The 113,392-nt window shown below is 71.1% G+C and carries 101 protein-coding genes, 2 tRNA genes and 1 pseudogene (2 of these 104 only partly in view); 55 read left to right on the top strand and 49 right to left on the bottom strand.

Annotation, left to right across the window (positions count from 1 at the left end):
• A protein-coding gene (locus tag ACF07B_RS15455) for a helix-turn-helix transcriptional regulator (protein ID WP_392179321.1) crosses the window boundary here: on the bottom strand, positions 1–749 show its 5' portion. 469 nt of this gene lie to the left of the window's left edge; only the first 749 of its 1,218 coding nucleotides appear in the window; it begins with the start codon at positions 747–749; its stop codon lies beyond the left edge, outside the window.
• 295 nt (positions 750–1,044) lie between these two features.
• Between ACF07B_RS15455 and ACF07B_RS15450 the strand changes: the two genes are divergently transcribed.
• Positions 1,045–1,275, top strand: coding sequence for a hypothetical protein (locus tag ACF07B_RS15450; RefSeq protein ID WP_392179320.1), 231 nt, complete (start codon positions 1,045–1,047; stop codon positions 1,273–1,275).
• 96 nt (positions 1,276–1,371) lie between these two features.
• Here ACF07B_RS15450 and ACF07B_RS15445 read toward each other — a convergent pair.
• A pseudogene (locus ACF07B_RS15445) lies at positions 1,372–1,638 on the bottom strand (low temperature requirement protein A); the annotation flags it as partial.
• A gap of 106 nt (positions 1,639–1,744) precedes the next feature.
• Between ACF07B_RS15445 and ACF07B_RS15440 the strand changes: the two are divergent.
• Positions 1,745–1,927 carry a hypothetical protein gene (locus ACF07B_RS15440; RefSeq protein ID WP_328451487.1) on the top strand — a complete coding sequence of 61 codons (183 nt, stop codon included), beginning with the start codon at positions 1,745–1,747 and terminating at the stop codon, positions 1,925–1,927.
• Positions 1,928–2,024: 97 nt separating this feature from the next.
• On the opposite strand, the gene mscL is transcribed toward ACF07B_RS15440, so the two are convergent.
• From mscL to ACF07B_RS15410, 6 genes are all read right to left on the bottom strand, one after another.
• On the bottom strand, positions 2,025–2,495 hold the full coding sequence (gene mscL, locus ACF07B_RS15435; RefSeq protein ID WP_392179319.1) for a large conductance mechanosensitive channel protein MscL: 471 nt from the start codon (positions 2,493–2,495) through the stop codon (positions 2,025–2,027).
• 114 nt (positions 2,496–2,609) lie between these two features.
• On the bottom strand, positions 2,610–3,152 hold the full coding sequence (locus ACF07B_RS15430) for a hypothetical protein (protein ID WP_392179318.1): 543 nt from the start codon (positions 3,150–3,152) through the stop codon (positions 2,610–2,612).
• Between the two features lie 144 nt (positions 3,153–3,296).
• Positions 3,297–4,175: an S-methyl-5'-thioadenosine phosphorylase gene (locus ACF07B_RS15425; protein ID WP_369486417.1), complete on the bottom strand. Its 879-nt coding sequence runs from the start codon at positions 4,173–4,175 to the stop codon at positions 3,297–3,299.
• A 154-nt stretch (positions 4,176–4,329) separates the two neighbouring features.
• On the bottom strand, positions 4,330–4,647 hold the full coding sequence (locus ACF07B_RS15420) for an FmdB family zinc ribbon protein (protein ID WP_326787224.1): 318 nt from the start codon (positions 4,645–4,647) through the stop codon (positions 4,330–4,332).
• A 68-nt stretch (positions 4,648–4,715) separates the two neighbouring features.
• Entirely contained in the window at positions 4,716–5,978 is a 1,263-nt protein-coding gene (locus ACF07B_RS15415) for an MFS transporter (protein ID WP_392179317.1), read from the bottom strand.
• A gap of 503 nt (positions 5,979–6,481) precedes the next feature.
• On the bottom strand, positions 6,482–8,083 hold the full coding sequence (locus ACF07B_RS15410; RefSeq protein ID WP_392179316.1) for a potassium/proton antiporter: 1,602 nt from the start codon (positions 8,081–8,083) through the stop codon (positions 6,482–6,484).
• 186 nt (positions 8,084–8,269) lie between these two features.
• Here ACF07B_RS15410 and ACF07B_RS15405 point away from each other — a divergent pair, with 186 nt between their 5' ends.
• Entirely contained in the window at positions 8,270–11,029 is a 2,760-nt protein-coding gene (locus ACF07B_RS15405; RefSeq protein ID WP_392179315.1) for a penicillin acylase family protein, read from the top strand.
• Positions 11,030–11,140: 111 nt separating this feature from the next.
• On the opposite strand, the gene ACF07B_RS15400 is transcribed toward ACF07B_RS15405, so the two are convergent.
• Complete coding sequence (locus ACF07B_RS15400) at positions 11,141–11,716, bottom strand: 5-formyltetrahydrofolate cyclo-ligase (protein ID WP_392179314.1); 576 nt, start codon at positions 11,714–11,716, stop codon at positions 11,141–11,143.
• Positions 11,717–11,849: 133 nt separating this feature from the next.
• On the opposite strand from ACF07B_RS15400, the gene galU reads away from it, so the two are divergent.
• The 7 genes from galU to ACF07B_RS15365 all read left to right on the top strand — a co-directional run bounded on the left by galU (position 11,850) and on the right by ACF07B_RS15365 (position 17,605).
• Entirely contained in the window at positions 11,850–12,752 is a 903-nt protein-coding gene (gene galU / locus ACF07B_RS15395) for a UTP--glucose-1-phosphate uridylyltransferase GalU (RefSeq protein ID WP_369486412.1), read from the top strand.
• A gap of 5 nt (positions 12,753–12,757) precedes the next feature.
• Complete coding sequence (gene glp, locus ACF07B_RS15390) at positions 12,758–14,080, top strand: gephyrin-like molybdotransferase Glp (RefSeq protein WP_392179313.1); 1,323 nt, start codon at positions 12,758–12,760, stop codon at positions 14,078–14,080.
• A gap of 174 nt (positions 14,081–14,254) precedes the next feature.
• The gene (gene moaC / locus ACF07B_RS15385; protein ID WP_392179312.1) at positions 14,255–14,767 is read left to right on the top strand and encodes a cyclic pyranopterin monophosphate synthase MoaC; all 513 of its coding nucleotides are present in this window, start codon (positions 14,255–14,257) and stop codon (positions 14,765–14,767) included.
• The gene (locus ACF07B_RS15380; protein ID WP_392179311.1) at positions 14,764–15,303 is read left to right on the top strand and encodes a molybdenum cofactor biosynthesis protein B; all 540 of its coding nucleotides are present in this window, start codon (positions 14,764–14,766) and stop codon (positions 15,301–15,303) included. Before moaC ends, ACF07B_RS15380 begins: the two co-directional genes overlap by 4 nt.
• A 26-nt stretch (positions 15,304–15,329) precedes the next feature.
• On the top strand, positions 15,330–15,989 hold the full coding sequence (locus tag ACF07B_RS15375; RefSeq protein WP_362404930.1) for a GNAT family protein: 660 nt from the start codon (positions 15,330–15,332) through the stop codon (positions 15,987–15,989).
• A gap of 173 nt (positions 15,990–16,162) precedes the next feature.
• Positions 16,163–17,434: a gephyrin-like molybdotransferase receptor GlpR gene (gene glpR, locus ACF07B_RS15370; protein WP_392179310.1), complete on the top strand. Its 1,272-nt coding sequence runs from the start codon at positions 16,163–16,165 to the stop codon at positions 17,432–17,434.
• 97 nt (positions 17,435–17,531) lie between these two features.
• Positions 17,532–17,605: transfer RNA gene (locus tag ACF07B_RS15365), tRNA-Ala, on the top strand.
• 261 nt (positions 17,606–17,866) lie between these two features.
• On the opposite strand, the gene ACF07B_RS15360 is transcribed toward ACF07B_RS15365, so the two are convergent.
• Positions 17,867–18,343: a GNAT family N-acetyltransferase gene (locus ACF07B_RS15360; protein ID WP_392179309.1), complete on the bottom strand. Its 477-nt coding sequence runs from the start codon at positions 18,341–18,343 to the stop codon at positions 17,867–17,869.
• 146 nt (positions 18,344–18,489) lie between these two features.
• Between ACF07B_RS15360 and ACF07B_RS15355 the strand changes: the two genes are divergently transcribed.
• Positions 18,490–19,293: an exodeoxyribonuclease III gene (locus ACF07B_RS15355; protein ID WP_392179308.1), complete on the top strand. Its 804-nt coding sequence runs from the start codon at positions 18,490–18,492 to the stop codon at positions 19,291–19,293.
• 9 nt (positions 19,294–19,302) lie between these two features.
• Here ACF07B_RS15355 and ACF07B_RS15350 read toward each other — a convergent pair whose 3' ends face one another.
• The gene (locus ACF07B_RS15350; RefSeq protein ID WP_392179533.1) at positions 19,303–19,965 is read right to left on the bottom strand and encodes a MerR family transcriptional regulator; all 663 of its coding nucleotides are present in this window, start codon (positions 19,963–19,965) and stop codon (positions 19,303–19,305) included.
• Between the two features lie 305 nt (positions 19,966–20,270).
• Here ACF07B_RS15350 and ACF07B_RS15345 point away from each other — a divergent pair, with 305 nt between their 5' ends.
• From ACF07B_RS15345 to ACF07B_RS15330, 4 genes are all read left to right on the top strand, one after another.
• Entirely contained in the window at positions 20,271–21,827 is a 1,557-nt protein-coding gene (locus ACF07B_RS15345) for a flavin-containing monooxygenase (RefSeq protein ID WP_392179307.1), read from the top strand.
• Positions 21,824–22,798 carry an alpha/beta fold hydrolase gene (locus ACF07B_RS15340; RefSeq protein ID WP_392179306.1) on the top strand — a complete coding sequence of 325 codons (975 nt, stop codon included), beginning with the start codon at positions 21,824–21,826 and terminating at the stop codon, positions 22,796–22,798. Before ACF07B_RS15345 ends, ACF07B_RS15340 begins: the two co-directional genes overlap by 4 nt.
• Positions 22,795–23,679: an SDR family oxidoreductase gene (locus ACF07B_RS15335; protein WP_392179305.1), complete on the top strand. Its 885-nt coding sequence runs from the start codon at positions 22,795–22,797 to the stop codon at positions 23,677–23,679. The genes ACF07B_RS15340 and ACF07B_RS15335 overlap by 4 nt, the downstream gene beginning before the upstream one ends.
• Positions 23,680–23,866: 187 nt before the next feature.
• Entirely contained in the window at positions 23,867–24,076 is a 210-nt protein-coding gene (locus ACF07B_RS15330; protein WP_362404911.1) for a hypothetical protein, read from the top strand.
• Positions 24,077–24,249: 173 nt separating this feature from the next.
• On the opposite strand, the gene ACF07B_RS15325 is transcribed toward ACF07B_RS15330, so the two are convergent.
• Complete coding sequence (locus ACF07B_RS15325; protein WP_392179304.1) at positions 24,250–27,783, bottom strand: S41 family peptidase; 3,534 nt, start codon at positions 27,781–27,783, stop codon at positions 24,250–24,252.
• A 339-nt stretch (positions 27,784–28,122) separates the two neighbouring features.
• On the opposite strand from ACF07B_RS15325, the gene ACF07B_RS15320 reads away from it, so the two are divergent.
• On the top strand, positions 28,123–28,713 hold the full coding sequence (locus ACF07B_RS15320) for a TetR/AcrR family transcriptional regulator (RefSeq protein ID WP_369484602.1): 591 nt from the start codon (positions 28,123–28,125) through the stop codon (positions 28,711–28,713).
• A 184-nt stretch (positions 28,714–28,897) separates the two neighbouring features.
• Positions 28,898–31,114 (top strand): MMPL family transporter, encoded by a 2,217-nt coding sequence (locus tag ACF07B_RS15315; RefSeq protein ID WP_384232791.1) that lies wholly within the window; start codon positions 28,898–28,900, stop codon positions 31,112–31,114.
• Positions 31,115–31,240: 126 nt separating this feature from the next.
• Here ACF07B_RS15315 and ACF07B_RS15310 read toward each other — a convergent pair whose 3' ends face one another.
• Positions 31,241–31,597, bottom strand: a complete 357-nt coding sequence (locus ACF07B_RS15310) for an SsgA family sporulation/cell division regulator (protein ID WP_369483583.1) — start codon at positions 31,595–31,597, stop codon at positions 31,241–31,243.
• 299 nt (positions 31,598–31,896) lie between these two features.
• On the opposite strand from ACF07B_RS15310, the gene ACF07B_RS15305 reads away from it, so the two are divergent.
• The 6 genes from ACF07B_RS15305 (at position 31,897) to ACF07B_RS15280 (ending at position 36,779) form a co-directional block, all read left to right on the top strand.
• On the top strand, positions 31,897–32,949 hold the full coding sequence (locus tag ACF07B_RS15305) for an energy-coupling factor ABC transporter permease (protein ID WP_392179303.1): 1,053 nt from the start codon (positions 31,897–31,899) through the stop codon (positions 32,947–32,949).
• A 1-nt stretch (position 32,950) separates the two neighbouring features.
• Complete coding sequence (gene cbiQ, locus ACF07B_RS15300; RefSeq protein WP_392179302.1) at positions 32,951–33,712, top strand: cobalt ECF transporter T component CbiQ; 762 nt, start codon at positions 32,951–32,953, stop codon at positions 33,710–33,712.
• Positions 33,712–34,467 carry an energy-coupling factor ABC transporter ATP-binding protein gene (locus ACF07B_RS15295; RefSeq protein ID WP_369483586.1) on the top strand — a complete coding sequence of 252 codons (756 nt, stop codon included), beginning with the start codon at positions 33,712–33,714 and terminating at the stop codon, positions 34,465–34,467. Before cbiQ ends, ACF07B_RS15295 begins: the two co-directional genes overlap by 1 nt.
• Positions 34,464–34,937, top strand: coding sequence for a MarR family winged helix-turn-helix transcriptional regulator (locus ACF07B_RS15290; RefSeq protein ID WP_392179301.1), 474 nt, complete (start codon positions 34,464–34,466; stop codon positions 34,935–34,937). Before ACF07B_RS15295 ends, ACF07B_RS15290 begins: the two co-directional genes overlap by 4 nt.
• Before the next feature lie 209 nt (positions 34,938–35,146).
• Entirely contained in the window at positions 35,147–35,551 is a 405-nt protein-coding gene (locus ACF07B_RS15285) for an organic hydroperoxide resistance protein (protein ID WP_392179532.1), read from the top strand.
• Positions 35,552–35,618: 67 nt separating this feature from the next.
• Positions 35,619–36,779 carry a serine hydrolase domain-containing protein gene (locus ACF07B_RS15280; protein ID WP_392179300.1) on the top strand — a complete coding sequence of 387 codons (1,161 nt, stop codon included), beginning with the start codon at positions 35,619–35,621 and terminating at the stop codon, positions 36,777–36,779.
• Here ACF07B_RS15280 and ACF07B_RS15275 read toward each other — a convergent pair.
• The gene (locus ACF07B_RS15275; protein ID WP_392179299.1) at positions 36,769–38,145 is read right to left on the bottom strand and encodes a condensation domain-containing protein; all 1,377 of its coding nucleotides are present in this window, start codon (positions 38,143–38,145) and stop codon (positions 36,769–36,771) included. The two genes, ACF07B_RS15280 and ACF07B_RS15275, sit on opposite strands and share 11 nt — an antisense overlap.
• A gap of 326 nt (positions 38,146–38,471) precedes the next feature.
• On the opposite strand from ACF07B_RS15275, the gene ACF07B_RS15270 reads away from it, so the two are divergent.
• Positions 38,472–39,170 (top strand): chaplin, encoded by a 699-nt coding sequence (locus ACF07B_RS15270; RefSeq protein ID WP_392179298.1) that lies wholly within the window; start codon positions 38,472–38,474, stop codon positions 39,168–39,170.
• Between the two features lie 237 nt (positions 39,171–39,407).
• Here ACF07B_RS15270 and ACF07B_RS15265 read toward each other — a convergent pair whose 3' ends face one another.
• Together ACF07B_RS15265 and ACF07B_RS15260 are read right to left on the bottom strand one after the other, a co-directional pair.
• On the bottom strand, positions 39,408–39,692 hold the full coding sequence (locus ACF07B_RS15265) for a hypothetical protein (protein ID WP_369483591.1): 285 nt from the start codon (positions 39,690–39,692) through the stop codon (positions 39,408–39,410).
• A gap of 48 nt (positions 39,693–39,740) precedes the next feature.
• Positions 39,741–40,343 carry a hypothetical protein gene (locus ACF07B_RS15260; protein ID WP_392179297.1) on the bottom strand — a complete coding sequence of 201 codons (603 nt, stop codon included), beginning with the start codon at positions 40,341–40,343 and terminating at the stop codon, positions 39,741–39,743.
• A gap of 456 nt (positions 40,344–40,799) precedes the next feature.
• Here ACF07B_RS15260 and ACF07B_RS15255 point away from each other — a divergent pair, with 456 nt between their 5' ends.
• From ACF07B_RS15255 to ACF07B_RS15245, 3 genes are all read left to right on the top strand, one after another.
• Entirely contained in the window at positions 40,800–41,279 is a 480-nt protein-coding gene (locus ACF07B_RS15255; RefSeq protein WP_369483593.1) for a hypothetical protein, read from the top strand.
• Positions 41,280–41,449: 170 nt separating this feature from the next.
• On the top strand, positions 41,450–41,728 hold the full coding sequence (locus ACF07B_RS15250; protein WP_369483594.1) for a hypothetical protein: 279 nt from the start codon (positions 41,450–41,452) through the stop codon (positions 41,726–41,728).
• 220 nt (positions 41,729–41,948) lie between these two features.
• A complete protein-coding gene (locus ACF07B_RS15245; protein ID WP_392179296.1) occupies positions 41,949–42,236 on the top strand; it encodes a hypothetical protein in 288 nt (95 codons plus the stop codon).
• Between the two features lie 128 nt (positions 42,237–42,364).
• Here the strand turns inward: ACF07B_RS15245 and ACF07B_RS15240 are convergent, their stop codons facing one another.
• Complete coding sequence (locus ACF07B_RS15240) at positions 42,365–42,706, bottom strand: hypothetical protein (RefSeq protein WP_392179295.1); 342 nt, start codon at positions 42,704–42,706, stop codon at positions 42,365–42,367.
• Positions 42,707–42,926: 220 nt separating this feature from the next.
• On the opposite strand from ACF07B_RS15240, the gene ACF07B_RS15235 reads away from it, so the two are divergent.
• A complete protein-coding gene (locus tag ACF07B_RS15235; protein ID WP_392179294.1) occupies positions 42,927–43,445 on the top strand; it encodes a hypothetical protein in 519 nt (172 codons plus the stop codon).
• Between the two features lie 160 nt (positions 43,446–43,605).
• Here ACF07B_RS15235 and ACF07B_RS15230 read toward each other — a convergent pair whose 3' ends face one another.
• From ACF07B_RS15230 to ACF07B_RS15200, 7 genes are all read right to left on the bottom strand, one after another.
• Positions 43,606–43,947 carry a hypothetical protein gene (locus tag ACF07B_RS15230; RefSeq protein ID WP_369483598.1) on the bottom strand — a complete coding sequence of 114 codons (342 nt, stop codon included), beginning with the start codon at positions 43,945–43,947 and terminating at the stop codon, positions 43,606–43,608.
• Between the two features lie 336 nt (positions 43,948–44,283).
• A complete protein-coding gene (locus tag ACF07B_RS15225; RefSeq protein ID WP_369483599.1) occupies positions 44,284–44,529 on the bottom strand; it encodes a hypothetical protein in 246 nt (81 codons plus the stop codon).
• A gap of 362 nt (positions 44,530–44,891) precedes the next feature.
• Entirely contained in the window at positions 44,892–45,422 is a 531-nt protein-coding gene (locus ACF07B_RS15220; RefSeq protein ID WP_392179293.1) for a YbaK/EbsC family protein, read from the bottom strand.
• 126 nt (positions 45,423–45,548) lie between these two features.
• Positions 45,549–47,222, bottom strand: a complete 1,674-nt coding sequence (locus ACF07B_RS15215; RefSeq protein ID WP_392179292.1) for a penicillin-binding transpeptidase domain-containing protein — start codon at positions 47,220–47,222, stop codon at positions 45,549–45,551.
• Positions 47,223–47,336: 114 nt separating this feature from the next.
• Positions 47,337–48,965, bottom strand: a complete 1,629-nt coding sequence (locus tag ACF07B_RS15210; RefSeq protein ID WP_392179291.1) for a penicillin-binding transpeptidase domain-containing protein — start codon at positions 48,963–48,965, stop codon at positions 47,337–47,339.
• 217 nt (positions 48,966–49,182) lie between these two features.
• A complete protein-coding gene (locus tag ACF07B_RS15205; RefSeq protein WP_392179290.1) occupies positions 49,183–49,395 on the bottom strand; it encodes a DUF6243 family protein in 213 nt (70 codons plus the stop codon).
• A 59-nt stretch (positions 49,396–49,454) separates the two neighbouring features.
• Positions 49,455–51,194, bottom strand: coding sequence for a dolichyl-phosphate-mannose--protein mannosyltransferase (locus ACF07B_RS15200; RefSeq protein WP_392179289.1), 1,740 nt, complete (start codon positions 51,192–51,194; stop codon positions 49,455–49,457).
• A 95-nt stretch (positions 51,195–51,289) separates the two neighbouring features.
• Here ACF07B_RS15200 and rsmI point away from each other — a divergent pair, with 95 nt between their 5' ends.
• The 10 genes from rsmI (at position 51,290) to ACF07B_RS15150 (ending at position 65,503) form a co-directional block, all read left to right on the top strand.
• Complete coding sequence (gene rsmI, locus ACF07B_RS15195) at positions 51,290–52,147, top strand: 16S rRNA (cytidine(1402)-2'-O)-methyltransferase (RefSeq protein ID WP_392179288.1); 858 nt, start codon at positions 51,290–51,292, stop codon at positions 52,145–52,147.
• A gap of 228 nt (positions 52,148–52,375) precedes the next feature.
• The gene (locus ACF07B_RS15190) at positions 52,376–52,846 is read left to right on the top strand and encodes a hypothetical protein (protein ID WP_392179287.1); all 471 of its coding nucleotides are present in this window, start codon (positions 52,376–52,378) and stop codon (positions 52,844–52,846) included.
• A gap of 84 nt (positions 52,847–52,930) precedes the next feature.
• Positions 52,931–53,818 carry a TatD family hydrolase gene (locus ACF07B_RS15185; RefSeq protein ID WP_362404840.1) on the top strand — a complete coding sequence of 296 codons (888 nt, stop codon included), beginning with the start codon at positions 52,931–52,933 and terminating at the stop codon, positions 53,816–53,818.
• Positions 53,819–54,562: 744 nt separating this feature from the next.
• The gene (locus tag ACF07B_RS15180; protein ID WP_392179531.1) at positions 54,563–56,191 is read left to right on the top strand and encodes a ubiquitin-like domain-containing protein; all 1,629 of its coding nucleotides are present in this window, start codon (positions 54,563–54,565) and stop codon (positions 56,189–56,191) included.
• 129 nt (positions 56,192–56,320) lie between these two features.
• Entirely contained in the window at positions 56,321–57,259 is a 939-nt protein-coding gene (rsmA, locus tag ACF07B_RS15175; RefSeq protein ID WP_392179286.1) for a 16S rRNA (adenine(1518)-N(6)/adenine(1519)-N(6))-dimethyltransferase RsmA, read from the top strand.
• On the top strand, positions 57,256–58,158 hold the full coding sequence (locus tag ACF07B_RS15170) for a 4-(cytidine 5'-diphospho)-2-C-methyl-D-erythritol kinase (RefSeq protein WP_392179285.1): 903 nt from the start codon (positions 57,256–57,258) through the stop codon (positions 58,156–58,158). Before rsmA ends, ACF07B_RS15170 begins: the two co-directional genes overlap by 4 nt.
• Positions 58,159–58,240: 82 nt before the next feature.
• The gene (locus tag ACF07B_RS15165; RefSeq protein ID WP_392179284.1) at positions 58,241–60,046 is read left to right on the top strand and encodes an ABC-F family ATP-binding cassette domain-containing protein; all 1,806 of its coding nucleotides are present in this window, start codon (positions 58,241–58,243) and stop codon (positions 60,044–60,046) included.
• Positions 60,047–60,585: 539 nt separating this feature from the next.
• Positions 60,586–62,460, top strand: a complete 1,875-nt coding sequence (locus ACF07B_RS15160; RefSeq protein ID WP_392179283.1) for a PQQ-binding-like beta-propeller repeat protein — start codon at positions 60,586–60,588, stop codon at positions 62,458–62,460.
• Positions 62,461–62,539: 79 nt separating this feature from the next.
• Positions 62,540–64,495 carry a PQQ-binding-like beta-propeller repeat protein gene (locus ACF07B_RS15155; RefSeq protein ID WP_392179282.1) on the top strand — a complete coding sequence of 652 codons (1,956 nt, stop codon included), beginning with the start codon at positions 62,540–62,542 and terminating at the stop codon, positions 64,493–64,495.
• A gap of 300 nt (positions 64,496–64,795) precedes the next feature.
• Complete coding sequence (locus ACF07B_RS15150; RefSeq protein ID WP_369483612.1) at positions 64,796–65,503, top strand: LuxR C-terminal-related transcriptional regulator; 708 nt, start codon at positions 64,796–64,798, stop codon at positions 65,501–65,503.
• Positions 65,504–65,531: 28 nt separating this feature from the next.
• Here the strand turns inward: ACF07B_RS15150 and ACF07B_RS15145 are convergent, their stop codons facing one another.
• The 4 genes from ACF07B_RS15145 to ACF07B_RS15130 all read right to left on the bottom strand — a co-directional run bounded on the left by ACF07B_RS15145 (position 65,532) and on the right by ACF07B_RS15130 (position 68,910).
• Positions 65,532–66,428 carry an NAD(P)-dependent oxidoreductase gene (locus ACF07B_RS15145; RefSeq protein ID WP_392179281.1) on the bottom strand — a complete coding sequence of 299 codons (897 nt, stop codon included), beginning with the start codon at positions 66,426–66,428 and terminating at the stop codon, positions 65,532–65,534.
• A gap of 38 nt (positions 66,429–66,466) precedes the next feature.
• Positions 66,467–67,744 (bottom strand): ATP-binding protein, encoded by a 1,278-nt coding sequence (locus tag ACF07B_RS15140; protein ID WP_392179280.1) that lies wholly within the window; start codon positions 67,742–67,744, stop codon positions 66,467–66,469.
• Positions 67,745–67,845: 101 nt separating this feature from the next.
• Positions 67,846–68,049: a DUF397 domain-containing protein gene (locus ACF07B_RS15135; RefSeq protein WP_392179279.1), complete on the bottom strand. Its 204-nt coding sequence runs from the start codon at positions 68,047–68,049 to the stop codon at positions 67,846–67,848.
• A 9-nt stretch (positions 68,050–68,058) separates the two neighbouring features.
• Positions 68,059–68,910 (bottom strand): helix-turn-helix domain-containing protein, encoded by an 852-nt coding sequence (locus tag ACF07B_RS15130; RefSeq protein ID WP_392179278.1) that lies wholly within the window; start codon positions 68,908–68,910, stop codon positions 68,059–68,061.
• A gap of 246 nt (positions 68,911–69,156) precedes the next feature.
• Between ACF07B_RS15130 and ACF07B_RS15125 the strand changes: the two genes are divergently transcribed.
• Entirely contained in the window at positions 69,157–69,561 is a 405-nt protein-coding gene (locus ACF07B_RS15125; protein ID WP_392179277.1) for an ATP-binding protein, read from the top strand.
• A gap of 79 nt (positions 69,562–69,640) precedes the next feature.
• Here ACF07B_RS15125 and ACF07B_RS15120 read toward each other — a convergent pair whose 3' ends face one another.
• Positions 69,641–69,952: a hypothetical protein gene (locus ACF07B_RS15120; RefSeq protein ID WP_369483618.1), complete on the bottom strand. Its 312-nt coding sequence runs from the start codon at positions 69,950–69,952 to the stop codon at positions 69,641–69,643.
• Between the two features lie 40 nt (positions 69,953–69,992).
• Positions 69,993–71,693 carry a sodium:solute symporter family protein gene (locus ACF07B_RS15115; protein ID WP_392179276.1) on the bottom strand — a complete coding sequence of 567 codons (1,701 nt, stop codon included), beginning with the start codon at positions 71,691–71,693 and terminating at the stop codon, positions 69,993–69,995.
• Positions 71,694–71,872: 179 nt separating this feature from the next.
• Here ACF07B_RS15115 and galT point away from each other — a divergent pair, with 179 nt between their 5' ends.
• The 3 genes from galT to galK are packed head-to-tail and all read left to right on the top strand — an operon-like array spanning position 71,873 to position 75,078.
• Positions 71,873–72,961, top strand: coding sequence for a galactose-1-phosphate uridylyltransferase (gene galT, locus ACF07B_RS15110; RefSeq protein ID WP_369483620.1), 1,089 nt, complete (start codon positions 71,873–71,875; stop codon positions 72,959–72,961).
• Positions 72,958–73,923 (top strand): UDP-glucose 4-epimerase GalE, encoded by a 966-nt coding sequence (gene galE, locus ACF07B_RS15105; protein WP_392179275.1) that lies wholly within the window; start codon positions 72,958–72,960, stop codon positions 73,921–73,923. The genes galT and galE overlap by 4 nt, the downstream gene beginning before the upstream one ends.
• 12 nt (positions 73,924–73,935) lie before the next feature.
• A complete protein-coding gene (galK, locus tag ACF07B_RS15100; protein WP_392179530.1) occupies positions 73,936–75,078 on the top strand; it encodes a galactokinase in 1,143 nt (380 codons plus the stop codon).
• Between the two features lie 144 nt (positions 75,079–75,222).
• Here galK and ACF07B_RS15095 read toward each other — a convergent pair whose 3' ends face one another.
• On the bottom strand, positions 75,223–75,687 hold the full coding sequence (locus ACF07B_RS15095; RefSeq protein WP_392179529.1) for a GNAT family N-acetyltransferase: 465 nt from the start codon (positions 75,685–75,687) through the stop codon (positions 75,223–75,225).
• 256 nt (positions 75,688–75,943) lie between these two features.
• Between ACF07B_RS15095 and ACF07B_RS15090 the strand changes: the two genes are divergently transcribed.
• The gene (locus ACF07B_RS15090) at positions 75,944–76,711 is read left to right on the top strand and encodes a response regulator transcription factor (RefSeq protein WP_362974012.1); all 768 of its coding nucleotides are present in this window, start codon (positions 75,944–75,946) and stop codon (positions 76,709–76,711) included.
• On the opposite strand, the gene ACF07B_RS15085 is transcribed toward ACF07B_RS15090, so the two are convergent.
• A complete protein-coding gene (locus ACF07B_RS15085) occupies positions 76,670–77,167 on the bottom strand; it encodes a MarR family winged helix-turn-helix transcriptional regulator (RefSeq protein WP_261703948.1) in 498 nt (165 codons plus the stop codon). The genes ACF07B_RS15090 and ACF07B_RS15085 overlap by 42 nt on opposite strands.
• A gap of 173 nt (positions 77,168–77,340) precedes the next feature.
• Between ACF07B_RS15085 and ACF07B_RS15080 the strand changes: the two genes are divergently transcribed.
• Both ACF07B_RS15080 and ACF07B_RS15075 read left to right on the top strand, forming a co-directional pair.
• Positions 77,341–78,153, top strand: coding sequence for a trans-aconitate 2-methyltransferase (locus tag ACF07B_RS15080; protein WP_392179274.1), 813 nt, complete (start codon positions 77,341–77,343; stop codon positions 78,151–78,153).
• Positions 78,153–78,524 carry a VOC family protein gene (locus ACF07B_RS15075; protein WP_384232809.1) on the top strand — a complete coding sequence of 124 codons (372 nt, stop codon included), beginning with the start codon at positions 78,153–78,155 and terminating at the stop codon, positions 78,522–78,524. The genes ACF07B_RS15080 and ACF07B_RS15075 overlap by 1 nt, the downstream gene beginning before the upstream one ends.
• Positions 78,525–78,556: 32 nt before the next feature.
• On the opposite strand, the gene ACF07B_RS15070 is transcribed toward ACF07B_RS15075, so the two are convergent.
• Both ACF07B_RS15070 and ACF07B_RS15065 read right to left on the bottom strand, forming a co-directional pair.
• On the bottom strand, positions 78,557–79,237 hold the full coding sequence (locus ACF07B_RS15070; RefSeq protein WP_328451609.1) for a TetR/AcrR family transcriptional regulator: 681 nt from the start codon (positions 79,235–79,237) through the stop codon (positions 78,557–78,559).
• Positions 79,234–80,247 (bottom strand): acyl-CoA desaturase, encoded by a 1,014-nt coding sequence (locus ACF07B_RS15065; protein WP_392179273.1) that lies wholly within the window; start codon positions 80,245–80,247, stop codon positions 79,234–79,236. The genes ACF07B_RS15070 and ACF07B_RS15065 overlap by 4 nt, the downstream gene beginning before the upstream one ends.
• 350 nt (positions 80,248–80,597) lie before the next feature.
• On the opposite strand from ACF07B_RS15065, the gene ppc reads away from it, so the two are divergent.
• Positions 80,598–83,330 (top strand): phosphoenolpyruvate carboxylase, encoded by a 2,733-nt coding sequence (gene ppc / locus ACF07B_RS15060; RefSeq protein ID WP_369483625.1) that lies wholly within the window; start codon positions 80,598–80,600, stop codon positions 83,328–83,330.
• Positions 83,331–83,482: 152 nt separating this feature from the next.
• Here ppc and ACF07B_RS15055 read toward each other — a convergent pair whose 3' ends face one another.
• The 6 genes from ACF07B_RS15055 to ACF07B_RS15030 all read right to left on the bottom strand — a co-directional run bounded on the left by ACF07B_RS15055 (position 83,483) and on the right by ACF07B_RS15030 (position 88,352).
• Entirely contained in the window at positions 83,483–83,980 is a 498-nt protein-coding gene (locus ACF07B_RS15055; RefSeq protein ID WP_369486465.1) for a hypothetical protein, read from the bottom strand.
• Positions 83,981–84,149: 169 nt separating this feature from the next.
• Positions 84,150–84,761, bottom strand: a complete 612-nt coding sequence (gene pth, locus ACF07B_RS15050) for an aminoacyl-tRNA hydrolase (RefSeq protein ID WP_392179272.1) — start codon at positions 84,759–84,761, stop codon at positions 84,150–84,152.
• 73 nt (positions 84,762–84,834) lie between these two features.
• Positions 84,835–85,419, bottom strand: coding sequence for a 50S ribosomal protein L25/general stress protein Ctc (locus tag ACF07B_RS15045; RefSeq protein ID WP_328555099.1), 585 nt, complete (start codon positions 85,417–85,419; stop codon positions 84,835–84,837).
• A 184-nt stretch (positions 85,420–85,603) separates the two neighbouring features.
• Positions 85,604–86,581 carry a ribose-phosphate diphosphokinase gene (locus ACF07B_RS15040; protein WP_326787297.1) on the bottom strand — a complete coding sequence of 326 codons (978 nt, stop codon included), beginning with the start codon at positions 86,579–86,581 and terminating at the stop codon, positions 85,604–85,606.
• 130 nt (positions 86,582–86,711) lie between these two features.
• A complete protein-coding gene (glmU, locus tag ACF07B_RS15035) occupies positions 86,712–88,160 on the bottom strand; it encodes a bifunctional UDP-N-acetylglucosamine diphosphorylase/glucosamine-1-phosphate N-acetyltransferase GlmU (RefSeq protein WP_369486462.1) in 1,449 nt (482 codons plus the stop codon).
• 120 nt (positions 88,161–88,280) lie between these two features.
• Positions 88,281–88,352, bottom strand: a tRNA-Gln gene (locus ACF07B_RS15030).
• 303 nt (positions 88,353–88,655) lie between these two features.
• Between ACF07B_RS15030 and ACF07B_RS15025 the strand changes: the two genes are divergently transcribed.
• Complete coding sequence (locus ACF07B_RS15025) at positions 88,656–89,966, top strand: sensor histidine kinase (RefSeq protein ID WP_392179271.1); 1,311 nt, start codon at positions 88,656–88,658, stop codon at positions 89,964–89,966.
• Between the two features lie 238 nt (positions 89,967–90,204).
• Here the strand turns inward: ACF07B_RS15025 and ACF07B_RS15020 are convergent, their stop codons facing one another.
• Together ACF07B_RS15020 and ACF07B_RS15015 are read right to left on the bottom strand one after the other, a co-directional pair.
• On the bottom strand, positions 90,205–90,735 hold the full coding sequence (locus ACF07B_RS15020; protein WP_392179270.1) for an SUKH-3 domain-containing protein: 531 nt from the start codon (positions 90,733–90,735) through the stop codon (positions 90,205–90,207).
• Between the two features lie 78 nt (positions 90,736–90,813).
• A complete protein-coding gene (locus ACF07B_RS15015) occupies positions 90,814–91,317 on the bottom strand; it encodes a YwqJ-related putative deaminase (protein WP_369486459.1) in 504 nt (167 codons plus the stop codon).
• 229 nt (positions 91,318–91,546) lie between these two features.
• Here ACF07B_RS15015 and ACF07B_RS15010 point away from each other — a divergent pair, with 229 nt between their 5' ends.
• The 3 genes from ACF07B_RS15010 to ACF07B_RS15000 all read left to right on the top strand — a co-directional run bounded on the left by ACF07B_RS15010 (position 91,547) and on the right by ACF07B_RS15000 (position 96,509).
• On the top strand, positions 91,547–92,530 hold the full coding sequence (locus tag ACF07B_RS15010; protein ID WP_369486458.1) for an SMI1/KNR4 family protein: 984 nt from the start codon (positions 91,547–91,549) through the stop codon (positions 92,528–92,530).
• A 7-nt stretch (positions 92,531–92,537) separates the two neighbouring features.
• Complete coding sequence (locus ACF07B_RS15005; RefSeq protein ID WP_392179269.1) at positions 92,538–95,351, top strand: SUKH-4 family immunity protein; 2,814 nt, start codon at positions 92,538–92,540, stop codon at positions 95,349–95,351.
• 270 nt (positions 95,352–95,621) lie between these two features.
• Complete coding sequence (locus ACF07B_RS15000; protein ID WP_392179268.1) at positions 95,622–96,509, top strand: cellulose-binding protein; 888 nt, start codon at positions 95,622–95,624, stop codon at positions 96,507–96,509.
• Positions 96,510–96,565: 56 nt separating this feature from the next.
• Here ACF07B_RS15000 and ACF07B_RS14995 read toward each other — a convergent pair whose 3' ends face one another.
• The 3 genes from ACF07B_RS14995 to ACF07B_RS14985 all read right to left on the bottom strand — a co-directional run bounded on the left by ACF07B_RS14995 (position 96,566) and on the right by ACF07B_RS14985 (position 100,730).
• The gene (locus ACF07B_RS14995; protein ID WP_362408848.1) at positions 96,566–98,200 is read right to left on the bottom strand and encodes a cation acetate symporter; all 1,635 of its coding nucleotides are present in this window, start codon (positions 98,198–98,200) and stop codon (positions 96,566–96,568) included.
• The gene (locus tag ACF07B_RS14990; protein WP_369484880.1) at positions 98,197–98,781 is read right to left on the bottom strand and encodes a DUF485 domain-containing protein; all 585 of its coding nucleotides are present in this window, start codon (positions 98,779–98,781) and stop codon (positions 98,197–98,199) included. The genes ACF07B_RS14995 and ACF07B_RS14990 overlap by 4 nt, the downstream gene beginning before the upstream one ends.
• A 401-nt stretch (positions 98,782–99,182) precedes the next feature.
• Entirely contained in the window at positions 99,183–100,730 is a 1,548-nt protein-coding gene (locus ACF07B_RS14985) for an MFS transporter (RefSeq protein WP_392179267.1), read from the bottom strand.
• 428 nt (positions 100,731–101,158) lie between these two features.
• On the opposite strand from ACF07B_RS14985, the gene ACF07B_RS14980 reads away from it, so the two are divergent.
• From ACF07B_RS14980 to mfd, 3 genes are all read left to right on the top strand, one after another.
• Positions 101,159–101,947 (top strand): ABC transporter ATP-binding protein, encoded by a 789-nt coding sequence (locus tag ACF07B_RS14980; RefSeq protein WP_369484878.1) that lies wholly within the window; start codon positions 101,159–101,161, stop codon positions 101,945–101,947.
• The gene (locus ACF07B_RS14975) at positions 101,944–104,523 is read left to right on the top strand and encodes an ABC transporter permease (protein WP_369484877.1); all 2,580 of its coding nucleotides are present in this window, start codon (positions 101,944–101,946) and stop codon (positions 104,521–104,523) included. Before ACF07B_RS14980 ends, ACF07B_RS14975 begins: the two co-directional genes overlap by 4 nt.
• A gap of 290 nt (positions 104,524–104,813) precedes the next feature.
• A complete protein-coding gene (gene mfd / locus ACF07B_RS14970; protein WP_392179266.1) occupies positions 104,814–108,365 on the top strand; it encodes a transcription-repair coupling factor in 3,552 nt (1,183 codons plus the stop codon).
• 146 nt (positions 108,366–108,511) lie between these two features.
• Here mfd and ACF07B_RS14965 read toward each other — a convergent pair whose 3' ends face one another.
• On the bottom strand, positions 108,512–109,102 hold the full coding sequence (locus ACF07B_RS14965; protein ID WP_384233284.1) for a TetR/AcrR family transcriptional regulator: 591 nt from the start codon (positions 109,100–109,102) through the stop codon (positions 108,512–108,514).
• Positions 109,103–109,208: 106 nt separating this feature from the next.
• On the opposite strand from ACF07B_RS14965, the gene ACF07B_RS14960 reads away from it, so the two are divergent.
• Positions 109,209–110,153 carry a hypothetical protein gene (locus ACF07B_RS14960; RefSeq protein WP_392179265.1) on the top strand — a complete coding sequence of 315 codons (945 nt, stop codon included), beginning with the start codon at positions 109,209–109,211 and terminating at the stop codon, positions 110,151–110,153.
• Positions 110,154–110,260: 107 nt separating this feature from the next.
• On the opposite strand, the gene ACF07B_RS14955 is transcribed toward ACF07B_RS14960, so the two are convergent.
• Positions 110,261–110,452, bottom strand: coding sequence for an Rv0909 family putative TA system antitoxin (locus tag ACF07B_RS14955; protein ID WP_326787312.1), 192 nt, complete (start codon positions 110,450–110,452; stop codon positions 110,261–110,263).
• Positions 110,453–110,612: 160 nt separating this feature from the next.
• Here ACF07B_RS14955 and ACF07B_RS14950 point away from each other — a divergent pair, with 160 nt between their 5' ends.
• A complete protein-coding gene (locus ACF07B_RS14950) occupies positions 110,613–111,344 on the top strand; it encodes an HNH endonuclease family protein (RefSeq protein WP_392179264.1) in 732 nt (243 codons plus the stop codon).
• Between the two features lie 100 nt (positions 111,345–111,444).
• Here the strand turns inward: ACF07B_RS14950 and ACF07B_RS14945 are convergent, their stop codons facing one another.
• Together ACF07B_RS14945 and ACF07B_RS14940 are read right to left on the bottom strand one after the other, a co-directional pair.
• Positions 111,445–112,785, bottom strand: a complete 1,341-nt coding sequence (locus ACF07B_RS14945) for a hypothetical protein (protein WP_392179263.1) — start codon at positions 112,783–112,785, stop codon at positions 111,445–111,447.
• A gap of 132 nt (positions 112,786–112,917) precedes the next feature.
• Positions 112,918–113,392, bottom strand: partial view of a hypothetical protein gene (locus ACF07B_RS14940; RefSeq protein WP_392179262.1) — the 3' portion only. Its footprint extends 62 nt past the window's final position; the window shows 475 of its 537 coding nt (coding positions 63–537); its start codon lies beyond the right edge, outside the window; the stop codon is at positions 112,918–112,920.

Genomic DNA, 113,392 nt, shown 5'->3' with positions numbered 1-113,392 from the left:
TCGAGATAGAGCGCGCGGGCCTTTGGCGGAGCGTCGTTGCCAGCGTCATTCAGCGCCGCTTGGGCGAGCGTCAGCCCTTCGGATTCCCGCCCGGTGTTCGAGAGTTGGTAGGCCAGCGATCCGGCCACGTTCCCGGCAAGGGTGTGGTCCTCGGCCTGCGTGGCTGCGCTGATCCCGAGCCGGTAAATGCGCTCGGCTTCCGCGTGCTGGCCAGCGTCTGAAGCGATCCATCCAGCGATCTGGGCCAACTCCCCAATCTGCCTGAGAAGTTGGCGGCCTACCTCGCCCGTGTGGCTGCCTTCCCGGTAGAGCTTCACGGCGGAGCGCAGTTCCCGAAGTGCCGGGCGGATGAGGTCACCCCCGGCTAGGACGTCATCGGCCAGCCGCAGGCCGTGCACCCGCTGTTGCAAGTCGTCCACCTGGACCATGCCGACACGGCGCCCTGTACGGCCATCTGCGGGGCTTAGCGGGTCACCTTCGGGCAGGAACTCGGCCAGGGTCGGCAAGGGAGGCTCAGCGGGCACCAGGGGCGCGCGGAGCACATCCACGGATACGCCGAGGGCGGCAGCGATAAAGGGCAGCCACTCGCGCGGAGTTCGTCGCCCGGTTTCCCAGCGGCTGACTTCCTGACGTCCGACCGGATCGCCGATCACCCCGGCTGCCTGGCAGACCTCATGGGCGAGGCGCGATTGACTCCACCCGCGCTGTTCGCGCAGGCGTTTGATGTGCGGCCCGACGCTGTTCCTCATGGCCCTAAGCATGGCCTACAGGGCGCGTTTTCTGGCCTACACAGAGGCAGACACCGGGCCGCTAGTCACTGATCATTTCCGGGCGGAGTCTGGACGGCATGACCGAGCCACAGCGATTCCAGACAGCGCCGTTCATGTTGCCGCTGATGTTGGTACCGGACCCGGAACCTTCGGCCGGTTGTGACGTCTGCCGGGCCCTGGGCTCGCAGCGCACGGAAGCCCGAACACGCGGCGATCTTTCCCGAGTGAGTGACATCAACATTGAGATCCGGCGGCATGCCCACGGGGAGGGTTCATGAGCCGCGCGATTCTGCGCTACGTCAGGCACTCAATCCGGCACGTACCTGAGGGTGGCTGGGTATTCGAAGCGGCCTGCGTTGCGTCGAACTGCGCCGAGGATTCCGGCCCGCAGGACACGCAGGAGGCTGCGCAGGATTGGTGCCTGCGGCATACCGGCCGGAATCCCACGCATGATCTGTTCCGCCGTGTCGTGACGGACCATGCACGGGTCACCCGCGCCGAGTAGGTGGTCAGACTGGCCCCTGGCGTGCGCTGGCCGATGGTGCACGGCAGAGGCTTTCGGCGTTCATCCCCGCTGGTCAGGCGGTTCGAGATAACCTGATGTTCCGTTGGTCCACGCCCACCAGACGGCGAAGAAGATCATCGCGTAGTCGAGGATGCCCTGTCCCGCGTGCCCCTCCGCCACGGCGTGCACCAGTTCGGCGCCCGCCTGGGCGATGGCCACCACGAAACACAGGTCGAACAGGAGCTCCAGCGGCGACGCGACCCGGTGTACCTCGTCGCGGCCCCGGGCGGTCATTCTGCGCAGTGGCCGGTGGTTCGCGGGCCGTGGTGCCGAGGCGGATTCCGGAGCGGAACGGGAGGTCATAGGGCCAAGCACAGCAGAAAAGCGCCGGAAATTCTTGTGAAAGCCTTCACAAGCGCCCCTGGGTCGGCCGGGCCGGCCCCGCGCCCCCGCGGCGTAGGCTTGGGGCATGAGTCCCGCCCCCGCCCCCGAACCGCGCGATCCGAAGCCGGCACTGGTCTTCGACGATCCGTTGAACCAGCAGTCCTCGGACGATACGGACCGCGGGTGGGGCGAGCGGGCCGACAGCACCGGTGACAGTGCCGCCGACCTGAAGCGCTTCCTCGACGAGAAGCCGCCCCACCACCTCTGAGCCCTGCCCCGGGTGTCCTCGCCCCGGGATGCGCCGCCCCCGGGCTCCCGGCGCCGGCGCCCGACGGGTTTCCGGGCGCGTGCCCCCGGCCTCGCCGTCAGTAGTCGCGGCGTCCCTGACCGCGCTGGGCGACCAGCTCGTCGCGGATCTGCTTCAGCACCTCCAGCTCGGACACCTCCATGACCTCCTTCGCGCCTTCCTTCGCCTTCTGGCGGGCCGCCTGCCGGGCCAGGAACTTGGCCATCGGCAGCACCATCAGGAAGTAGACGACGCTGGCGGTGATCACGAAGCTGAGCGTGGCGCCCAGCACCGAGCCCCACATGATCTGGATGCCCTTGGCGTTCGCTCCGGTGCCCGTGCAGCGGCCCTCCAGACAGGAGCTGTAACTGTCGAGGTTCTTCGTACCGACAGCGCCGACCAGCGGGTTGATGATGCCCTTCACCACGGCGTTGACGATGTTGGTGAAGGCCGCGCCGATGACCACGGCGACGGCCAGGTCGATGACGTTGCCGCGCATCAGGAAGGCCTTGAAGCCCTCCCAGACGCCGGGCTGCTTGTTGTCGCTCACTAGGAGGCCCCTCCGCACACGTTGTGGAACAAACAGCTCCGCAACCTACGGCAGGGCATGTCGGGCCTGTCCAACTGGGTAGCGCGAAGGAGAGACTTGACACGGTTTCGCCGCTCATCGCAGGGTCACCGCCAGCCGTGACGTGGTGCCGGCGCCGACCAGCCGCAGGGCCGTCGCACGCGGAACGGACAGGACGAGCAGTCTTCCGGTGTCGGTGGTGCCGACGTCGGGAACCCCGGTGACCCGCGCCCCGGCCGCGACCACCCGGACCTCGCCTCCGCCGCCCGCCGCGACCACGTCGACCCGGTCGCCGGGACGCACCAGGTCCACCGTGGCGCCGTCGGCGATCCGGACCGGCGCCCTCACGCTCTCGGTCACGCCCGCCCCGCGCGGAGATGCGGACGCCGTGGTGGAGGCGGACGCGGAGGGCATGGGCGCCGGATGTCCGCGCGCCCCCTCGCCATCGCCGGGGCCGGCCGCCACGAGCGCGGCCGCCGTCATGGCCAGGCCCGCCGCGGCCGCCCGCCTCCTGTGCCGTGCCAGGAGCCGCAGCCGTCCGTGCCCGCCGCGCACACGGACGGGCGCGAACTGCGGCACCTCGCACGTCGGAGGCGTGTCCGCGCCCGGCGGGCGGATGTGTTGAGAGAGCTGTGCCATGGTGACCACCACCTGCGACGAGGGACCGGCTTGCGATCCCACGATGAGGTCTCGCGGCGAAGCCCGCAGACGTCCGTGGACGAACCGGGGGTTGTGGACAACTCCCTCACCCGAACCGGAGATTCCGCCCCCGTTCGGTCCGGGTCACGGCAGCTCGAAGCCGGGATCCATCCCGCCCAGCGCGCTCGTGCACAGGCAGTCCCGCGATCCGTTCGCCGGCAGCCCCGCGACCGCGTCGAAGAGCACGCCCCGCAGCCGGTCCACGTTCGCCGCGAACACCTTCAGCACCTCGTCGTGCGAGACGCCCTCACCGGTCTCGGCGCCCGCGTCGAGGTCGGTGACCAGCGTCAACGACGTGTAGCAGAGCTCCAGTTCGCGGGCCAGCGCGGCCTCGGGGTGCCCGGTCATGCCGACCACCGACCAGCCCTGCGCCTGGTGCCAGAGCGATTCGGCCCGGGTGGAGAACCGCGGACCCTCTATGACCACGAGCGTGCCGCCGTCCACCGGTTCCCAGTCCCGTCCGCGGGCCGCTCGCAGGGCGGCCTCACGTCCGACGGGGCAGTACGGGTCGGCCAGCGACACGTGCACGACGTTCGGCACCGTGCCGTCGGGCAGCGGCAGCCCGTCGAAGTAGGACTGCGACCGTGATTTCGTACGGTCCACGAACTGGTCGGGAACGAGCAGGGTTCCGGGTCCGTACTCGGAACGCAGTCCGCCCACGGCACAGGGGCCGAGGATCTGGCGGGCGCCGACGGAGCGCAGCGCCCACAGGTTGGCCCGGTAGTTGATGCGGTGCGGCGGCAGATGGTGGCCGCGGCCGTGGCGGGGCAGGAAGGCCACCCGCCGGCCGGCGATCTCGCCGAGGAACAGGGAGTCGCTGGGCGGCCCGTAGGGGGTGTCCACCCGCAGCTCGGTCACGTCGTCGAGGAAGGAGTAGAAGCCCGAGCCGCCGATGACGCCGATCTCGGCAGAGGCCGTCGACCGCTCCCCGGCAGGGGTCTGTGGATTCTCCGTGTTCGCCATGAACGGCACCCTAAGGGCTGTCCCGGACCGAGGAACGCCGAGGACCCCGTCGTCGTAGGACGACGGGGTCCCGTGGAAAGCCTTGGACGGCCGTGTGGGCCCCGGGGCGACGGCCGGGCCGGGGCGCGGAGCCCCGGCGCGGACCGAGGAGTCCCTAAGCGGCGGAGCTGCCGGCCGAGCCGGTGCTCGACGACTTCGTGTCCGAGGACGACGACGTGGACGCCGACGACGAGGACTTCGCGTCCGAGGTCGAGGACGTGGACGGCTTCGACGCCGGCGAGCTGCTCGACGACGAGCCGCGGCTGTCGTTGCGGTAGAAGCCGGAGCCCTTGAAGACAATGCCGACGGCCGAGAACACCTTCTTCAGGCGGCCGTTGCATTCGGGGCATTCGGTCAGGGCGTCATCGGTGAACTTCTGCACCGCCTCGAGGCCCTCGCCGCACTCGGTGCACTGGTACTGGTAGGTCGGCACTTGTCTTCCTCCTGGCACTCTCACTCAGTGAGTGCTAACGACGGTCCATACTGACGTATTCCGCGAGATCAGTCCACTGTCACCGGCACGCGGTGACCGACGCCACGCGCGACGGCGCGGCTCGGGGCCCGTGAGGCGAGGCGTGAACGCAGGGCCACCAGGGTCGCCAGAGCCAGTGCCGTACCGGCCATCGGCACCAGGAACCCCGCGCCGTCCCAGAGCCTGTCCTCCAGCTGTCCGGCGACCGTGACGGCCGCCGCCTGGCCGAGCGCGACGGCACCGGTGAGCCAGGTGAAGGCCTCGGTGCGGGCGCCCTGCGGAACGAGGCTCTCGACCAAGGTGTAACCGGTGATCAGGCTCGGAGCGATGCACATGCCGACCACGAGGCCGAGGCCGGCGAGCACGATCACCGAGTTCGCGGCCCACAGCCCGGAGGCGGCCACCGCGAGGGCGGCGTACCCGAAGACGAGCCGTCGCTGCGGGGCCACCTTCCAGGCGATCGCGCCGCAGACGATGCCCGAGAGCATGTTGCCCGCCGCGAAGACGCCGTACAGGACACCGTTCAGGCCGGGCTCGCCGACCGACTCGCTGTACGCGGCCAGCGAGACCTGCATCCCGCCGAAGACGGAGCCGATGCCCAGGAACGTCATGATCAGAACGCGCACTCCGGGGATCCGCAGAGCGGAACCGTGCTCCACGCGCGCGTGCCCGGCGGCGGAGACCGCGGGCTGCGTGTTCTTCTGCGCGGCGAACAGCAGACCGCCGACCAGGGTCAGTGACGCCTCGGTCAGCAGGCCCGCGGCGGGCGTGACGGCCGTGCACAGCGCGGTGGCGAGCAGCGGGCCGAAGACGAAGGTCAGCTCGTCCGTGACGGACTCGAAGGCGGCCGCGGTCGACATCAGGGGCGAGCCCTGGAGCTTCACGCCCCATCGGGCCCGCACCATGGGGCCGACCTGCGGCACCGAGGCGCCGGTCGGCACGGCGGCGACGAAGAGGACCCACAAGGGGGCGTCCGCCAGTGCGAGCGCGGTCAGGGAGAAGCCGGCCACGGCGTGCACGAGGACACCGGGCAGCAGGACGGCCCGCTGCCCGTACCGGTCGGCCAGACGTCCGGTGAGGGGCGCGAAGAGCGCCATGGAGACACCGGTGGCGGCCGCGACCGCGCCGGCCGCCCCGTACGAGCCGGTGGTGTGCTGCACGAGCAGCACGATGGAGATCGTCAGCATGGCGAACGGCTGCCGGGCGGCGAAGCCGGGGAGCAGGAACGTCCAGGCGCCGCGGGTACGCAGCAGCTGCCCGTATCCAGGACGGGAGGTGACCGTGGATGCCACGGCCCGTGCCTTTCTGCCGCCTGGTAGCGCGCCCGTGCGGGGGGCGCCGAGAGCTGTCCTCTTGCGCGGATCTGCGGTAGATACCGGCATCCCCTGCGGGGACGTCTCGGCCGCCATACGGTCGCGCCAGCTCTGCGTCAGGCAGAGTTGGTTCGATCAAGGTGTGCGTTTCATCGTACAGGGGGTGGCCGTCGCGCCGGGCCTGTGAAAAGGAGCACTCCACCGCCGCGAGCCTGTGAATGCCCATCTTTTTCGCCATCGCGTTCGATGTCTCGCGAGGGACGGTCCGGTGTCCCGCAAGGGCCGACGGCGGCTCTCGACGCCGGCGACAGCCCCTGAAACCCGCAGCAGCCCCTGAAACCCGCCACAGCCCGTAGGGCCGGCCACAGCCTGCAAGGTCCGCGACGGCCCGCAGGACCAGTGACGGCCCACCGGGCCCGCGCCGGCTCGTAAGAAGTGCGTCCCGCACTCGGCAGGAGCCGGCCGGAGGCCCGGCGGTCGCGTCACAGGCCGGTTCGGTGCTGCGTCCGGTGCTCCGTTCCGCCGTCGCCGATGCCCAGCCAGTCGGCGAGCTTGCCGCCCTGGCCCACCGCGCGGAGGCGTCTTTCGGTCGCGTCCCGGACCGGGTCGGTCGCCACGACCAGCAGCTCGTCGCCGAGCCGCAGCACCGTCGTGGGCATGGGCACGAAGGACTCCGCCTCGCGGACGACGAGCGTGACGGCCGCGCCCGGGGGCAGCCGCAGCTCACCCACCTCGACACCGTGCATCCGCGACCCCTCGGGGATCGCCACGGACAGCAGATGGCCGCGCAGCCGCTCCAGGGGGGCCGACTCGATACCCAGGTCGGCGGCCCCGGCGGACTCCCCGAGACGGAGCTTGCGGGCCAGCCAGGGCAGGGTCGGACCCTGGACGAGGGTGTAGACGACGACCAGGACGAAGACGATGTTGAAGATCCGCTTGCTCTCCGCGATGCCGCTCACCATCGGGATCGTCGCCAGGATGATGGGCACGGCGCCGCGCAGCCCGGCCCAGGACAGCAGCACCTGCTCCTGCCACGGGATGCGGAACGGCAGCAGACCCACGACCACGCTCAGCGGCCGCGCCACCATCGTCAGCACCAGGCCGATGAGGAGGGCCGGGACGATGTCGTCGCCCATCTCGTGCGGGGTGACCAGCAGACCGAGCAGTACGAACATGCCGATCTGGGCGATCCAGCCGAGCCCCTCGGCGAAGCCGCGCGTGGCGGGCCAGTGCGGCAGCTTCGCGTTTCCGAGCACCATGGAGGCGAGGTAGACGGCGAGGAAGCCGCTTCCGTGGGCGAGCGCACCGGCGGCGTAGGCCGTGACGGCGATCGCCATCACGGCGATCGGGTACAGGCCGGAGGCGGGCAGCGCCACGTGCCGCAGCCCGTACGCGCCCAGCCAGCCGACCGCGATGCCGACGGCGGCGCCGATGGTCAGCTCCAGCGCGATCTCACCGAGGAGCGCGTACCAGTGCTCCACCGGGCCCACGGTGGAGAACGCGACGACCAGGATGACGACCGGGGCGTCGTTGAAGCCCGATTCGGCCTCCAGGATGCCCGTCACGCGCGCGGGGAGGGGGATCTTCCGCAGGACCGAGAAGACCGCCGCCGCGTCCGTCGAGGAGACGACCGCCCCGATGATGAACGCCTGGTGCCATTCGAGGCCGATCAGATAGTGCGCGGCCGCGGCCGTGACACCGACGCTCACCGCGACGCCCACCGTTGCCAGCGAGGAGGCCGCCGGCAGGGCCGGTCTGATCTCCTTCCACTTCGTGCCGAGTCCGCCCTCGGCCAGGATCACGACCAGGGCCGCGTACCCGATGACCTGGGTCAGTTCGGCATTGCTGAAATGAACGTCGCCGACTCCGTCCTGGCCGATCGCGACGCCGATCCCCAGGTACACGAGCAGCGTGGGAAGCCCGCTGCGTGAGGAGATCCGGACCGCCGCCACCGCGATGAGCAGGACGAGCGAGCACACGAGCAGGAGCTGGTTGAGGTGGTGGACAGTCAGGGGCTGTTCCTTTCTCGCCGATCCGGTCCCGCCGCGGGCGGCCTCCGGATCCGAGCACCGGAAGCCGGCCACTTCGATGCAAGTTACTTCGTTACCTTACCTAACTCTTGACGCTTTCTTGACGTTCCCGGAGGCAAGATCGAACAGCCGTGCTCCCCGGTTTCCTACTCCGCGTCAAGGCGCGGTAGGCCCTGCGCCTATGGTTGCCCCAGCACTCCAGGACCGCCTGCCGCTCGCGTTAGGACAGCAAGGACAGCGATGCCCCCCAACACCACCGCCTCTTCCGGCCAGCAGCCCGGCAAGTCCGGCAGGAAGAAGGGGCGCAAAGCCCGACTGTTCTTGATTGTCCTGGTTCTCGCCATCATCGGGGGCATCGCCTTCGGCGCGTACTGGAGCATCAGCACGGTGCGTGCCTCGTTCCCGCAGACCAAGGGATCCATTCGGATCGACGGGCTGTCAGGGCCTGTGACCGTGCAGCGCGACGGCAACGGGATCCCGCAGGTCTACGCCTCGTCCGACGCGGACCTGTTCATGGCCCAGGGCTTCGTCCAGGCGCAGGACCGGTTCTACGAGATGGACGTGCGCCGCCACATGACCTCGGGCCGGCTGTCCGAGATGTTCGGCGCGGGCCAGGTCAAGAACGACGAGTTCCTGCGCACGCTGGCCTGGGACCGGATCGCGAAGAAGGAGTACGACACCAAGCTGTCGGCCTCCACGAAGAAGTACCTCCAGGCGTACTCCCAGGGAGTCAACGCCTACCTGGCGGGCAGGAGCGCCAAGGAGATCTCCCTGGAGTACGCCGCCCTGGGCTTCACCAACGACTACACGCCGACCCGGTGGACCCCGGTCGACTCGGTGGCCTGGCTCAAGGCGATGGCCTGGGACCTGCGCGGCAACATGCAGGAAGAGATCGACCGCTCCCTGATGACGAGCCGGCTCGGCCCGAAGCAGATCGCGGACCTGTACCCGGACTACCCCTACAGCCGGAACAAGACGATCGTCCGCGAGGGCGCGTACGACAGCGTCACCGGGACGTACAGCCCCTCGGGCGCCGCCTCGGCGTCCACGGCGGGCACGGGGCTCACGGGCGGCACCGCGGCGCCCTCCGGCTTCCAGAGCCAGCTCTCGGGGCTCTACAAGGTCCTCGACGACCTGCCCACCGCCGTCGGCGTGAACGGCAACGGCATCGGCTCCAACTCCTGGGTCGTCGCCGGCAGCCACACGATCACCGGCAAGCCGCTGCTGGCCAACGACCCGCACCTGTCGGCGTCGCTGCCCTCGGTCTGGTACCAGATGGGCCTGCACTGCACCGTCGTCTCCGCCAAGTGCCAGTACGACGTCTCCGGTTACACCTTCGCGGGCATGCCCGGCGTGGTCATCGGCCACAACGCGGACATGGCCTGGGGCATGACGAACTCCGGGGTCGACGTCACCGACCTCTACCTGGAGAAGATCACCGGCCAGGGCTACGAGTACGACGGCAAGGTGCTGCCCTTCACGACCCGCAAGGAGACGATCAAGGTCGCGGGCGGTGCCGCCCGGACGATCGTCGTCCGGCAGACCCAGGACGGGATGCCGCTGCTCTCCGACCGCGACGACGAACTGGTCCAGGTCGGCAAGAAGGCCACGGTCGACGCCGAGGCGCCCGACCGCGGCGACGGCTACGCGATAGCACTGCGCTGGACCGCGCTGGACCCGGGCAGGACCATGGACGCCGTCTTCGCGATGGACAAGGCGTCGGACTGGAGCGAGTTCCGCAAGGCGGCCGCGTCCTTCGAGGTGCCTTCCCAGAACCTGGTCTACGCCGACGGCGCCGGCGCGAGCGGCAACATCGGCTACCAGCTGCCCGGCAAGATCCCCACGCGCGCCAAGGGCGACGACGGCTCGCTGCCCTCGCCCGGCTGGGACTCGAAGTACCGCTGGACCGGCTACATCAAGCAGTCCGCCCTGCCCTACGAGTACAACCCCAAGCGCGGCTACATCGTCACCGCCAACCAGGCGGTCGTCGACCCGGACAAGTACCCGTACACGCTCACCACGGACTGGGGCTACGGCACCCGCAGCCAGCGGATCACCGACCTGATCGAGTCGAAGACCAGGGGCGGCGCCAAGATCTCGACCGATGACATGCGCCAGATGCAGCTCGACAACAGCAGCGAGATCGCCAAGCTGATCGTGCCCAAGCTGCTCAAGATCGACGTGCCCGACAAGGACGTCCGCGACGCGCAGAAGCTCCTGGAGGGCTGGGACTACACCCAGGACGCCGACTCCGCGGCCGCCGCCTACTTCAACGCCACCTGGCGCAACATCCTCAAGCTCGCCTTCGGCAACAAGCTGCCCAAGGAGCTGCGGGTCAAGGGCCAGTGCCTGTGGGTCGAGCGGGCCGACACCACCGGTCCCGCGGACGAGGACCAGACGGTGCGCGAGTGCGGCGAGCGTGAGCCGGACCAGGCGCAGCCGGACGGCGGCGACCGCTGGTTCGAGGTGATCCGCAAGATCATCGACGACGAGCACGACGACTGGTGGAAGCTGCCCAGGACGCGCACCGAGGACGCGACCGCGACCCGGGACGACCTGTTCCGCCGGGCCCTGACGGACGCCCGCTGGGAGCTGACCGCCAAGCTCGGCAAGGACATCGACACCTGGAGCTGGGGCCGGCTGCACCGCCTGTTCCTGAAGAACCAGACCCTCGGTACCGAAGGCCCCGGTTTCCTTCAGTACATGCTCAACCGCGGCCCCTGGAACCTCAGCGGCGGCGAGGCGACGGTCAACGCGACCGGCTGGAACGCGGCCGGTGGCTACGGGGTGGTCTGGGTGCCCTCGATGCGGATGGTCGTCAACCTCGGGGACCTCGACAAGTCCAAGTGGATCAACCTCTCGGGTGCCTCGGGGCACGCCTACAGCGCGCACTACACCGACCAGACGGAGAAGTGGGCCAAGGGCGAACTCCTGCCGTGGGCCTTCACCAAGCAGGCCGTCGACAAGGCGACGAGCGACACCCTGGTCCTGAAGCCCTGAAGCCCTGAAGCCCTGAAGCCCTGAAGCTTCGACGAAAGTGGCCCTCCACGCGTGCGTGGAGGGCCACTTCGCGTCCGCCGTCCGCCGCTCCTGTCCCGCGTCCGCGGCCCGTCAGCGGAAGCGGCGGACTCCAGAGGGGGTCACCACGGCGTGGACGGGCCGGTCGTGCGCCTCCTCCGGGACCCGGTCGACCACCTCGGTGTCGTACAGGAGCACCACCAGGGCCGGGTCGGCGCCCGAACGCTCCAGACGGGCCAGCACGCGGTCGTACGAGCCTCCGCCGCGCCCCAGCCGCATCCCGCGGGTGTCGACGGCGAGTCCGGGCAGCAGAACGGCGTCGGCGTCCTGGACGGCCGCCGGTCCCAGCCGCTGGCCCGCGGGCTCCAGGAGGGCCATTTTCCCGCCGTGCCGGACCTCCGTGAGGGAGTCCGTCCCGGTGTACGCGCCCCAGTCCAGGTCGTTGTCCGGCAACAGGACCGGCAGGATGACCCGCACCCCGCGCGCGTGAAGCGCGTCCAGGAGAGCGAGGGTGCCCGGTTCGCTTCCCACGGACACGTAGGCGGCTACCGTGCCGGCCCGCGCCAGTTCGGGAAGTTCCAGGGCGCGGGCGGCGAGGGCGGCGGCGGTCTCCCGCACGTCATCGGCCGTCAACCCATTCCTCACCGACAGGAGTCCTCGCCGCAACATTCGTTTGTCAGGCTCTGGTTCGCGTCCGACGTGTCTCAAAGGTGACTCCTGTAGTTCTCTTAATCCGTTCATATGATCGTGAATTAACCGGAGCCACAGATTCTGCACATAGCCACCGGTTATGGTTGCGGACATGACTGAGTCACACCCCAGGATCACCAAGGCTGTCATTCCCGCGGCAGGCCTCGGCACCCGGTTCCTGCCGGCCACCAAGGCCACTCCCAAGGAGATGCTGCCGGTCGTCGACAAGCCGGCGATCCAGTACGTGGTCGAAGAGGCCGTGTCGGCGGGTCTTGACGACGTTCTGATGATCACAGGCCGCAACAAGCGCCCGCTCGAAGACCACTTCGACCGCAACTACGAGCTGGAGTCGGCCCTTCAGAAGAAGGGCGACGCGAGCCGGCTCGCCAAGGTCCAGGCGTCGAGCGACCTCGCGACCATGCACTACGTGCGCCAGGGTGATCCCAGGGGCCTCGGTCACGCCGTCCTGTGCGCGGCCCCGCACGTGGGCCGCGAGCCCTTCGCCGTACTCCTCGGCGACGACCTGATCGACCCCCGTGATCCCCTGCTGGCCCGCATGGTCGAGGTCCAGGAACGGCATGGCGGCAGCGTGATCGCGCTCATGGAGGTCGCGCCCGAGCAGATCCACCTCTACGGATGCGCCGCCGTCGAGGCCACCGACGAGGGCGACCTGGTCAAGGTGACCGGTCTGGTCGAGAAGCCGGACGCCGTGGACGCGCCCAGCGCCTACGCCGTCATCGGACGCTACGTCCTCGACCCGCACATCTTCGACATACTGCGCAAGACCGAGCCGGGCCGCGGCGGCGAGATCCAGCTCACCGACGCCCTCCAGCAGCTCGCCGCGGACGAGAAGGTCGGCGGCCCCGTGCACGGCGTCGTCTTCAAGGGCCGCCGTTATGACACCGGGGACCGCGGCGACTACCTGCGTGCCATTGTCAGACTCGCATGCGAACGTGAGGACCTGGGCCCGGACTTCCGGACCTGGCTTCGCCGTTACGTAGCCGAGGAGATGTAGGGATTTTGAGCAACGCCGCGACCCGCACCACCGGCCAGGAACGCCTCTGGTCGGTGGACGACCACCTGGAGGACATCCTCACGACCGTCCGCCCCCTCGAACCCATCGAGCTGCAACTCCTCGACGCCCAGGGCTGCGTCCTGCTCGAGGACGTCACGGTGCCGGTCTCCCTGCCGCCGTTCGACAACAGCTCGATGGACGGGTACGCGGTCCGGGTCGCGGATGTGGCGGGCGCGAGCGAGGAGTTCCCGGCGGTCCTGACGGTCGTCGGCGATGTCGCGGCCGGCCAGGCCGACCAGCCCTACGTGGGCCCCGGCCAGGCGGCCCGCATCATGACCGGCGCCCCGCTTCCGCCCGGCGCCGAAGCCGTCGTCCCCGTCGAGTGGACGGACGGAGGCCTCGGCGAGGGGCCGGTCTCCCGGATGCGCGCGCACAGCACGTCCCCCGAGGGTTCCTCCGGACAGGTCCACGTCCACCGCCCGGCCGAGGCCCGCGCGCACGTCCGCGCGAAGGGCAGTGACGTGAAGGCGGGCGACCGCGCCCTCGAAGCCGGCACCGTCCTCGGTCCGCCGCAGATCGGCCTGCTCGCCGCGATCGGCCGCGGCACCGTGCGGGTGCGCCCCCGCCCCCGCGTGGTCGTCCTGTCCACCGGCAGCGAACTCGTCCAGCCCGACGAGGAGTTGGGCACCGGTCAGATCTACGACTCGAACAGCTTCGCCCTGTGCGCGGCCGCCCGCGACGCGGGAGCCATCGCCTACCGCGTCGGCGCCGTCGCCGACGACGCCGAGACCCTGCGCTCGACCGTCGAGGACCAACTCGTCCGCGCGGACCTGCTGGTCACGACCGGCGGGGTGAGCGTCGGCGCCTACGACGTCGTCAAGGAAGCGCTGTCCTCGGTCGGCGACGAGGACGAGGAGGGCGGCGGCATCGACTTCCGCACCCTCGCCATGCAGCCCGGCAAGCCCCAGGGCTTCGGATCCATCGGCCCCGAGCACACCCCGCTGCTCGCGCTCCCCGGCAACCCCGTCTCGTCCTACGTCTCCTTCGAGCTCTTCGTGCGCCCCGCGATCCGGGCCCTGATGGGGCTGCCGGACGTCCACCGGCCCACGATCAGGGCGAAGCTCTCCGCGGACAAGGCGCTGACCTCGCCGAAGGGCCGTCGTCAGTTCCTGAGGGGTACGTACGCGAACGGCACGGTCACGCCCGTCGGCGGCGCCGGATCCCACCTGGTCGCCGCCCTCGCGCACGCCGACGCGTTGATCGTCGTCCCCGAACAGGACACCTCGGTCGAGCCCGGCACCGAGGTCGAGGTCGTCGTCCTCGGCTGAGCGGCCGGTCCGGGCGGACGCCCGCCCGGACCCCGCCGGGGGCGCCCGGCTCGCGCCGGGGCACACAGCCCCTGACGGGCGGCGTGGCGGCGTACGGAACGGGCGGTAACCTGTCGCGCACACCAGGCCCACGCTCCGCACCGCGACGGGCCCCGACCGGGAGCGCCCACGCACATGACTGTTCCGTCCCGGGGAGAGACCTCCGGACCCCCTGTGCAGAACCGACTGACGCACATCGACGAGGCCGGCGCCGCCCGTATGGTCGACGTGTCCGGCAAGGACGTGACCGCCCGCACCGCGCGCGCCAGCGGACGGGTCCTGGTCTCGCCGCGGGTCGTGGAACTGCTCCGCGGCGAGGGGGTCCCCAAGGGCGACGCCCTCGCCACCGCCCGCATCGCCGGGATCATGGGAGCCAAGCGCACACCGGATCTGATCCCGCTGTGCCACCCGTTGTCGGTGTCCGGTGTCAAAATTGATCTGTCGGTCGCGGACGACGCCGTCGAGATCCTCGCCACCGTGAAGACGACCGACCGCACGGGCGTCGAGATGGAAGCCCTCACCGCGGTCAGTGTGGCGGCCCTCACCGTGATCGACATGGTCAAGGCTGTCGACAAGGGGGCGGTCATCACGGACGTACGGGTGGAAGAGAAGACAGGCGGGAAATCGGGCGACTGGAGCCGGTCATGAGCGGCGAGAGCGTCATCGGCGGAGCCCTTCCGGCGGACTACAGCGCGCTGGTCGTCACGGCCTCCAACCGAGCCGCCGCCGGTGTCTACGAGGACAAGGGCGGCCCCCTGGTCGCCGGAGGCCTCGCGGGGTGCGGCTTCGCGGTCGACGGGCCGTGGGTCGTGCCCGACGGGGATTCCGTGGAGGAAGCGCTGCGCAGCGGAGTCGAGGCGGGCTACGACGTCATCGTCACCACCGGCGGCACGGGGATCTCGCCCACCGACCGCACCCCCGAGGCGACCCGGCGGGTGCTCGACCGCGAGATCCCGGGAATCGCCGAGGCCATCAGGGCGTTCGGCAGGGACAAGGTGCCCACGGCGGCACTCTCGCGGGGGCTCGCGGGAGTCGCCCGGGGGACGCTGATCGTCAACCTGCCGGGTTCCACCGGCGGGGTGAGGGACGGACTGGCCGTTCTGGAACCCCTCCTGATCCACGCCGTCGACCAGATCCGCGGCGGCGACCACAACAGACCGAGCGGCAGCGGGGGTGCGAGCTGAACAGCACATCCTGGCCGGTCGAGCTGGTGGACGGCGATGTCGTCCTCCGGCCGATAAGGCTGCGCGACCAGCGGGCCTGGCGCGAGGTGAACCGGCGCAACCGCGACTGGCTGCGCCCCTGGGAAGCGACGATCCCACCCCCCACGCCGAGGGGCCCGATCGCGCACCGGCCGACGTACCGGCAGATGGTCCGCCACCTGCGGGCCGAGGCCAACGCGGGCCGGATGCTGCCCTTCGTCATCGAGTACCAGGGGCGGCTGGTCGGCCAGCTCACCGTGGCCGGGATCACCTGGGGCTCCATGTGCTCCGGGCACATCGGCTACTGGGTGGACCAGTCGGTGGCGGGCCGCGGAGTGATGCCCACGGCCGTGGCTCTGGTCAGCGACCACTGCTTCCGCACCGTCGGACTGCACCGCATCGAGGTCTGTATTCGCCCCGAGAACGGGCCCAGCCGCAGGGTCGTGGAGAAACTCGGATTCCGCGAGGAAGGGCTGCGCCCGCGCTATCTCCACATCGACGGTGCCTGGCGCGACCATCTCGTCTTCGCCCTCACCGCGGAGGAAGTGCCCGAGGGGCTGCTCGCGCGCTGGCGGCGGACGCGTTCGGCCAGAAGCCGTTCGGAACAGGTGGGATCGGAGCAGGCCGGCTCGCAGAACCCGAGCAAGCCCGGCCACCCCGGAAAATGAAATAGGTGTTCGAAAATGATCGGCAGGCGATCGTGTCAGGGCATTAATTTCGCGCTCACGACGGCCTGCTGATCGCATCGGTCACAAAAAAAGCTCGAAATATCAGCCGGATCGTGCGACACACCGGCGCAATTGGCAGATGGCCTCATACAAACCCCTCTACCGTGTGAGGGGTGAGCAGCAGCGGCCTCATCTACGCAGTCATTGTCGGGGCCTGGGCCGCCTACTTGGTGCCGATGTGGCTCCGTAGGCAGGACGAGCTGAACGAAGCCCGTCCGACGGAACGCTTCAGCACCGCCATCCGGTTGCTGTCCGGACGAGCGGGCATGGAGCGTCGATACGCCAAGGACCTGCGCGCACGCTCCACCGAGGAGGAGGAGCCCAGCGCCGACCCGGACGGCGTCACCGATTCGGTGGACGTCCGGTCCTTCGCCGTATCCCCGACCCGGCCCCAGGCGACGGACCGGCACCGTCCGCACGTCCAGGAACGCGTGCAGGTGCCGGAGCCGGTCCAGGCGGAGCAGGAGCCGGGCGCACGCGCTCCCGGCAGGGAGAACGGCGCGTACGAGACCTCGGGCGCCGCCCGGTCCGTACCGCACCAGTCGGGTGGGCCGGCGCCGAGACCCCCGGCCAAGTCCGCGCCCCAGCAGGCCGCGTCGTCCGTGCCCGGCGCCCGTCGGCCGGTCTCGGCGGAGGCCGCGGCGCGGGCCCGGCGTACGAAGGTCCTCGCCCGCCGTCGGCGTACGACGGTCCTGCTGTTCCTCGCCTTCAGCCTCGGCGCGGTCGTCGCCGCCGTGGGCGGGCTCGCCTTCCTGTGGGCGCCCGGCGTGCCGGCCGTGATCCTCAGCTCGTACATCGTGCACCTGCGGGTCCAGGAGCGGCGGCGCTTCACCTACACCATGGACCGCCGCCGGGCCGAGGTCGCTGCGCAGCGGCTCAGGGAGCGGCAGCCGCGCCGGCGGACCTCCGTCGACCCGGTGGCGGACGAACCGGAGGAGGGCTCCGCCCCCGACACCGACCCCGGTCTGCTGGCGCTCGCCGCCGACCGCCGTGCCCTCGTCGAGCAGACCGACCACGCCGAGTGGGTCGACCAGCAGCGTGAACGGCAGTGCGGTCCCGCCCAGGGGGACAGCTGGGACCCGGTGCCGGTTCCCCTGCCGACCTATGTGACCGCGCCGGTCGCGCCCCGGGCGACGTCCAGCGTGGACCTGGGTGCGCCGGACGCGTGGAGTTCCGCGCGCTCCAGCGCGGTGGAGCCGAACGCGCCCGAGGCGGAGCCGGCCGACGAGGACCTCTCCGAGGACTCCGAGGATGCCGGGCCGGCGGACGGCAGCCGCAGCGACGCCCGGCGGGCGGCGTCCGCGCGGCGCGCCCGTGAACGCGGCCGGACTCCGCTGTTCGACCAGTACGAGGACGGCGAACGTCCGCGCGCGGCCAACGAGTGACGGGTGGGACGACGAGGGCGTGCGGGGGTCCGGCTGACCAGGCAGGAACGGATTACCGAGCACCTCGATCGGGATGCTAGAGTTTCACTCGTTGCAAGGGCCTGTGGCGCAGTCTGGTAGCGCACCTCGTTCGCATCGAGGGGGTCTGGGGTTCAAATCCCCACAGGTCCACCGCAGCTCAGAGCCCCAGCCGGAGAGATCCGGCTGGGGCTCTTTGGCGTTCTCTGACGGCGTGGCACGGCGCCCGCTGTCGGCCGTCACCTTTCGGGCCTTTCGGTCTTGGCCCTCCGGACCGATCGCCGTACGCGGCTGCCGGAACGGCCCGGCGACCGTGACGGACCCGCCCGGCGGGAGCGGGGCGGCGGTCGCTCCCGCCATCGCGGGTGAGGGCCGCCCCGACGGCTCCCGGTGGCCGGTGTCCCTGCCGGGGCGCTAGAGGGTCTTGGCGTAGCAGAGGCTCAGTTCGTGGAAGCGGTAGTAGCCGAACTTGGCGCACGGTTCGTAGCCGCTCGACGCGTAGAGGGCGACCGCCTCGGGCTGCTTGGAGCCGGTCTCCAGGACCATGCGGACGCGGCCGGCCGTGCGGGCGTCCTCCTCCAGGGCGGCCAGCATGCGCCGGGCGAGGCCGAGACCGCGGGCCTCGGGGACCACGTACATGCGCTTGAGCTCGGCGTCGCCGTCCGTGTAGCCCTCGTCGTTCTCGTCCTGGATGCGCCAGCCGCCCGTGGCCACCGGGCGGTCCCGCTCGTCGTAGGCGATCAGATAGAGGCCCAGGGGCGGGGAGAACATCCGCGCGTCCAGATGCGTGGCGTCGCCGCCGTCGCCGTAGCGCACGGCGTATTCGGCCTGAACCTGGTCGTTGAGCTTCACGGCGTCGGGGTGGTCGAAGGGGACCGGACGGAAATTCATGCGTAATACCGTACGTCTATGCGATAGCTGAATGGAGGGCGGTGCGGTTCCGGACGGTCGTGCCGTTCTCGGCGGTCGAGTTCCGGCCGGTCGCACGGATGTAGATCGAGTTCTGGTCGACCGTACCGATTAAGTATCGTGCCCTGGTGCTGACTGTGACCTCTGTGAATGTGAACGGGCTCCGGGCCGCCGCGAAGAAGGGTTTCGTGGAGTGGCTCGCGGCGACCTCCGCGGACGTGCTGTGCCTCCAGGAGGTACGGGCCGAGCCCGGGCAGCTTCCCGAGGAGGTGCGCGCGCCCGAGGGGTGGCACGTCGTGCACGCCCCCGCCGCCGCCAAGGGCCGCGCCGGTGTGTCCCTCTACACACGCCGTGAGCCCGACCGCGTCCGGATCGGCTTCGGGTCCGAGGAGTTCGATGCCACCGGGCGGTACGTCGAGGCCGACCTGCCCGGTGTCACCGTCGCGAGCCTCTACCTCCCCTCGGGCGAGGTCGGGACCGAACGGCAGGACGAGAAGGTCCGGTTCATGGGCGAGTTCCTCGCCCACCTGAAGGACCTCAGGGTGCGGGCCGCCGCCGACGGGCGGGAGGTCGTCGTCTGCGGCGACTGGAACATCGCCCACGAGGAGGCCGACCTCAAGAACTGGCGCGCCAACAAGAAGAACTCCGGCTTCCTGCCCGAGGAGCGGGAGTGGCTCGGCCGCGTCCTGGACCCGGAGGACGGCGGATACGTCGACGTCGTACGGGCCCTGCACCCGGACGCCGAGGGCCCGTACACCTGGTGGTCCTACCGGGGACGGGCCTTCGACAACGATTCAGGGTGGAGGATCGACCTCCAGACCGCCACGCCGGGGCTCGCGGGCAAGGCGGTCAAGGGGTTCGTGGAGCGCGCGGCGACGCACGGGGAACGCTGGTCCGACCACGCGCCGGTCACGGTGGTCTACGACCTCTGACCGGCCTCGTCACGCCCTCGGGGCCCCGGGGTCCCGGCGGTCGCGGGGGTTCCCGTGGGCCCGTAGCCGCCGGTCCATCGCCATCGACAGTTCCGCCTCCACCACGCTCTTCGCCAGGGGGCGCAGGCGCTGGAGGTCGTCGGGGGTGCGGTCCTCGGTGAGGACGAGCGTGGTGAAGAGTTCGGCCAGGGCCTCCGTATGCTCCCGTACGCGGCGGGCGGCGGTCAGGACGTCCGCGAGCGGTATCCCCTCGCGGACCAGGGCGGCCGAGACGTCGAGCAGACGACGGCTGATGTGCACGATCTCGCCGCCGTCCGTGCCGAGATAGCCGAGGTCGAGCGCCGCGGCGAGGTTCTCCCCGGTCGCCTGGCCCGCGAAGACGTCGGCCAGTTCCTCGGGGGAGAGGCGGACCGGGGTCTCCTCGGTGGGCTCGCCGAGGCCGAGCAGTTCGCCGACGTCACGGCCGTGGTCGAAGGCCTCGGCCAGTTCCGCGATGCCGTTCAGGGTGTGGCCGCGTTCCAGCAGCGCCGAGATGGTGCGCAGACGGGCCAGGTGGGTGTCGTCGTACCAGGCGATGCGACCCTCGCGCCGGGGCGGCGGTATGAGCTTGCGCTCCCGGTAGAAGCGCAGCGTGCGCACGGTGATGCCGGCCTCCTCGGCCAGTTCCTCCATGCGGTACTCGCGATGGCCGGGCTCCGGCGCGGAGCGGGCGGTGCCGGTGGGCGGCCCGGGGTCCGGGGCCGACGCTCCGCGCGTCGGCGCGTCCGTCCGGCGTCCGCCGGGCTTCCGCGTCGCCGTGCCCCCTGCCCGCGTCTCCGCGCCGCGCTTTCCTGATCCCTCGGCCACGTCCGCACCCTACGTCGTACCCCCGGTAACTTTCCCGCTCGCGACCCCTACCCATGAGTACGAAGCTGCTCTACTCTCCCGATTGTGCCAGTGTTCACTGGCAGGGTTGTGCGGGCTAGGGAGGCGTCGGGATGACCGAGCACGAGCATGTACGGGTGGCGGTGATCGGGTCCGGGTTCGGCGGGCTGGGCGCCGCCGTGCGGCTGCGACGCGAAGGGATCACCGACTTCGTGGTCCTGGAGCGGGCCGGCGGCGTGGGCGGCACCTGGCGCGACAACAGCTATCCCGGGTGCGCCTGCGACGTCCCCTCGCATCTGTACTCGTTCTCGTTCGCGCCCAACGCCGAATGGCCGCGCACCTTTTCCGGGCAGGAGCACATCCGCGCGTACCTGGAGCACGTGGCGGACGTCTTCGGGCTGCGCCCGCATCTGCGGTTCGACTCCGAGGTCACGAAGATGACCTGGGACGCGGAGGAACTGCGCTGGGAGATCGAGACGAGCGGCGGGTTCCTCACGGCGGACGTCGTGGTGTCCGCGACCGGCCCGCTCTCCGACCCCAAGATCCCCTCGATCCCGGGGATCGACACCTTCACCGGCAAGGTGTTCCACTCGGCCCGCTGGGACCACGACTACGACCTGCGCGGCAAGCGGGTGGCGATGATCGGCACCGGGGCCTCCGCCATCCAGATCGTGCCGGCGATCCAGCCGGACGTCGCGCGGCTGACCCTGTTCCAGCGCACCCCGCCGTGGGTGATGCCGCGGGTCGACCGGGCCATCAGCGGCGCCGAACGCTGGCTGCACCGGAAGCTGCCGTTCACGGCACAGGCCCGGCGCGGACTGCTCTGGGGCATCCGGGAACTCCAGGTGCAGGCGTTCACCAAACGGCCCGACGAACTCGGCATGGTCGAGCGGCTGGCCAAGCGGAACATCGCGCGCGCCGTGAAGGACCCGGACCTGCGCGAGAAGCTGACGCCCGACTACCGGATCGGCTGCAAGCGCATCCTGCTGTCGAACGCCTACTATCCGGCGCTCACCCGGCCGAACGTGGACGTCGTGGCCTCCGGGCTCGCCGAGATCGACGGCTCCACGCTGGTCGCCTCCGACGGCACCAGGACCGAGGCCGACGCGATCGTGTTCGGCACCGGCTTCCACGTCACCGACATGCCGATCGCCGAGCGGGTCGTCGGGGCGGACGGCAGGACGCTCGCCCAGGCGTGGGAGACCGGTATGAAGTCGCTGCGCGGCGCCACCGCGGCCGGCTTCCCCAACTGGATGACGATCATCGGACCGAACACCGGGCTCGGGAACTCCTCGATGATCCTGATGATCGAGTCCCAGCTCAACTACATGGCGGACTTCGTACGGCAACTGGACGTCCTCGGGGGACGCGTGGCGCTCGACGCCCGCCCCGCCGCCGTGGACGCCTGGAACCACAAGGTCCAGGAACGCATGAAGCGCACGGTGTGGAACACCGGCGGCTGCACCAGCTGGTACCTCGACGCCAACGGCGTCAACACGACCGTGTGGCCCGGCACGACGACCGAGTTCCGGAGCGCCACGCGCCGCGTCGACCTGGGGGAGTACGACGTGCTGCGCGCGGCGGAACCCGCACCGGGAGAGGCGCCGGAAGCCGCGCCCGAACCCCGCACGAAGAGCACCCGCAAGAAGAAGGTCGAGGCAGGAGCGTGAGCCGACTGACGAACGAGGCGCACGGGGCGTACGCGCCTCCGGTGCCGGCGCGGGAACTGATCGCGCACTCCGCGGACGGCGCGCGACTGCACGTCGAGGTGCACGGCCCCGAGGGCGCGCCCGCCGTCGTCCTCGCGCACGGATGGACCTGCTCGACCGCCTTCTGGGCGGCCCAGATCCGGGACCTCTCCGCCGACCACCGGGTCATCGCGTACGACCAGCGCGGGCACGGGCGCAGCCCCGCGAGTGACGCGTGCAGCACCGAGGCGCTCGCCGACGACCTGGAGGCGGTGCTCGCGGCCACCCTCGCGCCGGGCGAGAAGGCCGTGCTCGCGGGCCACTCCATGGGCGGGATGACGCTGATGGCGGCCTCGGCGCGGCCGCGGTTCCAGGAGCACGCGGCGGCGGCGCTGCTGTGCAGCACGGGGAGCACGCGACTGGTGGAGGAGGCGCGTGTGCTGCCGTGGCGCGCCGGACGGCTCCGGACGCGTCTCACCGGGGCCGTGCTCGGCTCGCGCGCGCCGCTCGGGCCCGTCACGCCGGTCGCCAGGCGGATCCTCAAGTACGCGACCATGGGCCCCGGTTCGTCTCCCGTCATGGTGGAGGCGTGCGCGCGGATCGTGCACGCCTGTCCGCGTGCGGTGCGCCACGCGTGGTCGGCCGTGCTCGCCACCCTCGATCTCGAAGCGGGGGTACGGGAGTTGAGGGTGCCGACGGCGGTGATCTCGGGCGGCGTGGACCGGCTGACACCGGTCGTGCACGCGCGCGCCCTCGTGGCCGCGCTGCCGAACTGTGTCGGCAGCACCGAGCTGCCGGGCCTCGGGCACATGACCCCGGTGGAGGCGCCGGAACTGGTGACGGCCCGGATCAGGGAACTCGTCGCCACGTACGCCACGTACACCGCGGAGATCACGTACACCGCGGAGATCACAGAGACCGCGGAGACCGCAGAGATCAAGGAGGGCGCATGAGCAGGGTGAGCCTGGAAGGGCAGGTCGCCGTCGTCACGGGGGCCGCACGCGGTGTCGGCGAACTCCTCGCCCGCAAGCTCTCCGCGCGCGGGGCGAAGGTCGCGCTGGTCGGGCTGGAGGCGGACGAGCTGAAGCGGGTCTCGGAGCGGCTGCGCGGCGAGAGCGACCACTGGTACGCCGACGTCACCGACCACGAGGCGATGGCGCGGGTGGCCCAGGCGGTCAAGCAGCGGTTCGGGAAGGTGGACATCGTCGTCGCGAACGCCGGTGTCGCGAGCGGCGGCCCCTTCGTGGACTCCGACCCCGTCGCCTGGCGGCGGGTGATCGAGGTGAACCTGATCGGATCGGCGGTCACCGCGCGGGCGTTCCTGCCGGCGCTGATGGAGAGCCGGGGCTATCTGCTCCAGATCGCGTCGCTGGCCGCGATGACTCCCGCCCCCATGATGTCGGCCTACTGCGCCTCCAAGTCCGGTGTGGAGGCGTACGCGCACAGCCTGCGCGCCGAGGTCGGCCACAAGGGCGTTCGCGTCGGGGTCGGGTACCTGTCCTGGACCGACACCGACATGGTGCGGGGCGCCGATCAGGACGAGGTGATGCGGGAGTTGCGGCAGCGGCTGCCGTGGCCGTCCAACAAGACCTATCCGCTGGGGCCGGCCGTCGAGCGGATCGTGGCCGGGATCGAGCGCCGCTCCAGCCATGTGTACGCGCAGCGGTGGCTGCGCGGGATGCAGGGGATCCGGGGGTATCTGCCCGGCGTCATCGGGTCGGTGGGGCAGCGCGAGATGCGGCGGTTCGAGCCGCGTCTCGGCGGTGTGCGGACCGGGCTGGTCGGTGCGGGCGGAGCGGCCGACGAAGAGGAGCGGAAGTCGACGGCTCCCTAGGCCGGCTGGAGGCGCTCCGGGGGATCCGGGGCGTCTCCGAGACGTGTCCCACCGGCGCGTCTCACGGTGAGTGACTGACCGAAATGCGTGCTCTGTCCCTGCGTGTCAGTCTGGTCGAGGCCCGGACCTCCCCGCTCACAAGGGGGGTCGAGGGCCGAATCCCTCACCCGCAACAGGAGTGAATCTCATGAGCATGCAGGACCAGTTCAAGGACAAGGCCGAGCGGATGAAGCAGCAGGGCAAGAAGAAGACGCGCCCTGAGGGCCGTCAGGACGAGGCGAGCCGCCGTGCCCCGGCCGGCCGTGACGCCGTCCCGGCCCGTGACGGTGCGACGCCGGACGCTGAGCGGACTCAGCGGGAGGCTCAGGACCGCTTCGACCAGGACTACGACGCCTGATCGAAAGGCCCGCTCGGCCTGAATGGGGCGCCCTCTTCCCGGGGGGCGCCCCTTTCGCGTGCTCGCTTTCGCGTGCTCGCCTTCTCGTGCTCGTTTCCGGTGAGTTCGGTCGACTCGGCCCGGTGCGTCGAATGCGTTCGGTGTGTTCGGCGCGTTCGGTGCGGCCGGTCGCGTCAGTCCGGTCGAGGGGGGAGCTTCGGCCTTCTTCGGTCGGGCACGTCCGAGTGGTCCGGCGGGGAGGCCGCGGGCTGGGTGCGCAACAGGTCGAGGGAGAGCTGGATGGCGTCGTCCAGCTGGGCGTGGCGGCCCTCCGCCCAGTCGAGCGGGGTGCGCAGGATCTCCAGGTCGGGTGCGACGCCATGGTTCTCGACGGACCAGCCGTACGCGTCGAACCAGGCGGCGTTCATCGGCACCGTGATGACCGTGCCGTCGCCGAGGCGATGGCGGCCGGTCATGCCGACGACTCCGCCCCAGGTGCGCTGGCCCACGACCGGGCCCAGCTTCAGCAGTTTGAAGGCGGCGGTGATCATGTCGCCGTCGGACGACGTCGCTTCGTCGGCCAGGGCGACCACCGGGCCGCGCGGGGCGTTGGAGGCGTACGACACCGGCTGCGCGTCACGGGTGAGGTCCCAGCCGAGGATCGTGCGGGTCAGCTTCTCGACGACCAGTTCGCTGATGTGGCCGCCCGCGTTGCCCCGTACATCGACGATGAGGGCCGGGCGCGAGACCTCCATCCGCAGGTCGCGGTTGAACTGGGCCCAGCCCGAGCCGCCCATGTCCGGGATGTGCAGATAGCCGCAGTGTCCGCCGCTCAACTCCCGCACCACCTGGCGGCGTTTGGCCACCCAGTCCTGGTAGCGCAGCGGGCGTTCGTCGATCAGCGGGACCACGGCCACCCGCCGCGGGCGGCCCTCGCCCTCCGCCGGGGTGAAGGTCAGCTCCACCGTCGTGCCGCCCGCGCCCGCGAGCAGCGGATACGGTCCGGTGACCGGGTCCACCGGACGCCCGTCGACGTGCGTGAGGACCGCGCCCTCGCGGATGCCGGTGCCGGCCAGCGGTGAACGCGCCTTGGAGTCGGACGAGTCGCCGGGCAGGATGCGCTTGAGCATCCAATGCTCGTCGCGGCAGACGAAGTTGGCGCCCAGCAGGCCCTGCCAGCGCTGGTAGTGGGGCGGGCCCTCGTTGCGGCGCGCGGGGGTCACGTACGCGTGCGAGGTGCCCAGTTCGCCGAGCACCTCGCGCAGCAGGTCCGCGAACTCGTCCGGGGACGAGACCCGTTCGACCAGGGGACGGTACTGCTCCAGGATCGCGTCCCAGTCGATGCCGCACATGTCCGGGTCCCAGTAGTAGGCGCGGATGATGCGGCCGGCCTCCGCGTACGCCTGGCGCCACTCGGCGCACGGGTCCACCTCGTGCAGGATGCGGCGCAGATCGATCCAGACGGTGGAGTCGCTGTCGCCGGACTCGGTGGCGGGGACGGCGCGCAGGTCGCCCTCGTCGACGACGACCAGCCGGGAACCGTCACCGCTCACGGCGAACCAGTCGAGGTGGTCGACGAGTTCGGACTTCTTCGCCTTGGTGATGTTGAAGAACTCCAGGGTCGGACGGCCGGTCGTGTCGTCCGGGTTGGCGAACGTCTCGCCCAGCGCGCCGGAGATCGGCCAGCGCAGCCAGACCAGGCCGCCGCCCGAGACCGGGCGCAGCGCCGAGTACTTGGAGGCGGTGACCGGGAAGGGGGTCACCCGGCTCTCCAGGCCTTCGAGTTCGACGATCGTCGCGGTGCCGTCGCCGGACCCGTCCTCGACCGGGTCGAGGCCTCCGGCGACCGGCCGCCCGTCCGGGTTCAGCGCGAACGGGGAAGGGGTGGCGGAGGACAGGGGGACGAGGTAGGGGCGGCAGCCGAGCGGGAAGGACAGGTCCCCGGTGTGCACGTCGTACACGGGGTCGAAGCCGCGCCAGGACAGGAAGGCGAGATAGCGGCCGTCGCGCGTGAACACCGGATTCTCGTCCTCGAAGCGGCCGTTGGTGACGTCGACGATCAGACGGTCCTTTATGCGCGCCATCTTGATCTGCCGCAGGGAGCGCCCGATCCCGGGGTGCGACCACGTCAGCCAGGCGCCGTCCGGCGAGAAGGCGAGGTCCGTCACCGGTCCGTTGATGGACCGGATGAGCTCGGTGACCTCGCCCGGTTCCGCCCGCGCGACGTCTCCGGATTCCGCCCCTGTGCCGTCCCCGCCGCCGTCTCCCTCCTCGTCCTCGTCCCCGTCCCCGGGCTCGGATTCGGACTTCGACCCGGCCCGCGAGGTACCACCGGACGCGTCGGACCGGTCGGGCTCACGGGACGGGTCGGGCTCACCGGTCTCGCCGGACGCACCGAGCTCACCGGACGTCCCGCTCTCGTCGGACTCGCTCGGCTCGTCGAGCCCGGTGAGTTCGAGCTCGGCCTCGCCTGGCTCCTCCGTGGCGTCGAGGAGGAGCAGTCGGCCGTCGTTGGAGGCGATGGCGAGACGTTCGCCCTGCGGGTCCGACACCAGCTCCTGGACGCGGCCCAGCCGGCCGGAGGCGAGGCGGCGCGGCTCGCGGGCGCCGGTCGCGCGCGGCAGGTAGGCGATCTCGACGGCGTCCTCGCCGTCCGCGTCGGTGACATAGGCGACCTGGCCGCCCGAGCCGAGCATCTCCGGAAGCCGGACCCGTACGCCCGGGGTGTCCGCGATGGTGCGCGCGGGGCCGTCGCGATGGGTGAGCCAGTACAGGCTGCCGCGGACGACCACGGCGGAGGCCCGGCCCGTCTCGTCCACGGAGATGCTGTCCACGTGCTGGGCGGCCGGCACCGGGTACGTACGCCGTCCGGCGCGCGGGCCGCCCAGCAGGACGTCGAGGCGGCGCGGAACCGACTCGGGGGACAGGTTGTCGACGATCCACAGATCGCCCGCGCACTGGTAGACGACCCGGGTGCCGTCCGAGGAGGCGTGCCGGGCGTAGAAGGCGTCGTGGTCGGTGTGCCGGCGCAGGTCGGAGCCGTCGTACGCGCACGAGTAGAGGTTCCCGATGCCCTCGTGGTCGGAGAGGAACGCGATCCGTCCGTCGACGAACATCGGGCAGGCGAGGTGGCCGCCCAGCTCGGCGACCAGTTGCCGGCCGTGCAGCCAGATGCGGCCCATGGCCCCGCCCCGGTAGCGCTTCCAGGCGGCCGGTTCGTGCGGTGGGGTGCCGGTGAGCAGCAGGGTCTTCCGCTCGCCGTCGATGTCGGCGACGCCGATGTCCGAGACCGGGCCCCAGGGCTGTTTGCGGCCGGGGTCGCCGTCGGTGGGGACGGAGTAGGCCCAGGTGAAGTAGGAGAAGGGCTGGCCGTGCGAGGCGACGGCGAGGATGTCGCCTTCTGGGGACCAGCCGCACACCTGGGTGTCGGCGCTGCCCCAGTAGGTGAGCCGGTGGCCCGGTCCGCCCTCCACCGGCGCCAGGTGGATCTCCGGGACGAGGCTCCGCCAGCTCGTGTACGCGATCCGCCGGCCGTCGGGGGAGAAGCGGGGGTGGCCGACCTTGGTGCGGTCGACGGTGAGCCGCCAGGCGCGCCCTCGCCCGTCGAGCGGGGCCAGCCACAGGTCGTCCTCGGTGACGAAGCACAGCCGGTCGCCGCTCACGTGCGGGAAACGCAGGTAGCCGGGGGAGTTCTCGTCCGTGGTCGCGTTCTCGTACTCGTGGCTCACCTCCCCATGCTTTTCCGCTGGAGTGGCCCCGGCAACTCGTGGCGCCGGGGGCGCGTTGTGGGACGAGGGCGCGGGAGGGATACGGAAGGTGCGCACGGGGCGCGTTACGAAACGCACGCGCCCCGCATCGGCGGGGTCCCGCACCGGCTCTTGGCTGCACCGTCCCCGGACGCGATCCGGCGCTCCGGCGCCCCCTTGCCCCGGCGCCCCCTTGCCCCGGCGCACCCAGCCCCCGGCGTGACCCAGCACACGTACGAAACCGTTTCGTTTCGCTGACGTCGAGGGGTATCTTCAAGGACATACGAATCCGTGTCGTTCGAAGCGGGAGAGGTGAGTGGGATGGCTGAAGCCGCAACGGTGCGTCGCAGCCGGATCACGCCCGAGCGCGAGGCCGAGCTGTACACGGCCGTGCTCGACCTGCTTCGTGAGGTCGGCTACGACGCCCTCACGATGGACGCCGTCGCGGCCCGTACCCGTTCCAGCAAGGCCACCCTCTACCGCCAGTGGGGCGGCAAGGCCGAGCTCGTCGTGAAAGCTCTGCGGCACCAGAAGCCGCTGAAGTCCTCCGACCTGGACACCGGGAGCCTGCGGGGCGACTTCCACGCACTGGCCCTCCGGCAGGACGACTGCCAGATGGAGCGGGACTCCGCGCTGATGCGGGGCCTGGCCATGGCGGCACACGGGAACCCGGATCTGCTGAAGGCGTTCCGGGAATGGCTGATCGAGCCGGAGATGGAAGAGCTGCGCCGGGTGGTCCGGCGTGGTGTCGACCGAGGTGAGATCCGTGCGGACAACCCAGCGACGGAGTACGTGATGCACATGCTCATCGGCGCCTTCGCGGCCCGCACCATGATCGACGAACTCCCGCCGACGCAGGCCTTCCTGCATTCGTATGTCGACGCCGTGGTCCTCCCCGCTCTCGGCGCCTGACGTCCCACTCCTGACCCTGTTCCCCTGTTCCATCCCCGTGGATCCCTGTTGGCGATCCACCTCTACAGAACCCTGTAGTCGCACCTGACGCGCCGCTCACGTCGTCGGGCTGATCCCCCCTGCCCCCACTCGGGTGATCACGCCAGCCCCTGCCCTTCCACGACCTGACCGGGAGTACGCCCTCGTGGCCACGTTCCTCTACAAACTCGGCCGACTCGCCTTCCGGCGACGGCACTTCGCCGCCCTGATATGGGTGGCCCTGCTGACGCTCGCGGGTGTCGGCGCCGCCTCCGCGCCCGTCGCGGGATCGTCCTCCTTCTCGATCCCCGGCACCGAGGCGCAGAAGGCCTTCGACCTGCTGGAGAGCCGCTTCCCCGGAATGAGCGCCGACGGAGCGACCGCACGGGTCGTCTTCAAGGCACCCGCCGGCGAGAAGATGGCGGACAAGGACAACAAGGCGACGGTCGAGCAGGCCGTCAAGGTGCTCGGCACCGGTTCCGAGGTCACCTCCGTCACCGACCCGTTCAAGGCCCACGCCGTGAGCAAGGACGGGACGGTCGCCTACGCCTCGGTGAAGTACGACGTCTCCGGCATGGAGCTGAAGGACGCCTCGAAGGACGCCCTGAAGGCGGCCGCGGCGGACGCGCGGCACTCCGGGCTGACCGTCGAGGTGGGCGGTGACGCGCTCCAGGCGACGCCCGAGACCGGGTCCAGCGAGATCATCGGCATCGCGATCGCCGCGGTCGTCCTCGTCATCACCTTCGGTTCGCTCATCGCGGCCGGACTGCCCCTGCTGACCGCGCTGGTCGGCGTCGGCATCGGCGTCTCGACGATCACCGCGCTCGCCAGCGTGCTCGACCTCGGCTCCACCACGTCCACCCTCGCGATGATGATCGGCCTGGCGGTCGGTATCGACTACGCGCTCTTCATCGTCTCCCGCTACCGGGCCGAGCTGGCCGAGGGACGAGAACGCGAGGAAGCGGCCGGACGGGCTGTCGGTACGGCGGGCTCGGCCGTGGTCTTCGCCGGGCTGACCGTCGTGATCGCGCTGGTCGGACTGTCGGTCGTCAACATCCCGATGCTCACGAAGATGGGTGTCGCCGCGGCGGGCACGGTCGCCATCGCCGTCCTCATCGCCCTGACGATGATCCCCGCGCTGCTCGGATACGCGGGCCGCAGGGTCCAGCCGGCCGGCCAGAAGAGCAGGCTTCTCGGTGGCGGACGCGCCGCGAAGAAGGCGGGCAAGCCCAACATGGGCACCCGCTGGGCGAGCTTCGTCGTCCGCCGCCCGCTCGCGGTGCTGCTGCTCGGCGTGGTCGGCCTCGGAGCCGCCGCGGTTCCTGCGGCCTCGCTCCAGCTCGGTCTGCCCGACGACGGTTCGCAGCCGACGTCCACGACCCAGCGCCGTGCCTACGACCTGCTCTCCGACGGCTTCGGTCCCGGTTTCAACGGCCCGCTGATGGTCGTCGTCGACGCCAAGGCGAGCGATCAACCCAAGACGGCGTTCAGCACGGTGCACGACGAGATCGAGGACCTCAAGGGTGTCGTGAGCGTCAGCCCGGCGGCCCCCAACAAGGCCGGGGACACCGCGATGATCACGGTGATCGCCGACTCGAAGCCGTCCTCCGTCACGACCGAGGACCTGGTCCACACGATCCGCGGCGCGGGCGCCGGCATCAAGGCCGAGACGGACGCCACGGTGCTGGTCACCGGCTCCACGGCCATGAACATCGACTTCTCGCAGAAGCTCAACGACGCGCTGATCCCGTATCTCGCGCTCGTGGTCGGCCTCGCCTTCCTGCTGCTGATCGTGGTGTTCCGCTCGATCCTCGTTCCGCTGAAGGCGGCGCTCGGCTTCCTGCTCAGCGTGATGGCGGCCCTCGGCGCGGTCGTCGCGGTGTTCCAGTGGGGCTGGCTGTCCGGCCTGATGGGCGTCGAGGAGACCGGCCCGATCATGTCGATGATGCCGATCTTCATGGTGGGTGTCGTCTTCGGTCTGGCCATGGACTACGAGGTGTTCCTCGTGACGCGGATGCGCGAGGCCTTCGTCCACGGCGAGAAGCCCGGCCAGGCGATCGTGACCGGGTTCAAGCACGGCGCACGGGTCGTCACGGCCGCCGCCGTCATCATGATCGCCGTCTTCTCCGGGTTCATCGGCTCCAGCGAGTCGATGATCAAGATGATCGGCTTCGGTCTGGCCATCGCCGTCTTCTTCGACGCGTTCGTCGTACGGATGGCACTCGTCCCGGCGGTGCTCGCGCTGCTCGGCAAGCGGGCCTGGTGGCTGCCGAAGTGGCTGGACCGCGTGCTGCCGAACGTCGACGTCGAGGGCGAGGGCCTGCGCGCGCTCGACGAGAAGGCGCGTGACGGCGACGACGACCGGAAGCTCGTCGGGGTCTGACTCCCGGGCCCCCGGGCCCTTCCCGGTCCGTCCGTTGCACGTGAGGGACCTCGCCGACTTCTCGGCGAGGTCCCTCACGTGCGTCGTTCAGTGGCGGTCTTCAGCGGTCTTCCTCAGTGGCGTTCTTCAGTGAGCCACCGGCGTGGCCGCCGTGTACGTCCGACGGAGGAAGCGCATGAGCGCCTTCGTGTCGAGCTGCACGACCGCCACTCCCTGCGCCGAGTGGAACTCCAGGACGGCCTGGACGCGGCCGCACGGCCAGATGCGGACATTGCCGTTGTTGACGGGGACCCGCAGACCCTGTTCCAGGAGTTCGCGGTCGAAGGTCCACTCGTGGGGACCGGGCAGCGTGATGCGCACCTGGCGGGGGTCGGCCTCCGGGTCGTACCGGAGCGCCACGGGGACGGCCCGGTGTTCGTCGTCGGCGGAGTCGGCGGTGTCGGTCACGATATGAGCGCGGGCGTACTGTTCGACGGCGTTCATGGACCGACTCCTTACACTGCGTCACCTATGCGGAAGATGTGAATTCCGTCACCATTCCAATGTCGCACATCTCGCGGAAACCGCTCTCCGGCTGTCCGTGACCCGCCCTCGGGGAACGCCTGCCCGGTCGCGGCGCGTCCATGTGCGCGGCGGTCACATCCGCCGTGCGGCGGTCCACGCCTCCCGCGCCCGTGAAGCCTCCCGCGCCCGCGAACTGCTCCCGTGCGCCTGCCTGTCGCCGACTGTTCGCACTTTCCCGCTCTTGCAAGTCATTCGCAACAAGGCATTATCATCGGACGGTGCATGTTCCTGACGGATTCATCAACGCCCCGGTCTCCGCGGTCACAGGTGTGGTCGCCGCAGGCGCCGTCGCCGTGAGCCTGCGAGGTGCCCGTCGTGAACTCGACGAACGCACCGCGCCGCTCGCCGGCCTCGTCGCCGCCTTCATCTTCGCCGTGCAGATGCTGAACTTCCCGGTCGCCGCGGGGACCAGCGGACATCTGCTCGGAGGCGCCCTCGCCGCGATCCTCGTCGGCCCCTTCACCGGTGTCCTCTGCGTCTCCGTCGTCCTGCTCATGCAGGGAATCCTCTTCGCGGACGGCGGCCTCACCGCGCTCGGCGTGAACATCACCGACATGGCGATCGTCACCACGGTCGTCTCGTACGCCGTCTTCCGCGGCCTGGTGACGGTGCTGCCCCGCAAGCGCCGCTCGGTCACCGTCGCGTCCTTCGTCGCCGCGCTGCTCTCCGTCCCGGCCGCCGCGGTCGCCTTCACCCTCATCTACGCGGTCGGCGGCACCACCGACATCGCGCTCTCCAAGGTCGCCACGGCCATGGTCGGCGTCCACGTCCTCATCGGCATCGGCGAGGCCGTGATCACGGCGCTCACCGTCGGCGCCGTCATCGCCGTACGGCCCGACCTCGTCCACGGGGCCCGCGGCCTCCAGCAGCGCCTCAAGCTGCGGGTGAACGGGGAACTCGTAGACACGCCCGCGGCTGCCCCCGCCCCCGTCGCGGCCCGTTCCTCGCACCGCAAGGTGTGGATCACCGGCCTGGTCACCTCCCTCGTCCTCGCCGGATTCGTCAGCTTCTACGCCTCCGCGAGCCCCGACGGCCTGGAGAAGGTCGCCAAGGACAAGGGCATCGACGCCAAGGCGAAGGCGCACGCCTCCGACGACTCGCCGCTCGCCGGATACGGCGTCAAGGACGTCTCCGACGCCCGCCTCTCCGGTGGTCTCGCCGGGGTGATCGGCGTCGGCGTCACCGTCGTCGCGGGTACCGGCGTCTTCTGGGCGGTCCGCAGGCGCCGTACGGCCGACACCTCGCCCGTCTCCGTGCCGGAAGGCGTCTGAGGTGGGGGCCGGCCACACGCACAAGCTGTACCGGCACGCGGACTCGCCCGTGCACGCGCTGCCGCCGCACACCAAACTCGCCGCCACCCTCGCCTTCGTGGTCGTGGTCGTCTCCACCCCGCGCGAGGCCATGTGGGCGTTCGCGCTGTACGCCGTGCTGCTCGCGGTGGTCGCCCACCGGGCCCGCGTCCCGGCGGGCGTCCTGCTGAGACGGCTCCTGATCGAGATCCCGTTCGTCGCGTTCGCGGTGCTGATGCCGTTCGTGGCGGAGGGCGAACGGGTGGACGTGCTGGGACTGTCCCTGAGCGTCAACGGCCTGTGGGGCGCCTGGAACGTCCTCGCCAAGGGCACCCTCGGCGTCGCCGCCTCGGTCCTGCTGGCCTCCACGACCGGACTGCGGGAACTGCTCCTCGGCCTCCAGCGGCTGAAACTCCCGCCGCTCCTCGTGCAGATCGCCTCCTTCATGATCCGCTACGGAGATGTCATCACCGACGAGATGCGGCGCATGCGGATCGCGCGGGAGTCGCGCGGCTTCGAGGCGAGTGGAGTGCGGCACTGGGGGGTGCTCGCGAAGTCGGCGGGCGCGCTGTTCATCCGCTCCTACGAACGTGGGGAACGCGTGCACCTGGCCATGGTGAGCCGCGGGTACGCCGGTTCCATGCCCGTCATCGACGAGGTGACCGCGTCCCGGGCGCAGTGGTCGTACGCCCTCGCCCTTCCGTTCGCCGCCCTTGTCGTATGTCTGTTGGGATGGACGCTGTGATGACTGCCGCACCCTCTCTGGAGGTCTCCGGCCTCGCGTTCGCCTACCCGGACGGGCACCAGGCCCTGTTCGGCGTGGACTTCCGGATCGGGCGCGGTGAGCGCGTCGCCCTGCTCGGCCCGAACGGCGCCGGCAAGACCACCCTCGTCCTGCACCTCAACGGCATCCTGACCGGCGGCGCCGGAACGGTGACGGTCGCCGGGCTCCCGGTCGGCAAGCGGCACATGGCGGAGATCCGGCGCCGGGTCGGCATCGTCTTCCAGGACCCGGACGACCAGCTCTTCATGCCGACCGTGCGCGAGGACGTGGCCTTCGGGCCGGCCGCCGCGGGCGTCAAGGGCGCCGAGCTGGAGGCGCGCGTGCGCACGGCGCTGGAGCGCGTCGGCATGGAGGCCTTCGCCGACCGCCCTCCGCACCACCTGTCCTTCGGGCAGCGGCGCCGGGTCGCCGTCGCGACCGTGCTCGCGATGGAGCCGGAGATCCTCGTCCTCGACGAGCCCTCCTCCAACCTCGACCCCGCCTCCCGGCGCGAACTCGCCGACATCCTGCGCTCGCTGGACGTCACGGTCCTGATGGTCACCCACGACCTGCCGTACGCCCTCGAACTGTGCCCCCGCTCCCTCGTCCTGAGCGACGGCGTGATCGTCGCCGACGGCGGGACCGGCGACCTCCTCTCCGACGACGAGCTCATGCGCGGCCATCGTCTGGAGCTGCCCTTCGGGTTCGACCCGCGCTCCGTGACAATGGGGGCGTGACGAAACAAGAGGACGTCGGGTCGCCGGCCGGGTCGCTGCTGCTCGACGACCAGTTGTGCTTCGCCCTGTACGCCGCCCAGCGGGCCGTGACCGCCGCGTACCGTCCGCTGCTGGAGGAGCTCGGCCTCACCTACCCGCAGTACCTCGTCCTGCTGGTCCTGTGGGAACGCGGCGAGACCACGGTCAAGGAACTGGGCGCCGCCCTGCACCTCGACTACGGCACGATGTCGCCGCTGCTCAAGCGACTGGAGTCGGCGGGGCTCGTACGCCGTGAGCGCTCGGCGCGGGACGAACGCTCGGTGCGCGTCGCGCTGACCGGGCGCGGGGAGGTGCTCAGGGAGCGCGCGGAGGACGTGCCGCAGGCGCTGCTGACGGCGACCGGCCTGAGCGAGGCCGACGTCACGCGCCTGCGCGAGGAACTGCGCCGGCTCACCGAACGCACGGAGAACGCGGCGGCACGCGGACGCTGACACACCGGGCCCGGGCCCCTGCCGGGGCCGGGGCCGGATCTCATGATCGACGAGGGGCACCCCGAGGGTTTCCGCGCTCCATACCAGCCAGTACCTTGTGCACCATGCACTTGTGCACGATGCATGCGTGCGCCACCTTCTGCTGCCCGCCCCGGGGGAGGCCTGCCGTGACCGACGGCGCCGTTGTCGACACCCGTCCGACGAAGATCATGTATGTCGCCGAGGCGACCGCGCACGGCGGCCGGAACGGCTATGTGACCAGTCAGGACGGGCAGCTCGAACTGAAGGTCGCGATGCCGCCGGCGCTGGGCGGCGACGGGAACGGCACGAACCCGGAGCAGCTCTTCGCGGCCGGATTCAGCGCCTGCTTCCACAACGCGCTGGTCATGGTCGGCCGCCGCGCCGGCCTCGACCTCTCCGGCTCCACGGTCGCGGCCAAGGTCGGGATCGGCCCCAACAAGCAGCGCGGCTACGGACTGGCGGTCGCCCTCAGCGTCTCGCTCCCCGTCGTCGACGAGGACGTGGCGGCCACACTCGTGGACGCGGCGCACGAGGTCTGCCCCTACTCGAACGCCACCCGCGGCAACATCGAGGTCACGATCCTGTTGGGCTAGGAATCGAAGGCCGCGGACGCGTGTTGTCATCATCATCGGCAGCAGTGAGGCGACAGGGAGCGCGGGCGTGGACGTGAACGGCACAGTGGCGGAGGGCTTCGAACCGGTCAGGGAGGCGTTCGCGGCCAACTTCGCGGCGCTGGGGGACCGGGGCGCCGCCGTCACCGTGTACCGCGACGGGCACAAGGTCGTCGACCTGTGGGGCGGCACCCATGACGTCGACGGCACCGAGCCCTGGCAGCGGAACACCGCGCAGATCGTGCGCTCCGCGACGAAGGGCGTCGCCGCCGCCGTACTCCTGCTGCTCGCCCAGCGGGGACAGCTCGACCTGGACGCGCCGGTCGGTGCCCACTGGCCCGAGTACAAGGCGCACGGCAAGGAGCACACGCGCGTACGGCATCTGCTCGCGCACCGGGCCGGCGTGCCCGTCCTCGACCGTCCGCTCACCCCCGCCGAGGCCGCCGATCCGGACCGCGCGGCCGCGGCCGTGGCCTCCCAGACGCCCGTCTGGGCGCCGGGTGCCGAGCACGGCTACCACGCGCAGACGTACAGCTGGCTGACGGGCGAGCTGGTCCGGCGCGTCACCGGACGCACGATCGGCCGGTGGATCGCGGAGGAGCTGGCCCGGCCTCTGGACCTCGACCTGTGGGTCGGGCTGCCCGAGGCGGTGGCCGGCCGGGTGGGCCGGGTCGCGCAGATCGAGGCACCGGCCACGCCGGGCGGCCTCAGGACCCGCCCCAAGCGAGCGGTCTCCGAGGCGTACGCCGACCCCGGCACCCTCACCCGTCGCGCCTTCGCCGCGATCACCCCCCTGCCCGACGAGAACGATCCCGCCTACCGCTCCGCCGTCCTCCCGGCCTCGAACGGCATCGCCACCGCCGACGGCCTCGCCCGCTTCTACGCCGCGCTGATCGGGGAGGTGGACGGCGTCCGGCTGTTCACGCCCGGGACGCTGGCGGCCGCGCGCTCGGAGCAGTCCGCCGGACCCGACCGGGTCCTCGTCGTCAACACCCGGTTCGGCCTCGGCTACATGCTCCACGGCGGAGCGTCGCCGCTGCTGTCCCCGGGCTCCTTCGGCCACCCCGGCCGCGGTGGCGCGCTCGGCTTCGCCGATCCCGAGTCGGGCATCGCGTTCGGCTATGTCACCAACGGTTTCCGCAAGAGCGTGACGGCGGACGCACGGGCCCAGGCACTGGTCCGGGCGGTGCGCACGGCCGTCACCGCGTGACGGAGACGATCAGCTCGCGAAGCTTCTCCACGTACAGGCGTACGTTCTTGGAGGCGATGTCCGTGTCCGGGTGGCGGCACGCGATCCACAGGCCCTCGTGCAGCCGGTTGACCCAGGCGCACACCTGATCGCCGTACGACACCCGGAGCAGCCCGTACGCCTTCTGTCCGCTCCAGACGGTCGAACCAGGGATGGGGCGGGCGTCCACGTACGAGACGATGGAGTAGAGGTCGGGCGATGTGGGGCGGAAGTCCTCGCCCAGGAGACGCAGCACTCGGGCCAGAGGAACGCGCGCCAACGACCGGTTGGCTTGCAGCTGGGCCCGGACCGAGGCGAGCGCGGCGTCGAAGTCCCGTGCCGCGGGTACCTCGATCGGCGCGCCGCCGACATACCAGCCCACGGAGTCCGACCACGTCGACTTCAGGCGGGTGTGGAACGGCACGACCGTGCGGTAGACCGGTTGCCCGCCGAGTTCGTGGACGATCAGACTGGTCGCGGCCAGGACGCCCACCAGACTGCCGCCGTAGGGCCGGCAGTACGTCTCGAACGCCGCGGCCGTGTCCGCGTCGACGAGCGGCTCGCGCATGAGCTTCTGGACGGGCAGCGCGTCGCCGGGCCGCAGGCCCAGGTCGACAGGGAACTCCGGAAGCCGCCCGTCGCACCGGCCGATGAACTCCCGCCAGCGCGTGACGATCGTGTGGGTGTCGTCGATGGCGTTCGCGTTCGCCCGCTCCTGATCGCAGAAGTCCACATAGCTCGCGACCGGTGCGGCGGCGAGGGGCCGCCCCGCGACATGTGCCGTGTACAGCTCCTGCACCTCGTACGGGATGCGTTGCAGCGAGTAGGCGTCGACGTTGGTGTGGTCGAATGCCAGATACACGCTGGTGGAGTCCTCGCGGACGACCGCCGCGTAGAGGAGGTTGGGCCAGTCGAGAGCGTCTGCCGCCTTGTCGAAACGGCCCTGCAGATGCTCGGCGAGCAGGTTCGCGTCGGCGAAGTCGCCCACCACTTCGCGGTGGAGCGTGACATCGTCCTGGCCGAGCGTGAACCGGTGCATCTCGTCACCCACCCACCTGAACCCGCTGCGCAGCGTCTCGTGGCGCAGTGTCCAGGCGCGCAGGGCCTGTTCCAGCATGTCGAGGTCGACTCGGCCGGGCAGGTCGAAAGCCGTACCGAGCCAGGTCGGGACGAACAAGCCGCCCTCGCGCACCGACCGCGCCGTTCTGATGTGTGACTCCTGGATGTACGCCGGCGGCCGTGGATCCGTGGGCAGCACCGCCGCGGCCGCGACGGTCGCTGGGCTGAACCCCCACTCCACGAGCCGTCCGGGCCGGACCTCGCAGCGCTGGATATCAGAAATTCGCACAGTGGCGTCTCCTTGTCGGGCAACACAGGCTTGGTCAACGTGGAGTCGTGGGCGAGTGCCGTCTGCCGTGTCGCCTGCGAATCAGCGGAAGGTGTGGCACGTCGAACGGCGAAGCGACAGCGCCTCTCGGGGAGTTGCGCGGGGGCGGTGCCGATGACAAGAGCAACGAGCAATCAGACCGACCGTCACATGATCGACGGCATCTGCCGGGACCTTTTGGCCCAGCGCAGCGACTTGAAGGGCGGCACACCATAACCCTGTTGCCTTTACGGCGTTTGCAGATGTGCGGGTGAGTACCCGCAAGAATGTCAGGAAGGTATGGATCTATGAGACGGGCTGCTCGAAACCGTGTGCTCGCCGTCGCCGCCGCATCCGGCGCGATGGCCGTGGCTCTTCCCGCGTCCGCCGTCTTCGCGGCCGACGGTGCTGACGCCGAGGCCGCGGCGGCCGGTTCGCCCGGGGTGCTCTCCGGGAACAACCTCCAGGTTCCCCTGTCCGCGGCGGTGAACCTCTGCGGCAACACGGTGGACGTCGTGGGGCTGCTCAACCCGGCCGTGGGCAACGTGTGCGCGAACAAGGACACGGCCAAGGCCGGCCGTGCGGAGTCCGACGGCGGATCGGACACGTCAGGTGGTGCCTCGGCCGACGGCCGCGTCACGGACTCGCCCGGACTGCTCTCAGGCAACGGTCTGCAGCTCCCGGTCGATCTGCCGGTGAACGTCTCCGGGAACAGCGTCAACGCGGTCGGCGTGGGTAACCCGGCGGTCGGCAACCAGTCGGTCAACGGCGGTGAGCACGCTCACCCTCACGTCCCCCGAACGGCTCCGGCCCCCGAACCCTCGGCCTCGACGCCCCCGGCGCCGCGGCCCCAGGCCCCCCGGCAGGCCGTTCCGGACACCCCGGACACGGCGATGTCCACGCTGGCCCACACAGGAGCGGATCTGGCCGCCCCGGCCCTCGCCGGCGCCGCCGTGTCCCTCGTCGCGGGCGCGGTCCTGTACCGCCGCTTCCGCCCAGGTCACTGACCCGGATACCGGTACAGCCCCATCGAGCGTGCTTGGTGGGGCTGTACGGGTATCCGGCGCCTCTCCGCCCTCCGCGCCCTCACAAGGCCGCTGCCGCCCGGAGGCATCAGGAACGGGCGGAAGCGGAAACGGACGGCAGGCCGGCGTCGGGCCCAAGGGAAACGGAGGCGGCGCGAACGCTTCACGCGTCCGCGCCGCCTCCGTGCATCCCGATGCGGAGATCGCGGGGGAGGTCGCTCAGAGCGCCCGGCTGTTGCAACCCATCTCGGAACCGAGGTTGCTCTTCTGCGCGCCCGCGGCCCCTTCGCCGTTCAGCAGGTTGCCGGCCAGGCCGGTGAGGGCGCCGACGCTGCCGAGCACCTCGATGTTCATGTCGTGCGAGCGGCACTCGACGCCCTGCGTGACGTCGATGCCGTCGTTGTCGTGGCCCTCGTCGCCGTAGGCGAAAGCGGTGTTGGCACCGAAGGAGCCGACACTGCCGAGGAGGACGCTCAGAAGAACTACCTTGTGCAACTTGCGCATGTGAAGCTCCTTGGAGGAAGTGCGGGGATGTGCAGAGGTGGCGGGCCGTCAGCCGAGTCGGGGAAGCCCCAGTTGCCCGACGGGAGGTGCCGCGATCTGCCCGAGGGCGACCGGGGCCAGTTCAGGTGCGCTCGAGGGCGTGATCGTCGGGTTGACGAGCGGGTTCACCTGAGGGTTGAGCTGCGGGTTCACCTGGGGGGCGACGATCGTCGGGGGCTCTGAGCCGAGCACCTGGGGTACGGCCACCTGCGGGGCCACCTGGGGCATGACCTGCGGCATGACCTGCGGCACGACCTGCGCGGGGGCGGCCTGGGCCGGGGCGACCTGCGCCGGCTGCGCGGGTGCGGCCGGAGCGAACTGTGCGGGTGCGGCCTGCTGCGGGTTCGAGGAGCTGGAGGCCTGGGCCGTTCCCTGTGATGTGGCCGAGGCCGAGGCGAATCCGGTCTGCTGTGGTCCTGACGGGGCGGCCTGTGGGGCGGCCTGTTGGGCTGGTTGGGGAGCCGCGGCCGGAGCGGCCGGCTGATCCGGAACCGTTGCCGGGGTGGTACTGAGGCGCCCCTCCGGTGAGTCGGCATAGCTGCCGCCGGCGCCGATGCCGGCCAAACCGCTGGCCGCTGCGACGACGAGCGCGGCCTTGTGAAGCTTCCGCATGAAACCCTCGGCCCTTCGTTACCTGAGATGTGAGTCCATTGCAATCAATGCGGTCACGCGTGCAGTTGGTGCGTCACTCGCATCGCGCCGGAGGCTACGGTTGTCTCGAGGAGCACGCGGACTTCGTATCGGAGCTGGCAGCGGAGTCTTTACCTGTCAGTGGTTTACGGCCGCTGCCCTCTCTTCCGAGGAACGAGATCTCGGCGCCGTGGTCACGGCACCCGACGGGCCGTCACCCATTTGCCGACCGCCGATCCGCGTGTCATGGCTCGCACGCCGCACCGAATGGGTGACCACACCCCCACACCCGTTTCGAGGCCGTGTTTTCTTCGTTCCCCACGGGGCGACAGGGATGGCCCATCGCAGCCGAATGGAGCAGCGAGGACAGCGAAGACCTCGCTGCCGCATCGGCACACCAGCTTCCGTGCACAGGTCAATTGAAGAGCCGAGGAACCCATGCGAATGCTTCACAAGATCGCGCTCGTCGCCGCAACAGCAGGCGGTCTGGCCGGCGTCGGCGCCGGTCCGAGCTCCGCCGTCACCGCGTCCGCTCCCAACGGCGCTGCGCCGCAGCCGGTTTCGCAGCCCGACGCCCAGGCGGCCTCGGCGGCCTCGGCCCACGCGACGACGCAGGGCTATGGCTCGCCGGCTCCCCAGCAGCTGGCACCGGCGCGTGGCACCCAGGTCTCCCCGCAGGTCAATCCGCAGCTGAATCCGCAGCTCAGCCCGCGGATCTCTCCCGAAGCGCCGCAGCGGCAGCAGAGCGCTTCGGCGGGGCAGACCAACCTGTTCCGTCCGTACCAGGAGTGCAGCCCGCAGACCCTGCTCGACGCGAACGTCCCGGTCGCCCTGCTCGCCGCGGCCCAGACCCGGGGCGTCGAGTGCACCCAGGCCAACAGCCAGACGAATTCCTTCGCCAACGTGCAGCAGCACTGACGGACGACCACGGACCGGGCTCGGCTCGTCCCGCGAAACGGCTTTCGGTGTTTTCTCGGCGACATAAAGCCTGCGTGTTGTCGTCCATTTCACGGCCTTTGTCGCTAATGTTCAGCCCTGTAACCGCGATCTACCACAGATCGCAAGAACTCACCCCCCACGGAGATGAAATGCGCAAGCTTCGCAACGTTGCGGTCCTGGTCGCTGCCATCGGCAGCATCGGGCTCGTTGGCGGTACGGCCTACGCCGGCGGTCACGGCGAAGGCGGCGACCAGTTCAGCGTCACGCAGAGCTCCAACTGCAAGTCGCACGACCTGAACCTCGACGTCCTCGGCCAGGTCGGCGTGCTGAACGGCCTGCTGGGCAACGCCCTCAACGGCGAAGGCAACCCGGGCGCCCAGTCCACCTCCCTCGGCTCGACCATGGGTTGTAACAACAGCGCCTTCTGAAGTCCCCTCCGGCGTTGAAGACGCCGGACCATGAACGGTCCCGGCACTGGGCCTCAGGCAAAGTGCCGGGACCTTTCACGTGCGCCAAACCCCTTCCGAGGCGGCGCAGCGCAGCGTTGGACCCCTTCCGGGCATCCCGTTCCGGCGCCGTTGAGCCCTTCGTGTCACATAGAGGCGATCCCTCGCAGATCGCATTCACCTCACTTCTTCCGGAGATGACATGCGCAAGCTCCGCACGGCCGCTGTCCTGATGGCCGTCCTCGGAAACGTCGGACTTCTGGGCGTCAGCGTCGCCCACGCAGATCAGGGCTGGGACAAGGGCGACATCGGCGGCCTCAACGTCTCGCAGAGCAGCACCTGTCAGTCGCACGACCTGAACCTCGACATCCTCGGCCAGGTCGGCATCGGCAACGGGCTGGGCGGCAACCTGCTGGGCGGCGAGGGCAGCCCGGGCGCCCAGAAGACGTCGCTGGGCTCGACGATGGGCTGCAGCAACAAGTTTGGTTAGGCCGTAGCTGTGCCGTAGGGCCTGCAGGGGACGGGGGACTCTGGTCCGCCGCGGGCAGGAGACCCGCCTCCTCGAAAACGAAATGCTGGTCCGGGAACCTTCCCCGGACCAGCATTTCGCGTGAGCGCTCAGCTGCCGAAGTGCGGCTTCTTGAATCCCTTGGGCAGCTCGGCCGTGTTGGAGCACTCCACGACCGGTCCCACTTTGGCGGGTTCGCTTCCCACGAGCTGGTCCTGCTGCGTGACCACGTTCGGCCGGTCTGTCATCGTGCACTGCTGGTCCTGCTTGATGACGTGCGTGCCGTCCTTGTCGGTGTACGTGTCATTCTTCTGAACGCACACGACACCTTCCCGGGCGGTGGAGCAGTCGTCCGGCTTTACCCCGGCATGCGCCTGTGTGGCGCCGAGGCAGATGGCCGCGACGCTTCCGGCGAATGCCGCGACGGCCGCAGTCCTGTGTGAAAAGAGCATGCTTTTGCATTCCTTTGTTGTGAAGAATTGGGAGTTTCTTGTGTTGACCGGCGTTGCCCGCGCGGAGAAATTCAAGCAAGTAATTCTTTGTCCGCCGGCGGGAAGGTTGTAGCCCGGACGCGAACTCGGCGTCCGGGCTACCTGCACCACGTTCCATCACTCAGCGCACCGCTCGGTCCGTATCCCCGACGCCGGGTGAGGCCGCGGCGGGCCTTGACTCGTGGCTCTGCTCTCAGCCGTTGTCGCCCTGGTCCTGGTCCTGCGGCTGCGCCTGGTCCTGCGACTGGCCCTGCTCCTGCTGAACCTGCTGCGGCTGGCCCTGCTCCTGCTGCTGAACCTGGTCCTGCGGCTGGCCCTGCTCCTGCTGCTGAACCTGCTCCTGCGGCTGGCCCTGCTCCTGCTGCTGAACCTGCTCCTGCGGCTGGCCCTGCTCCTGCTGCTGCGCCTGCTCCTGCGGCTGGCCCTGCTCCTGCTGCTGAACCTGGTCCTGCGGCTGCTGCTGAACCTGGCCCTGCTTCTCCTGTTCCAGCGCCTGCGCCTGCTCCTGTGCCTGCTCCTGCGGCTGGAGGTAGTAGCCACCCCCGACGGCCACGGCGCTGGCAGACGAGTTGGCGACGACGGCGACCGGTACAGCCGCGCCGCCGGTACCGTCGGCGAAGCTGATGCCGGCGCCGACGGCGGAGAGACCCGCGACGGCCGCGGCTACGACCATGGCGCGCTGAAACTTACGCATAAATGACCCTTTCCCGATTCAGGCATACCGCCTGGAATGACCACTTGCACAAACGTAAGCACGCTATGTGTAATCAATCGGTCATTTACCGCCCATGTCGCGCCGGAGTCCCTTATGGGGTAGTGCGCCGATTCGGCCATAGGGCGGGGGTCGGCCGTCGTGCTCCTCAGGGGAGAAGGCCGGGCAGTTCCCGCTCCCCGTCGGCCGGTCGGGCCGCTCCGGACGTGGCGGGCGAACAGGTCACCTGAGGGCCGAGCCGGGTCGTGCCGTTGCCCGTGGGGGCGGGCAGCGTCACGGCCTGCACAGGCATGCAGGTCTCCTGATGAGGAATGGCGTCGCGCCCGGCGCTCCCGCCTTCGATGTGCTGCACACAGATGACGTCCCCCTGGAGGTTCCGCGTGCACGATGCCGGGTCCCCGGCGGCGTGCGCGTACGTCATGCCCATGGACGTCACGGCGAGTCCGCCGATGAGCCCCGAGAGGGCCGAGATCTTTTTCCTGCTGAACATAGGATGCGTGTCCTTAGTACGGGCGCCCCGGGCGCCGCTCCCTCTGGGCTTCGCCGGCCCTGGCCGGCGCCGTCATGACGCGGGGGCGGCACGCGAGCACGACATCCCCGATGCCCTCGCCGAGGCCGGCATCACCCGCCGGTGGAAGTCCTGGCTTGTCTCTCCGCGAGCTCCGCCGCTCGACGACCGGGGTCGCCCGGATTCGTCCCTGCGGTACTCGCCCTCCATCCGGCCGACCCGCGCCGAGGCCGAGGCGACCGGCTGCCGGCATTCGATCCCTTCGGGTTCACCCGAAGGGATCCCGTGCCGACCGTAGCGATCCTGACGTCGCCGACCTCAGCGGGTGAAGGCGTGGTTGTACTGACCGCAGGTGGTGTCCAGGGTCTGGCCCAGGCCGAGCACTCCGATCGGGATGTCGTTCTGCGACACCGTCTGCGGGCTGCACTCCTGGTAGGGGCGGTAAAGGTCCGACACTCGCGGTCCGCTGTCCTGGGTGTCGGCGACAGCCGTTCCGGCACCGATGGCGGACAGGCCACCGGCCGCCACTGCTGCTGCGATCACGACCTGCTGAAACTTGCGCATGGAACCCTCGGTTCTCCATTACTTACACGTGATGGCTAGTTGCCTAGCGTGACCGCACGAACACTAGCAGTAGCGTCGGTTGCCGACGGACGGACGTCATACGTGTTCCATGGAGGAGTTGGACCCGGCGTGGACGCCAACTGGCCCTGAAGAAAGACGCTTTGCTGTTCGGCATACGGTATGGGAACACCGCGACGAGGGCCCGGACACTGCACCGTCGCATCAACGCAATTACCTGGAAAGAGAGTTAGGGCCTGCGGATTGTTGACTCGCAGTCGTACTTGTCCTCGACGCGGTGCGCGAGGGCGTTCCGGCCGGCGTGGGTGACCGCGGTGAGCGGCACGGCCGCGGCACGAGCGGTGTCACGCGACGGGCTCGCGCACATCCACCAGCGTGCCGTCCGCGTGGGCGATCAGGTCCCTCGGATCCATCGGGAAGACGGTGAACGGGGTGCCCGCCGAGGTCCACACCCTGGCGTGGCCGAGCAGTGAACGGTCCACCAGGACGCGGATCTTCGTGCGGTGCCCGAAGGGCGGTACGGCGCCGGGCCCGTATCCGGTCGACTCCCGTACGAGGTGGACCCCGGCCCGGGTGAGTTTCCCGGCGCCCAGCTCCCGCCGCACGAGCTCCATGCCGACGTGCGCCGAGCCGTCCAGCAGCACCAGCACCGGAGCCCCGTCCGCCGCGAAGAACAGCGACTTGCAGATCTGGCTCGGCTCGCAGCCGATCGCCGCGGCCGCCTCGGCGGTGGTGCGGGCCGTGTCGGGGAAGCGCCGGACCCGTCCGATCACCTCCCCGAGGCCCAGCTCCCGCAGCGCCTCGGCGAAACGGGGGTGGAGGTCGTTCGCGACGGAGGCCTGCTCCTCGCCGGAGTTCTCATCGGTGACGTTCATACACGGCACGCTAGTGGCCGGTGCGCGGCGCACGCGACGGGGTCCCCGTCCCGGGGCCGGGGGACGCCGTGCCGGGCCGGGCCGGCCCTCGGGACCGGGTGTGCCCGCGGGAGTCCCCGCAGGGTGTCAGCCGCCGTTGCCGGCTTTCAGGAGGGCTGCCACGATCGGGCCGGCCGTGGTGCCGCCGTGGCCGCCCTGCTGGACGACGCCGGCTCCGGCCAGGTCGCCCTTCCACGCCGTGAACCAGCCGTTGGGCTGCTCCTGGTTGTCGACCTCGGCGGAGCCGGTCTTGGCGCCGTAGTCGGGGCCCAGACCCGCCATGGCCTCGGCGGCGGTGCCGGCGGCGGCCGTGTACTGCATGACCTCGCGCAGCTGGGCGAGCGTGGTCGCGGACATCGTGCGGGACGCCTTGGCCAGCGTGCGGTGGTCGACCGACGGGGCGACCAGGTACGGCTGGTGGAAGGTGCCGGACTGGACCGTGGAGGCGATGGACGCCATGTTCAGCGGGTTCATGCGGACCCCGCCCTGGCCCATCAGCTCGGCGGCCATCTGCGCGGCGCTCTGCACCGGCACCGAGCCGTCCGCCGAGGGCACACCGATGGCCCAGTTGTTCAGCCCCAGGCCGAAGACCTGCTGGGCCTGCTTGGTCAGGTCGTCGTCCTTCAGCTTCTTGGCCTGGGTGATGAAGGCCGTGTTGCAGGACCGCGCGAAGCTCGCCTTGAAGGTGCCGTTCTTGATCTCGAAGTCGTCGTCGTTGTGGAACTTCCAGCCGCCGTACGTCGCCGTCTTGGGGCAGGGGTGGGGCTTGTCGGGGGAGGCGAGGCCCTTCTCGAAGAGCATCGACGCCGTGATGACCTTCATCGTGGAGCCGGGTGCGAGGGAGCCCTGGAAGGCGGTGTTGAAGCCGTGGCCGCTGTTCGCGACGGCGAGGATCTCGCCGGTCGAGGGGCGCATCAGCACCACCGACGCCTTGGGCTTGGCGGCCACCAGGCGCTCGGCCTCCGCCTGGAGGGTCGGGCTGAGCGTCGTCTGCACCTTGCCCGGGGTGCCCGCGCTGAGCGTCAGCAGGGTCTTGTCGGGGGTCTTCTGGGCGCCCTTGGCCGCGGTCTTGCGGACCACGCGCAGCTCGATGCCCGCCTTGCCGCCGGCCGTCTTGCCGTACTTCTCGCGCAGCCCGTCGAGGACCGTGCCGAGGGAGGGGTACGTGGCGGCGGTCAGCTTGCCGCCGTGCCGGTCGATGGCGGTGACCGGCGGCGTTCCGGACTCGCCGGTCACCAGCCGGTCGCCGTCCTGGAGGTCCGGGTGGACCACGGACGGCTTCCAGCCGACCATGGCCACGCCGTCCTCGGCCCGCCGTACGACCGTCAGCTTCGAGGTGTACGACAGCGGCTTGGTCAGGCCGCGGTAGGTGACCTCGGCCTTGACGGTGAAGGGGACGTCGGCGCCCGAGCGCTTGCCGCCCTTCAGGGTCACGTCGCTGATGTGGGCGTCCTTGCCGAAGCCGGTCAGCGTGGTCGTGGCGGCGGCCGAGTCGTCGGTCGCCGCGGCCGCCCGGGTGACGTCGCCGCTCTGCCAGGCCTTCAGGAAGGTGGTGGACGCCATGCTGATCTCGGCGGCCGACAGCGGACCCGTCTTGACGGCCTTGCGGGTGGTGGCCGTGATCCCCTCGGCCGACGCCCCGCTGCCGTAGAGGCTGTAGGCGCCCAGCGCTCCGCCGACGACGGCCACGGCGATCACCCCGCCGAGTACGGCGGGCTGCTTCGTCTTCCGTCGCTCGGCGACGCGCCTTCTCTTGCCCACAGCCCTGTGACCTCCGCCGTCCCCTGGTGCCCCGTGATGCTCCGTGATGCCCCCGCGCCTCTCGCTCCTCAACGAGAGGCCCCACCCTAGGGTCCCGTCCTGTGCGCGGCGACTTCAGCCACCTGTTCGTAGCACAGCTGCGACGATCGGTCCGGCCGCCTGTCCGCCGTGACCGCCCTCCTGTGTCATGGCGGCGGCCGCGACGTCGTTGCGGTATCCGGTGAACCAGCTGTTGGACCCGGCCTGGCCGTCGACCTCGGCGGAGCCGGTCTTGGCCCCGATGCTGCCGCCGAGCGCGCTCATCACCGGGGCCGCGGTGCCGCTGACGGCCGTGCGGTTCATCATGGCGCGGAGCTGCGCGACCGTTCCGCTGGACAGACCCTTCGCGGTGGCCAGTTCACGCTGGTCCAGGGAGCGCGGCACGATGACCGGCTGCCGGAAGACGCCCGTCATCGCGGTGGCGGTCACCGACGCCATGTTCAGCGGGTTCATCTGGACCTGGCCCTGGCCGATCATGTTGGCCGCCGTGTCCGGGCCGCCGGAGGCGGGCACGGAGCCGTCGAAGGACTCGATGCCGGTCTTCCAGTTGTTCTGCCCGAGTCCGAAGCGCTGCTGGGCCTCGTTGGTCAGCGAGTCGACCTTCACCGAGTCCGCGTAGTTCACGAAGGCGGTGTTGCACGAGCGGGCGAAGCTGTCGGAGAGCGTGGCGTTCTCCTGCGGCTGCATGCCCTTGAGGTTGTGGAAGGTCTGGCTCTGCCAGACCCCGGTGGGCGTGCAGGGCGCGGGCCCGTTCGCCGTCGTGATGCCGTTGTCGATGAGGGTGGCCGCACTGATGATCTTCATCGTGGAGCCGGGTGCGAGCTTGCCGAGGAAGGCCGCGTTGAAGCCGTCCGACCGGTGGTTGGCGACGGCCAGCACCTCGCCGGTGCTCGGCTTCACCGCCACCACGGAGGACTCTGCGTACTGCGTGACCGCCTTCTCGGCGGCGGCCTGCGCGTTCGCGCTGAGTGTCGTACGGAGCTTGCCCGCCCGTCCCTTGGCGAGGGTGACCAGGGTCGTGTCGCCGCTCCCCTCACCGCCGTGCCGGATCGACAGCTCGACACCGGGGGTGCCGCCCGCCGTGTCGCCGTACTTCTCCCGGAGCGCGTCCAGGATCGGCCCGAGGGAGGGGTACTTCTCCTTCGTCAGGACAACGTTGTTCCGGTCCACGGCCTCGATCGCCGGGCTCGCCGACTCGCCCGTGACCAGGGTGTCCCCGTCCTTCAGGTCCGGGTGGAGGACGGACGGCTTCCAGCCGACCAGGGCCTTCCCGGTGGTCTCGCCGCGGACGACGGTCAGTTCGGAGTCGTACGCGAACGGCTTGCGCTTCCCGTCGTACGACACCGTCGCCTTGACGGAGAACGGCACCCGCGCCCCGGACGCGGCCCTGGGCGTGATCTTCACGTCGGTCAGGTGCGCGTCGTCTCGGTAGCCGGCGAGCAGCCCCTCGGCGCTCGACGCGTAGTTCGTCAACGCGGCCGCCTCGGCCGCGTCGCCCTTCTCCCAGGCCGCGAAGAACGCGCGGCTGGTCTCCTTGACCTCGGCGCCGCTCGGCGGTCCGGTCTTCACCGCGGCGGGCCCGCCGCCTCCCGTCGAACCGCCCCCGCTGATCGAGGTCACCACGTTGTAGGCGCCGTACCCGGCGCCGCCCACCATCACCGCGAACACACTGCCAATGACGGCAGCCCTGGCCCCCTTGCGCATCGCGCGAATCCCTCCCCGTGAACCCTCCTCCGAACTTCTGAACGCGTTCAGAAAAGCCGGTTCACCCCGCACTCTAGGCGCGGGTGGGGCTCGTGGTGCAGACCTTCGCCGAATTGTTGCCCAAACCACGGAGACGCATCCGTGAACGCCGTTCACGGATGCGTCTGTGTGGGCCTTTTCGGCCAACCGGCCGGTGCCGCCCCGTGGCGGCGGCGCGTCAGCTCTGCGCGGTGTCGTCGCCCGCCTGCCCGGCGCCCCCGGCGCCCGCCTTCTCGCGCATCTTGCGCACCAGCTCCGCCTTCTGGTCGGCAGCGGTCTTGCGGTCGAGGTTGCGGTGCGGGCCGTTGTTCTGCCGTTCGGCGCGGGACAGCCTCTTCCGTTTGCCGCCGCCCATGCCCACGGGGTTGTTGATGTTCTTGCTCACGGTCACGGGTTCTCCCGGTAAAGATGAAGTGATCTGCGGATGCGGAGGTGAGGACGGGACAACCGTCAGACCCACGTATCCAGCCACATACGCGATCTCCATTGGTCGATGGGGATCGCCGTGCCTGTGTACAGGGGCCAGAAATAGATGAAGTTCCAGAGGATCAGAAGGACCAGAACGCCCGCTCCGGCGGCGCCGATGACGCGGCGGCGTTCTCCGGCGCCCGGTGGGCCGAGGATCGCGCCGATCATCATCGTCACGGCGAGGCAGAGGAACGGGACGAAGACGACGGCGTAGAAGAAGAAGATCGTACGCTCCTGGTACATGAACCAGGGCAGATAGCCGGCCGCGACGGCGCAGGCGATGGCGCCCGCGCGCCAGTCGCGGCGGAAGGCCCAGCGCCACAGCACGTACAGGATCGCGAAGCAGGCGGCCCACCACAGCAGCGGCGTGCCGAGCGCCAGCACCTCACGGGCGCACTTGTCGCCGGCGTCGGAGGGGCAGCCGTCCTTGCCGGGCAGCGGGGACTCGTAGAAGTACGAGACCGGGCGGCCGAGGACGAGCCAGCTCCACGGGTTGGACTGGTAGGTGTGCGGCGACGACAGCCCGACGTGGAACTTGTAGACCTCGTGCTCGTAGTGCCACAGGCTGCGCAGCCAGTCCGGGAGGAAGGCCCAGTTGCCGCCCCTGCCGTCCGTCACGGCCCAGTTCCGGAAGTAGCCGCCCTTGCCGTTGTCCGGCGACAGGATCCAGCCGGTCCAGGAGACCAGGTACACGGACACGGCGACCGGAACCGTCGCCAGGAACGCGAGGCCCGTGTCGTGCCGGAGCGAGGCCGCGTAGGGGTGGCGGGCACCCGCGACCCGGCGCGAGGCCACGTCCCACAGGACCGCCATCACGCAGAACGCGGCGAGGATGTACAGCCCGTTCCACTTGGTGCCGATGGCCAGGCCCAGCATCAGGCCCGCCCCCCAGCGCCAGGGCCGCAGGCCCAGCCGGGTGGTCTCGGCGAGGTGCGCGTCGGGGTGGGCCATGCCGTCCGCGTCGACGGGCAGCGCCGCCGCCAGTCTCGCCCGCGCCTTGTCCCGGTCCACGACCAGACAGCCGAAGGCCGCCAGCACGAAGAACATCAGCACACCGTCGAGCAGCGAGGTGCGGCTCATCACGAAGTGCAGACCGTCCACCGCCATCAGCGTGCCCGCGAGGCAGCCGAGGAACGTCGAACGGAACAGCCGGCGCCCGATCCGGCACAGCAGCAGCACCGACAGCGTGCCGAGCAGCGCCGTCATGAAGCGCCAGCCGAAGGGGTTGAAGCCGAACATCCACTCGCCGAGCCCGATGACGTACTTGCCGACCGGCGGGTGCACGACATAGGCGGCGTCGCTGGGGACCGGGACGTGCCCGTTCCGCTGGAGGATCAGGTCGTTGGCGTTCTTCGCCCAGTTGACCTCGTAACCACGGTGGAAGAGCGCCCAGGCGTCCTTGGCGTAGTACGTCTCGTCGAATATCACCGCCTTCGGGCTGCCCAGGTTCCAGAACCGCAGCAACCCGGCGAGCAGGGTCACCAGGAGCGGGCCCACCCAGCCCGACCAGCGGTTGAAACGGTCGGCGACCTCCTGGCGCAGACCGAGCGAGGCCCAGATTCCGGGGCCTGGCTCGGCGTACGGCGGTACGAGCCGGTCGCGCACATCACTTCGGGGCGGCGCCGTGTAGCCGAATCGGCGCAGCCGATGCTGCCACGACGGCCGTCGAGCGTCGGCGGCCTGGCCCTGCCGGGTGTCCGTGGAGGACGCGGTACTGGTCACCGCGCCATCGTAGGGAACAGGTCTGTGGGAGTCCCGTGCATGGGGCCTTCCGGTCGGATGAGCTTGTCGGGCCGTGCCCCTGCGAGGATGGGACCGTGACAGGAATTCTTGTGTTGGCAGGAACCCCCATCGGCGACATCTCCGACGCGCCGCCACGGCTGGCCGCGGAACTGACCGGGGCCGATGTCGTCGCCGCCGAGGATACGCGCAGGCTGCGCCGGCTCACCCAGGCTCTCGGCATCCAGCCGACGGGGCGGATCGTGTCGTACTTCGAGGGGAACGAGGCCGCCCGGACCCCGGAACTCGTCGAGGCGCTCGTCGGCGGGGCGCGGGTCCTGCTCGTGACCGACGCCGGGATGCCGTCCGTGTCGGATCCCGGCTACCGGCTGGTCGCGGCCGCGGTCGAGAAGGACATCAAGGTCACCGCCGTCCCCGGCCCCTCCGCCGTGCTCACCGCGCTCGCGCTCTCCGGCCTGCCCGTCGACCGCTTCTGCTTCGAGGGCTTCCTGCCCAGGAAGGGCGGCGAGCGCTTGTCCCGGCTGCGGGAGGTGGCCGAGGAACGCCGCACGCTCGTCTACTTCGAGGCGCCGCACCGGCTCGACGACACCCTCGCCGCCATGGCGGAGGTCTTCGGCACCCAGCGGCGCGCCGCCGTCTGCCGCGAACTGACCAAGACGTACGAGGAGGTCAAGCGCGGTCCGCTCGGCGAGCTGGCCGCCTGGGCCGCCGAGGGCGTCCGCGGCGAGATCACCGTCGTCGTCGAGGGAGCCCCCGAGAAGGGCGCCGGGGACCTGGACGCCGACGAGCTGGTGCGCAGGGTGCGGGTGCGCGAGGAGGCGGGGGAGCGGCGCAAGGAGGCCATCGCCGCCGTCGCCGCCGAAGCGGGAATTCCCAAGAGGGACGTCTTCGATGCCGTCGTGGCGGCAAAGAACGCCGAACGAAGCGGCCCATAGAAGGGCAAAGGACTATCGTGAAAAGCAAAGATCAGGCCGGGTGACAGGAGCCTTCCGACAAGGAAAGGCCAAATCGACTCCAACACTCGACAGGCCGGATGCGTTCGCGCCGGGAGAAGCGTCCACTGGACAAAGGGACGCACCCGTCCCTCGCCTCCGGCGAATCGGCGGAATCCAGGGGGAAATCCGCCGACGGAGGTGCTTGTCCAGCGGACAAGAGGAGCTGGCATGAGTGAGACCACAGGACGGACCGGCCATACCGCCGCCGGTCAGGTCACCGAACGGAACAGGCATCGCGGCACGGCGACGGCAGTCGTCCACGAGTCGTACTCCTTCGCCTGCATGCGCTGCGGGCACGGCTGGGAGCAGTCGTACGAGATCGAACACCACCGCGACGCGGAAGGCACCGAGTTCGTGGTGTACGTGGCGAACGGCGAGGTCGTGCCGTCGCCGCTCAGCCGGCCCACCTGCCTGAACTGCGACAGCCACGTGGTGCGCATCATGCGCGCCGGTCAGGTGTCCTCCGTCCACGACTCCATGCACTCCATGACGTACCGCCCGCGCCGGCCGGTACCGCGCCGGCCCGAGGACGGCCCGGCGGGAGAGACGCAGGCAGGGGCCTCCGACGCCCCCAAGGAGCCGCACCACTGGCATCTGTCGGACCTGCTGCACCCCTTCCAGCACCGCCGGGCGGGCTGACCTCCCCGGGCGGGACCCGCACGGGACCGCCCGCCGGCTCCCCGCGAGGTGAGGCCGGGCATGCCCCCTTCGTAGGATCGGGGCATGCCTTCCTCCGCCTCCGCCGCCGACAAGAACGCCGCACCGCCGCTCCCCGAGCCCCTGCGCGTTCCCGTGGCCGACTCGCACACCCATCTCGACATGCAGTCCGGCACGGTCGAGGACGCCCTCGCCAAGGCCGCCTCGGTCGGAGTGACGACGGTCGTGCAGGTCGGCTGCGACGTGAAGGGCTCGCGCTGGGCGGCCGAGACGGCGGCCACGCACGACGCCGTCCACGCCACCGTCGCCCTGCACCCCAACGAGGCACCCCGCATCGTGCTCGGCGACCCCGACGGCTGGTCCCGGCAGGGCGTCCGCCGGCCGGGGGGCGAGGCCGCGCTGGACGAGGCGCTCGCGGAGATCGACCGGCTCGCCGCCCTCCCGCACGTCAAGGGCGTCGGCGAGACCGGCCTCGACCACTTCCGCACCGGGCCCGAGGGCAAGGAGGCGCAGGAGCGGTCCTTCCGCGCCCACATCGAGATCGCCAAGCGGCACGGCAAGGCCCTGGTCATCCATGACCGCGACGCCCACGCGGACGTGCTGCGCGTCCTCGCGGAGGAGGGCGCCCCGGAGCGGACCGTGTTCCACTGCTACTCGGGCGACGCCGACATGGCCGCGGTCTGCGCCCGCGCCGGCTACTTCATGTCCTTCGCCGGGAACATGACCTTCAAGAACGCCCAGCCGCTGCGCGACGCGCTGGCCGTGGCCCCGCTCGAACTCGTCCTCGTCGAGACCGACGCGCCCTTCCTGACGCCCGCGCCGTACCGCGGACGGCCCAACGCGCCGTATCTCATTCCGGTCACGGTGCGCGCCATGGCCGCGGTGCGGGGGATCGACGAGGACACGCTGGCGACCTCGATCTCCGCCAACACGGCGCGGGCGTTCGATTACTGAGCCGTAACGGTCCCGGGGGTTCTTCCCGGCCGGGCGGGGGTGCCCGGTGGGACAGTGTCGCGACACAGCGTAGCCGCGTTGCTTGGGAGAGTGACGACCGCTCCGCTAGGTTCTGGTCGCCCGATCCGGAACCTGGAGCGTGTCGTCGTGAGCAGCTCGCGGTACGAGCCGTACAAGACGTACGGACCGACCGGTGGCCCCGAGGCCACCACCGTCGTCATCGGCGTCACCGGCGCCGCAGTCGGCCCGCCCCCCGCGGCGGCCCCGCTCGGCACGGCCGGGCCGCCCGGTGCGCCTGAGGGGGCCGGGGCGCCGGGGGCGTTCGGACCGCCCGGAGCGTTCGGCGCGGTCGGCGCGTCCGCCGGGCCCGGGGCCGCCGGCGCGACGGGGGTCGGCCACGAGGGGTATCGCGGTCACGGGGAGTACCGGGACGAGGAGGCGCGGACGGACTCCGGTCACCAGCCTCACTCCGGTCACCAGGCGTACACGGGTCACGAGGCCTACGTCGGTCACGGTCACGAGATGCCGACGGACGTCGGTCACCAGGCCCAGTCCGGTCACCGGGCGCACGCCGGTCACGAGCCGTACACCGGGCACGAGGCCTACGCCGACCGCGAGCCGTACACCGCTCACGGTCACGAGGTGCCGACGGGCCCCGGTCACCAGGCCCAGTCCGGCCACCGGGCGTACGCCGGTCACGAGACGTACGCCGACCGCGAGCCGTACACCGCTCACGGTCACGAGGTGCCGACGGGCCCCGGACAGCAGGCCCCGTCCGGGCACCAGGTGTACGGCGACCGGGAGGCGTACGCCGGGCATGACGCGTACACCGGATACGAGGTCCACCGCGGGCACGAGCCCTTCTCCGGGCAGGAGACGTACGCCGGTCACGCGGGGTACGAGCCGTACGGCGGGGTCCCCCCGGATTCCTGGCGCCCGGCCCACGGGACCCACGCCGCCGGGCCCGCGGCACCACAAGCGCCCCGAGCCCCCCTGTACGGCGCTCAGGGCGTGCCCGGCGCACGGAGTGGGCGCACGGCGCAGGCGGCGCCCGACGCGCCGACCGAGCCCCGCCTGCCGCGTCCCCAGCAGGACACCCTGGTCGCCGCGAACCCCGTGGACGGCCCGGACGACGCGGACGACGCGGACGACGTACGAGGTCGGGGCAGCGCGCGGGGTACGGCCCGCCCCGGCGACGGCGACGGCATCGCGGGCGGGCGTGGCACGGGCGGCCGGGCCGAGGCGCGTCGCGCGGCCCGGCGCAAGCGGCTCCCCGAGCGCCCCGAATCCCTGCGGCGACTGCTTCCGCAGGCCCTGGTCGTGGCCTTCCTGGCCGGCGGCACCTCCGCGTTCGTCGCCAACGACAAGGCGATCGAGCTCAGCGTCGACGGCAGACCGCGCACGCTGCACACCTTCGCGGACGACGTGTCGGAACTGCTCGCCGACGAAGGTGTGAAGGTGGGCGCGCACGACATGGTCGCACCGGCCCGCGGCACCGCCCTCGCCAGCGGGGACGAGGTCGCGGTGCGCTACGGGCGCCCGGTGCACCTCACCATCGACGGGGAGCGGCGCAGGGTGTGGACGACGGCGCACACCGTGGACGGAGCGCTCGGCCAACTGGGGGTGCGCGCCGAGGGAGCCCACCTGTCGGCCTCGCGCTCCCGGCGCATCGGGCCCGAAGGACTGGCGCTCGACGTACGGACCGAACGCGCGGTCACGATCATGGCCGACGGCCGGGCCCGGACGATCCGCACCAACGCGGCGAGCGTCGCGGAGGCCGTGCGGGAGGCCGGGATCACCCTGCACGGGCAGGACATGACCTCCGTGCCGGCCGGGAGCTTCCCGCGGGACGGCCAGACGGTCAGCGTCCTGCGCGTCACCGGGGCCCGGGAGGTCCGCGAGGAACGGATTCCGTTCGAGGTGCGGCGGGCCGACGACGCCTCGCTGTTCGAGGGCGTCGAGTTCGTCGAGAAACCGGGCCGGTACGGGGCGCGGCGCCTCACCTACAGCCTGCGCACCGTCAACGGCGTCAAGCAGCGCCCCCGGCTCGAAGGGTCCGAGGTGGTGCGGCAGCCGCAGGACCGGCTGGTCAGGGTCGGCACGAAGCCGCATCCCCCGTCCCGCGGCGGCGCCGACCACCTGAACTGGGCGGGCCTCGCCGCGTGCGAGTCCGGCGGCCGGCCCGGCGCCGTCGATCCGTCCGGCACGTACGGCGGTCTCTATCAGTTCGACACCCGCACCTGGCACACCCTCGGCGGTACCGGGCGCCCCCAGGACGCCCCGGCCGCGGAGCAGACGCGCAGGGCCAAGAAGCTGTACATGCGCCGCGGGACGAGTCCCTGGCCGCACTGCGGGCCGCGGCTGCACGGCTGACTCCGGCGCCCACGGGGCCGCGGTCGCACGGCCGGCATCGGCACCACGGGGCCGCGGTCGCACGGCCGGCATCGGTACCACCGGGCCGCGGCTGCACGGCCGGGGCCCGGCCCCCCGTACCCTTGGCTCGTGACCAGCCCCACCTCCGACGCCCTCCTGGGCCCCGCCGAGATCCGCGAACTCGCGGCAGTCCTCGGCGTACGGCCCACCAAGCAGCGCGGCCAGAACTTCGTGATCGACGCCAACACGGTGCGCCGCATCGTGCGGACCGCCGAGGTGCGGCCCGACGACGTGGTCGTGGAGGTGGGCCCCGGCCTCGGCTCGCTGACGCTCGGCCTGCTGGAGACGGCGGACCGGGTCGTCGCCGTCGAGATCGACGACGTCCTCGCGAGCGCGCTCCCCGCGACGGTCGCGGCCCGGATGCCGGAGCGGGCCGACCGGTTCGAGCTGGTGCACTCGGACGCCATGCAGGTCCGGGAACTGCCGGGCCCGCCCCCGACCGCGCTGGTCGCGAACCTCCCGTACAACGTCGCCGTGCCCGTCCTGCTGCACATGCTCGACACCTTCCCGACGATCGAGCGCACCCTCGTGATGGTCCAGGCGGAGGTCGCCGACCGGCTCGCCGCCCCGCCCGGCTCGAAGGTGTACGGCGTGCCGTCCGTGAAGGCGAACTGGTACGCGGAGGTGAAGCGGGCCGGCTCCATCGGGCGCAACGTCTTCTGGCCGGCGCCCAACGTCGACAGCGGGCTCGTGTCGCTCACCCGGCGTGCCGAGCCGATCTCCACGACCGCCCGGAAGAGCGACGTGTTCGCGGCCGTGGACGCCGCCTTCGCGCAGCGCCGCAAGACCCTGCGCGCCGCCCTCGCCGGATGGGCCGGTTCGGCCGCCGCCGCCGAGGCCGCCCTCGTCGCCGCCGGTGTCTCTCCGCAGGCCCGCGGCGAGTCCCTGACGGTCGAGGAGTTCGCCCGGATCGCGGAGAACCGGGGCGAGGCGAGCGGCGCGGACACCAGGAACGCACGCCGCTACCGCCCCGAGAACGCCGAGAACGAGGAGTCGACCCAGCCGTGACGGAGACGGTGACGGTACGCGTCCCTGCCAAGGTCAACGTCCAGCTCGCGGTCGGCGGCGCACGCCCCGACGGCTTCCACGACCTGGCCAACGTCTTCCTCGCGGTCGGTCTGTACGACGAGGTGACGGTCACCCCGGCCGACGAGCTGCACGTGACCTGCGCGGGCCCGGACGCCGCCCAGGTGCCCCTCGACCGCACGAACCTCGCGGCCCGCGCCGCCCTGGAACTGGCCCGCCGGTACGGCATCGACCCCGCCGTCCATCTCCACATCGCCAAGGACATCCCCGTCGCCGGCGGCATGGCCGGAGGCAGCGCGGACGGAGCGGGCGCGCTGCTCGCCTGCGACACCCTGTGGGGCACGAACGCCTCGCGCGACGAACTCCTCGACATCTGTGCCGAATTGGGCAGCGATGTGCCGTTCTCCCTGGTGGGCGGGGCGGCGCTCGGTACCGGTCGGGGCGAGCGACTGAGCCTGCTGGAGGTCGGCGGGACCTTCCACTGGGTGTTCGCTATGGCCGAGCGCGGGCTGTCGACCCCGGCGGTCTTCCGTGAGTTCGACCGGATGAACGAGGGCGTACGCGTCCCTGAGCCGGTCGCCTCGCGGGAACTGCTGGACGCGCTGGAGAAGGGGGACGCGGGGGCTCTCGCCCGCACCGTCGGCAACGACCTCCAGCCCGCGGCCCTCTCCCTCTTCCCGGCCCTCGCCGACACCCTCGCCGCGGGCCGCGCGGCCGGCGCGCTCGCCGCGCTCGTCTCCGGGTCGGGCCCCACCACGGCGTTCCTCGCCCCGGACGCGGAGTCCGCGCGGACGATCGGCGAGGTGCTTCTCGCCTCGGGCACCTGCCGGACGGTCCGCGTCACGCGGTCCCCGGCGCCCGGAGCGACCGTGCTCGACTGAGCGGACGGGGAACGCGCGGCGGGGGACGTCCACCGCGCGGACTACCCTTGAGGGTCGATCGTCCCCCTTGTTCAGGAGAGAAATGGCCGTCAACCTGGTCAATGTCGAGTCCGTCAGCAAGGTGTACGGCACCCGTGCACTGCTCGACGGAGTCTCCCTCGGCGTCAGCGAGGGCGACCGGATCGGCGTGGTCGGCCGGAACGGGGACGGCAAGACGACCCTGATCCGCATGCTCGCCCGGCTGGAGGAGCCCGACACCGGCCGTGTCACGCACTCCGGCGGCCTGAACGTCGGCGTGCTCACCCAGCACGACTCGCTCGACCCCACGGCCACCGTGCGCCACGAGGTCATCCGGGACATGGCCGACCACGAGTGGGCCGGCAACTCCAAGATCAGGGACGTGCTGACGGGTCTCTTCGGCGGTCTGGACCTGCCCGGGTTCCCGCAGGGGCTCGACACCGTGATCGCCCCGCTCTCCGGTGGTGAGCGGCGCCGTATCGCGCTGGCGAAGCTGCTCATCGAGGAGCAGGACCTGATCGTCCTCGACGAGCCGACCAACCACCTGGACGTCGAGGGCATCGCCTGGCTCGCCAAGCACCTGCGCGAGCGCCGCTCCGCCCTGGTGTGCGTGACGCACGACCGGTGGTTCCTCGACCAGGTCTGCACCCAGATGTGGGACGTGCAGAAGGGCGCGGTGTACGAGTACGAGGGCGGCTACACCGACTACGTGTTCGCGCGGGCCGAGCGGGAGCGCATCGCCGCGACCGAGGAGGTCAAGCGGCAGAACCTGGTCCGCAAGGAGCTGGCCTGGCTGCGGCGCGGGGCGCCCGCCCGTACCTCCAAGCCGCGCTTCCGCGTCGAGGCCGCCAACGAGCTGATCGCCGACGTTCCGCCGCCCCGCGACAAGAGCGAGCTCATGAAGTTCGCCGGTACGCGGCTCGGCAAGACCGTCTTCGAGCTGGAGGACGTCACCGTGCAGGCCGGGCCCAAGGTGCTGCTCAAGCACCTGACCTGGCAGCTCGGCCCGGGTGACCGCGTCGGCCTCGTCGGCGTGAACGGCGCGGGCAAGACCTCGCTGCTGCGCGCCCTGGCCGACGCCGCCCGCAGCGGCGGCGATCAGCAGCCCGCCGCCGGCCGGATCGTCACCGGCAAGACGGTGAGGCTCGCCTACCTCTCCCAGGAGGTCGCCGAACTCGACCCCACCTGGCGGGTCCTCCAGGCCGTCCAGTCCGTCCGTGACCGTGTCGACCTCGGCAAGGGCCGCGAGATGACCGCGGGACAGCTCTGCGAGACGTTCGGCTTCAACAAGGAGAAGCAGTGGACGCCGGTCGGCGACCTCAGCGGTGGTGAGCGCCGGCGGCTCCAGCTGCTGCGCCTGCTGATGGACGAGCCCAACGTCCTCTTCCTCGACGAGCCGACGAACGACCTCGACATCGAGACCCTCACCCAGCTGGAGGACCTCCTCGACGGCTGGCCCGGCTCCATGATCGTGATCTCCCACGACCGCTTCTTCATCGAGCGCACCACGGACAACGTGTTCGCGCTCCTCGGCGACTCCACCCTGCGGATGCTCCCGCGCGGGATCGACGAGTACCTGGAGCGGCGCAAGAGGATCGAGGAGGTGGCCGCGGCGGCCGTGCTCGCCGCCGCCCCCGCCCCGGTGAAGGCCGCTTCCGCCGCCGACGCCCGCGCCGCCAAGAAGGAACTCCAGAAGATCGAGCGGCAGCTGGACAAGATCTCCGAGAAGGAGACCAAGCTGCACGCCCAGATCGCCGACAACGCCACCGACTTCGGGAAGGTCGCCCGACTCGACTCCGAACTGCGCGAGTTGGCGGGCGAGCGGGAGGAGCTGGAGATGCGCTGGCTGGAGCTGGCGGAAGACGCCTGACACGGGAGCGCAACCGCCCCTCGCCCGAGGCGCGGTGCCTCCCGGCCCGTGGTGCCTGCTGACATGCGGTGCCTCCCGGCCCGCGGTGCCTGCCGACATGCGGTTCGTCCCGCCCGCGGTGCCTGGTGACCTACGGTTCGTCCCGCCCGCGGGTTCTCGTGACGTGTGCGGCGCCTCCCGGGGGCGGAGGCGCCGCGCGACCGGCTCGCCCGCCAGCGCCACCGGCCCGGCGCGCGCGGCTTGCCTGAAGGGCGCGCAAGTGCCGCTGGACGCCCCCGAGTTGCCGACACCGCCCCCGTCGTGGCGATCCGGGGGCGGTGAACTCACCCTGGGCACCCGGCGTGAAGAGCACGTGAAGACGCGTAACGGCGGCATCACAGCCCGGTCCTCCCTTGGGAACAGGGCGCGCACCGGCCCCCTGCCCGCGCCCCCCAGAGTGATAGAAAGAGCGGTCTGAGAACAGTCTGAGATCCACCGGGCGAGGCGCGAATCCGGCGCCGCCGGTGAGGGGTCACATCAGTGAAGAGGGGGACGCGCTGATGAGTCAGCCGCCGAGTCAGCCGCCGCAGGGCGGATTCGGAGCACCGCAGGACCAGCCGCCGGCAGGTGGTGCGGACGCCTCGCCGGACCCGAGGTCGCAGGGTGGCTTCGGCGCGCCGCAGGGCACTCCGCAGGACCCGCGTTCGCAGGGCACGCCCCCGAACACGCCCCCGGCGCCGCAGGGCACGCCCCCTCCTCCCGCGCAGCCGCCCCAGAACACCCCGCCCCCCGGGCCCCCGCAGCCCGGTTACGGATACCCGCAGCAGCCCGGCCCCTACACCCAGCCGGGCCCGTACGGACAGCCGCAGCAGCCGGGTCCCTACGGCGCGCCCGGGCCCTACGGGTACGCGCAGCAGCCGGGGTACGGATATCCGCCCCAGGCGCCGTACCCGGGCGGACCCGGCACCCCGCAGCCCGGTGGCCCCGGCGGTGGCTCGAAGAACCCGTTCAAGGGGAAGCCCGTGCTCGTCATCGCCGCCGCGGTGGCGGGCCTGCTCGTCGTCGGCGGCACCGTATGGGCCGTCACCAGCGGTGGTGACGACAAGAAGCCCGTCGCGGAGCACAGTCCGAGCGCCAGTCCGTCCGCGTCGGCGTCCGTCTCGGACGATCCGGTCAACCCCGGCGACGGCAGCGGTGACGGCGGCGAGGAGAACGACGACCTGAACGCCGGCCGCAAGGCGGGCGAGGCGAAGGTGCTCTGGTACAAGTCGGCACCCGACGCGCCCGGTTCGGGCGCCGACGCCTCCGGGATGTGGATCACCGGCAAGACCGCGGTGAAGGCGGCGTACAAGCAGCTCTTCGCGTTCAACGTCGGTGACGGCAAGCCGACGTGGCCCGCGCTGACCTTCCCGCAGAAGATCTGCTCGGTGACCCCGCAGAAGACGGCCGACGACAAGGTCGTCATCGCCTACATGAGCGGCTCCGCCAGCAGCGCCAAGTGCAACCAGCTCCAGCAGGTCGACCTGAACACCGGCGCCAAGGGCTGGAGCGGGAAGGTCGCGGACGGCACCCTGTTCGACAGCACGCTCTCGGTCGAACTGTCCGTCACCGGGAACACGCTGACGGTCGGCCGCTCGATGTCGGGCACGGCCTACGACGTCACCAGCGGCAAGAAGCTGTGGGACAAGGAGAAGTACGGCTCCGGCTGCTACCCGGCGGGATTCGCGGGCGGCCCGAAGCTGCTGGCCGTCTCGTCCTGCGGGGCCGGCAGCAGCACCGAGCACGACGAGGTGCAGGAACTGGACCCGGCCACCGGCAAGGTCCGATGGACGAAGAAGTTCCCCAAGGGCTGGCGGGTCGCCCGCGCCTACTCCGTGGACCCGATCGTGCTCTACCTGACCAACGACGCGAAGAAGACGGTGAACATCACCGTGCTGACGGGCAGCGGGGACACGCGCTCGCAGCTCAAGAGCGACGACGGCCTCGCGCCCGAGTGCGGCTTCGCGATCCTCGACCGCGACCTGACGGGCTGCTTCGGCGCCGTCGCCGACGCCGACACGGTCTATCTGCCGACCGAGGCGAAGAGCGGCCCCAACGAGATCGTCGCCTTCAGCCTCGCGACCGGCAAGGAGAAGTGGCGCGTCAAGTCCCCGACGGACGCGACGATGATGCCGATGAAGACGGACGGCACCGGGCTCATCGCCTACGTCGAGGCGTCCTACGACGGCGGCGGCCGCGTCGTGTCGATCCCGACGGGCGGAACCGGCCACACGCCCACGAAGCTGCTCCAGAACCCGCGGGGCACCGCGGACATCGAGTCCGGCTTCTACTCGAAGGCCGTCGACTACGTGGACGGGCGCTTCTACATCTCCACGACCCGGCTGACGGGCAATGACGAGGCGAAGGAGAAGCTGATGCTCGCCTTCGGCAAGTGACCACGCCCCCGCCCGTTCCGTCGCGCCCCGCACGCGCGCACAGGCCCGCCGTCCCGACGCATTCCGAGGTAGACACGTCATGAGCCAGCCGCCCCCGCCGCCGAACGAACCCCCCAAGGGCTTCGGCCCCCCGCAGGAACCTGCCGCGGACTCCCCGCAGAGTCCGAGCACCGGAGACTCCGAGCCCGCCGGTCCCGGCGCACCGCAGGACCCGCCCGCGCAGGGCTTCGGCGCACCCCAGGACCCGCCCCCGCAGGGCTTCGGCGCACCCCAGGACGCGCCGGCGCAGGGCTTCGGCGCACCGCAGGACCCGCTCGCGGGCGGGTTCGGCCCGCCGACCCCTCCGCCGGCCGCCGCGGGCCCCGGCTACGGATACCCGCAGGCGCCCCCGCCCGCGGCCCCGCAGCAGCCGTACGGCTATCCGCAGACGCCGCCCCCGGGCCAGGGCCAGCCGGGCTACGGCTACCCGGGCCAGCCGCAGGCTCCGTACGGTGCCCCGGGCCAGCCGCAGGCTCCGTACGGCTACGGCTACCCGCAGCCGCCGACCATGCCGATGCAGCCGCACGCCCAGCAGCCGGGCGGCGGGCGCAGGATCAACAGCCAGCTGCTCATCATCGTGGCGGCCGTGGTGGCCGTCGCGCTGATCGTCGGTGGCGGCTTCCTGTACAAGCAGACCAAGAACGACAAGAACGACACCGCGACGACGAGCGGCACCACCGGCGGCAAGGACGGTGACGGCAAGGGCGGCGACAAGAAGGGCGACGGCGGCGAGAAGGTGCCGGCGAACACCAGCTCCTCGCTGCTGTTCCAGCTCCCCGCGCCCGCCGTGCCCAAGGGCATCTCGAGCGTGGCGACGGTCGGCTCCTGGCTCACCGACAAGGTGTACGCCAAGACCGGCAACGCCGAGATCAACGGCTACGACCCGGACACCGGCGCCAAGACCTGGACGATCAAGCTTCCCGGCCCGGTGTGCCAGGCCAGCCGGCACACCTCGGAGCGCAACCGCTCGGCGATCATCTACGAGCCGGCCATGCCCACCAAGGCGCAGCCCTCGCACGGATGCACCCAGCTCGCGGCCGTCGACCTCGACGCGGGCGCGAAACTGTGGACCCGGACGATCAAGTCCGGTGACCAGGCGATCAACCTCGACAACGTGACGATCAGCGGGAACACGGTCGCCGCGGGCAGCACGGGCGGCGGCGGAGCGTTCGACATCTCCACCGGCAAGCCGCTGTGGGCGCCGAAGACGGGGGACAGCTGCTACGACTCCGGCTACGGCGGCGGCGAGAAGCTGGTCGCGGTCCGCAAGTGCGGCGAGTACGGCAGTACGCGCCAGCTGCACATCCAGACCATCGACCCGAAGTCCGGGAAGGTGATCTCCGAGTACAAGATGTCGCCCGGCATCGAGTACGCCAGCGTCGTCTCCACCGACCCGCTGGTCGTGGCGGCCGACGTCGGCGACTCCGCCGGTGACGGCAGCGGTATCTCGGACTTCTTCTCCATCGACAACAAGACCGGCAAGCTGCGGGCGAAGATCTCGGCACCCGGCGAGACGTACGCGGCCAAGTGCGACGGCATCACCCGGATCGAGTTCTGCAAGTCGCTCGCCGTCGGCAACGACAAGCTGTACGTCCCGACGGAGGAGCACGAGGGCACCGGCGACTACAGCCGGACCAACGAGATCGTCGCGTTCGACCTGGCCACCGGGAAGCAGACGGGCCAGCGCGCCGACGCGGGCGACGGCTACAGCATCACCCCGCTGCGCATGGACGGCACGAACCTCATCGCGTACAAGCGGCCGCCGTACGACAAGGGCGGGCAGATCGTCTCCATCGACGGAGCCTCCTTCAAGGAGACGAAGCTGATGGAGAACCCGGCCACCCAGTCGACGCGTGACGCGGAGTCGAGCATGCTCCCGGACTACGCCGAGATCGTCTACGACGACGGCCGGCTGTACATGTCCCAGGTCTACGCGGGCAAGCCGACCTCGGCGACGGACAAGGAGTACCTGGCGATCGCCTTCGGAACGAAGTAACCGTCATCTTTCGGGTGAAGCAAAGTGATCATTTCCGAAAGAATGCGGTGATCGTTTCTCCGGATTGATTTGTCCGGGCCGAAACACCGTGTGCGGCCCCGTCCCTGTTCAGGGGCGGGGCCGCACGCGTACCCCGCCTCACTTCCTATTGGGTGGGATTTCGATATTCCCGGGCACTTCTCTCCAGTAGGGGAAGCGCAATGTCGAACAAGCGTGTAGCTTCCGGGGGATGGAGAGCCGGGGGGCTCCTCATCCACGGGGAACCAGTGGGGATGCTTGGGGGGACTGGGGGGTTGCCTGATGGGAGTCCGGCTCATGGTGGTCGACGACCACCGACTGCTCGCCGAGGCGCTGGCCTCGGCACTGAAGCTGCGCGGGCACCGGGTGCTCGCCGCGGCGGCACCCGCCGCGGGGGCGGCGGAGCTGGTGATCACACGGGCACCCGAGGTGTGCCTGATCGGTACGGCGACCCCCGACGAGCCGGGGATATTCGACCCGGTGGTGCGGATCAAACGGGAGCGCCCGCAGGTGGCGGTCCTGGTGCTCGGACCGGTACCGAACCCGCGGGGGATCGCCGCCGCGTTCGCCGCCGGCGCCTCCGGCTACGTACGCCATGACGAGCGCATCGAGGGCGTCGAGCGCGCGATCATGAAGGCGAGGGCGGGCGAGGCGGCCGTGGCCCCGCAACTGCTCCAGGGCGCTTTCAGCGAACTGCTCAACCCCGCCGCCCAGCCCGACGACGAGGGCCAGCGGCTGCTCCAGATGCTCACACCCCGCGAGGTGGAGGTCCTGGTGCGGGTCGCCGACGGCGAGGACACCCGGCTCATCGCGGCCGGTATGGGCATCGCCCCGTCCACGGCCCGCACCCATGTCCAGCGGGTCCTGATGAAACTGGGCGTGGGCTCGCGCCTCGAAGCGGCCGCACTCGCTGCCCGCACGGGCCTGCTCGACCGGGCGGGCCCGATCCCGGCCCAGGCGCGGCACGGGACCGCGGACAACGCCCGCTGAGGCGGACGGGGCCTGCGGGCCGACGGGTCTACGAGGAGGGGGGCTTCCCCTCCTCGAAGCTCGCGAAGTAGGCGGCGGCCATGTCCTCGTCCCCGTGGCCGAGGGCCCCGGCGCGGCCGAACCGTTCGGCGGCGGCCTCGGCCATGTCCAGCCGCACGCCGTGCAGCTGCCCCGCCCGCACGATCAGGCGGGCGTCCTTCTCCGCGGTCGAGACGGCGAAGCCGGCCGGGGACAGCCGGTCCTCCAGGACGAGGGCGGCCTTGGCGTGCAGATAGCCCATGTCGAGCGGGCCGTCCACGATGAGGCCGAAGAAGTCCTCCGGGTCCACGCCGAGGCCCTTGGCCAGGGCGAGCACCTCCCCGGTCGCGGCCGTGGCGGCGAGGACCCAGCTGTTGGCGACGAGCTTGAGCCGCGTGGCGCTGCCGTCCGCGCCGTCCTCGCCGGTCCACACGGTACGGGCGCCGACGGCGTCGAACACGGGCGTCACGGTGTCGCGGGCCGCGCTCGGGCCGGCGGCGAGCACGGTGAGCTGACCGGCCTCGGCGGGCCCGCGCGTCCCGAGGACCGGTGCGTCGAAGAAGACGAGGCCGTGCGCGTCGGCGAACTCGGCGAACTCGCCGAGCGCCTCGGTCCCGGCGGTCGTGGACTGCACCCATGCGGCCCCCGCACGCAGTCCGGGTGCCGCCCGGCGCATGACGTCGAGGGCGGCCGGGCCGTCGTGGAGCATGGTCAGGACGACATCGGCGCCCCGTACGGCCTCCTCCGGGGTGTCCGCGACGTGCGCGCCGTCGGCGGCCAGCGGCTCGGCCTTGGCGCGGGTGCGGTTCCAGGCACGGACGCCGTGCCCGGACCGGGCGAGGTTCCGGGCCATGGCGGCCCCCATGATTCCGGTACCGAGGACACTGACGGTGAGTTTGTCGGTCATGGGGTCAGCCTTCCCCCTTCCGGCGGGGAGATCCGGCATCACATGCGGACGTGGTGCTCGATGTCCTCCCTGAACTCGGTGAGCGCCTGGGCGGTGAGGGAGGGGCGGGTGTCGGCGATGGCGGTGAGGTAGTCCTCGGTGCCGGCCGGTGTGCCCCGGCGGTCGGTGACTTCGCGTTCGAAGGCGGTCCGGGAGCCCTTGAGCGCGGCGAACTCGATGTCGGCGGGAGTGAACATCTCACTGGCCTCCACCAGTCGGCGCAGCTCGACCCCGTCGGTGGCGGGGCCGAGATAGCGCCGCCAGATCGCTTCCCTGGCGGACGGATCGGGGGGACCGACCGGGATGACGTAGTCGAAGCGGCCGGGGCGCAGGAACGCCGGATCGAGGGAGCGGACGGAGTTGGTGGCGCAGATCAGCAGGCGGTCGTCGTGATCGCGGAAGCCGGGGATCAGCTTGAGCAGTTCGTTGGTGACTCCGTGGCCGGGGTCGACGGCCACGCCCGACCGTGCGCCGGCGATCTCCTCCACTTCGTCGATGAACAGGAGAACGGTCTCCAGTGCGGCCAGATCGGTGAACGTCTCCCGCAGCGAGTTGGCCAGGCTCTCGTCTCCCGCCGCGAGCCGGGACGGGAAGAGCTCCACGAACGGCCACTCCAGCCGGGAGGCGACGGCTCTGGCGAAGCTGGTCTTGCCGGTGCCCGGCGGCCCGAACAGGATGACCGCCTTCGGCGGCCTCACCCCGTATCGCTCGGCCAGCGCGGGCTCGGCCAGCGGCAGTACGATCCGCCGCTCGATGGCCTGCTTCTCCCGCTCCATCCCCGCGAGGGAACCCCAGAGTCCCTGGGGCTGAACCCGTCCGCCGAGCTCCGCGAGGAGACCGGCGTCGCTCGTGCCGAGATGCTCGACCTTCTCGTAGAAGACCAGACCCTCGTGGGTCCGGTAGCCGGAGTTCTCCAGAGCCGCCGTGCCGGTGGCCCGCGGGGCGAGCAGCGCGCCGATCCGGCGGATGCCCTGCTCGCGCAGCCGCCGTTCGAGCTCGGCGATCAGGGCGCTTCCGATCCCGCGACTGCGCCAGTTCCCCGCGAGCGCGACCAGCGTGATCCAGGCCCGGTCACCCTGGGCCTGCGCCACGGCCATGCCCACCAAGTCGTCCCCGACGACCGCGACCACCGCGGGCCCGCCGGTCCGGGCCGTGGCCATGACCTCGGACACGGTGAACACGGGAGGAGCGTCGTCCGGGTGCCGGTCCTGGTCCCAGATCTGGATGGCACGGTCGAGATCGTCGTCGCGGAAGTCCCGCAATCGCCACGTCGGCATCATCGCCACCTCGCCGACTACCCATTCTCCGCGCAGATCGGATAGGGGGCGACCGGGCGGCCCGGTCGCCGCGGAGGCGCGATCAGCCCTGACTCCGCCGCTCAGACCGCGGGTGCGTCGAGTCCGCCGGACTTTATGTGGTGCAGGAGGTCGGCGAGGGCGCCGGGGGCGGTCGACAACCGGGTGGCGGGGGTGTCGCTCTCACGGAGGTGAGCGGTGCCGGGGGTGGTGGCGAGTTCGAGGCAGTCGTTGCCTTCACCGCCGCCGGAGAAGGAGGACTTCTGCCAGTTGGCGGGGATGGTCATGGCGGCGCCTCACAGTTCCTTGGCCAGCTTGCGGATGAAGTCGCGTGACTGCGCGGGGCTCAGCGATGCTTCCTCGACTTTACGGAAGAGTGTTCGGAAATGGGCCAGTTGGGCCTCGGAATCGATGAACGCGGTGCCATGCGGTGCGTCGCGTACGACGGTGTCCAGGCGAGGTACGGGACCTCCGAGGTAACCCATCGCGCCGCCGGCGCCCGCGAAGCCGTCCAGGTCGAACGGGACGACCCGAACGGTGACGTGTTCCAGGTCCGAGTACTCCAGGATGCGTTCCAACTGGGCTCGTGAGAGCGAGCGGTCGCCCACACGGATCCGCAGTGCGGCTTCGTGGATCACCGCTTCGTACGTGATGGGTCCGGGCCGTTCGATGACCACGCGACGTCGCATCCGGTGGGTCACGCGGGGGTCCACCTCGCTCCGAGGCAGCTCTGGTGCCATGTACGAGAAGAGGGCGCGAGCGTAGTCCTCCGTCTGGAGAAGCCCTGGTACGTGGATGACGGCCACGTCGTGCCGGAACGCCGCGTGGTGGTCCAGCTCGGACAGGTCGAGGAATGCCGTGGGCAGCAGGCCTCGGTACTCCTCCCACCAGCCCCGGGTACGGTCCGTGGCCATCTCGGCCAGTGCCTCGATCAACTCCCCGTCCGCGCAGGCGCAGTGAGCCGCCAGCCTGCGCAGGCGTTCTTCGCCGATACCCGAGCTGCCCGCCTCGATCTGGCTCATGTGGGTCGAGCTGGAGCCGAGCAGGCCCGCGACCTCCCGCGCCGACTTGCCCGCGGCTTCCCGCAGTCTGCGCAGCTCGGTGCCCAGGCGTACCTGTCGTGCCGTGGGCTGATTCCGCATCGTCATCCGGTGCTGTCTCCTCAACGACCCTGGCAACGGGTGGGGTTGACCTCCCCGTTCGGGTGTCAGATTACGCGAGAGGCTTGCAGGGGTAGGAATTTCTACCCTACCGTCGGTGACGCGACGCACACGCTGCGGAACCCCGGGGACCCGGAAGCGCACCACTCCGTCCTGCCATGGCGGCTGTGACACGGCCACCGCCCGCGCCCTCAGCGAACTCTCGACTCCCCACACCTGAACCGGAGTTCACGCATGCCGAAAATCGAGCCCTGGAACTACACCCTGCACATCCCGCAGGACGACCGGGCGGTGACCGTCTGCCGTCGTACCGTCCGCCTGATCCTGACCCTGCATGGGCTGATCCGCCTCGTGGACGTCGCCGAGTTGATGGCGGCGGAGCTGGTCTCCAATGCCGTACGGCATACGAAGGGACCGGCGGCCCTGCGGCTGCGCTGGCGGGACGGGGTGCTGCGGATCGGCGCGTGGGACGCGAGCCCGGTGCCACCGCCGTACGACCTGCCGTCCGCGGCCGACGTGGAGGAAGCGGGCCGGGGTCTCTTCCTGGTCCGCGCCTGCGCCGACGACTGGGGCTGGCATCCGCTGCGCCAGGGCGGCGACACCGGCAAGTACGTGTGGTGCGACCTGGCTGCCGCGTAGCTCGTTGATCACGTCGGATCGAAAGGGTCGCAGCCAAGGGCCGGAGTTCCGCAGCGAACCCCGGCCCCTTGCAAGGGTGTTACTCGGCCGGCGGGGACTGTTCCTCGGTCGGTGGTTCTGTCACGGGCAGGGGGCGCAGCCACAGCCAGGCCAGGAAGAACAGGCCGAGGGCGAGCATGCCCAGGCCGGTCCAGAGGTTGATGTTGATGCCGCCGGCCTTGTCGAGGTCGGCGTCGGAGACCGTGATGCCGGCGATGGTGACGATGACGCCGTAGACCACGAACAGGCCGCCGATGATGCGGCGGATGTCGAACAGCCGGGCAGCGGTCGCGGACTTCTTCTCAAGGTCCGAGACCTGGCTCTGCGCGTCGCTTTCCGAATAGTCGGCCATGGTTTCTTGATTCTCCCTCGTCGGAACGGGTCGGGACTCGTCAGAACGAGAACGGGATGTAGCAGGCGGCCGCCAGGATCATCGCGCCCCAGCCCAGCAGGGCGGGCTTGCGGTACCAGGCGTCGTCGCCGGCGGCCGGCGGTTCGGCCATGCCGGGGGACACCGTGCCGTAGACCAGGCCCTGCAGTTCCTCCGCCGGCTTCGGGGCGGTGAAGAGCGAGACCCCGACCATCACCACGCCACCGGCCACGAAGGCGACGATCGCGGAGACGAAGTTGGCGCCCTGGTCGGAGGGGAAGCCGATGATGTCCTGCTTGTAGAGGACGAAGTAGTTCACCATCGCGGCCGTCGTACCGGCCAGCAGACCCCAGAAGCCCGACTTCACCGACGCCCGCTTCCAGAACATGCCGATGATGAAGACCGCGAACATCGGCACGTTGAAGAAGGAGAAGAGCGTCTGGAGGTAGCTCATGATGTTGGAGAAGGACGAGGCCAGGAAGGCCGTGCCGATCGACGCGAGGACACCGATCACCGTGATGAGGCGCCCGAAGCGCACGTAGTAGGAGTCCTCGCGGTCCGTCACCACGTACCTCGCCCAGATGTCCGTCGTGAACACGGTGTTGAAGGACGAGACGTTGGCCGCCATGCCCGCCATGAACGCGGCCAGCAGACCGGTCACCGCGATGCCGAGGACACCGTTGGGCAGCAACTCCTGCATCAGATACGGGATCGCGTCGTTGTACTGGAGATCCGAACCGCTCGTGCCGATCTTCGGGACCAGGACGGCCGCCACCAGCCCCGGGATCATCACCAGGAAGACGATGAAGATCTTCGGGTAGGCCGCGATCAGCGGGGTGCGCTGGGCCGCGGAGAGGTTCTTGGCCGACAGCGCGCGCTGCACCTCGGCGAAGTTCGTCGTCCAGTAGCCGAAGGACAGCACGAAGCCGAGACCGAGCACGATGGTCAGCCAGTTGGCGCCGAGCGGATTGTCGCTGCCGATGCCCGTGCCGCCCCAGGCGGTCGTGAAGTCGGTGCCGTGGGTCTTGTCGAGGGAGTCCGTCAGACCGCCCCAGCCGCCCACCCGGTTCAGGCCGAGCACGGTGATCGGGATCAGCGCCGCCAGGATCACGAAGAACTGGAGCACCTCGTTGTAGATCGCGGAGGAGAGCCCGCCGAGGGTGATGTAGGCGAGGACGAAGAACCCGGCGACCACGATCGCCACCCACTGCGGCCAGCCGAGCAGTGCCTCGACCACGATCGCGAGCGAGTAGAGGTTGACGCCCGCGATCAGGACGGCGGCGAAGGCGAACAGGATCGAACTCAGCAGGTGCGCCCATTTGTCGAAACGCAGCAACAGGAACTCGGGCACCGAGCGGACCTTGGAGCCGTAGTAGAACGGCATCATCACCAGGCCCAGGAAGACCATCGCCGGAATGGCGCCGATCCAGTACCAGTGCACGGTGTAGACGCCGTACTGGGCGCTGTTGGCGGCCATGCCGAGGATCTCGGTGGCGCCCAGGTTGGCGGAGATGAAGGCCAGGCCGGTGATCCAGGCGGGCAGCGAGCGCCCGGACAGGAAGAAGTCGAGGCTCGTCCTCACCGAGCGGCGGGCCGCGAAGCCGATGCCGAGGACGACCGCGAAGTAGATGCCGAGGATTGTGTAGTCGAGTGCGTTCGTGGGGAGACGCAGCTCGGCGGCGAGCAGGATGCCCGCTTGGGGTGGATGTGTGGGGGACTGCATCAGAACTCGCTTCGTCGCATGAACCTATCGGACCGGAACTTATGCCTCCGCATGCAACGGACGCACCCTTTCGATGGTGTCCTTTGTTTGATTGTGACGTTGACTGCGGTGGTGGCTTGTGGTTTGTTGTGTTCGGTTATGTTTGAAGGTTTGATCGGGTGTTGATGGGGAGTCCGACTGTGAAGAAGACCTCGACCCGGCTCGCCGACGGTCGTGAGCTCATCTACTACGACGCGGGCGACGACCAGGTGCGCGACGCGGTGGACCGGCGCCCGCTCGACCCGACCGTCACCACCTCGGAGGTGCGCCGCGACCCGCTGCTCGGCGACTCGGTGGCGATCGCCTCGCACCGCCAGGGGCGCATCTACCACCCCCCGGCGAACGAGTGCCCGCTGTGCCCGTCCTCGGGCGACCGGCTGAGCGAGATCCCCGACTCCTCGTACGACGTCGTGGTGTTCGAGAACCGTTTCCCCTCGCTGGCCGGGGACTCCGGCCGCTGCGAGGTCGTCTGCTTCACCTCCGACCACGACGCCTCCTTCGCGGATCTGACGGAGGCGCAGGCGGCCCTCGTCCTGGAGGCCTGGACGGACCGCACCGCCGAGCTGTCCCATCTGCCCTCCGTCCAGCAGGTCTTCTGCTTCGAGAACCGCGGCGCCGAGATCGGTGTGACACTCGGTCACCCGCACGGGCAGATCTACGGCTACCCCTTCACCACCCCCCGTACCGCACTGATGCTGCGCTCGCTGGCCGCGCACAAGGAGGCGACCGGCGGGGAGAACCTGTTCGACGAGGTCGTCGCCCGCGAGCTGGCGGACGGCTCGCGGGTCGTCCTGTCGAGCGAGCACTGGGTCGCCTTCGTCCCGTACGCCGCCCACTGGCCGTACGAGGTCCACCTCTATCCGCGCCGCCGCGTGCCGGACCTGCTCGGCCTCGACGAGGACGCGCGCACAGAGTTCCCCCAGGTCTATCTGGAACTCTTGAGACGCTTCGACCGGATCTTCGACGGACCGGACGGTGGGAAGGACGGGACGGGCGAGCCGCCGACGCCGTACATCGCGGCGTGGCACCAGGCTCCCTTCGGCCCGCTGGAGGAGTTCGAAGGCGTCAACCGGGACGACTTCGCGCTCCACCTCGAGCTTTTCACCATTCGCCGCACTTCCGGCAAGCTGAAGTTCCTCGCGGGTTCCGAATCCGGCATGAACGTGTTCATCAACGACGTGCCGCCGGAGACCGCGGCTCAGCGACTGCGAGAGGTAGCGAGTTCATGAGTGGGAAGTACCTGGTCACGGGCGGAGCCGGCTATGTGGGCAGCGTGGTCGCGCGCCACCTGCTGGAGGCCGGCCACGAGGTCACCGTCCTCGACAACCTCTCGACAGGTTTCCGCGAGGGCGTGCCCGCCGGCGCCGCGTTCATCGAGGGCGACATTCGCGATGCCGCCAAGTGGCTGGATTCCTCGTACGGCGCGGTGCTGCACTTCGCCGCGTTCTCGCAGGTCGGCGAGTCCGTCGTCAAGCCCGAGAAGTACTGGGACAACAACGTCGGCGGCACCATGGCCCTGCTCGCCGCGATGCGCGACACCGGAGTGCGCACGCTGGTCTTCTCCTCCACCGCCGCGACCTACGGCGAGCCCGAGACCACCCCGATCGTGGAGTCCGCACCGACCCGGCCCACCAACCCCTACGGCGCCTCCAAGCTCGCCGTCGACCACATGATCACCGGCGAGGCGGCCGCGCACGGACTCGGCGCCGTCTCCCTGCGCTACTTCAACGTGGCCGGCGCCTACGGCGAGAGCGGTGAGCGGCACGACCCCGAGTCGCACCTCATCCCGCTCGTCCTCCAGGTCGCGCAGGGCCGCCGCGACGCGATCTCCGTCTTCGGCGACGACTACCCGACCCCGGACGGCACCTGCATCCGCGACTACATCCACGTCGCGGACCTCGCCGAGGCGCACCTGCTGGCGCTGAAGGCCGCGGCCCCCGGCGAGCACCTGATCTGCAACCTCGGCAACGGCAACGGCTTCTCCGTCCGCGAGGTCATCGAGACGGTGCGCCGGGTGACCGGACACCCGATCCCCGAGGTCGTGGCCCCGCGCCGCGGCGGGGACCCGGCGGTCCTGGTCGCCTCGGCCGAGGCCGCCCGGGAGCGGCTCGGCTGGAACCCGTCCCGCGCGGATCTCGCGGGCATCGTCGCGGACGCGTGGGAGTTCGCACAGAACACAGCGAAGGGATAGCGGGTGGAGCAGGTGGGGGTACGTGAGGGCTTCGAGGAGCTGTACGGCGCCGCGCCCGAGGGCGTCTGGGCGGCGCCCGGCCGGGTCAACCTGATCGGCGAGTACACGGACTTCAACGAGGGGTTCGTGATGCCGCTCGCGCTGCCGCACACGGCGGTCGCGGCGGTGTCCCGCCGGTCCGACGGGGTGCTGCGGCTGCACTCGGCGGACATCGACGGCCCGGTCGTCGAGCTGCGCGTCGACGAACTGACGCCCCGGTCGGACACCGGCTGGGCCGCCTATCCGGCGGGTGTCGTGTGGGCGCTGCGCGAGGCGGGCCACGCCGTCGGCGGCGCGGACATCCACCTGGCCTCCACGGTCCCCACCGGCGCCGGGCTGTCCTCCTCGGCGGCCCTGGAGGTCGTCACCGGCCTCGCCCTGAACGAGCTGTACGGATTCGGGCTCACCCGGCCGGAGCTGGCACGGCTCGCGCAGCGCGCCGAGAACGACTTCGTCGGCGTGCCCTGCGGGGTCATGGACCAGACGGCGTCGGCGTGCTGCACCGAGGGCCACGCCCTGCACCTCGACTGCCGCGACCTGTCCATCCGCCAGGTCCCCTTCGACCTCGCCTCGCAGGGCCTCGAACTCCTCGTCGTCGACACCCGGGTGAAGCACGCGCTCGGCGACGGGGCGTACGCCGAGCGGCGCGCGGGCTGTGAGGAGGGGGCTCGGCAGCTGGGGGTGTCCCATCTGCGCGATGTCTCCTACGACGGACTGGACGCGGCGCTCGCGCGGCTCTCCGACGAGCGGGTGCGCCGCTACGTCCGGCATGTCGTCTCCGACGACCACCGGGTGGACCAGGTCATCACCCTGCTGGACGCGGGTGACGTCCGGGCGATCGGGCCGGTCCTGACGGACGGTCACGCCTCGCTGCGGGACGATCTGCGGATCTCTTGTCCCGAGCTGGATCTCGCGGTTTCGGCGGCCAACGCCGCGGGGGCGCTGGGGGCGCGGATGACGGGGGGTGGGTTCGGGGGGTCTGCTGTCGTGCTGCTCGAATCGGCTGACGTCGACACGGTCACCAAGGCGATCGTGGAGGCGTTCGCCGCGGCGGGCTTCACCGCGCCCCGGGTGTTCCCGGCCGTTCCTTCGGCCGGGGCCCGGCGTATCGGCTGACCCCCGGGCTTGTTTTGCCCCCTCCGCCCCTGTCCCGTCCCGTACCCGGGGGCTCCGCCCCCGGACCCCCGCTCCTCAAACGCCGGAGGGGCTGAAATTCCCTCGGGCGCCGGAGGGGCTGGGACTGGTGGAGGGGCTGGGGCTTCAGGGGCTGAACTGCCAGTGCTTCGTGAGGGTGTACTCCGTGATTCCCGGTGGGTAGTCGGGGATCACGGCCACCACCTCGTAGCCCTGTTTCCGGTAGAAGTCCGGGGCCTGGAAGTCCCAGGTCTCCAAGCGGGCGGCGTGGCAGCCCCGTTCCTCGCGCGCGACGCGTTCGGCCTCCGCCAGGAGCCGGCTGCCCAGGCCCGTGCCCCGGGTGCGGTCGTCGACCCACAGGTACGTCACGTGCAGCCAGGTCGTCCAGGTGTGGCCCACCAGACCGCCGACCAGCGTGCCGTCCTCGTCCAAGGCCCAGACCTGGAGCGGAAGTTCACGTTCACCTGGGGTTCCGCGCAGCGCGCGCAGCACCGGGGAGGCAGCCGTGTTCGCGTCCAGCAGCCGTCTGCGGAGCAGATCCCGACGCTCCTTGTCGTCTCCTGTCTCGATACGAAACATACGGCTCACCATAAACGCGCTGGCCAACCAGTTCTGCAAATCACCTTCCGCTCCTCGCCCCCAGCCGTACTCTGATGAACAGTGCCGGTGGGGGCCGGTGCTGATCAGGGGGCGAGACAGTCGGGTACGACGCCCGAAGTGGGGGTAGCACTTCCAGCACGGCGGCGGCCGTGCGGCGAAGGCACCTCGTTTTCCGGGTCGCAAGCGGACCCGGGATCACCTCGGGCGCCGTACCCGTACGGATCGTCCCCCGACAGTGGGGGTTTCTGTGGTTCGCATCCGAGTACTGGTCGTCGACGACCATCGCATCTTCGCCGAGTCGCTCGCCGCCGCGCTCGCGGCCGAGCCCGATGTCGACGTGTCCGCGGCCGGCAGCGGTCCGGCCGCGCTGCGCTGCCTCGAACGCGCGGCGGCCGAGGGCCGCCGCTTCGACGTGCTGCTCGTCGACGCCGACCTGGGCGGCAATCTGCCCGGCATGCGTCCGGCGGTGCCCGTCCAGGAGAGCAACGAGGACGGCCTGGTCGACGGCATATCGCTGGTCGCGGGGGTGCGTACCGGGCAGCCGGGGGTACGGATCGTCGTGCTGGCCGAGAAGGACGATCCGCGCAGAGCCGCGCTCGCCCTCCAGGCCGGTGCCTCGGGATGGGTCGCCAAGGACTGCTCGCTGTCGCGGCTGCTCACGGTCATCCGGGGTGTGCTGCGCGACGAGACCCATCTGCCGCCCGCCCTGCTCACCGGGGTGCTGCGGGAGCTGACCGCCGCGCGCAAGCACCGCACCGAGAGCGAGCGGCTCGTAGAGTCGCTGACGCCCCGTGAGCGCGAGGTGCTGCGGTGCATGGTCGCCGGGCTCGGGCGCAAGGCGGTGGCGGAACGGCTGTTCCTGTCGCCGCACACCGTCCGCACCCATATGCAGAACGTCCTCGGGAAGCTCGGTGTGCACTCCACCCTCGCCGCCGTGGCACTGGCCCGGCGCGCGGGTGTGGGACCCGTCGACCTAACCGGGGATGTTGTCGAACGGGGCGGTCAACTGGCGTAGCAGCCCGGCCAGTTCACCGCGCTGCGCCCGGCTCAGCTCGGCGAGGATCGCCCGCTCCTGGTCGAGCAGACCGGCCAGCGCCTGGTCGGCCCGGTCGCACCCCTCGTCCGTGAGGCGTACGAGCACGCCTCTGCGGTCGCTCGGGTCCGGGAGGCGTTCGACCAGACCCTTCTTGGTCAGACGGTCGATGCGGTTGGTCATCGTGCCGGAGGTGACGAGCGTCTGTGTCAGCAGTTGCCCGGGAGAGAGCTGATACGGGGACCCCGCGCGCCGCAGCGCCGTCAGGACGTCGAACTCCCAGGGCTCCAGGCTGTGCTCGGCGAAAGCGAGCCGGCGCGCTCGGTCCAGGTGCCGGGCCAGCCTGCTCACCCGGCTGAGCACCTCGAGCGGTTCCACGTCGAGGTCAGGGCGCTCCCGGCGCCACGCAGCGACCAGCCGATCGACCTCGTCCTCCATGACGATCAGTGTAGTGGTTGTGTCGACGTGAAGTCTCTTGATGTGGAGTTTCTCGACGGCGAGTCTCTTGACGTCGAGATAGTGCGCCTGTGAGGCTGGAGACCCGAACGGTCCGGTCACCGCCGCCCCTTCAGCGGTCCGCGACCCCCGCGGCGACTTCGAGGAGGCCACCCATGGCAGCCACCCCCACCTGGGACCCGGGCCAGTACCTGCGCCACTCCCGGCACCGGGCCCGCCCCTTCGCCGATCTGCTCGCCCAGGTCCCCGGCCTTCCGGGCGATCCCGCCCGCATCGCCGACCTCGGCTGCGGCCCCGGCAACGTCACCGTCCAGCTCGCCGACCGCTGGCCCACCGCCCGCATCACCGGCTACGACAACTCCGCCGACATGCTGGCCCGGTCCGAGGAGTACGCCGGCCCCACGGCCGGCGGCGGGCGGCTCGACTTCGCCCACGCCGACCTCACCGACTGGGCGCCCGCCGAGACGTACGACCTGATCACCTCGAACGCCGCGCTCCAGTGGGTGCCGGGACACCTGGAGTCGCTCCCCGGCTGGCTCGACGCGCTCGCGCCCGGCGGCACCTTCGCCTTCCAGGTCCCCCACAACACCGACGCCCCGCTGCACGTCCTCCTGCGCGAACTCGCCTCCTCCCCGCGCTGGAAGGGCCTCCTCGGCGACGCCCCGCGTCCTGCGGACTCGGTCCACGACCCGCTCGTCTACCTGGACCTCCTGGAGCGGGCCGGCTGCCGCACGGACGTCTGGGAGACCACGTACATGCAGCTGCTGAGCGGGCAGGACGCCGTGCTCGACTGGGCGAAGGGGACCGCGCTGCGGCCCGTGCTGACCGCCCTCGCGGACGACCCCGAGGCCACGGACGACTTCCTCGCCGCCTACCGGGACCTGCTGCGCGAGGCCTACCCCGCCCGGCCCCACGGCACGGTCCTGCCGTTTCGCCGGCTCTTCGCCGTGGCCCGGAAGGAGGCCTGATGCTCACCGCGCTCGACCATGTCCAGCTCGCCGCCCCGCCGGGCTCCGAGGACCGCCTGCGCGCGTACTACGTCGATGTGCTCGGTATGACCGAGACGCCCAAACCGCCCGTCCTCGCCGGCCGCGGGGGCTGCTGGTTCCGGACCGGAGCCGTCCAGCTCCACCTCGGGACCGAGGCCGCCTTCCGTCCCGCGAAGAAGGCCCACCCCGGGCTGCGCGTCACCGGCATCGACGCGTACGCCGCGCGGATCGCGGCCGCCGGCGCCCCCGTCACCTGGGACGAGGACCTGCCGGGCCACCGGCGCTTCTTCTCCGAGGACCCCGTCGGCAACCGCCTCGAATTCCTGGAGCCGCTCCCGGCCCGCGACTGAGCCGGGGGCACGCCCCCGGCTCACGCCTCGTCTCAGGCCTTGCGATGCCCTATCAGCCGCGGCTTCGGCTCCAGCCCGTCCAGACCGTGCCACGCCAGATTCACCAGATGCGCGGCCACCTCCGCCTTGCGCGGCTTGCGGACGTCCAGCCACCACTGGCCCGTCAGCGCGACCATGCCGACCAGGGCCTGGGCGTACAGCGGCGCCAGCTTCGAGTCGAAGCCGCGGCTCTTGAACTCGCGGCCCAGGATGTCCTCCACCTGGGTGGCGATGTCCGAGATCAACGACGCGAACGAACCCGTCGACTGCGGGATGGGGGAGTCACGGACCAGGATGCGGAAACCGTCCGTGTACTCCTCGATGTAGTCGAGAAGGGCGAACGCCGCCTGCTCGCACAGCTCGCGCGGATGGCCCGCCGTCAGCGAACCGGTCACCATGTCCAGCAGCCGCCGCATCTCACGGTCCACCACCACCGCGTACAGGCCCTCCTTGCCGCCGAAGTGCTCGTAGACCACCGGCTTGGAGACACCGGCCTTGGCCGCGATCTCCTCCACCGACGTGCCCTCGAAGCCCTTGGCCGCGAACAGGGTGCGGCCGATCTCCAGCAGCTGCTGACGGCGCTCGGCGCCGGTCATACGCGTGCGGCGCGCGCGCCGCGGCTTGTCGCTGCTGCTCGGGGTGCTGCTGGAGTCGGTCGCCACGCCGTCAATCATGCCGCTTCAGCGGTTTCCGTCTTGCGTCGGGAGCGGTTCCCGTCGTCGCTGCGGCGGGAATCGATACGCGAGCGTGACGGCCAGCGCACGTCGTAGGCCCATCCGAGCTGCTCGCACCAGCGGATGATCCGCGCGGAGGAGTCGAGCTGGCCGCGGTCCACACCGTGCCGGGCGGACGTCGGTTCCGAGTGGTGGAGGTTGTGCCAGGACTCGCCGCACGAGAGCACCGCCAGCCACCACACGTTGCCCGAACGGTCACGCGACTTGAAGGGGCGCTTGCCGACCGCGTGACAGATCGAGTTGATCGACCAGGTCACATGGTGCAGCAGGGCCACCCGGACGAGAGATCCCCAGAAGAAGCCGGTGAACGCGCCCCACCACGACATCGTCACGAGACCGCCGATCAGGGCCGGCAGGGCCAGCGAGAGCAGCGTCCAGAGGATGAACTGACGCGAGATCGCGCGGATCACCGGGTCCTTGACCAGATCGGGCGCGTACTTCTCCTGCGGGGTCCGCTCCTGGTCGAACATCCATCCGATGTGTGCCCACCACAGGCCCTTCATCAGCGCCGGAACGGTCTCCCCGTAACGCCACGGCGAATGCGGGTCACCCTCCGCGTCGGAGAACTTGTGGTGCTTGCGGTGGTCGGCGACCCAGCGCACGAGAGGGCCCTCGACCGCCATGGATCCCGCGATCGCGATCGCGATCCGCAGGGGACGCTTCGCCTTGAAGGAGCCATGGGTGAAGTAGCGGTGGTAGCCGATCGTGACGCCGTGGCAGCCGAGGTAGTAGAAGAAGACCAGCAGGCCGAGATCCAGCCAGCTGAGCCCCCGTCCCCAGGCCAGCGGCACCGCGGCCAGCAGTGCCACGAACGGAACGGCGATGAAAAGAAGGAGGGTGATCTGTTCGAGTGACCCCTTCTTCTCGCCGCCGAGGGTCGCGGCGGGGAGCGAGGTGTCGTCGTTGTCCGCCCGCGGGGCGTCGTCGATCACATCGGAACTCGTGGTCATGGGCGTCCCCTGTGGGGTTCGAGGGTGAGGAGCGGCGGGGAAGGGTGTCCGGGTGCGAACCCGGGGCCCTCCCGCCGTCCGACGGGAATACCTACGGGTCCGTAACCTACGGCGTCGTAAGTATGTCAGCGCGTAGCCCGGCGGCAAGAGCCCGTGAGCCTGCGCGTCCGAGGGGACACCTATCCTTGGAGTCGGTCGGACAGCGCGGTCCGTTCTGATTTCTTCCCGGATGCCACCTCCCTGAGCGGCACCCGCCGCGCGCGGTCGTCACCCGGGTTCCCTCTCAGCCGAGCTTCGAACGAGATTCCCCACTCTTCAGACGAGCTTCACCACTGCAAGGAGCCGCACCTGTGAGCAGTGCCGACGACCAGACCACGACGACCAGCAGCGAACTGCGCGCCGACATCCGCCGCCTGGGCGACCTGCTCGGCGAGACACTCGTACGGCAGGAGGGCCCCGAGCTCCTGGAACTGGTCGAGAAGGTCCGCCGCCTGACCCGCGAGGACGGCGAGGCCGCCGCCGCGCTGCTGCGCGGCACCGAGCTGGAGACCGCCGCCAAGCTGGTCCGCGCCTTCTCGACCTACTTCCACCTCGCGAACGTCACCGAGCAGGTGCACCGCGGCCGCGAGCTGCGCGCCAAGCGCGCCGCCGAGGGCGGCCTCCTCGCCCGGACGGCCGACCGGCTCAAGGACGCCGACCCCGAGCACCTGCGGCAGACGGTCAAGAACCTCAACGTCCGCCCGGTGTTCACCGCCCACCCCACGGAGGCGGCCCGGCGCTCGGTCCTCAACAAGCTGCGGCGCATCGCGGCGCTCCTGGAGACCCCGGTCATCGAGGCCGACCGCCGCCGCCACGACACCCGTCTCGCCGAGAACATCGACCTGGTGTGGCAGACGGACGAGCTCCGGGTCGTGCGCCCCGAGCCCGCCGACGAGGCCCGCAACGCCATCTACTACCTGGACGAGCTGCACGCCGGCGCCGTCGGCGACGTCCTGGAGGACCTCACCGCCGAACTCGAACGCGTCGGCGTCGCCCTCCCGGACGAGACCCGCCCCCTCACCTTCGGCACCTGGATCGGCGGCGACCGCGACGGCAACCCGAACGTCACCCCCGACGTCACCTGGGACGTCCTGATCCTCCAGCACGAGCACGGCATCAACGACGCCCTGGAACTGATCGACGAACTCCGCGGCTTCCTGTCGAACTCCATCCGCTACACCGGAGCGACCGAGGAACTCCTGGAGTCCCTCCAGAGCGACCTGGAGCGCCTGCCGGAGATCAGCCCCCGCTACAAGCGCCTGAACGCCGAGGAGCCCTACCGCCTCAAGGCCACCTGCATCCGGCAGAAGCTGGAGAACACCAAGCAGCGCCTGGCCAAGGGCACCGCACACGAGGACGGCCGCGACTACCTCGGCACCGCCGAACTGCTGCGCGACCTCACCCTCGTCCAGACCTCGCTGCGCGCGCACCGCGGCGGCCTGATCGCCGACGGCCGGATGAACCGCACCATCCGCACGCTCGCCGCGTTCGGCCTCCAGCTCGCCACCATGGACGTACGCGAGCACGCGGACGCCCACCACCACGCCCTCGGCCAGCTCTTCGACCGGCTGGGCGAGGAGTCCTGGCGCTACGTGGACATGCCGCGCGACTACCGTGCCAAGCTCCTCGCCAAGGAACTGCGCTCCCGGCGCCCGCTCGCGCCGACCCCCGCGCCGCTCGACGCCGCCGGGCACAAGACCCTCGGCGTCTTCGAGACCGTCAAGAAGGCCCTGAAGATCTTCGGGCCCGAGGTCATCGAGTCGTACATCATCTCGATGTGCCAGGGCGCCGACGACGTCTTCGCCGCCGCCGTCCTCGCCCGCGAGGCCGGACTGCTCGACCTGCACGCCGGCTGGGCCAAGATCGGCATCGTCCCCCTCCTGGAGACCACCGACGAGCTCAAGGCCGCGGACACCATCCTGGAGGACATGCTCTCCGACCCCTCGTACCGCCGTCTGGTGGCACTGCGCGGGGACGTCCAGGAGGTCATGCTCGGCTACTCCGACTCCTCCAAGTTCGGCGGCATCACCACCTCGCAGTGGGAGATCCACCGCGCCCAGCGCCGGCTGCGCGACGTCGCCCACCGCTACGGCGTACGCCTGCGGCTCTTCCACGGCCGCGGCGGCACCGTCGGCCGCGGCGGCGGCCCCTCGCACGACGCGATCCTCGCGCAGCCCTGGGGCACCCTGGAGGGCGAGATCAAGGTGACCGAGCAGGGCGAGGTCATCTCCGACAAGTACCTCGTCCCCTCGCTCGCCCGCGAGAACCTCGAACTGACGGTCGCCGCGACGCTCCAGGCGTCCGCCCTGCACACCGCGCCCCGCCAGTCCGACGAGGCGCTGGCCCGCTGGGACGCGGCGATGGACGTCGTCTCCGACGCCGCCCACTCCGCCTACCGGCGGCTCGTCGAGGACCCCGACCTGCCGACGTACTTCCTCGCCTCCACGCCGGTCGACCAGCTCGCCGACCTGCACCTGGGCTCGCGGCCCTCCCGCCGCCCCGGCTCGGGCGTCTCGCTCGACGGACTGCGCGCCATCCCGTGGGTCTTCGGCTGGACCCAGTCCCGGCAGATCGTGCCCGGCTGGTTCGGGGTGGGCTCCGGTCTCAAGGCGCTGCGCGAGGCGGGCCTGGACACCGTGCTCGACGAGATGCACGAGCAGTGGCACTTCTTCCGGAACTTCCTCTCGAACGTCGAGATGACCCTCGCGAAGACCGACCTGCGGATCGCCCGCCACTACGTCGACACCCTCGTCCCCGACGAGCTCAAGCACGTGTTCGCCGTCATCGAGGCCGAACACGAGCTGACCGTGCGCGAGGTGCTGCGCATCACCGGCGGGGAGAGCCTGCTCGACACCAACCCGGTGCTCCAGCAGACCTTCGCCATCCGTGACGCCTACCTGGACCCGATCTCCTACCTCCAGGTCGCCCTCCTCAAGCGCCAGCGCGACGAGGCCGCGGCCGGCCAGGCGGCCGACCCGCTGCTCTCGCGGGCCCTGCTCCTGACGGTCAACGGTGTGGCGGCGGGCCTGCGCAACACCGGCTGACGCGAACGGCCCCGCCGAGCCGGTGACACCGGACACCGGCGGGGCCGCACAGGAAGGCGCCCTCGGCGCTCGTACCCGTACGAGCGCCGAGGGCGCCTTCATATGTCCGTGCGGCCGTCCGCCGCCTGCCCGCGCGTGGGGGCCCGCGGCTTCTACACGACCAGGAACGTGGCCGTCAGCAGGGCGATCCCCGTGCCCGCCATCACCCAGGCCAGACGGGTCCGCCGCAGGCCGCCGGCGACCACGACCGAGGCGAGCAGCAGGGCCCCCGCGAGCGGGATCCACGCGTAGAGCAGCCCGGCCGGCCCGCTGCGGACCACCTCGTCGCTGCCGGGCTTGACCGTGACCGTGTACGTCCGGCCCTTCTCCACGGCCACCGACTGGTCGATGACGACGTGGGACCGCGCGCGGGAACCCGGCGACACCGGCGTGTACGACCCCGTGCAGAGGTCACCCGAGCACGACCGCACGGCGATCGTGCCCTGCTCCCGGCCCTTGCTCAGCATCACGTGCTGCGCGGTGCCCCAGGAGGCCCAGACGCCCGCGATCAGGATGAGCCCGGTGACCACGCCCATCGCCGTGAGCTGTCCGAGACGCAGCGCCGTGTACGCGCTCTGACGGGAGGTGACGGCACGCATGGCGGGGATCATTGGCCATGGCCACGCGCTCGGTCAACTCCCGAGGGGGACAAGTCGGCAGTTGTGCGCGTACGTCGGCCACCCGGCCCCGGCCACGCGCCCGCTCCGCGGCCCCCGGGGCCCGCCGGCCGTTCCTCCGGAGCCGTACGGGCCGTTCCTCAGGAGTTGTACGGGCCGTTCCTCAGGAGTTGTACGTGCTCTGGGCCCGCTCCAGGCCCTCGATCACCAGACACTCCGCCGCGTCCGCCGCCCGGTCCACGAAGTAGCCCAGTTCCTTGCGCTCCGCCGAGGAGAAGTCCTTGAGGACGAAGTCCGCGACCTGTATACGGCCCGGAGGGCGCCCGATGCCGAACCGCACCCGGTGATAGTCCGCGCCCATCGCCTTGGTCATGGACTTGAGGCCGTTGTGGCCGTTGTCGCCGCCGCCCAGCTTCAGCCGCAGCACGCCGTGATCGATGTCGAGCTCGTCGTGGACGGCCACGATGTTCGCCGTCGGCACCTTGTAGAAGTCGCGCAGCGCGGTCACCGGGCCGCCCGACAGGTTCATGTACGACATCGGCTTGGCCAGGATCACCCGGCGGTTCGCCGGACCGGGCGGCCCGATCCGCCCCTCGATCACCTGGGCCTGCGCCTTGCCCGCCCGCTTGAACTTCCCGCCGATCCGCTCGGCCAGCAGATCGGCCACCATGAAGCCCACGTTGTGGCGGTTCATGGCGTACTCGGGGCCCGGGTTGCCGAGGCCCACGATCAGCCAGGGCGCGTTGGCGTCGGTCGTCACGTCCGTGTCTCCCATGTGTCCGTGATACGCGGCAGCCGCCGCTCCCGACAGGAGCGGCGGCTGACACAGATGAAGATTCCCGGGGGGATCAGGCCTCGGCGGCCGCGGACTCGTCCTCGGCGGCCGGCTCCTCGGCCTGCGCCGACAGGACCTGGATGACGACCGCGTCCTCGTCGATCGCCAGCGTGGTGCCCTTGGGGAGCTTGATGTCCTTGGCGTGGATGGAGGCGCCGGCCTCCAGGCCCGCGATGGAGACGGTGACCGACTCCGGGATGTGGGTGGCCTCGGCCTCGACCGTCAGCGTGTTCAGCACGTTCTCGACGAGGAAGCTGCCCGGGGCCAGCTCGCCCTCGGTGTGCACGAAGACCTCGACGGTGACCTTCTCGCCGCTCTTCACGAGGAGCAGGTCGACGTGGTCGAGGCTGCCCTTGATGGCGTCACGCTGGACGGCCTTCGGGATCGCCAGCTGGGTCTTGCCCTCGAGGTCCAGGGTGAGCAGGACGTTCGCGGTACGCAGGGCGAGCTGCAGCTCGTGGCCCGGGAGCGTGATGTGGAGCGGCTCGGTGCCGTGACCGTAGACGACGGCGGGAACCTTGGCCTCGCGGCGGATGCGGCGGGCGGCGCCCTTGCCGAACTCGGTGCGGGTCTCGGCGGCGAGCTTGACCTCGGACATGTTCACTCCTCGTAGAACGTGGGGAAAGTGGTCACCCGGCCAAACATCGGCCTGCTACGAAGAGCGCGTCGATAACGGACCGCCGCACACAAAAGTGCGGCCTCCCTCGCCGAGCAACTGTGACAGCTTACGGGGCGGGGAGGCCGTACATGAAATCGATCTAGGCGACCGACGGGAGAGGGGCCTACTGCTCCTCGAACAGGCTCGTCACCGAGCCGTCCTCGAAGACCTCCCGCACCGCGTTCGCGATGGTCGGCGCGATCGAGAGCACCGTGATCTTGTCGAGCTCCAGCTCACCCGGGGTCGGCAGGGTGTCGGTGAAGATGAACTCGCTGACCTTGGAGTTCTTCAGACGGTCGGCCGCCGGGCCGGAGAGCACACCGTGCGTGGCCGTCACGATGACGTCCTCGGCGCCGTGCGCGAACAGCGCGTCGGCGGCGGCGCAGATGGTGCCACCGGTGTCGATCATGTCGTCGACGAGGACGCAGACGCGGCCCTTCACGTCACCGACGACCTCGTGGACGGTGACCTTGTTGGCGACGTCCTTGTCGCGGCGCTTGTGCACGATGGCCAGCGGAGCGTCCAGACGGTCGCACCAGCGGTCGGCGACCCGCACCCGGCCGGCGTCCGGCGAGACGACGGTGAGCTTGGACTTGTCGACCTTGGCGCCCACGTAGTCGGCGAGGATCGGCAGCGCGAACAGGTGGTCCACGGGTCCGTCGAAGAAGCCCTGGATCTGGTCCGTGTGCAGATCGACCGTGAGGATGCGGTCCGCGCCGGCCGTCGCCATCAGGTCCGCGATCAGACGCGCCGAGATCGGTTCACGTCCACGGTGCTTCTTGTCCTGGCGGGCGTAACCGTAGAAGGGCACGATCACGGTGATGCTCCGGGCGGAGGCCCGCTTGAGAGCGTCGATCATGATCAGCTGTTCCATGATCCACTTATTGATGGGAGCCGTGTGGCTCTGCATCAGGAAGCAGTCGGCGCCGCGGGCGGACTCCTGGTAGCGGATGTAGATCTCGCCGTTCGCGAAGTCGAAGGCCTTCGTCGGGACGACCCCGACACCCAGCTTGTGGGCGACCTCCTGGGCAAGCTCGGGGTGGGCGCGGCCGGAGAAGAACATCATCTTCTTCTCGCCGGTCGTCGTCTTGATCCCGGTCACAGCACTGTCTCCTCAGAGGTCATCTCAGTGGGCGTGAAAGCCTTCTCCGCTGGGTTGCGAGAGGGCTTCTCAGCAGGGGTGCGGGTGTGCACTTATCACGGTACGCCGTCCCAGACGTGCCGTTTTCCGGTCAGCCTTCGCCTTCCGGTTCCCGGGAGGCGGTCTCCGCGGCCTTCGCGGCGGCGCTTCCGGGACGCTTGCGAGCCACCCAGCCCTCGATATTGCGCTGCTGGCCACGGGCCACGGCCAGTGAACCGGGCGGCACGTCCTTGGTGATGACGGAGCCCGCCGCGGTGTACGCGCCGTCCCCGACCGTGACAGGAGCCACAAACATGTTGTCCGAACCCGTACGGCAGTGCGAGCCGATCGTCGTGTGGTGCTTGTCCTGCCCGTCGTAGTTCACGAACACGCTCGCGGCGCCGATGTTCGAGTACTCGCCGATCGTCGCGTCCCCCACGTACGACAGGTGCGGGATCTTGGTCCCCTCGCCGATCGTGGCGTTCTTCGTCTCGACGTACGTACCGACCTTGGCCTTCGGGCCGATCCGCGTGCCGGGGCGCAGGTAGGCGAACGGGCCGACCTTGGCCTGCGGACCCACCTCGGAGCTGTCGGCCACGGTGTTGTCGACGCGGGCGCCGGCACCCACCCGGGTGTCCTTCAGGCGGCAGTTGGGCCCGACCTCCGCACCCTCGGCGAGATGCGTGGCGCCCTGGAGCTGCGTCCCGGGGTGCACGATCGCGTCCTGCTCGAAGGTGACCGTCACGTCGACCCAGGTCGTCGCGGGGTCGACGACGCTGACGCCGGCCAGCATGGCCCGGGTGAGCAGCCGGTCGTTCAGGATGCGGCGGGCCTCGGCGAGCTGGACGCGGTTGTTGATGCCGGCGATCTCGCGGTGGTCGGCGGCGACGGCCGCGCCCACCCGGTGCCCGGCCTCGCGCAGGATCCCGAGGACGTCGGTCAGGTACTCCTCGCCTTGGCTGTTGTCCGTCCGCACCTTGCCGAGCGCGTCGGCGAGCAGCCGGCCGTCGAAGGCGAAGACGCCTGAGTTGATCTCGCGGATCGCGCGCTGCGAGTCGCTCGCGTCCTTGTGCTCGACGATCGCGGTGACCGCGCCGCCTGCGCCGTCCCGCACGATGCGCCCGTAGCCGGTGGCGTCGGGGACCTCGGCGGTGAGCACGGTGACGGCGTTGCCGTCGGCGCTGTGGGCCGAGGCCAGTGTGAGCAGGGTCTCGCCGCTGAGCAGGGGGGTGTCGCCGCAGACCACCACGACGGTGCCGTCCACGTCCCCGCCGAGCTCTTCGAGGGCCATCCGTACCGCGTGCCCGGTGCCGTTCTGCTCGGCCTGCACCGCGGTGCGCACACCCGGGTCGATCTCCGCGAGGTGCCCGACGACCTTCTCGCGGGCGTGCCCGACGACGACGATCAGGTTCTCGGGGTCCAACTCGCTTGCGGCGGCCAGCACATGACCGACGAGGGAGCGTCCGCAGATGTCGTGGAGAACCTTGGGTGTGGCCGATTTCATACGGGTGCCCTCACCCGCTGCGAGTACAACGACGGCTGCCGGGCGACTGGAGCTCACGGGACTGCCCTTCGGCTTCGGATGACTGGGGGGAGTGGACATCCGCAGGATACCGGGGCGAAACAGGAGGCATGTGGGAGAGGGCCCTGAGCGCATGGTCAGGGGCCGGATCGACCGAGGCTCCCCCGCCAGGACTCGAACCCGGACAGATGGCACCAAAAGCCACAGTGCTGCCAATTACACCACGGGGGAATGAACTCGATGGAACCGGACATTTGGTGGCCCGTCGAGTCGGCACCCAACACTATGCCGTACCGGATGCCCTCCGTGCGACGGTACAACTCGGCGCTCCCCGCGCGGCAGATGACCGGGTGGCCGTGTCGGGCGTCCGGGGCGTTCGCGCCGGTCCGGTGTTTGCGTTCCTGTGCTTGCGCGACCGGGAACGGCCGGGGGCAGGGGGTGTCCCGGAGGCCGTCGATTCCCGGCGGGGCGCCGTGGGGGCCGGCAGACAAAACTCACCGGAAATGGTTCGGGGTGCAACCGTAGGCTGGTGCCATGACCACGACGGGGGAAGCGCATACCGCGGCCGGGACCGGGCCGTGGTGGTGGGTCGGATGGCGCGGTGCGGTGCTGGACGCGGGGCTCGCCCTGGCGTCGGCGTTCGAATGCGGAGGCGAGGGGGTCCGCTTCGCGCACGACGCCGGACTGCCCGCTCCGGTGGGTGTCGTGTTCGGGGCGGTCGCGGGGTCCGTGCTCCTGGTGCGGCGGAAATGGCCGATCGCGGTCGTCCTGGTGTCCATCGCGATCACGCCCGCCCAGATGGGGTTCCTGATGGGACTCGTCGGGCTCTACACGCTCGCCGCGTCCGAACTGCCGCGGCGCATCACCGCGGCGCTGGCCGGGATGTCCTTCGTCGGCATGCTGATCGTGACGTTCGTGCGGGCGCACCAGAGCGTGGTGCGCGGGGACGTGCCGATGGGCAACTGGCTGGTCCCCTTCGCCTCCATCACGACGGCGATCGGCATGACCGCGCCGCCCGTGCTGCTCGGGCTGTACATGGGGGCAAGGCGGCGGCTGATGGAGAGCCTGCGGGAGCGGGCGGATTCGCTGGAGCGGGAGCTCCAACTGCTCGCGGAGCGGGCCGAGGAACGGGCGGAGTGGGCGCGCAACGAGGAGCGCACCCGGATCGCGCGGGAGATGCACGACGTGGTCGCGCACCGGGTCTCGCTGATGGTCGTGCACGCGGCGGCGCTCCAGGCGGTCGCCCGCAAGGATCCCGAGAAGGCCGTGAAGAACGCCGCCCTGGTGGGGGACATGGGGCGTCAGGCGCTCACGGAACTCAGAGAGATGCTCGGCGTGCTGCGTACGGGGGACGGGCTGGACCCGCGGGTGCCGTCGGTGCCGCTGGCCGCGGTGGGGGCGGCGGCGGCCGCGGCGGCGTCACGGGCCGCGGGCGACTCCGGGGCCGTCGAGGGGCCGAGCCTGGCCGAGATCGACGAGCTGATCGGGCAGTCGGCGGCGACCGGGATGGTCGTGGCCCTGTCGGTCGAGGGGGACCTGCGGGCGTACGCCCGTGAGATCGAGCAGACCGCCTACCGGGTGGTGCAGGAGGCGTTGACGAACGTCCACAAGCACGCGGCGGGGGCCAAGACGTACGTCCGGCTGGCGCACCGGGTGTCCGAGATCGCGATGCAGGTGGAGAACGAGTGCCCCCCGGAGCTGGCGGTGGGGTCGTCCGTCGGGCTCCCCAGCGGGGGGAACGGGCTGCTGGGGATGAAGGAGCGGGTGGCCGCCCTGGGGGGCGTGTTCGTGTCGGGGCCCACGGACGCGGGCGGGTACCGGGTGTCGGCGGTGATCCCGGCCTAGCCCTCCGGGCGGTTCGTGGTTCGTGGTTCGCGGTTCGTGGTGCGCGGTTCCGGCCGGTGGGTGGGGCGGGGCCGCGCCGGTGCGTCAGCCCGTCGCCGTTGGGTGAGGCGTGGGCGTCGGTGGCGACGGGCATCGACGTACCGGCACGGACCCTCCCGCCGGATCCCGGCTGCGGGAAGTGTCAGCCCCTCCGGCGTTTGAGGAGCGGGGTCTGGGGCGGAGGGGGCGAAGAAGGTCTTCAGGTTGTGGTCAGGCGCGGTGGGGCTGTGCCGGTGAGGAGGGTGGTCAGGGCCGCGTCGATGTGCGGGCCGACGTACCAGTCGCCGGTGTGGTCGAGGCTGTACACACGGCCCTCGGCGTCGATGGCGAGCAGGGCGTGGGAGTCGGGCTCCTCGCCCAGGGGGCAGACCTCGGTGTCGAGCGCCCGCCCGAGGTCACCGAGGGTGCGGGCCATGTGCAGCCCGTGCAGGGGATCGAGATCGAGCAGGGCGGGGGCGAGCTGGCGCCCGGGTCCCGTGGCGCCCACGCGCAGCCCCCCGAACTCCGCCCAGGCCTCGACCGCCGCCGGGAACACGGAGTGCCGGTGCCCGGCCGGCGACGTGTGTCCGCGCAGCTCGTCGGCCCAGTACTCGGCCTGCTTTATGTCCCAGCGTCCCGGCTGCCATCCCGCCGAGCGCAGTACGGCGTCCACGGGCTCGGGGAAACGCGGCGAGGGTCCCCCCTGCCCGGGAGGTGAGAAGAGGCTGGAGGAGAAGCGTTCGGAGTGCATCTGCCCTTCGTTCGTCGAGGGATGGGACATCGGCGTCGCCGGACGCCGTCATACGTACGTATGCGGGGAGAGGGGAGTTCAGGCGTCCGGTGCCGCCGGGTCGACGATGCGTACGCCGAAGTGGCCGCTGAGCGCCGCGCAGGAGCGGCAGGGCGCCGCGAAGCTGCCGTGCAGCGGATCGCCGTCCTCGCGGATGCGGCGCGCGGTCAGCTTGGCTCCCTTGAGCGCCTTGCGGGCCTCGCCGCTGGTCATCGGCTTGCGGCCGGCGCGCTTGCTGCGCTCGGCGTCGGCGGTGGCGATCTGCCGGGAGATCAGGATGGCCTCGGCGCAGCGGCCGGTGAAGCGGTCGCGCTGGGCGTTCGTGAGGGTGTCGAGGAAGTCCTGGACCAGCGGATGAAGAGCGGGTGGCTGGTCGCCGCGGGCGGCCGTGCCGGTGAGGGTGGCGCCGCGGACGGAGAGGGCGGCGGCGACGGTGGGGAGTATGCCGTCGCGGCGGTACAGCAGAGCGGGCGCGTGCAGCGCTTCGGTGCTGCTCCAGCCGACCCGGGGATCCCCGGACGTGCTCGTATGCGTCGCATTCATGATCGTATTTCCCTCCCGTGCATCCCCCGGTGCGGAGACAGACTGCCAAATGCCGTGGCGGGAGCGGTAGCTGGGGCGCCGCGACACGCCAGGTCTTCGGCGGACGGTCACGGCGGGGTGACGGCTGGTCACGGAACCGGAGGCCCGGTGACCGGTGCCGTACAACCGAATAGGCTGTCGACATCCGCGCTCCATCCAGCTACTGAAGACGCCGCAGGGGGCAACCGTCATGACGAGTCGGCTCGGGCAACAAGCCGCGCCGCCGAACGCGGCCTACGCCGGGCAAGTCGTGCACTTCCCGGATCCGGTCCGGGCGGCGCGCCATCCCAGAGGTGTACGGATCGACGAGCGCGGTTATCCCGACTTCTCGCTCTACGCGCGTGCCGCGGCGGAGATCGCCGAGCCCCCGGAGGGGTTCGGTGTCGACGAGTTGAGGCTGACGGACTACGTCTCCGCGAACGCCGCGCTCGCCGCTTCCGGACACGATCTGTGGGACACGATTCCCTCGGTGGCGACTCCGCACGGCTGGACCTGGCACCACGTGGCGGACACCCGGCGCCTGGAGCTGGTGCCGGTCGAGGTGAAGGCGCTGCTGCGGCATCACGGTGGCGTCGCGACCGCGGCCGTCGACCATTCCAAGCGGGGGACGCGACCGTTGCAGGAGACGCGGCCCGCGCACTTCGGGCTGCCGAAGTCGTCGGTCGCGGTCACCGAGCAGCAGGTGCTGGCCGTCGAGGAGGACCTCGGTTACCGGCTGCCCGGCGCCTACCGGTCGTTCCTGAAGGCGGCGGGCGGGTGCGCGCCGGTCGGTGCCGCGCTCGACGCCGAGCTCGGACTGCTCGTGGACCAGCCGCTGTTCACCGTGCGCGACGAGGCCGCGGTCAACGACCTGGTGTACGTCAACAAGTGCCTGCGCGACCATCTGACCAAGGACTACCTGGGTGTCGGGTTCGTGCAGGGCGGTCTGCTGGCCGTGAAGGTGAAGGGCGACCGGATCGGTTCGGTCTGGTTCTGCGCGTTCGACGACGTCCGTGACCAGGACGCGTGGCCGGCGGCCGAGCGGGTGCAGCGGCTGCTGCTGCCGTGCGGTGACGACTTCGACCAGTTCCTGTCCCGGCTCGCGGGCAATCCGCCCGAGTTGGAGACGGTGGCGAACCTGATGGTGGACGGCGGCTTCGCGCACGCCGTGCCCGTCTCTTCGGTGGGGGAGTGACGTTGCGATGGTGACCTTCGCACAGGCGCAGGAGCGCGCCGAGGAGTGGATCAACGGGGACGTGGCCGGGTACCAGCACCGCGAGGTGCGGGTACGCGAGTTCGAACTCGGTTTCGTCGTATGGGCTGAGGACCGCGCCGAGGGGCCGCGTTCCGACGGGGGCGCGCAGCGGCTCGTCATCGCCCGCGACAGCGGGGAGGCCACGCTGTGGCCCGCGCTGCCGGTGGGTGAGGTCATCCGCCGGTACGAGGAGGAGTACGGGGTGCCCGCGGGGGCCCCCGATCCGGCGCCGGCGCCCGCGGCGCGGGTCGACCTGAACCAGACGTCGTTCCTGCTCAGTCCGCCGGAGTGGCTTCAGGAGGCCGCGGACAGGATGGGCATCCCGGACCGGCGTGCCGGGTCGGGATCGTCCGGCTCCGACGGAGCGGGGTCCCGTCCGGCCGCCGCCTCCTCGGCGGGCGGTTCCGCGAACGGGGCCGCCGGGAGCGGGAGTTCACTTTCCGGTGCGCAGGGCGATTCAGGGGAGCACGGAGTCACGGCCGCGCCGGGCGCGCACGCCGCTTCCCCGGCCGTCGCGCCGGGCGCGCCTTCCTCGCCGGGCTCCGCCGCTCCGGTACCGGGTGTGCCGCCGGTTCCCGCCGTGTCCACGCCGTGGCCGGACGCCGCGACCGACGACGAGGTCCCCGGACCCCGGGACGCGAGTCCGCCCGTTCCCGCCGACGCGACCCCGTGGGCGGGGACGGACACGAACGCCGATCCCGGCGACGACCGTTCCGTACCGCTGCCGGCGACCGTGTTCGCGCCGCAGCTGACGGATGTCGACGACTCGCGCACCCCGCCGCCGGCCGCCGCGCACGATCAGACCGCCATGATGTCCGGTGGCAGCAGGCTCCCGCGCACCACGCTGGCGCCCGTGGCCGCCGACCCGAACTCTCCGGCGCCGTCCGGCACTTCGTCGGGCCACGGCCTGCCGGGCGCCTCGGCCTACGCCTCTCCGCAGGGCCCTGGCGCGGGTCAGGCCACTCCGCCGCCCGGCGCCCCGGCCGCTCCGGGTGCCCCCGGCACGCCGCCGTCGGCCGTGCCGTCGCGGCCGCTGCCCCCGAACGCGGGTGACATCGCCGACGCCGCCACCAGCAAGGCGCAGCCGCCCCGAGCGGCGCGCGGCGCGGGCACTCCGCCTCCGCCGAGCGCCCCGGGTCTGCCGGGCGCGCGCCCGGGCAGTACGCCTCCGCCGCCCGGACCGGGCGCCCCGGGTGCCCCCGCGGGCGGCTATGTGCCGACGCAGCTCGTCTCGCAGCTCGGGCCGGACGGGCCCGGGGGAGCGCCCGGCGCGCCCCAGCCGCCCGGCGCCACGCCTCCGCCGCCGGGTGCCACGCCCCCTCCGGGCGGTGTCCACCATGCCGCGACGATGCTGGCCGGGCCCGCGGTGGGCGGCCCCGGAGCGCCGCAGCCCCCGGGTGCCCCCGGGGCGCCCTGGCAGCAGGCCGGTCCCGGTGTGCCGGCCCCGCCGGGCGCCACGCCCGCCGGTGGAGCGCACCATGCCGCGACGATGTTCGCCCCTCCGGCCGGAGGCCCCGGCGCGCCGCAGCCTCCGGGTGTGCCGGGCGCGCCCGGCGTTCCGGGGGGTACGCCCTCCGGTGAGGTGCACCACGCGGCGACGATGTTCGCCCCTCCGGCCGGAGGTCCTGGCGCGCCGCAGCCTCCGCAGGCTCACGGCATGCCGCCGGGTGCTCCTCAGCCGCTGCCCGGACAGCAGCCCGTACCGGGACAGCCCCTGCCGGGACAGCCCCTGCCGGGACAGCCCCTGCCGGGACAGCAGCCGGCGTACGGCTATCCGCAGACGGGGCAGCCGACCGTCGGACCCGGCTATCAGGCCGTGCTGCGCTACCGCGCCCATGACGGGTCCGAGCAGCAGCTGATCCGGCGGTCCGCTCCGGGGACACCGCACCCGGAGTGGCAGATCCTGCACGAGCTGCGCGCGATGAACGTGCCGCCGCAGCAAGTGCTGGAGCTGCACACGGAGTTGGAGTCCTGTGAGCTGCCGGGCGCGTACTGCGCGCGGATGATCAGGGAGACCTTCCCGCAGGCGCGGATCACGAGCATCGCGCCGTACGGCACGGATCACGCGAGCCGGCAGCAGGGAATGCACCAACTGCTCGCGCATCAGGGCGAGTTGCACCAGGTCGCGGACGGGCCGGCGCGTCCGGCACCGGTGCGGGCGCCGATTCCGCCGGTGCAGCCCGCGCCGCCGATCCCGCCGGAGGCGATCGCGCAGGAGCTGGCGGCGGCGTTCGGGCCGGGGGTGTTCCGGTTCGACCACGCGGCCGTGTCGCGGCAGGGTGTGCCGCCGATCGTGGCGCACACCCTGGTCGTGGCCGGGCTGCCGGTCGACATGGGCCCGTTCTTCTGGGCGCAGGCCCAGCCGGGCCGTCCGGTGCCGACCCTCGCCGAACTGGCGCAGGAGCGCGGGGTGGCGGCGTCCCACGACGCGGGCTCGTACCTCGTCATGGGCAGCGACTTCGGCAAGGCGATCTGTGTCCAGTACGGCACGGCGAACATCGTCGCCGTGCCGGTGGAGGCCGGTCCCGGGGGTGCTCCGGTGCCGCCGCAGTTCGTGAACACCGGTCTGCCCGAGTTCGCGCGCTGTCTGGCGCTGCTCGGCCGGATGTGGCGGCTGCGGTTCGGCCTCAACCAGGAGCAGGCGGGCCGCTGGACGGTCGACTTCCAGGCCCAGCTCGCCGCGCTCGACCCGGCGGCCCTGGCCTCCCCGGAGAGCTGGTGGTCGGTCCTGCTGGAGGAGATGTGGGACGGGCTGCTCTAGAGGCGGCCTCCCGGAACACCGCGGGACAGGCAGGACAGCCAGGACAGGCAGGACAACGGCGGTAAGGACGAGGCGCTCGGCCCGGGTCACGGGTCGGGCGCCTCGTTCGTGCGCGCGGACCGGGCGCCGCTGACCTCGAATGACACGCCGGTGACCCGTCTCCGGCCGAATGGGCGGGCGGAGTGTCGCGTTATGAACACTTCCGCGTGATCCATCAAGATGTGCGCGAAATCGTCTTTTCGTGTGTGTCGGGCGGAGAGGGGTCCAAGGATGAGCAGCACACCGGTGTCGCCGTACGGCTTCGTGGCTGTACGGGGACGCGGCTACCGTCCCGAACAGGTCGACGCGTACGCCGCGGCGCTCTCCCGGGACCGGGACGCCGCCTGGGAGCGGGCCGCCCGGCTCACCGTGCTGGCGAGGGACATGGAGGCCGAGGCGGAACGGCTGCGGGAGGCCGTGACGCGGCTGGCCCCGCAGACGTACGAGGAACTCGGCGAGCGGGCGCGGCGGATCTTCGAGCTCGGCGAGCAGGAGGCCGGGGCCCTGCGGGAGGAGGCCCGCCAGGAGGCCCGGTCGGAGGCCGAGGCGGCCGAGGCGGTGGGGCGTGACGTGCGGGAGGCGGCGCAGGCGTACGCCGACGAGGTGCGCTCGGCGGCGGAGGAGTGGGCCCTGCGGCGGCTGGCCGACGCGCGAGCCGAGGCCGACGAGGTACGTGTCTCCGCGCGGCGGGACATCAAGGAGAACCGGGGGAAGGTGCTCACGGTGCTGCGCGAGGTGCGGCGGCGGACGGAGGTCCTTCTCGCCGGGCAGGAGACGGAGCACGCCGCGCGGCGGGCGGAGTTCGAGCGGGCCGCCGCCGAACGCGAGGCCGCGTCCGAGGCCGGGCTGCTCGACCGCGAGGCACGGGCCGCCGAGTCGCTCGCCCGGGCCGAACGGGTCCTCGCGGAGGCGCGGGAGGGGGACCGGCACCAACAGGAGGACGCGGCGGCGCGCGCGGCCGGTCTGGTCGCCGAGGCCCGGGTCAGTGAGGAGCGGATCGCCCGGGAGACCGATCGGGTGCTGCGGGAGCACGCGGAGCAGTGGGATCACGTACGGGCCCATATGGACCACGTACGGAGCAGTCTCACGTCGCTCACCGGGCGCGCCCCGGCGGAGTAGCCGGCACCGGGCCGTCGCCTCGGCCGGTTCTCACCGCGCCGTCGTCCCGTCCGGCTTCATCGCCCCCGGCGTATCGCCCCCGCCAGGATCCACCCCTCCACCGCCTCGTACTGCTTGCGCTGTTCGCCCGCCTTGCGGCGGCCCGAGACCACCGTTCCGATCCACCCGTAGGCGAACCCCAGCGGGATCGACACGATGCCGGTCGTGGTGAACGGGAACCAGTTGAAGTCGGCGTTCGGGAACGCGGCGGTGGGGGAGCCGGAGACGAGGTTCGTGCCGGGCATGAGGACGAGGACGGTCAGGGTGCCGCCGATGAGGGTGGCGAGGAGGCCCGCGCGGGTGTAGCGGCGCCAGAAGAGGCCGTAGACCAGTGCGGGCGCGATCGCGGAGGCGCCCAGACAGAAGGAGAGGGTGACCAGCGGCTGAAGGCTGTGATGCTGGACGAGGGTGGCGAGCAGGATGGCCGGTGCCCCCACCGCCAGCGCGGAGATGCGGGCGAGGAGCATCTCGCGGCGCGGGGAGAGCTGGTCGTCGCGGCGGCGGCCGCGGAAGAGCCGGCTGTGGGCGAACATGTCGTGGGCGAGGGAGTTGGCGCAGGCCAGGATCATCCCGGCGACGGACGCGAGCAGCGTGAGGAAGATCGCTGTCGTCACGGTGGTGAACAGGAGGGTCTCGGCCGCGGAGACGGAGGTGCCGAAGGCCGCCCGGGAGCCCAGCAGATAGGCCGTGTTGCCCTGGGGATCGGCCGCGGCGATCACGTCACGGCCGATCAGGGCCGTGGCGCCGAAGCCGATGACGCTGACGATCAGGACGAACAGGGCCACGCACGGCACCGCCCAGGACAGCGACCTGCGCACCTGGCGGGCGCTGTCCGCCGTGTACATGCGCATGGTGATGTGGGGGAGGCAGGCGCCGCCGAGGACGACCGTCAGCTCCGAGGTGATCATGTCGAGGCGGGGGCTGGCACCGCCGGCGAACTGGAGGCCGGAGCGGAGGTAGGCGTCGCCCACCCCGCTGTTGCCGGCGGCGGCGGCCAGCAGGGTGCCGGGGTTCCAGTCGAAGCGCTGAAGCACGAGTACGGCGATCACCGTGCCCGAGCCGAGCAGCATCACGATCTTCAGGATCTGGATGAGGGCGGTGCCCTTCATGCCGCCGATCGCCGCGTAGCTGATCATCAGCGCACCGAGGCCGATGACGCAGCCGGTCTTCAGGGAGTCGGCGGAGAAGCCGAGGATGAAGGCCAGCAGGTCTCCCGCGCCCGCCAGTTGGACCAGCATCAGCGGCAGCAGCGCCACGACGGTCACCGCGCAGGCCGTGTTGCGGACGGCGCGGCCCGGCATACGGCGTGCGAGCGCGTCGCCCATCGTGAACCGGCCCGCGTTGCGCAGCGGTTCGGCCAGCAGGAACATCAGCAGCACCAGGGACAGGGCCGTGCTCAGGGCGAGGACCACGCCGTCGTAGCCGGCCAGCGCGATGACGCCGCCGGTGCCGAGCACGCTCGCGGCGGAGATGTAGTCCCCGGCGATGGCGAGGCCGTTGCGCATCGGGGAGAGCGATCCGTAGCCGGTGTAGAACTCGTCGAGGTCGTCGCGGTCCGGGCCGGTCATCACGCACAGCAGCAGGGTGATGGTCGCGACGGCCGTGAACGCCACGAGCGACATGGTCTGTGCGGAAGTGGTGAACCCCGTCATCGTGCCGCCTCCCGCTTCGCGTCGAGTTCGCTCTGTCTGCGGATCCGGTCCGCGATCGGGTCGAGGCGCCGGCGCGCCGAGTGCTCGTACAGAGCGATGGCCAGGCAGGTGACGGGGACCTGGAGCAGGCCGAGCAGGAGGCCGGTCGACAGTCCGCCGGACACCGTGCTCGTCATCAGCGAGGGCGCGAAGGCCGACAGGATGAGGAAGAGGGTGAAGTAGCCGAGGGCGGTGAGGGTCGCGACGCGGCGCTGACGGCGGTAGGCACCGCGCAGGCGTCTGATGTCGCTGTGCTGTCCGAGGGGCTGGTGGCGCGGCCTGCGCGGTCGCTCGGGCTCGGGAGGCCGGGGCCGGGGCTGCCAGGGGTAGGTCAGCCGGCCGGGGTCGGGGGCCGGGTCGGAGCCGGGCGGAGGGTATCCGGGGTGGCCGGCGTCCTCCGGGTCCTCCGGGTACGGCGGGTACGGCTGGTACAGGGGTGCTCGCGGGAACGGGGACTGGGGCGGGGGCGGTGGATAGGGGCTGTGGTGCGGTTGTTGCCGGCGTGGCCGGGGGTGCTCGGGGGACGAGAACGCGTCGGGCATCCCGGTTCTCCTTGCGTGGCTCGGGTCCGGGGCGGGACCGCAGGGAGCGGGGGGTGAGCAGCGCGCACGCTACTCGTAGGTAGTGGGGCCGCGCGACCCTTTCGCCGAACTGGGCGGTCGGTACGCGCTTACTTCGGTGACCTGGGGTGTTACCCGCGTTTACCTGTGGAGTTCTCCTGGAGCAGCCCTGGAGGTTCTCCGGTTTTCGCGTGGGGAAGCGGGTGCCGGGCGGAGGGCTGGGGTGGGTCCCGTGGGTGGGGCGGGGCCGTGCCGGTGCATCAGCCCGTCGCCGTTGGTGAGGCGTGGGCGTCGGTGGCGACGGGCTTCGATGTACCGGCACGTCCCCTTCCGCCTGATTTCGGCTGCGGGTGCGCGGGGTCGCCGAGGACCGGCGGCCGGGGTCAGTCCGTGGGGTCGTCGAGGACCGGGAAGCGGCGCGGCGCGACGAACAGCAGGACCAGGAAGGCGAGGGCGGCGGCACCGGCGGCGCCCAGATAGACGGCGTGGACCGCGTCGGCGACCGCGCTCCGCAACGGTCCGGCCGGAGCACCCGAGTTCAGTGCCCGGGTCACCGCGTCGAGATCGCCGGCACCGCCGAGCCGCGCGGCCAGCACCCCGTTGGCGACGGCGCCGAACAGGGCGGCTCCGAGGGTCTGTCCGGTCTGCCGGCAGAACAGGACGGAGGCGGTGGTCGTCCCGCGTTCGGCCCATCCGACGGTGGACTGGACGCCGATGATCAGGGGGAGCTGGAAGAGTCCGAGCGCGCCGCCCAGCAGCAGCATCAGCACGACGGGCTGCCACGCCTCGCCCGGGTAGGGCAGGAAGGGGAAGGCGAGCAGGAGCAGGCCCGCCGCGCCGATGCCGAGCACGGCCGTGTCGCGGAAGCCGATGCGGCGGTAGACATGCTGGCTCAGCGCCGCCGACAGCGGCCAGCTCAACGTCCATACGGAGAGCACGAATCCGGCGGCGACCGGGGCGAGGCCGAGGACCGCCTGCGCGTAGGTGGGCAGGAAGACCGTGGGCGCGACCATGAGCAGGCCCAGCGCCCCGAGCGCCAGGTTGACCGCGGCGATCGTCCGGCGGCGCCACACCCAGCCCGGGATGATCGGTTCGGCGGCCCGCCGCTCCACGGCCACGACGACGGCGAGCAGGCACGCTCCCGCCGCGAACAGGGCGATCGAGGGGGCCGAGAGCCAGTCCCAGGCGACACCGCCCTGCACCAGCGCGGTCAGCAGGACACCGCCGCAGGCGAACACGGCGAGGGCGCCCGCCCAGTCGATGCGCGGCCGCCGGTCCGGGGCGGCCCGCCGCGGTTCGCGCAGATGACGGGTGATCAGCCACAGCGCGAGAGCGCCGACCGGCAGGTTGATGAGGAAGATCCACCGCCAGTCGGCGTACGTCGCGAGGACTCCGCCCAGGGCGGGACCCGCGACGGCCGACGTCGCCCACACGGTGGACAGCTTGGCCTGGATCTTCGGGCGTTCCGCGAGCGGGTACAGGTCGGCGGCGAGCGTCTGCACGGTGCCCTGGAGGGCGCCGCCGCCCAGGCCCTGGACGACGCGGAAGGCGATGAGCGCGGCCATGTTCCAGGCGCCGGCGCAGAGCAGCGAGCCGAGGAGGAAGAGCGAGGCGCCCGCCACGAGGACCGGTTTGCGGCCGAAGGTGTCGGAGAGCTTTCCGTAGACGGGGAGCGTGACCGTGACGGCCAGCAGGTAGCCCGAGAACAGCCAGGAGAAGACCGAGAAGCCGCCGAGGTCGCCGACGATCTGCGGGACGGCGGTGGACACGACGGTGGAGTCGAGCGCGGCGAGCCCCATCGCCAGCATGAGCGCGGCGACGACGGCGCGCCGCCGCCGGGTCTCGGCCCGGCCCGGGCGGGCGGCGTGCTCCCGTACGACCGGTGTCCCGGTGTCGCCCTCGCCCACGGGATTCCTTCCCCCTGCATCCATCTGCCGTTGCCAGCTTCCCACTTGAGCCTCACGTCGGGGGAGGGTGGAGGCTGTGTGGGCCCAGGGGTGGACCCGACCCCGAGGGGTTGTCCACCGGAGGGTGGAGAACCCCTAGGGGGATCTCCGTACCAGGGCTCGGGGAGGGTTCGTCCCGTCGGAGGATGAGACGGGCCGAAGCCGTTCTTAACCTGGTCTTACGTCGTCGGGGGCGCCCTCCGGTCGGACGAACCGCACCGGTGGGGGTGGGGTTTTCCCCAGCAGAAGACGGGGCCGTGCACCAGCGCGGCCGACCCCCTCACGGCACCAGACTTGAGGACGTGGCCGGCGCACCGCGTCCGAACAGCGCGGACCTCCGCGGCCCGTCGCACCCGCTCGCAGACTTTCGCAGCCCGGCAGGTCCCCCTGCCGGCCGACTTAGGAGACATACCGTGACATCGGCTGTAAGCATTCCCAGGCACGAGGGCACTGGAGGGCGTACGGCCGTCGCCGCGCGGGCGCGACAGGTCGTCAAGGCGTACGGGTCCGGGGAGACCCGCGTCGTCGCCCTCGACCAGGTCGACGTGGACATCGCGCGGGGCCGGTTCACCGCGATCATGGGCCCCTCGGGGTCCGGCAAGTCCACTCTGATGCACTGCCTCGCCGGACTCGACACCGTCACCTCCGGCCAGATCTTCCTCGACGAGACCGAGATCACCGGGCTCAAGGACAAGAAGCTGACGCAGCTGCGCCGGGACCGGATCGGCTTCATCTTCCAGGCCTTCAACCTGCTGCCGACGCTGAACGCCCTGGAGAACATCACGCTCCCGATGGACATCGCGGGCCGCAAGCCCGACCGGGCCTGGCTGAACCAGGTCGTGGAGACCGTCGGACTCGGCGACCGGCTCAAGCACCGCCCGACCCAGCTCTCCGGCGGCCAGCAGCAGCGCGTCGCGGTGGCGCGGGCCCTGGCGGCCCGGCCCGAGATCATCTTCGGCGACGAGCCGACCGGAAACCTCGACTCCCGGGCCGGCGCCGAGGTGCTGGGCTTCCTGCGGCGCTCGGTGGACGACCTGGGCCAGACCATCGTGATGGTCACGCACGACCCGGTCGCGGCCTCGTACGCGGACCGTGTGCTGTATCTCGCGGACGGCAGGATCGTCGACGAGATGCACCAGCCGACGGCCGATCAGGTCCTGGACCGCATGAAGGACTTCGACTCCCGCGGGCGGACGTCATGACCGTCCTCAAGACCTCGATGCGCAACTTCTTCGCGCACAAGGGACGCATGGCCCTGTCGGCCGTCGCCGTCCTGCTGTCGGTGGCCTTCGTCTGCGGGACGCTCGTGTTCAGCGACACGATGAACACGACGTTCGACAAGCTGTTCGCGGCCACCTCCTCCGATGTGACCGTGAGCGCGAAGAGCGCCTCGGACACCGGTGAGACGACGTCCGGCAACGGCAGACCGCCGGTCATGCCCGCCTCGGTGCTCGACCAGGTGCGGTCGGCGCCGGGCGTGAAGTCGGCCGAGGGCGCGGTCTTCTCCAGCGCCGTGACCGTCGTCGACGCCGACAAGGACAACCTGTCGCCCTCCAGCGGCGCGCCCACCATCGTCGGCAGCTGGAACGCCAACGAGGCCCGCACGATGAAGGTCACCTCCGGTGCGGCGCCCAGGGGTTCCGGTCAGGTGATGGTCGACGAGGACACCGCCGACAAGCACCACCTGAAACTCGGTGACGAGATCGGCGTGATCAGCGCGGTCGGCACGCACACCGCGAAGATCTCCGGCATCGCGCACTTCACCGTCACCAACCCCGGCGCGGCCATCTTCTACCTGGACACGCCGACCGCCCAGAAGACGCTCGTCGGGCAGACCGGCGTCTACACCAACGTGAACGTCACCGCCGCCGCCGGAGTCGGCGACGCCCGGCTCAAGCAGGACGTGAAGGCCGCGACCGGCGGCCACTACAAGGTGCAGACCGCCAAGGAGACCGCCGACGCCAACAGCCAGGACGTGAGCGGCTTCCTGGACGTCATGAAGTACGCGATGCTCGGCTTCGCCGGGATCGCCTTCCTGGTCGGCATCTTCCTGATCATCAACACCTTCTCGATGCTCGTCGCCCAGCGCACCCGCGAGATCGGTCTGATGCGGGCCATCGGCTCCAGCCGCAAGCAGGTCAACCGCTCGGTCCTGATCGAGGCACTGCTCCTCGGCACGGTCGGCTCCGTCCTCGGTGTCGGCGCGGGCATCGGCATCGCCGTCGGCCTGATGAAGCTCATGGGCATGACCGGCATGAACCTGTCCACCGACGACCTGACGGTGGCCTGGACGACCCCGGTGATCGGCATGGTGCTCGGCATCGTCGTCACGGTCCTGGCGGCCTATCTGCCCGCCCGCCGGGCCGGCAAGGTCTCCCCGATGGCCGCCCTGCGCGACGCCGGCGCCCCGGCCGACGCGAAGGCCGGAGTCGTACGGGCCGTGCTCGGTCTGCTCCTCACCGGCGCCGGCGGCCTCGGCCTCTACCTCGCCGCCGGCGCCACCAAGGCGAGCGAGGGCTCCATGTGGCTCGGCCTCGGCGTGGTGCTCAGCCTGCTCGGGTTCGTCGTCATCGGCCCGCTGCTCGCGAGCGGCGTGGTGCGCGTCCTGGGCGCGGTCCTGCTGCGGGCGTTCGGCCCGGTGGGACGCCTGGCCGAACGCAACGCCCTGCGCAACCCCCGCCGCACCGGCGCCACCGGCGCCGCCCTCATGATCGGTCTCGCGCTGGTCGCCTGCCTGTCGGTGGTCGGCTCCTCCATGGTCGCCTCCGCGACCGACGAGCTCGACAAAACCGTCGGCACCGACTTCATCATCCAGAACGACGGCGGTCAGCCGATCACCCCGCAGGCCGCGCAGGCCGTGAAGAAGACGCCGGGGCTGTCCCGGGTCACCGAGTACCGGGTCACCGAGGGTGACTACACCACCCCCGACGGCAAGACGCTCAAGAACACCGACATCACGGCGGCCGACCCGTCGTACGCCACCGACCTGCGGACCAAGACCGTCGCCGGCGACCTGAAGGACGCCTACCTGCCGGACTCGATGTCCGTGCACGACAAGTTCGCCAAGGACCACGACATCCACCTCGGGTCGAAGATCAAGGTCGCCTTCAAGGACGGCGCCACCGCGAACCTGACGGTCCGCGCCATCACCAGCAGCGACGCCGTCATCGACAAGGGCTCGAAGTACATCTCCACCGCCACGCTCGCCAAGTACGTGCCGGCCGACAAGATGCCGCTGGACGAGCTGGTCTTCGCCTCGGCCAAGGACGGACAGCAGGACAGCGCGTACAAGGCCCTGAAGTCCTCCCTGCACGACTACCCGCAGTACCAGGTCCGCGACCAGACCGACTACAAGCAGGCCATGAAGGACCAGATCGGGCAGCTCCTGAACCTGATCTACGGCCTGCTGGCCCTCGCGATCATCGTCGCGGTCCTCGGTGTGGTGAACACCCTCGCCCTGTCCGTGGTCGAGCGCACCAGGGAGATCGGTCTGATGCGGGCCATCGGCCTCTCGCGCCGCCAGCTGCGCCGCATGATCCGTATGGAGTCGGTGGTCATCGCCCTCTTCGGCGCGCTGCTCGGCCTCGGCCTGGGCATGGGCTGGGGCGCCACCGCCCAGCGGCTCCTGGCCCTGGAGGGACTGAAGGTCCTGGACATCCCCTGGCCGACCATCATCGGGGTCTTCGTCGGATCGGCCTTCGTGGGCCTGTTCGCCGCCCTGATCCCGGCGTTCCGGGCGGGCCGGATGAACGTACTGAACGCGATCGCCACCGAGTAGGACCGGTCCCGGCCGTTCGGCGGGCGGTCGAAGGGGTCACCGCGTACGGGGGTCGCGGTGGCCCCGGAGGGCCCGGTCCGAGGAGAACACTCTCCTCGGACCGGGCCCGCCGCGCGTCGGGCCCGCCGCGCGTCCGGGGCGGGCCGGGTGACGGGCCGCCGCCCCGGAGCGGGGTGGGCCCTCGCGGACGGTCACGCGTGGGCGGGCGCGGAGTCGTAGGCTGGAGGACCCCGGCCCGTCCCACGTGTCGGGCGTCTCGCGTTGCCCACTCCCCGGGATGGAAGCCCTTCATGAGCCTGCACGGTCTGCTCGACGCCGTCGTCAAGGACGCCGCCCTCACGGAGGCGGTGAGGGCCGCCGCCGACGGCAACCGGATGCATGTCGACCTGGTCGGCCCACCGGCGGCACGCCCGTTCGCCGTCGCCGCGCTCGCCCGCGAGACCGGCCGTACGGTACTGGCGGTCACGGCCACCGGCCGTGAGGCCGAGGACCTGGCCGCCGCACTGCGCTCCCTGCTCCCGCCGGACGGCGTCGCGGAGTACCCCTCGTGGGAGACGCTGCCCCACGAGCGGCTCTCACCCCGCTCCGACACCGTCGGGCGGCGCCTCGCCATCCTGCGGCGCCTCTCCCACTCGCGCCCCGACGACCCCGAGACCGGCCCGGTCTCCGTCGTCGTGGCTCCCATCCGCTCGGTCCTCCAGCCGCAGGTCAAGGGCCTGGGCGACCTGGAACCCGTCGTCCTGCGCACCGGAGTGACCGCCGACCTGGGCGAGACCGTCGAGGCGCTCGCGGCAGCCGCCTACTCCCGCGTCGAACTCGTGGAGAAGCGCGGCGAGTTCGCCGTCCGCGGCGGCATCCTGGACGTCTTCCCGCCCACCGAGGAGCACCCGCTGCGGGTGGAGTTCTGGGGCGACGACGTCGAGGAGATCCGCTACTTCAAGATCGCGGACCAGCGCTCGCTGGAGGTCGCCGAGCACGGCCTGTGGGCCCCGCCCTGCCGCGAACTGCTGCTCACGGAGGATGTCCGGGCGCGGGCCGAGGCCCTCGCCGAGGCCCACCCGGAGCTGGGCGAACTCCTCGGCAAGATCGCCGAGGGCATCGCCGTGGAAGGCATGGAATCGCTCGCCCCGGTCCTCGTCGACGACATGGAACTGCTGCTCGACGTCCTGCCCGAGGGCGCGATGACCGTCGTGTGCGATCCGGAGCGGGTTCGGACCCGGGCCTCGGACCTGGTCGCGACCTCGCAGGAGTTCCTCCAGGCGTCCTGGGCGGCGACGGCCGGGGGCGGCGAGGCACCCATCGACGTCGGCGCGGCCTCCCTGTGGTCCATCGCGGACGTACGGGACCGGGCGCGCGAGCTGGACATGATGTGGTGGTCGGTGTCGCCGTTCGCCGCCGACGAGGAGCTCACGGACGCCTATGCCGGCGGCGTGGGGGACACCCTCAAGCTGGGGATGCACGCCCCCGAGACCTACCGCGGCGACACCGCCCGCGCGCTCGCCGACACCAAGGGCTGGCTGGCCGAGGGCTGGCACACGGTCTACGTCACCGAGGCGCACGGCCCGGCGGCCCGCACCGTCGAGGTGCTGGGCGGCGAGGGCATCGCCGCCCGCCTGGACATCGACCTCACCGGGCTCGGCCCCTCCGTCGTGCACGTGGCGTGCGGCTCCATCGACTACGGCTTCGTCGACCCGGCGCTGCGGCTCGCCGTCCTGACGGAGACCGACCTCTCCGGCCAGAAGGCGGCGGGCAAGGACGGCGCCAGGATGCCGGCCCGCCGCCGCAAGACGATCGACCCGCTGACCCTGGAGACCGGCGACTACATCGTCCACGAACAGCACGGTGTCGGCCGCTACATCGAGATGGTGCAGCGCACGGTCCAGACCGCGACCCGCGAGTACCTGGTCGTCGAGTACGCCCCCGCCAAGCGCGGCCAGCCCGGCGACCGCCTCTACATCCCCACCGACCAGCTGGAGCAGATCACCAAGTACGTCGGCGGCGAGGCCCCGACGATGCACCGCCTGGGCGGCGCCGACTGGACCAAGACCAAGGCCCGCGCCAAGAAGGCGGTCAAGGAGATCGCCGCGGACCTGATCAAGCTGTACTCGGCGCGGATGGCGGCCCCGGGCCACGCGTTCGGCGCCGACACGCCCTGGCAGCGCGAGCTGGAGGACGCCTTCCCCTACGCGGAGACGCCCGACCAGCTCACCACGATCGCCGAGGTCAAGGAGGACATGGAGAAGACGGTCCCGATGGACCGCCTGATCTGCGGCGACGTCGGCTACGGCAAGACGGAGATCGCGGTCCGCGCCGCGTTCAAGGCGGTGCAGGACGGCAAACAGGTCGCGGTCCTGGTCCCCACCACCCTGCTCGTGCAGCAGCACTTCGGCACCTTCTCCGAGCGCTACTCGCAGTTCCCCGTGAACGTCCGCGCCCTGTCCCGCTTCCAGACGGACACCGAGGCCAAGGCGGTCCTGGAGGGCTTGCGCGAGGGCTCGGTGGACCTCGTCATCGGCACCCACCGCCTGTTCTCCTCGGAGACCAAGTTCAAGGACCTGGGCCTGGTCATCGTCGACGAGGAGCAGCGCTTCGGCGTCGAGCACAAGGAGCAGCTCAAGAAGCTCCGTGCCAACGTCGACGTCCTCACGATGTCCGCCACCCCCATTCCCCGTACGCTCGAAATGGCGGTCACGGGCATCCGGGAGATGTCCACGATCACCACCCCGCCGGAGGAGCGGCACCCGGTGCTGACCTTCGTCGGCCCGTACGAGGAGAAGCAGATCGGCGCGGCGATCCGCCGTGAACTGCTGCGCGAGGGCCAGGTCTTCTACATCCACAACCGGGTCGAGTCCATCGACCGGGCGGCCGCCCGTCTCAGGGAGATCGTCCCGGAGGCTCGGATCGCCACGGCCCACGGCCAGATGGGGGAGCAGGCGCTGGAGCAGGTGGTCGTCGACTTCTGGGAGAAGAGGTTCGACGTGCTGGTCTCGACGACGATCGTCGAGTCGGGCATCGACATCTCGAACGCCAACACGCTGATCGTGGAGCGCGGCGACAACTTCGGCCTGTCGCAGCTCCACCAGCTCCGCGGCCGGGTCGGCCGCGGCCGGGAACGCGGCTACGCCTACTTCCTGTATCCGCCGGAGAAGCCCCTCACGGAGACGGCCCACGAGCGGCTCGCGACGATCGCCCAGCACACCGAGATGGGCGCGGGCATGTACGTGGCGATGAAGGACCTGGAGATCCGCGGCGCGGGCAATTTGCTCGGCGGCGAGCAGTCGGGTCACATCGCGGGCGTCGGCTTCGACCTGTACGTCCGCATGGTGGGCGAGGCGGTCGCGGACTACCGCGCCTCCCTGGAGGGCGGTGTGGAGGAGGAGCCGCCGCTGGAGGTCAAGATCGAGCTTCCGGTCGACGCGCATGTCCCGCACGAGTACGCGCCGGGCGAGCGGCTGCGTCTCCAGGCGTACCGGTCCATCGCCTCCGCGAACACGGAGGAGGACGTCAAGGCCGTACGCGAGGAACTCGTCGACCGCTACGGCAAGCTCCCGGAGCCGGTCGAGAACCTGCTCCTGGTGGCGGGCCTGCGGATGCTCGCGCGGGCCTGCGGGGTCGGCGAGATCGTCCTCCAGGGCAACAACGTCCGCTTCGCGCCGGTGGAGTTGAGGGAGTCCCAGGAGCTGCGTCTGAAGCGCCTGTATCCGGGGACCGTCATCAAGCCGACGGCCCACCAGGTCCTCGTCCCGCGCCCGAAGACCGCGAAGGTCGGCGGAAGGCCGCTGGTGGGACGGGAACTGCTCGGCTGGACCGGGGAGTTCCTGGCCTCGATCCTGGGTTCGTGACGACCGGAGGCCCTTCCGCTCCCCGCCACGGCCGGGGAGCGGAAGGGCCTCCGGGCTGCCGGGCCGCGCGGATCAGGGCTGGGCGGCTCCGCGTCGCGCGGATGAGGGACGGGCGGTCCCGCGGTGCGCCGATGAGGGCTGCCGGCTCAGGGCTGCCGGGGTCGGAACAGCATGCCCGTCAGGGCGTGGAAGACCTCTTCGGCGTCCTGCTCGCCCACCTGGCCGTCCAGGTTGTGGCTGACCAGGAGGGTGGCGAAGCCGTGGGCGAGGGACCAGGCCGCGATGCCGGCGAGGCGGGTGTCGGGGCCGCGGCCCTCCGCGGGGAGCGCGGACACGGCGGCCCGCAGCCGCCCGCCGGCGAGCGTCCGGGCCGTCGTGAGCTCCAGGTCGTCCTCCCGGAGCAGCTCCGGGGAGAACATGACCTGGAAGTGGGCGGGATGCTCCCGCGCGAAGCGTACGTAGCGCACGCCCGCCTCGCGCAGGTCCCCGGCGTCGTCGAGCGCGGTCGCCAGGAGCCCGAAGCCCTCCGCGGCGATGGCGGTGAGCAGCCCGACGCGGTCCTTGAAGTGGTGCGCCGGGGCGGCGTGCGAGACACCCGCGCGGCGGGCCAGGTCGCGCAGGCTGACCGCGGAGGGCCCCTCGGCGGCGATGACGTCGAGAGCGGCGCCGAGGATGGCGCGGCGCAGGTCCCCGTGGTGATAGGGACGCGCTGAGCCGCTGGTCTTCGCGGGATTCATGACAGCAGCCTACGCCCGATCTAGTCGTTGACAAGTTCGGGCGGCCGGGGCAATCTTGTCAGTGTCAAGTTGTGGAGCGTGTCGATACGTGACGAGGGGTGGAGTCATGTCCGGGAACGTGAGCGGGACGACGAGGGCCGGCGGACCGGGCGCCGCGGGCGAAGGGGGCGCGCCGGCGGACGGCGCGGGCGTCGACCTCGGGCAGGTGCGCCGGCTCTGGCATCTGCTGGAGCCCCTGCACGCCGTGCTGTACTACGCGCCGGAGGCCTTCGAGGAAGCGGCGGCGCTCGGCTACGGGACCGAGGAGCGCTGGCCCGGCTACTTCCCTTACCGTGCGGCGCCGTTGGGGGCCGTCGGCGGCCGGCGGGTGGCCTCCGCCTTCTACAGCTTCAGCCCGCGCATGGTGGGCGAACACATCGACTCCGCCTGGCGCGTGGCGAGTCCGGAGCGGGTGCTCGCCGCGCGGGAGCGGGCCGTCGACCGGGCCTACCGCGCGATACTCGGCGACCGTGCCGACAGTTCCGAGCTGACCGAGGCCGCAGCGCTGGCCCGCCGGGCCGCCGAGGCGGCCGACACCGCAGGCCGTCAGCTCGCCGCGGCCAACGCCGAGTTGCCCTGGCCCGAGGCCCCGCATCTCCAGCTGTGGCACGCGGCGACGATCCTGCGCGAGCACCGCGGTGACGGTCACCTGGCCGCCCTGCTGGTCGCGGGCCTGGATCCGGCCGAATCGCTGGTGTCCTTCGCGGCGATAGGCGCGGCCTCCGTGGAGCGTTTCGAGAGCCGTGGCTGGAGCCCGCGGGAATGGGCCGCGGCCAGGGACCGCCTGACCGCGCGGGGCCTGGTCGACGAGGACGGCATCGCCACGGAGGCCGGACAGGAGCTGCGCCGCCGCGTCGAGGACCACACCGACCGCCTCGCCGCCGCCCCCTGGCACTCGCTCGGCCCGGACGCCGTCGCCCGCCTCGCCGAGCTGCTCGGCGAGTTCTGGGTGGCGGTGCTGGGCTCGGGACTGCTGCCGTCGGAGACGACGCTGGGGATCGGGAAGGTCTGAACCGTCCGGACAGCCGCGACGGGGGCGGTCGACGACTGCGGCCCCACCCGGCGGGGATGCCGTGGTGGGGCTCGGGTCGGAGGGGAGGATTTCCCGGATCGGTCCGGCTATGACTGTGGGGGCCGGTCGCGGTCGCGGTCCATGCCCATCGCGCCTTCGGCCTTCTGCTGCGCGTCGTCGACCTTGTCCGTGTATTTGTCGCCGGTCTTCTTGTTGACCTGCTTCTCGGCGGCGTCGGACATGTCCGATGCTTTGTCCTGTGCCGCCCGGTTGCTCTTGAACTTGTCGAAGATGCCCATCCAGAGCTCCTTCCGGGGTGACTCACGACCGACGATACGCCCGGCGTGCGCCTCTTGCCCATTGATGACCGGTATGGCTGGGGAATGCCGGCCACTACCGTGGGCAGACGGGAATCACGTCCGATCGGGACGGACCGGGGAGGCGAAGGGGAGGGACGTCGTGCTGCGTCCGAGGAGTGGGGCGGCGGCTGCCGCGTTGGTGGTGCTCGTCATCGGTGCCGGAGCCAGTGGCTGCAAGAAGGACGCCCTGGGTTCGGCGGGGCCGCAGGAGACGGCGGGCGGCGCCGGTGGTGCCGCGCTCACCGCCGTGGACTCGCTGGCGGTCAAGGGGCGCGCGCCCAAGACCGGGTACAGCAGGGAGCGGTTCGGCACGGCCTGGGCCGACACCGACGCGAACTCGTGCGACACCCGTGACGACATCCTCAAGCGGGACCTGAAAGAGGTGAAGTTCAGCGACGGCACGTGCAAGGTGTCCCGTGGGGTCCTCGAACCCGATCCGTACGGCGGCAAGGACGTCACCTTCGTCCGTGGCCGCAGCCTCGTCGACATCGACCACCTCGTCGCGCTCTCGGACGCCTGGCAGAAGGGCGCCAAATACTGGGACGCGAGCAAGCGGATAGCGCTGGCCAACGACCCGCTCAACCTCCGTGCCGTCGGCGCGAGCGCCAACCGCAGCAAGGGTGACGGCGACACCGCGACCTGGCTCCCGCCGAACAAGGCGTACCGCTGCACGTATGTCGCCGCGCAGGTGGCGGTCAAGAAGAAGTACGGGCTCTGGGTCACCGGCGCCGAGAAGGCGGCCATGAAGAAGGTGCTGGGCGGCTGCCCCGGCCAGAAGCTCCCCTCGGGCGGCAATCCGACGCAGGCGCCGAAGAGGTTCCACGCGCAGTGATGTGAGGGGGCGTCGGCCCGTCGACGGCGGGGTCGTGACGGGTCCCGCGGAGGCGCGGTCCACGGAAGGGGGCGAGCCGTCGCCCGCCCCCTCGCGGCCGTCAGACGGACGGGTTGACCACGACGTCGGCCGAGTTGTTCGTGGGGTCCGGGTCGAAGGCCAGGGACGCGCCGCCGGCGTAGGACCGTGCGACGACGCGGCCCGTCGCGTCGGGGACGACCCGGTCGACGCGCAGCTCGAACGGGAAGCTGACGTCCAGGTCGGGCGTGGTCCACGTCGGCAGGGTGCAGACGTAGTGGACGACGTCCGGGGCGTCGCCCGGTGCCCTGGTGGTGCGGCAGGTGCGGGGCACGGACGTGGCGGTGGTGCCTTCCGGGAGGTAGAAGTCGATCGCGACGAGCGGGTCACCTGAGGTCACGTCACCGACCCAGGCCGGGCCGTGGTTGACGAAGCGGAAGGCGGTGGTGACGGTGTCGCCGGCCGCGCCGCTCACCTCGGTGCCCTTCACGGCGAAGTCGGCCGTGTTGTCGGCGTCGATGTGCCAGGTGCGGCTGTTGTCCGAGCTGTCGAGGTCGACGGTGGCCTCGTCGGCGGGCTGGACGCCGTAGTCGATCCGCTCGTGCAGCGCGTGGCCGGTGACGGCGAGCCGCAACGGCTCCGGCAGTTCCACGGTGGCGCCGGGCGGGACATCGGTGTCGAAGGAGCAGGCCACGTACGTGAACCCGCCGTCCAGTCCGGTGTAGGTGCACTGCGGGTAGCGGGTGGTGATGTCGAGGCCGTACGTCACCCACATCGACACCGTGAAGCCGTGCGCGGTCTCGTTGCCGGTGTTGGTGACGGAGAACGGCACGGTCAGGCTGCTGCCGGGCGCGACGCCGGTGACGTCCTTGGCGGCGCTGACGCCGAGGTCGGCGCCGGACCCGACGGTGACGAGGGTCCTCGCGGAGCCGCTCGGGGCGACGAGCGTGCCGTCGGGGCCGCCGGTGGCCTCGGCGGAGTACTCGATCGCGCCCTGCGCTCCCATGGCGGCCTCGGCGTCGGCCCGCACCGAGAGCCGCACCGTCGGGCTGTAGCGGTTCGGCACGTTCCCGGTGTCGCACACGGCGACGGTTCCGGCCTCGTCCGGTGCGCAGTTGTCGGGCCAGGCCACCTCGGCGACCCCGGCGAGCCCGGAGACGTCGACGGTCAGCCGCCCGTCGGTCACGGTGGTGGCGCGGTCGGAGTGGACCAGACCGATGTCCAGCGTCCGGTACCGCGTCGTGCCACCCTCCGGAGCGATGGTGGCCGTCGCGTCCCGCGGTGCCCGGATTCCCAGCTCGTCGCTCCGTGCCGTACCTCCGGCGACCGCGACCCCGCTCCCGAGCCCGGTGAGGACCAAGGCCCCCACGGCTCCGACACATAACCCGCGACGCATTACATGTCCGACGGACAGAGAACTCATGGCATCTCCCGGATGGGCGGCGGTGACCCCGGCGAAGTGATCATCGCCGGACGGGAGTTCGACTCCATGTCGGGGTGGAAGGTTGTAGACGAGGGCGATGTTGTGCCGGGGCCGCCGACGGGCCCGGCGCTCTCAGCCGAGTCCGGCCGCGGCCGCTTCGTACTGTGCCGCCTGCTTCGGGGTGAGATAGCGGGAGACGCGTACGAGGACCGAGCCGTGGACGTAGTCGTATTCGTCCAGGGCCGGTGAGGACTTGGCGATCCCGCGGAGGTACTCGGCGCGCGCCCTGGCGTCCGACGCGTCGGCGAACAGCTCCACGGCGCCGCCGCGTTCGACGGCCCCGGGGTCCGCGCCGGTCACCTGGGAAGCCTGCACCCAGCTGTCCGAGAAGGTGACCTTGGACGTGTACTCGCCGGGGCGGCCGAGCAGGTGGTTCGGGTCGTTCTCCGCCGTGACGGTATCCGTGAGAGCGGCCGTCCGGACCTTGGCGGACAGGGCCTGGAACACGCCGTGCGCGGTGGGCCGGCCGACGGTACGCGTGCTTGCCCTGTCGGGTTCGCGCGCGTCGGCCGGGGAGTGCGAGGGTGCGTTGCCGCACGCGGTCAGG

It is taken from the genome of Streptomyces sp. NPDC015532, assembly GCF_043078065.1.
In the GTDB taxonomy this organism is placed as follows: Bacteria; Actinomycetota; Actinomycetes; order Streptomycetales; family Streptomycetaceae; genus Streptomyces.
The sequence above is the reverse complement of the archived record's forward strand: the minus strand, read 5'-3'. Positions and strand labels throughout refer to the sequence as shown.

Excerpts from the sequence above, each read along its gene's own strand:
- ACF07B_RS15020 (WP_392179270.1), bottom strand. The coding sequence starts at position 90,735 with ATGCACTCCGAACGCTTCTCCTCCAGCCTCTTCTCACCTCCCGGGCAG.
- ACF07B_RS15190 (WP_392179287.1), top strand. The coding sequence starts at position 52,376 with ATGAGTGAGACCACAGGACGGACCGGCCATACCGCCGCCGGTCAGGTC.
- galU (WP_369486412.1), top strand. The coding sequence starts at position 11,850 with ATGACTGAGTCACACCCCAGGATCACCAAGGCTGTCATTCCCGCGGCA.
- ACF07B_RS15095 (WP_392179529.1), bottom strand. The coding sequence starts at position 75,687 with ATGGTGAGCCGTATGTTTCGTATCGAGACAGGAGACGACAAGGAGCGT.
- pth (WP_392179272.1), bottom strand. The coding sequence starts at position 84,761 with ATGGGAGACACGGACGTGACGACCGACGCCAACGCGCCCTGGCTGATC.
- ACF07B_RS15145 (WP_392179281.1), bottom strand. The coding sequence starts at position 66,428 with ATGACCGACAAACTCACCGTCAGTGTCCTCGGTACCGGAATCATGGGG.
- ACF07B_RS15160 (WP_392179283.1), top strand. The coding sequence starts at position 60,586 with ATGAGTCAGCCGCCGAGTCAGCCGCCGCAGGGCGGATTCGGAGCACCG.
- ACF07B_RS15125 (WP_392179277.1), top strand. The coding sequence starts at position 69,157 with ATGCCGAAAATCGAGCCCTGGAACTACACCCTGCACATCCCGCAGGAC.
- ACF07B_RS15015 (WP_369486459.1), bottom strand. The coding sequence starts at position 91,317 with ATGAATGCGACGCATACGAGCACGTCCGGGGATCCCCGGGTCGGCTGG.
- ACF07B_RS15345 (WP_392179307.1), top strand. The coding sequence starts at position 20,271 with ATGACCGAGCACGAGCATGTACGGGTGGCGGTGATCGGGTCCGGGTTC.
- ACF07B_RS14955 (WP_326787312.1), bottom strand. The coding sequence starts at position 110,452 with ATGGGCATCTTCGACAAGTTCAAGAGCAACCGGGCGGCACAGGACAAA.
- ACF07B_RS15005 (WP_392179269.1), top strand. The coding sequence starts at position 92,538 with ATGGTGACCTTCGCACAGGCGCAGGAGCGCGCCGAGGAGTGGATCAAC.
- ACF07B_RS15120 (WP_369483618.1), bottom strand. The coding sequence starts at position 69,952 with ATGGCCGACTATTCGGAAAGCGACGCGCAGAGCCAGGTCTCGGACCTT.
- ACF07B_RS15430 (WP_392179318.1), bottom strand. The coding sequence starts at position 3,152 with ATGGCACAGCTCTCTCAACACATCCGCCCGCCGGGCGCGGACACGCCT.
- ACF07B_RS15320 (WP_369484602.1), top strand. The coding sequence starts at position 28,123 with ATGGCTGAAGCCGCAACGGTGCGTCGCAGCCGGATCACGCCCGAGCGC.
- ACF07B_RS15285 (WP_392179532.1), top strand. The coding sequence starts at position 35,147 with ATGTATGTCGCCGAGGCGACCGCGCACGGCGGCCGGAACGGCTATGTG.
- ACF07B_RS15045 (WP_328555099.1), bottom strand. The coding sequence starts at position 85,419 with ATGTCCGAGGTCAAGCTCGCCGCCGAGACCCGCACCGAGTTCGGCAAG.
- ACF07B_RS15405 (WP_392179315.1), top strand. The coding sequence starts at position 8,270 with ATGCCCCCCAACACCACCGCCTCTTCCGGCCAGCAGCCCGGCAAGTCC.
- ACF07B_RS14945 (WP_392179263.1), bottom strand. The coding sequence starts at position 112,785 with ATGAGTTCTCTGTCCGTCGGACATGTAATGCGTCGCGGGTTATGTGTC.
- ACF07B_RS15155 (WP_392179282.1), top strand. The coding sequence starts at position 62,540 with ATGAGCCAGCCGCCCCCGCCGCCGAACGAACCCCCCAAGGGCTTCGGC.
- ACF07B_RS15010 (WP_369486458.1), top strand. The coding sequence starts at position 91,547 with ATGACGAGTCGGCTCGGGCAACAAGCCGCGCCGCCGAACGCGGCCTAC.
- ACF07B_RS15400 (WP_392179314.1), bottom strand. The coding sequence starts at position 11,716 with ATGTTGCGGCGAGGACTCCTGTCGGTGAGGAATGGGTTGACGGCCGAT.
- ACF07B_RS15310 (WP_369483583.1), bottom strand. The coding sequence starts at position 31,597 with ATGAACGCCGTCGAACAGTACGCCCGCGCTCATATCGTGACCGACACC.
- ACF07B_RS15080 (WP_392179274.1), top strand. The coding sequence starts at position 77,341 with ATGGCAGCCACCCCCACCTGGGACCCGGGCCAGTACCTGCGCCACTCC.
- ACF07B_RS15150 (WP_369483612.1), top strand. The coding sequence starts at position 64,796 with ATGGGAGTCCGGCTCATGGTGGTCGACGACCACCGACTGCTCGCCGAG.
- ACF07B_RS15265 (WP_369483591.1), bottom strand. The coding sequence starts at position 39,692 with ATGCGCAAGTTGCACAAGGTAGTTCTTCTGAGCGTCCTCCTCGGCAGT.
- ACF07B_RS15225 (WP_369483599.1), bottom strand. The coding sequence starts at position 44,529 with ATGCGCAAGTTTCAGCAGGTCGTGATCGCAGCAGCAGTGGCGGCCGGT.
- ACF07B_RS15135 (WP_392179279.1), bottom strand. The coding sequence starts at position 68,049 with ATGACCATCCCCGCCAACTGGCAGAAGTCCTCCTTCTCCGGCGGCGGT.
- ACF07B_RS15075 (WP_384232809.1), top strand. The coding sequence starts at position 78,153 with ATGCTCACCGCGCTCGACCATGTCCAGCTCGCCGCCCCGCCGGGCTCC.
- ACF07B_RS15240 (WP_392179295.1), bottom strand. The coding sequence starts at position 42,706 with ATGCTCTTTTCACACAGGACTGCGGCCGTCGCGGCATTCGCCGGAAGC.
- ACF07B_RS15210 (WP_392179291.1), bottom strand. The coding sequence starts at position 48,965 with ATGCGCAAGGGGGCCAGGGCTGCCGTCATTGGCAGTGTGTTCGCGGTG.
- ACF07B_RS15335 (WP_392179305.1), top strand. The coding sequence starts at position 22,795 with ATGAGCAGGGTGAGCCTGGAAGGGCAGGTCGCCGTCGTCACGGGGGCC.
- ACF07B_RS15085 (WP_261703948.1), bottom strand. The coding sequence starts at position 77,167 with ATGGAGGACGAGGTCGATCGGCTGGTCGCTGCGTGGCGCCGGGAGCGC.
- mfd (WP_392179266.1), top strand. The coding sequence starts at position 104,814 with ATGAGCCTGCACGGTCTGCTCGACGCCGTCGTCAAGGACGCCGCCCTC.
- ACF07B_RS14990 (WP_369484880.1), bottom strand. The coding sequence starts at position 98,781 with ATGCCCGACGCGTTCTCGTCCCCCGAGCACCCCCGGCCACGCCGGCAA.
- ACF07B_RS15330 (WP_362404911.1), top strand. The coding sequence starts at position 23,867 with ATGAGCATGCAGGACCAGTTCAAGGACAAGGCCGAGCGGATGAAGCAG.
- ACF07B_RS15230 (WP_369483598.1), bottom strand. The coding sequence starts at position 43,947 with ATGTTCAGCAGGAAAAAGATCTCGGCCCTCTCGGGGCTCATCGGCGGA.
- ACF07B_RS14965 (WP_384233284.1), bottom strand. The coding sequence starts at position 109,102 with ATGAATCCCGCGAAGACCAGCGGCTCAGCGCGTCCCTATCACCACGGG.
- ACF07B_RS15440 (WP_328451487.1), top strand. The coding sequence starts at position 1,745 with ATGAGTCCCGCCCCCGCCCCCGAACCGCGCGATCCGAAGCCGGCACTG.
- ACF07B_RS15115 (WP_392179276.1), bottom strand. The coding sequence starts at position 71,693 with ATGCAGTCCCCCACACATCCACCCCAAGCGGGCATCCTGCTCGCCGCC.
- ACF07B_RS14985 (WP_392179267.1), bottom strand. The coding sequence starts at position 100,730 with ATGGATGCAGGGGGAAGGAATCCCGTGGGCGAGGGCGACACCGGGACA.
- ACF07B_RS15025 (WP_392179271.1), top strand. The coding sequence starts at position 88,656 with ATGACCACGACGGGGGAAGCGCATACCGCGGCCGGGACCGGGCCGTGG.
- ACF07B_RS15165 (WP_392179284.1), top strand. The coding sequence starts at position 58,241 with ATGGCCGTCAACCTGGTCAATGTCGAGTCCGTCAGCAAGGTGTACGGC.
- ACF07B_RS15425 (WP_369486417.1), bottom strand. The coding sequence starts at position 4,175 with ATGGCGAACACGGAGAATCCACAGACCCCTGCCGGGGAGCGGTCGACG.
- ACF07B_RS15140 (WP_392179280.1), bottom strand. The coding sequence starts at position 67,744 with ATGCCGACGTGGCGATTGCGGGACTTCCGCGACGACGATCTCGACCGT.
- ACF07B_RS15130 (WP_392179278.1), bottom strand. The coding sequence starts at position 68,910 with ATGACGATGCGGAATCAGCCCACGGCACGACAGGTACGCCTGGGCACC.
- ACF07B_RS15360 (WP_392179309.1), bottom strand. The coding sequence starts at position 18,343 with ATGAATTTCCGTCCGGTCCCCTTCGACCACCCCGACGCCGTGAAGCTC.
- moaC (WP_392179312.1), top strand. The coding sequence starts at position 14,255 with ATGACTGTTCCGTCCCGGGGAGAGACCTCCGGACCCCCTGTGCAGAAC.
- ACF07B_RS15380 (WP_392179311.1), top strand. The coding sequence starts at position 14,764 with ATGAGCGGCGAGAGCGTCATCGGCGGAGCCCTTCCGGCGGACTACAGC.
- ACF07B_RS15055 (WP_369486465.1), bottom strand. The coding sequence starts at position 83,980 with ATGATCCCCGCCATGCGTGCCGTCACCTCCCGTCAGAGCGCGTACACG.
- ACF07B_RS15250 (WP_369483594.1), top strand. The coding sequence starts at position 41,450 with ATGCGCAAGCTTCGCAACGTTGCGGTCCTGGTCGCTGCCATCGGCAGC.
- ACF07B_RS15070 (WP_328451609.1), bottom strand. The coding sequence starts at position 79,237 with ATGATTGACGGCGTGGCGACCGACTCCAGCAGCACCCCGAGCAGCAGC.
- ACF07B_RS15350 (WP_392179533.1), bottom strand. The coding sequence starts at position 19,965 with ATGGAGGAACTGGCCGAGGAGGCCGGCATCACCGTGCGCACGCTGCGC.
- ACF07B_RS15000 (WP_392179268.1), top strand. The coding sequence starts at position 95,622 with ATGAGCAGCACACCGGTGTCGCCGTACGGCTTCGTGGCTGTACGGGGA.
- ACF07B_RS15065 (WP_392179273.1), bottom strand. The coding sequence starts at position 80,247 with ATGACCACGAGTTCCGATGTGATCGACGACGCCCCGCGGGCGGACAAC.
- ACF07B_RS15270 (WP_392179298.1), top strand. The coding sequence starts at position 38,472 with ATGAGACGGGCTGCTCGAAACCGTGTGCTCGCCGTCGCCGCCGCATCC.
- galE (WP_392179275.1), top strand. The coding sequence starts at position 72,958 with ATGAGTGGGAAGTACCTGGTCACGGGCGGAGCCGGCTATGTGGGCAGC.
- ACF07B_RS14975 (WP_369484877.1), top strand. The coding sequence starts at position 101,944 with ATGACCGTCCTCAAGACCTCGATGCGCAACTTCTTCGCGCACAAGGGA.
- ACF07B_RS15260 (WP_392179297.1), bottom strand. The coding sequence starts at position 40,343 with ATGCGGAAGCTTCACAAGGCCGCGCTCGTCGTCGCAGCGGCCAGCGGT.
- ACF07B_RS15450 (WP_392179320.1), top strand. The coding sequence starts at position 1,045 with ATGAGCCGCGCGATTCTGCGCTACGTCAGGCACTCAATCCGGCACGTA.
- ACF07B_RS15185 (WP_362404840.1), top strand. The coding sequence starts at position 52,931 with ATGCCTTCCTCCGCCTCCGCCGCCGACAAGAACGCCGCACCGCCGCTC.
- ACF07B_RS14995 (WP_362408848.1), bottom strand. The coding sequence starts at position 98,200 with ATGACGGGGTTCACCACTTCCGCACAGACCATGTCGCTCGTGGCGTTC.
- ACF07B_RS15220 (WP_392179293.1), bottom strand. The coding sequence starts at position 45,422 with ATGAACGTCACCGATGAGAACTCCGGCGAGGAGCAGGCCTCCGTCGCG.
- ACF07B_RS15295 (WP_369483586.1), top strand. The coding sequence starts at position 33,712 with ATGACTGCCGCACCCTCTCTGGAGGTCTCCGGCCTCGCGTTCGCCTAC.
- ACF07B_RS14960 (WP_392179265.1), top strand. The coding sequence starts at position 109,209 with ATGTCCGGGAACGTGAGCGGGACGACGAGGGCCGGCGGACCGGGCGCC.
- ACF07B_RS15245 (WP_392179296.1), top strand. The coding sequence starts at position 41,949 with ATGCGCAAGCTCCGCACGGCCGCTGTCCTGATGGCCGTCCTCGGAAAC.
- ACF07B_RS15255 (WP_369483593.1), top strand. The coding sequence starts at position 40,800 with ATGCGAATGCTTCACAAGATCGCGCTCGTCGCCGCAACAGCAGGCGGT.